General features: G+C 63.9%; 98 protein-coding genes, 2 tRNA genes, 1 other RNA gene, 1 pseudogene and 4 riboswitches. Of the genes and pseudogenes, 30 read left to right on the top strand and 72 right to left on the bottom strand.

Features of this window, described 5'->3' with window-relative positions:
- Positions 1-657: 657 nt before the first annotated feature.
- From QMC96_04740 to QMC96_04730, 3 genes and pseudogenes are all read right to left on the bottom strand, one after another.
- Positions 658-762: pseudogene (locus QMC96_04740) on the bottom strand (DNA polymerase III subunit beta).
- A 408-nt stretch (positions 763-1,170) separates the two neighbouring features.
- Positions 1,171-1,359 carry a hypothetical protein gene (locus tag QMC96_04735; GenBank protein MDI6876063.1) on the bottom strand — a complete coding sequence of 63 codons (189 nt, stop codon included), beginning with the start codon at positions 1,357-1,359 and terminating at the stop codon, positions 1,171-1,173.
- An 806-nt stretch (positions 1,360-2,165) separates the two neighbouring features.
- Entirely contained in the window at positions 2,166-2,624 is a 459-nt protein-coding gene (locus QMC96_04730) for a hypothetical protein (GenBank protein MDI6876062.1), read from the bottom strand.
- Here QMC96_04730 and QMC96_04725 point away from each other — a divergent pair.
- Positions 2,614-3,549 (top strand): prenyltransferase, encoded by a 936-nt coding sequence (locus QMC96_04725; GenBank protein ID MDI6876061.1) that lies wholly within the window; start codon positions 2,614-2,616, stop codon positions 3,547-3,549. The two genes, QMC96_04730 and QMC96_04725, sit on opposite strands and share 11 nt — an antisense overlap.
- On the top strand, positions 3,542-4,789 hold the full coding sequence (locus tag QMC96_04720) for a radical SAM protein (GenBank protein MDI6876060.1): 1,248 nt from the start codon (positions 3,542-3,544) through the stop codon (positions 4,787-4,789). Before QMC96_04725 ends, QMC96_04720 begins: the two co-directional genes overlap by 8 nt.
- Positions 4,790-5,001: 212 nt before the next feature.
- On the opposite strand, the gene QMC96_04715 is transcribed toward QMC96_04720, so the two are convergent.
- From QMC96_04715 to QMC96_04705, 3 genes are all read right to left on the bottom strand, one after another.
- Positions 5,002-5,589 (bottom strand): protein-S-isoprenylcysteine O-methyltransferase, encoded by a 588-nt coding sequence (locus QMC96_04715; GenBank protein MDI6876059.1) that lies wholly within the window; start codon positions 5,587-5,589, stop codon positions 5,002-5,004.
- A 261-nt stretch (positions 5,590-5,850) separates the two neighbouring features.
- Entirely contained in the window at positions 5,851-6,540 is a 690-nt protein-coding gene (locus QMC96_04710) for a type 1 glutamine amidotransferase (protein MDI6876058.1), read from the bottom strand.
- 580 nt (positions 6,541-7,120) lie between these two features.
- On the bottom strand, positions 7,121-8,404 hold the full coding sequence (locus QMC96_04705; protein MDI6876057.1) for an ATP-binding protein: 1,284 nt from the start codon (positions 8,402-8,404) through the stop codon (positions 7,121-7,123).
- 286 nt (positions 8,405-8,690) lie between these two features.
- Between QMC96_04705 and QMC96_04700 the strand changes: the two genes are divergently transcribed.
- Positions 8,691-10,121: an aldehyde dehydrogenase family protein gene (locus tag QMC96_04700; protein MDI6876056.1), complete on the top strand. Its 1,431-nt coding sequence runs from the start codon at positions 8,691-8,693 to the stop codon at positions 10,119-10,121.
- A gap of 54 nt (positions 10,122-10,175) precedes the next feature.
- On the opposite strand, the gene QMC96_04695 is transcribed toward QMC96_04700, so the two are convergent.
- The 5 genes from QMC96_04695 to QMC96_04675 form a co-directional block, all read right to left on the bottom strand.
- On the bottom strand, positions 10,176-11,282 hold the full coding sequence (locus QMC96_04695) for an ABC transporter ATP-binding protein (protein ID MDI6876055.1): 1,107 nt from the start codon (positions 11,280-11,282) through the stop codon (positions 10,176-10,178).
- Positions 11,279-11,983, bottom strand: coding sequence for an ABC transporter permease (locus QMC96_04690; protein MDI6876054.1), 705 nt, complete (start codon positions 11,981-11,983; stop codon positions 11,279-11,281). The genes QMC96_04695 and QMC96_04690 overlap by 4 nt, the downstream gene beginning before the upstream one ends.
- A 54-nt stretch (positions 11,984-12,037) precedes the next feature.
- The gene (locus tag QMC96_04685; protein MDI6876053.1) at positions 12,038-12,988 is read right to left on the bottom strand and encodes a substrate-binding domain-containing protein; all 951 of its coding nucleotides are present in this window, start codon (positions 12,986-12,988) and stop codon (positions 12,038-12,040) included.
- Positions 12,989-13,307: 319 nt separating this feature from the next.
- Entirely contained in the window at positions 13,308-14,438 is a 1,131-nt protein-coding gene (locus tag QMC96_04680) for a putative sulfate/molybdate transporter (protein MDI6876052.1), read from the bottom strand.
- 175 nt (positions 14,439-14,613) lie between these two features.
- The gene (locus QMC96_04675) at positions 14,614-14,844 is read right to left on the bottom strand and encodes a hypothetical protein (protein ID MDI6876051.1); all 231 of its coding nucleotides are present in this window, start codon (positions 14,842-14,844) and stop codon (positions 14,614-14,616) included.
- 89 nt (positions 14,845-14,933) lie between these two features.
- Between QMC96_04675 and QMC96_04670 the strand changes: the two genes are divergently transcribed.
- Complete coding sequence (locus QMC96_04670) at positions 14,934-15,740, top strand: uridylate kinase (GenBank protein ID MDI6876050.1); 807 nt, start codon at positions 14,934-14,936, stop codon at positions 15,738-15,740.
- Between the two features lie 442 nt (positions 15,741-16,182).
- The gene (locus QMC96_04665; protein ID MDI6876049.1) at positions 16,183-16,884 is read left to right on the top strand and encodes an ABC transporter substrate-binding protein; all 702 of its coding nucleotides are present in this window, start codon (positions 16,183-16,185) and stop codon (positions 16,882-16,884) included.
- Positions 16,885-16,941: 57 nt separating this feature from the next.
- Here QMC96_04665 and QMC96_04660 read toward each other — a convergent pair whose 3' ends face one another.
- The 18 genes from QMC96_04660 to QMC96_04575 all read right to left on the bottom strand — a co-directional run bounded on the left by QMC96_04660 (position 16,942) and on the right by QMC96_04575 (position 47,047).
- Positions 16,942-17,997 carry an ABC transporter ATP-binding protein gene (locus QMC96_04660; GenBank protein MDI6876048.1) on the bottom strand — a complete coding sequence of 352 codons (1,056 nt, stop codon included), beginning with the start codon at positions 17,995-17,997 and terminating at the stop codon, positions 16,942-16,944.
- Positions 17,984-18,877, bottom strand: coding sequence for an ABC transporter permease (locus QMC96_04655; protein MDI6876047.1), 894 nt, complete (start codon positions 18,875-18,877; stop codon positions 17,984-17,986). Before QMC96_04655 ends, QMC96_04660 begins: the two co-directional genes overlap by 14 nt.
- Positions 18,846-19,370 (bottom strand): tRNA (N6-threonylcarbamoyladenosine(37)-N6)-methyltransferase TrmO, encoded by a 525-nt coding sequence (gene tsaA / locus QMC96_04650; GenBank protein ID MDI6876046.1) that lies wholly within the window; start codon positions 19,368-19,370, stop codon positions 18,846-18,848. The genes QMC96_04655 and tsaA overlap by 32 nt, the downstream gene beginning before the upstream one ends.
- A gap of 3 nt (positions 19,371-19,373) precedes the next feature.
- Positions 19,374-20,387, bottom strand: a complete 1,014-nt coding sequence (gene wtpA / locus QMC96_04645) for a tungstate ABC transporter substrate-binding protein WtpA (GenBank protein ID MDI6876045.1) — start codon at positions 20,385-20,387, stop codon at positions 19,374-19,376.
- A 17-nt stretch (positions 20,388-20,404) separates the two neighbouring features.
- The gene (locus QMC96_04640; protein ID MDI6876044.1) at positions 20,405-20,971 is read right to left on the bottom strand and encodes a molybdopterin-dependent oxidoreductase; all 567 of its coding nucleotides are present in this window, start codon (positions 20,969-20,971) and stop codon (positions 20,405-20,407) included.
- Positions 20,971-21,807, bottom strand: a complete 837-nt coding sequence (locus tag QMC96_04635; GenBank protein ID MDI6876043.1) for an argininosuccinate synthase — start codon at positions 21,805-21,807, stop codon at positions 20,971-20,973. Before QMC96_04635 ends, QMC96_04640 begins: the two co-directional genes overlap by 1 nt.
- Positions 21,808-21,983: 176 nt before the next feature.
- On the bottom strand, positions 21,984-25,187 hold the full coding sequence (locus QMC96_04630; GenBank protein ID MDI6876042.1) for a PEGA domain-containing protein: 3,204 nt from the start codon (positions 25,185-25,187) through the stop codon (positions 21,984-21,986).
- 101 nt (positions 25,188-25,288) lie between these two features.
- Complete coding sequence (locus QMC96_04625) at positions 25,289-28,579, bottom strand: PKD domain-containing protein (protein ID MDI6876041.1); 3,291 nt, start codon at positions 28,577-28,579, stop codon at positions 25,289-25,291.
- A 213-nt stretch (positions 28,580-28,792) separates the two neighbouring features.
- On the bottom strand, positions 28,793-30,208 hold the full coding sequence (locus tag QMC96_04620) for a putative Ig domain-containing protein (GenBank protein MDI6876040.1): 1,416 nt from the start codon (positions 30,206-30,208) through the stop codon (positions 28,793-28,795).
- Positions 30,209-30,499: 291 nt separating this feature from the next.
- Positions 30,500-31,303, bottom strand: coding sequence for a hypothetical protein (locus QMC96_04615; protein ID MDI6876039.1), 804 nt, complete (start codon positions 31,301-31,303; stop codon positions 30,500-30,502).
- 6 nt (positions 31,304-31,309) lie between these two features.
- On the bottom strand, positions 31,310-36,826 hold the full coding sequence (locus tag QMC96_04610) for a PKD domain-containing protein (protein ID MDI6876038.1): 5,517 nt from the start codon (positions 36,824-36,826) through the stop codon (positions 31,310-31,312).
- A gap of 1,623 nt (positions 36,827-38,449) precedes the next feature.
- Entirely contained in the window at positions 38,450-39,397 is a 948-nt protein-coding gene (locus tag QMC96_04605) for a hypothetical protein (GenBank protein MDI6876037.1), read from the bottom strand.
- Between the two features lie 89 nt (positions 39,398-39,486).
- Complete coding sequence (locus tag QMC96_04600; GenBank protein ID MDI6876036.1) at positions 39,487-40,416, bottom strand: magnesium transporter CorA family protein; 930 nt, start codon at positions 40,414-40,416, stop codon at positions 39,487-39,489.
- Between the two features lie 232 nt (positions 40,417-40,648).
- Positions 40,649-42,067 (bottom strand): amino acid permease, encoded by a 1,419-nt coding sequence (locus tag QMC96_04595; protein MDI6876035.1) that lies wholly within the window; start codon positions 42,065-42,067, stop codon positions 40,649-40,651.
- Between the two features lie 374 nt (positions 42,068-42,441).
- Positions 42,442-42,789: an ATP-binding protein gene (locus tag QMC96_04590; protein ID MDI6876034.1), complete on the bottom strand. Its 348-nt coding sequence runs from the start codon at positions 42,787-42,789 to the stop codon at positions 42,442-42,444.
- A 55-nt stretch (positions 42,790-42,844) separates the two neighbouring features.
- Positions 42,845-43,084, bottom strand: coding sequence for a histidine kinase dimerization/phospho-acceptor domain-containing protein (locus tag QMC96_04585; GenBank protein MDI6876033.1), 240 nt, complete (start codon positions 43,082-43,084; stop codon positions 42,845-42,847).
- Between the two features lie 21 nt (positions 43,085-43,105).
- Entirely contained in the window at positions 43,106-43,477 is a 372-nt protein-coding gene (locus QMC96_04580) for a hypothetical protein (protein ID MDI6876032.1), read from the bottom strand.
- Between the two features lie 579 nt (positions 43,478-44,056).
- Positions 44,057-47,047 (bottom strand): CheR family methyltransferase, encoded by a 2,991-nt coding sequence (locus tag QMC96_04575; protein MDI6876031.1) that lies wholly within the window; start codon positions 47,045-47,047, stop codon positions 44,057-44,059.
- A 325-nt stretch (positions 47,048-47,372) separates the two neighbouring features.
- A riboswitch (Fluoride riboswitch) is annotated at positions 47,373-47,433 on the top strand.
- A gap of 48 nt (positions 47,434-47,481) precedes the next feature.
- Here QMC96_04575 and QMC96_04570 point away from each other — a divergent pair.
- From QMC96_04570 to QMC96_04550, 5 genes are all read left to right on the top strand, one after another.
- The gene (locus QMC96_04570) at positions 47,482-49,320 is read left to right on the top strand and encodes a dynamin family protein (protein MDI6876030.1); all 1,839 of its coding nucleotides are present in this window, start codon (positions 47,482-47,484) and stop codon (positions 49,318-49,320) included.
- 108 nt (positions 49,321-49,428) lie between these two features.
- Positions 49,429-50,721, top strand: a complete 1,293-nt coding sequence (gene eno, locus QMC96_04565) for a phosphopyruvate hydratase (GenBank protein ID MDI6876029.1) — start codon at positions 49,429-49,431, stop codon at positions 50,719-50,721.
- On the top strand, positions 50,714-51,976 hold the full coding sequence (locus tag QMC96_04560) for a DUF92 domain-containing protein (GenBank protein ID MDI6876028.1): 1,263 nt from the start codon (positions 50,714-50,716) through the stop codon (positions 51,974-51,976). Before eno ends, QMC96_04560 begins: the two co-directional genes overlap by 8 nt.
- A gap of 17 nt (positions 51,977-51,993) precedes the next feature.
- Positions 51,994-53,190 carry an MFS transporter gene (locus QMC96_04555; protein ID MDI6876027.1) on the top strand — a complete coding sequence of 399 codons (1,197 nt, stop codon included), beginning with the start codon at positions 51,994-51,996 and terminating at the stop codon, positions 53,188-53,190.
- Positions 53,191-53,238: 48 nt separating this feature from the next.
- A riboswitch (Fluoride riboswitch) is annotated at positions 53,239-53,302 on the top strand.
- 169 nt (positions 53,303-53,471) lie between these two features.
- Entirely contained in the window at positions 53,472-55,553 is a 2,082-nt protein-coding gene (locus QMC96_04550; protein MDI6876026.1) for a dynamin family protein, read from the top strand.
- A gap of 198 nt (positions 55,554-55,751) precedes the next feature.
- Here the strand turns inward: QMC96_04550 and QMC96_04545 are convergent, their stop codons facing one another.
- From QMC96_04545 to QMC96_04525, 5 genes are all read right to left on the bottom strand, one after another.
- On the bottom strand, positions 55,752-56,645 hold the full coding sequence (locus QMC96_04545) for a hypothetical protein (GenBank protein ID MDI6876025.1): 894 nt from the start codon (positions 56,643-56,645) through the stop codon (positions 55,752-55,754).
- 292 nt (positions 56,646-56,937) lie between these two features.
- Positions 56,938-57,819 carry a prenyltransferase/squalene oxidase repeat-containing protein gene (locus QMC96_04540; protein ID MDI6876024.1) on the bottom strand — a complete coding sequence of 294 codons (882 nt, stop codon included), beginning with the start codon at positions 57,817-57,819 and terminating at the stop codon, positions 56,938-56,940.
- A gap of 4 nt (positions 57,820-57,823) precedes the next feature.
- Positions 57,824-57,885: riboswitch (Fluoride riboswitch) on the bottom strand.
- A gap of 18 nt (positions 57,886-57,903) precedes the next feature.
- Complete coding sequence (locus tag QMC96_04535; GenBank protein ID MDI6876023.1) at positions 57,904-58,128, bottom strand: hypothetical protein; 225 nt, start codon at positions 58,126-58,128, stop codon at positions 57,904-57,906.
- A gap of 158 nt (positions 58,129-58,286) precedes the next feature.
- On the bottom strand, positions 58,287-58,445 hold the full coding sequence (locus QMC96_04530; protein ID MDI6876022.1) for a hypothetical protein: 159 nt from the start codon (positions 58,443-58,445) through the stop codon (positions 58,287-58,289).
- Between the two features lie 68 nt (positions 58,446-58,513).
- A complete protein-coding gene (locus tag QMC96_04525) occupies positions 58,514-59,272 on the bottom strand; it encodes a coenzyme F420-0:L-glutamate ligase (GenBank protein MDI6876021.1) in 759 nt (252 codons plus the stop codon).
- 344 nt (positions 59,273-59,616) lie between these two features.
- Here QMC96_04525 and QMC96_04520 point away from each other — a divergent pair, with 344 nt between their 5' ends.
- The 3 genes from QMC96_04520 to QMC96_04510 all read left to right on the top strand — a co-directional run bounded on the left by QMC96_04520 (position 59,617) and on the right by QMC96_04510 (position 63,965).
- Positions 59,617-60,081, top strand: a complete 465-nt coding sequence (locus tag QMC96_04520; GenBank protein MDI6876020.1) for a HEAT repeat domain-containing protein — start codon at positions 59,617-59,619, stop codon at positions 60,079-60,081.
- A gap of 427 nt (positions 60,082-60,508) precedes the next feature.
- A riboswitch (Fluoride riboswitch) is annotated at positions 60,509-60,569 on the top strand.
- A 295-nt stretch (positions 60,570-60,864) separates the two neighbouring features.
- The gene (locus QMC96_04515; protein ID MDI6876019.1) at positions 60,865-62,397 is read left to right on the top strand and encodes a hypothetical protein; all 1,533 of its coding nucleotides are present in this window, start codon (positions 60,865-60,867) and stop codon (positions 62,395-62,397) included.
- Positions 62,394-63,965, top strand: coding sequence for a hypothetical protein (locus QMC96_04510; GenBank protein ID MDI6876018.1), 1,572 nt, complete (start codon positions 62,394-62,396; stop codon positions 63,963-63,965). The genes QMC96_04515 and QMC96_04510 overlap by 4 nt, the downstream gene beginning before the upstream one ends.
- Positions 63,966-64,551: 586 nt before the next feature.
- Here the strand turns inward: QMC96_04510 and pdxT are convergent.
- From pdxT to QMC96_04460, 10 genes are all read right to left on the bottom strand, one after another.
- Positions 64,552-65,139, bottom strand: a complete 588-nt coding sequence (gene pdxT / locus QMC96_04505; protein MDI6876017.1) for a pyridoxal 5'-phosphate synthase glutaminase subunit PdxT — start codon at positions 65,137-65,139, stop codon at positions 64,552-64,554.
- Positions 65,129-66,025 (bottom strand): pyridoxal 5'-phosphate synthase lyase subunit PdxS, encoded by an 897-nt coding sequence (pdxS, locus tag QMC96_04500; protein MDI6876016.1) that lies wholly within the window; start codon positions 66,023-66,025, stop codon positions 65,129-65,131. Before pdxS ends, pdxT begins: the two co-directional genes overlap by 11 nt.
- 353 nt (positions 66,026-66,378) lie before the next feature.
- Complete coding sequence (gene cbiB, locus QMC96_04495) at positions 66,379-67,350, bottom strand: adenosylcobinamide-phosphate synthase CbiB (protein MDI6876015.1); 972 nt, start codon at positions 67,348-67,350, stop codon at positions 66,379-66,381.
- Entirely contained in the window at positions 67,329-67,865 is a 537-nt protein-coding gene (locus QMC96_04490) for a hypothetical protein (GenBank protein ID MDI6876014.1), read from the bottom strand. Before QMC96_04490 ends, cbiB begins: the two co-directional genes overlap by 22 nt.
- Complete coding sequence (locus QMC96_04485; protein MDI6876013.1) at positions 67,862-68,047, bottom strand: methytransferase partner Trm112; 186 nt, start codon at positions 68,045-68,047, stop codon at positions 67,862-67,864. The genes QMC96_04490 and QMC96_04485 overlap by 4 nt, the downstream gene beginning before the upstream one ends.
- On the bottom strand, positions 68,044-69,054 hold the full coding sequence (locus tag QMC96_04480; GenBank protein MDI6876012.1) for an adenylosuccinate synthetase: 1,011 nt from the start codon (positions 69,052-69,054) through the stop codon (positions 68,044-68,046). Before QMC96_04480 ends, QMC96_04485 begins: the two co-directional genes overlap by 4 nt.
- 698 nt (positions 69,055-69,752) lie before the next feature.
- Complete coding sequence (locus tag QMC96_04475; protein MDI6876011.1) at positions 69,753-70,916, bottom strand: aminotransferase class I/II-fold pyridoxal phosphate-dependent enzyme; 1,164 nt, start codon at positions 70,914-70,916, stop codon at positions 69,753-69,755.
- 7 nt (positions 70,917-70,923) lie between these two features.
- Positions 70,924-71,415: an Lrp/AsnC family transcriptional regulator gene (locus QMC96_04470; protein ID MDI6876010.1), complete on the bottom strand. Its 492-nt coding sequence runs from the start codon at positions 71,413-71,415 to the stop codon at positions 70,924-70,926.
- A 5-nt stretch (positions 71,416-71,420) separates the two neighbouring features.
- Positions 71,421-72,704, bottom strand: coding sequence for an ORC1-type DNA replication protein (locus tag QMC96_04465; GenBank protein ID MDI6876009.1), 1,284 nt, complete (start codon positions 72,702-72,704; stop codon positions 71,421-71,423).
- Positions 72,705-73,082: 378 nt separating this feature from the next.
- Positions 73,083-73,211, bottom strand: coding sequence for a hypothetical protein (locus QMC96_04460; protein MDI6876008.1), 129 nt, complete (start codon positions 73,209-73,211; stop codon positions 73,083-73,085).
- Positions 73,212-73,306: 95 nt separating this feature from the next.
- Between QMC96_04460 and QMC96_04455 the strand changes: the two genes are divergently transcribed.
- Positions 73,307-73,795, top strand: coding sequence for a MogA/MoaB family molybdenum cofactor biosynthesis protein (locus tag QMC96_04455; protein ID MDI6876007.1), 489 nt, complete (start codon positions 73,307-73,309; stop codon positions 73,793-73,795).
- A gap of 9 nt (positions 73,796-73,804) precedes the next feature.
- Here the strand turns inward: QMC96_04455 and cgi121 are convergent, their stop codons facing one another.
- The 6 genes from cgi121 to QMC96_04425 all read right to left on the bottom strand — a co-directional run bounded on the left by cgi121 (position 73,805) and on the right by QMC96_04425 (position 79,936).
- A complete protein-coding gene (gene cgi121 / locus QMC96_04450) occupies positions 73,805-74,350 on the bottom strand; it encodes a KEOPS complex subunit Cgi121 (GenBank protein MDI6876006.1) in 546 nt (181 codons plus the stop codon).
- A complete protein-coding gene (locus QMC96_04445) occupies positions 74,347-76,500 on the bottom strand; it encodes an ATP-dependent DNA helicase (GenBank protein ID MDI6876005.1) in 2,154 nt (717 codons plus the stop codon). The genes cgi121 and QMC96_04445 overlap by 4 nt, the downstream gene beginning before the upstream one ends.
- 78 nt (positions 76,501-76,578) lie before the next feature.
- Positions 76,579-77,118, bottom strand: coding sequence for a KH domain-containing protein (locus tag QMC96_04440; GenBank protein MDI6876004.1), 540 nt, complete (start codon positions 77,116-77,118; stop codon positions 76,579-76,581).
- A complete protein-coding gene (locus QMC96_04435; protein ID MDI6876003.1) occupies positions 77,115-77,924 on the bottom strand; it encodes a serine protein kinase RIO in 810 nt (269 codons plus the stop codon). Before QMC96_04435 ends, QMC96_04440 begins: the two co-directional genes overlap by 4 nt.
- Positions 77,925-77,931: 7 nt before the next feature.
- The gene (locus tag QMC96_04430) at positions 77,932-78,879 is read right to left on the bottom strand and encodes a tyrosine--tRNA ligase (protein MDI6876002.1); all 948 of its coding nucleotides are present in this window, start codon (positions 78,877-78,879) and stop codon (positions 77,932-77,934) included.
- Between the two features lie 37 nt (positions 78,880-78,916).
- Complete coding sequence (locus tag QMC96_04425) at positions 78,917-79,936, bottom strand: type II glyceraldehyde-3-phosphate dehydrogenase (GenBank protein MDI6876001.1); 1,020 nt, start codon at positions 79,934-79,936, stop codon at positions 78,917-78,919.
- 684 nt (positions 79,937-80,620) lie between these two features.
- On the opposite strand from QMC96_04425, the gene QMC96_04420 reads away from it, so the two are divergent.
- Positions 80,621-81,181, top strand: coding sequence for a class I SAM-dependent methyltransferase (locus tag QMC96_04420; protein MDI6876000.1), 561 nt, complete (start codon positions 80,621-80,623; stop codon positions 81,179-81,181).
- A 273-nt stretch (positions 81,182-81,454) separates the two neighbouring features.
- Here QMC96_04420 and QMC96_04415 read toward each other — a convergent pair whose 3' ends face one another.
- Positions 81,455-81,952: a DUF367 family protein gene (locus QMC96_04415; GenBank protein MDI6875999.1), complete on the bottom strand. Its 498-nt coding sequence runs from the start codon at positions 81,950-81,952 to the stop codon at positions 81,455-81,457.
- A 285-nt stretch (positions 81,953-82,237) separates the two neighbouring features.
- On the opposite strand from QMC96_04415, the gene QMC96_04410 reads away from it, so the two are divergent.
- Entirely contained in the window at positions 82,238-83,089 is an 852-nt protein-coding gene (locus QMC96_04410; GenBank protein ID MDI6875998.1) for a nucleoside 2-deoxyribosyltransferase, read from the top strand.
- A 39-nt stretch (positions 83,090-83,128) separates the two neighbouring features.
- Positions 83,129-84,631, top strand: coding sequence for a DASS family sodium-coupled anion symporter (locus tag QMC96_04405; protein MDI6875997.1), 1,503 nt, complete (start codon positions 83,129-83,131; stop codon positions 84,629-84,631).
- A gap of 562 nt (positions 84,632-85,193) precedes the next feature.
- Here the strand turns inward: QMC96_04405 and QMC96_04400 are convergent.
- From QMC96_04400 to QMC96_04390, 3 genes are all read right to left on the bottom strand, one after another.
- Complete coding sequence (locus tag QMC96_04400; GenBank protein MDI6875996.1) at positions 85,194-85,604, bottom strand: uracil-DNA glycosylase family protein; 411 nt, start codon at positions 85,602-85,604, stop codon at positions 85,194-85,196.
- 501 nt (positions 85,605-86,105) lie between these two features.
- Positions 86,106-86,471 (bottom strand): hypothetical protein, encoded by a 366-nt coding sequence (locus QMC96_04395; protein ID MDI6875995.1) that lies wholly within the window; start codon positions 86,469-86,471, stop codon positions 86,106-86,108.
- 51 nt (positions 86,472-86,522) lie between these two features.
- On the bottom strand, positions 86,523-88,190 hold the full coding sequence (locus QMC96_04390; GenBank protein MDI6875994.1) for a phospholipase D-like domain-containing protein: 1,668 nt from the start codon (positions 88,188-88,190) through the stop codon (positions 86,523-86,525).
- Positions 88,191-88,333: 143 nt separating this feature from the next.
- Here QMC96_04390 and QMC96_04385 point away from each other — a divergent pair, with 143 nt between their 5' ends.
- From QMC96_04385 to QMC96_04370, 4 genes are read left to right on the top strand one after another with little or no spacing between them, the layout of a single operon-like run.
- On the top strand, positions 88,334-88,978 hold the full coding sequence (locus tag QMC96_04385) for a flavodoxin family protein (protein MDI6875993.1): 645 nt from the start codon (positions 88,334-88,336) through the stop codon (positions 88,976-88,978).
- Positions 88,979-88,994: 16 nt separating this feature from the next.
- On the top strand, positions 88,995-89,585 hold the full coding sequence (locus tag QMC96_04380) for a uridylate kinase (GenBank protein MDI6875992.1): 591 nt from the start codon (positions 88,995-88,997) through the stop codon (positions 89,583-89,585).
- A gap of 43 nt (positions 89,586-89,628) precedes the next feature.
- A complete protein-coding gene (locus tag QMC96_04375) occupies positions 89,629-89,790 on the top strand; it encodes a zinc finger domain-containing protein (GenBank protein ID MDI6875991.1) in 162 nt (53 codons plus the stop codon).
- 3 nt (positions 89,791-89,793) lie between these two features.
- Entirely contained in the window at positions 89,794-90,054 is a 261-nt protein-coding gene (locus tag QMC96_04370; GenBank protein ID MDI6875990.1) for an elongation factor 1-beta, read from the top strand.
- Here the strand turns inward: QMC96_04370 and QMC96_04365 are convergent.
- The 5 genes from QMC96_04365 to QMC96_04345 form a co-directional block, all read right to left on the bottom strand.
- On the bottom strand, positions 90,038-91,009 hold the full coding sequence (locus QMC96_04365) for a malate dehydrogenase (GenBank protein ID MDI6875989.1): 972 nt from the start codon (positions 91,007-91,009) through the stop codon (positions 90,038-90,040). The genes QMC96_04370 and QMC96_04365 overlap by 17 nt on opposite strands.
- A gap of 15 nt (positions 91,010-91,024) precedes the next feature.
- Positions 91,025-91,336: signal recognition particle sRNA (ffs, locus tag QMC96_04360), an RNA gene on the bottom strand.
- Between the two features lie 76 nt (positions 91,337-91,412).
- The gene (locus QMC96_04355; GenBank protein ID MDI6875988.1) at positions 91,413-92,444 is read right to left on the bottom strand and encodes a hypothetical protein; all 1,032 of its coding nucleotides are present in this window, start codon (positions 92,442-92,444) and stop codon (positions 91,413-91,415) included.
- A gap of 65 nt (positions 92,445-92,509) precedes the next feature.
- Entirely contained in the window at positions 92,510-93,022 is a 513-nt protein-coding gene (locus QMC96_04350) for a hypothetical protein (protein ID MDI6875987.1), read from the bottom strand.
- Positions 93,023-93,166: 144 nt separating this feature from the next.
- Entirely contained in the window at positions 93,167-94,252 is a 1,086-nt protein-coding gene (locus tag QMC96_04345) for an AI-2E family transporter (protein ID MDI6875986.1), read from the bottom strand.
- 1,074 nt (positions 94,253-95,326) lie between these two features.
- Between QMC96_04345 and QMC96_04340 the strand changes: the two genes are divergently transcribed.
- Positions 95,327-95,860, top strand: a complete 534-nt coding sequence (locus QMC96_04340) for a DUF308 domain-containing protein (protein MDI6875985.1) — start codon at positions 95,327-95,329, stop codon at positions 95,858-95,860.
- 133 nt (positions 95,861-95,993) lie between these two features.
- Here QMC96_04340 and QMC96_04335 read toward each other — a convergent pair whose 3' ends face one another.
- The 3 genes from QMC96_04335 to QMC96_04325 all read right to left on the bottom strand — a co-directional run bounded on the left by QMC96_04335 (position 95,994) and on the right by QMC96_04325 (position 99,193).
- On the bottom strand, positions 95,994-96,773 hold the full coding sequence (locus tag QMC96_04335; GenBank protein ID MDI6875984.1) for a hypothetical protein: 780 nt from the start codon (positions 96,771-96,773) through the stop codon (positions 95,994-95,996).
- A gap of 900 nt (positions 96,774-97,673) precedes the next feature.
- Entirely contained in the window at positions 97,674-98,024 is a 351-nt protein-coding gene (locus QMC96_04330) for a DUF5518 domain-containing protein (protein MDI6875983.1), read from the bottom strand.
- Between the two features lie 233 nt (positions 98,025-98,257).
- Positions 98,258-99,193: a PHP-associated domain-containing protein gene (locus QMC96_04325; GenBank protein ID MDI6875982.1), complete on the bottom strand. Its 936-nt coding sequence runs from the start codon at positions 99,191-99,193 to the stop codon at positions 98,258-98,260.
- A 600-nt stretch (positions 99,194-99,793) separates the two neighbouring features.
- On the opposite strand from QMC96_04325, the gene QMC96_04320 reads away from it, so the two are divergent.
- Positions 99,794-100,054: an RNA-binding protein gene (locus QMC96_04320; GenBank protein MDI6875981.1), complete on the top strand. Its 261-nt coding sequence runs from the start codon at positions 99,794-99,796 to the stop codon at positions 100,052-100,054.
- 115 nt (positions 100,055-100,169) lie between these two features.
- On the opposite strand, the gene QMC96_04315 is transcribed toward QMC96_04320, so the two are convergent.
- The 5 genes from QMC96_04315 to QMC96_04295 all read right to left on the bottom strand — a co-directional run bounded on the left by QMC96_04315 (position 100,170) and on the right by QMC96_04295 (position 102,156).
- Complete coding sequence (locus tag QMC96_04315; GenBank protein ID MDI6875980.1) at positions 100,170-101,300, bottom strand: AI-2E family transporter; 1,131 nt, start codon at positions 101,298-101,300, stop codon at positions 100,170-100,172.
- Between the two features lie 102 nt (positions 101,301-101,402).
- Positions 101,403-101,477, bottom strand: a tRNA-Ile gene (locus tag QMC96_04310).
- Positions 101,478-101,488: 11 nt separating this feature from the next.
- Positions 101,489-101,561 (bottom strand) — tRNA-Asn (locus tag QMC96_04305).
- Positions 101,562-101,606: 45 nt separating this feature from the next.
- Entirely contained in the window at positions 101,607-101,894 is a 288-nt protein-coding gene (locus QMC96_04300) for a hypothetical protein (protein ID MDI6875979.1), read from the bottom strand.
- A 34-nt stretch (positions 101,895-101,928) separates the two neighbouring features.
- The gene (locus QMC96_04295; protein ID MDI6875978.1) at positions 101,929-102,156 is read right to left on the bottom strand and encodes a hypothetical protein; all 228 of its coding nucleotides are present in this window, start codon (positions 102,154-102,156) and stop codon (positions 101,929-101,931) included.
- 62 nt (positions 102,157-102,218) lie between these two features.
- Between QMC96_04295 and QMC96_04290 the strand changes: the two genes are divergently transcribed.
- The 5 genes from QMC96_04290 (at position 102,219) to QMC96_04270 (ending at position 106,608) form a co-directional block, all read left to right on the top strand.
- Complete coding sequence (locus QMC96_04290; protein ID MDI6875977.1) at positions 102,219-103,346, top strand: Xaa-Pro peptidase family protein; 1,128 nt, start codon at positions 102,219-102,221, stop codon at positions 103,344-103,346.
- Positions 103,343-104,218: a type II methionyl aminopeptidase gene (gene map, locus QMC96_04285; GenBank protein MDI6875976.1), complete on the top strand. Its 876-nt coding sequence runs from the start codon at positions 103,343-103,345 to the stop codon at positions 104,216-104,218. Before QMC96_04290 ends, map begins: the two co-directional genes overlap by 4 nt.
- A gap of 44 nt (positions 104,219-104,262) precedes the next feature.
- The gene (locus QMC96_04280) at positions 104,263-105,546 is read left to right on the top strand and encodes an ATP-binding protein (GenBank protein MDI6875975.1); all 1,284 of its coding nucleotides are present in this window, start codon (positions 104,263-104,265) and stop codon (positions 105,544-105,546) included.
- Between the two features lies 1 nt (position 105,547).
- Entirely contained in the window at positions 105,548-106,267 is a 720-nt protein-coding gene (locus QMC96_04275) for an MBL fold metallo-hydrolase (protein MDI6875974.1), read from the top strand.
- Between the two features lie 77 nt (positions 106,268-106,344).
- Entirely contained in the window at positions 106,345-106,608 is a 264-nt protein-coding gene (locus tag QMC96_04270; protein MDI6875973.1) for a DNA-directed RNA polymerase subunit L, read from the top strand.
- 317 nt (positions 106,609-106,925) lie between these two features.
- On the opposite strand, the gene QMC96_04265 is transcribed toward QMC96_04270, so the two are convergent.
- On the bottom strand, positions 106,926-107,537 hold the full coding sequence (locus QMC96_04265; GenBank protein ID MDI6875972.1) for a translation initiation factor IF-2 subunit beta: 612 nt from the start codon (positions 107,535-107,537) through the stop codon (positions 106,926-106,928).
- Positions 107,538-107,633: 96 nt separating this feature from the next.
- Between QMC96_04265 and purL the strand changes: the two genes are divergently transcribed.
- Positions 107,634-109,706, top strand: coding sequence for a phosphoribosylformylglycinamidine synthase subunit PurL (gene purL, locus QMC96_04260; GenBank protein ID MDI6875971.1), 2,073 nt, complete (start codon positions 107,634-107,636; stop codon positions 109,704-109,706).
- On the opposite strand, the gene QMC96_04255 is transcribed toward purL, so the two are convergent.
- A complete protein-coding gene (locus tag QMC96_04255; protein MDI6875970.1) occupies positions 109,693-110,175 on the bottom strand; it encodes an NAD(P)H-dependent oxidoreductase in 483 nt (160 codons plus the stop codon). The genes purL and QMC96_04255 overlap by 14 nt on opposite strands.
- A gap of 1,043 nt (positions 110,176-111,218) precedes the next feature.
- Complete coding sequence (gene ilvC / locus QMC96_04250; GenBank protein MDI6875969.1) at positions 111,219-112,217, bottom strand: ketol-acid reductoisomerase; 999 nt, start codon at positions 112,215-112,217, stop codon at positions 111,219-111,221.
- Positions 112,218-112,335: 118 nt separating this feature from the next.
- On the opposite strand from ilvC, the gene mptA reads away from it, so the two are divergent.
- Positions 112,336-113,277 carry a GTP cyclohydrolase MptA gene (mptA, locus tag QMC96_04245; GenBank protein ID MDI6875968.1) on the top strand — a complete coding sequence of 314 codons (942 nt, stop codon included), beginning with the start codon at positions 112,336-112,338 and terminating at the stop codon, positions 113,275-113,277.
- Positions 113,278-113,895: 618 nt separating this feature from the next.
- Here the strand turns inward: mptA and QMC96_04240 are convergent.
- Positions 113,896-114,558 carry an IS5 family transposase gene (locus QMC96_04240; GenBank protein ID MDI6875967.1) on the bottom strand — a complete coding sequence of 221 codons (663 nt, stop codon included), beginning with the start codon at positions 114,556-114,558 and terminating at the stop codon, positions 113,896-113,898.
- Between the two features lie 201 nt (positions 114,559-114,759).
- Positions 114,760-115,343: hypothetical protein (locus QMC96_04235; GenBank protein MDI6875966.1), on the bottom strand; the 584-nt coding region annotated here is incomplete at its 5' end.

The raw sequence follows: 115,343 nt of genomic DNA, 5'->3' as shown, positions 1-115,343 counted from the left end.
GAATCTGAATCGCTATCGGGCCGGGGATCACGGGCTGCTGTTCGACAGCATCGGGATGTCCCGTGTGCGGCGTCTGGGCTGCCCGGGGCATGCCAGCGGCTCCCTGACCACGATCCCGAGGATTAGGGTGTCATCGCTAACGGTTCATGGGGCCCGAATTGGACGAATGTGTTCCCTGAGGGCAGGAATATCGGCCCGTACGCTCTCCCATGCGATCTCCAGACTCGCGCCGAAGCAGCGGTGGATGAGCCGAGCCCGCATCCGGCTGATCAGCCGCCAGGGCACATCGGGATACTGCTCCTTGAACGCATCCGGAAGATTTTTTGCCGCTTCACCCAGGATCTTGAGGTTCCGGATGACGGCATCCCGGGTCTTTGGGCGACGAACTCTTCGCAGGTCATGCCCGCCGTACGGGAGAGAATGCGGTCGATCGACTCGGCGATATCGTCGCAGCCGGATGTCGGACCGTTCAGGCACACGAGACCTCGCGGATCACACTCTCGCGCAGGAGGGGATTGAGGGTGTCGGGTGTGACCGGGTCGACGGAGGTTCCCGGGTGGTCGGAGAGGAAGCCTTCCCGTTCCATGAAGGGAAGAATCCCACCGGGCGGGAGAACTCGACGAGGACATCGATGTCGCTGGTCTCTTTCTGTTCTCCGCGGGAGACGGATCCGAAAATCCCGATCCGTCTCCCGTGACACCGCGTGCGCAATTCGCCTTTGAGCCCTCGCAGGATGCCGAGCACGTCCTCCCGCGAATGCATACCGGGAATGCCGGCACGGGGGTATTAATGCCTTATCGTTCAGCTGCCAGGCGTCACCCGCGATCCATCGGGAGAGGTCATTCCCATCGATGAGGCGGACAGGAACCGCCGGGATGACCGGGATGCCATCATCTCCAAGTCACCGCGGGCATCGACCACCTCGATTCCGGGCGGCAGAATCGGATCGTACGCGGATTCGCCCGGTACCCGGCATCCGCCCGTCAGGGGATCCTGTTCGATCCGGCGCGGAGATGCCCCGGACGACTTGTCGCTGGACTCCCCCTCGGAGTACAGCAATCGCGGCAGGGGAATAGCCGGCCGATAAAGCGCCTTAAACGGACTTCGGGCATCCACGCTGCGTATGCTGAACGTGTCCTGCGCCGGGGGAGCCGGGCCCGCCTCTTCCCCCTACGGTTTCTTCTTGTAGACGTTCACGCCGACCTTGATCTCTTCCCGCGTCGGCACTGCCTGGTTCCCTTCGGTGGAGGCGATGATGATGGTCTTTCCCGTCGACGACGGTCCGAACTCCTTCGTCAGGTCCACGGTGATCGTCAGGATGTTCCCGTCCACGCGCATCTCGATGTTCTTCACACGCATTCCTCGATCTCTCTATCCAGAAGCAGGAGGATAAGCGTATCGGGAGCCGTTCGGGACGATCCCCCGTGAAGCGGTTCATCGTCCTTATCTGTTCCCGTCTTCCGCCTCTCGACGAGCGATGCCGCCGGATCCCCGGGAGAGCTCGCCAGGCCACCCCGCACGATAGGTATCCGATTCCTCTCCCCGCACCGGAAGAACCGGTCGCCCTCTCGATCCGCTCGCCGCTCTCCGGCAGGGGATCCCGAGAGATGCGGGGGTTTTCGGGAGATCCCGGAAGGAGCCCGAAGATGGCTCGGCAGTTCTCCATGCAGGCATCTCCAGTCCTGTCCCGCCTCCCGGACCGCTCAAGAAAATGCCCCGATGAGGGTCCTGGTGGCACCCCCGGGGGCCCCTGCAAACAGCCCTCACATCGGCTCTTCTGCCGATCCGGGCCCAGATACAAAAAATGACGAATTTCCGAACGTATTGCGAGGGCTATAAAAGGGCATTGCAGCCCCTCAAACAGCATGGGACGATGGACCATCCCCGCTCCGGATCGGCCCTGAGATCGCGGCAGCGGGGCTCCGAAATCGGGGCCGTATTCTGACCCATTTTCGGTATACAGGTCGAAATTGCGCCATTCTATCCGTCCGCCATCCGCAGTACGGGCAACTCCCACCCGCCGTTGCCGCGATATCCCGCTCGAAGTATCCCGTCGATCCCGCCCCGGCGCCCCGTGTCCGGATTCGCGGTGGGGGCCGTCCGCGTATCCCCGCGCCTCCATCGCAGGAGGTTTGCAGAAGCTGCAGAGTCGCGCCGCTGCCGGGCTACGAAGCCCTCGCCGGGTTCCAGAGCCCCACCGCGCCCCGCACCACCCGCTCGCCGCAGAGCGCCGCGGTCCCGAACGCCGGCGGAAACCAGAGCGGGATGCCGAACAGGCTGGGATTGGCATATCGCCACACCCCGGCGGAGACGAAGACGAGTTCGGCCGCCGTTCCCAGCACTGCGACGATCGCGAATACGGAGAGGTCGTACCGGTCGTGCCAGAGGGCGAGGGCGGCGGCCCCGAGCAGCAGCGAGAGCGCGAGAAGGATGGCGTTGTCCCTCCAGAAGAGCACGATACTGGCAGCGAGCAGGGAGAACGCGGCGAAGGCTCTGCCGAGCTCGCGTCCCGGGCGGGCGGTGTACCCCATGGCAGGTATCCCCGGCACCGTTCGCCGCGAAACCACAACAACTTTACCATCGACCGCACAGTGAGCGATCAGGAAGTGTGCCGTGTCTGCCACCGCCCGGACCCTTCGCGCCTGGTTCGCCCTCTCCCGCCCCCCGTTCCACGCGGTGGGCGTGCTCCCCTACGTGCTCGGGGCGGTCGCGGCCCGGGAGATCGCGGGGGTCTTCCGCCCCGACACGTTCGCGATGGGCACGCTCGCCGTCGTGCTCGTGATGCTCGCCGCCTACTACGCCGGCGAGTACTGGGACGTCGCGGAGGACGCCCTCTCCGCTCGGGACGGGGCCCGCCCGTTCTCCGGGGGCTCCCAGGTCGTGCAGCGCGGCCTCCTTCCCCGCCGCGCGCCGCTCGCCGCCGCCCTGGCCAGCGTGCTGCTCGCCCTGGGGGTGAGCCTGATCCTGGCGTTCGGCTGCCGCACCGGCTCCTGGACCGTCCCCTTCGCCATCCTCGGTCTCGTCGGGGGTTTCTTCTACTCCGCCCCGCCGCTGCGCTGGATCGCGCGGGGCTGGGGGGAGGTCTGGATCGCCCTCTGCTACGGCTGGCTGACCGTGGCCTTCGGATATTACCTCCAGGGCGGGGCCATGCCGCCGTTCGTCGGCTGGATGACGGTCCCCATCGGGCTGACCATCTTCAACGTGATCCTGCTCAACGAGTTCCCGGACTATCCGGCCGACCGGGCGGCGGGGAAGGCAAACCTGGCGGTGCGGATGGGGCGGAAGAGGGCGTCGCGCCTCTACGGGCTCGTCAGTCTGTCGGGCGTGATGGCGGTGCTCCTCTCCATCCGCCAGGGAGCGCCCCGCGAGGCGCTGTACATCCACCTCCCCGTCCTCCTCCTCTCGCTGATCCTGGCCGTGCAGGTGCTGCGGGGGCGCTGGCAGGAGCGGGCGGCTCTCGACCGCCTCTGCGCCGGGACCATCGCGGTGAACCTGGGCACGACCGCAGCCTACATCCTGGGATTCTGGGCGGTGGGCCTGCATGGATGAGTGGAGGGCGGAGTGGGGGGAGCGTCCCCGGCGGCAGGTGCTGCCCCTCTGGTGGCCGCCGGGGCTGATCCTGCGGCAGGTGGGAGCCGCGCTGCTGGCGGGCGCGCTCGCCCGCTGGAGGAGGCTGCCGCACTGGATGGCGTGTTACGGGCTGCGGTGCCTCCCCGGGGCCGCCGGCTCCCGGGGCATGGGCTGCATCGGGTTTCCCTCCCACCCGGTCTGGGAGATGACCGCCGCCTGCAACCTCCGCTGCGTCCACTGCCACCTCTCGGCGGGAAGGCGGGCGGGCGGCGAGCTGACGACGGACGAGGGAAAACGCCTCCTCCGCGACCTGGCCGGGGTGCCGGAGTTCCGCATGATGGCCTTCACGGGCGGGGAGCCGCTGCTCCGCCCCGACCTCTTCGAGCTCCTGGCCTATGCCCGGGCCCTCGGGTTCGCGAACACCCTGGCGACCAACGCCACCCTGGTGGACGACGCCGTCGCCCGCCGCCTGCGGCGGAACGGCGTGGCGATCGCGGCGGTGAGCCTGGACGGGCCCGACGCGGCGACCCACGACCGCGTGCGGGGGGTGCCCGGCTCCTTCGAGGCCGCCGTGCGGGGCATGCGGGCGCTGCGGGAGGCGGGGATCCTGCTGCACATCAACATCACGGCGATGGAGTACAACATGGGGCAGATGGACCGCCTGATGGCGCTCGTCGACGAACTGGGGGCGGCGATCCTGCTGATGTACCAGCTGGTCCCCGTGGGAAGGGGGCAGGAGATCCGCAGCGCTGCGCTCGACCTCGGCGCCAACGAACGGCTGATCCGCTGCATGGCCCGGGCGCAGGCGTCTTCGGGGGCGATCCTGGAACCGGTCGCCGGCCCCCAGTACTGGCCCTTCCTGCTGGAGCGGGGCGGGATCCGCGGCGGACTCCCCCTGCGGTTCGCCGAGACGGTCTTCCACGGCTGCTCGGCGGGGCGGGGGTTCGTCTACATCAAGCCGGACGGCGAGGTCTGGCCCTGCCCCTTCCTGGAGGCGAGCTGCGGCAACGTGCGCACGACCCCGTTCCCCGAGATCTGGGCGGACGCTCCCGTCTTCCGTGACCTCCGCGAACGCGAGACGCTGCTTTCCGGGCGCTGCGGGGAGTGCCGCTACCGCACGCTCTGCGGCGGGTGCCGCGGGAGAGTGCACGCGCTCACGGGGGACTACCTGGCCGAAGACCCTTCCTGCTTCATCCGCGGCGGGGTGCCCCGGGGCTGAGAATCCCCGCCCTGCCGGAGAGGGTGAGAGCGGGATCGCAGGGCGAGGGGTCGACCCCGGCAGCCTTCTCTCTTCTCGAAAAGGAGATGCGGGCAGGCGATACGCCTTCCCGATCGCCAGGATCCCCTCCGCCATGACCCGATCCATCACCTTGGACCTCGGGACGCCCGGACGGCCTGTTCTCCAGTCCCCCAATGGATGCCAGATGACCTCTATCTCCAGAGGCGGGGGAGGAGCCTTCCTGTGTGGTGCATGTAGACGCGGTAGTCCTCGCCGAACTCCTCGAGCAGCATCTCCTCCTCGCGCCCGACCCGCACCAGGTAGAGGGGGAGGAACGTCAGGAACATGGCAGGTCCTGCGATCCAGTTCTGGAGGAGGAGGGGCTGGGCTATCGCCCACAGCCAGTGGGCGGCGTACATGGGGTGGCGGATGTACCGGTAGACACCCCGGGTGACAAGTCTGTGGTGTTCTACAAGGAGGAGGACCGGCGTCCAGCAGGCCCCGAGATCGGCATGCGACCTCCACAGGAGGATCAGGGCGGCGGCAAAGATTGCCGCGCCCGTCCCCCCGCTCCAGCCGGGCAGGGAGTAATCCGCAAAATCCAGCCAGGGCGTGAGGATGTAGAGGAGCGGGATGAGGACCATGCCGAGCAGCGGGAGGTTCAGGAGGGCTCTGTCCAGCCGGGTCTCGCGGCGGACGGCGATGCGCCTCTTTCTGGCCCGCCGCGTGTAGTAGATCCGGATCGCGGATCCCGCGATCAGGCCGATCAGGTAAACGGCCTGAAGAGCGCGGTCAGCCATGCATCAACTCCGGCAGACAGTATATCGCCTCCCGCGTATAAGCCTTGCAGCAACCGCATTCCACGGAGTCTCGTCCTCGAAGCGGCCGTTCGGAGGGCGAGTCCGGGTGCCGGCAGGACGGGCGCCAGCGCAGAAGGCGTTCGGTATGTGCCCATGCCAGCCAGTGCGGGAAGGACGGCATGACCGTCCCCTTGCGTGCATGGCAGCGGCTGCTGCGAGGGACACCCAAGTCCGAATCCTCTCCTTTGCCATCCTGACTGTTTAAATCCCGGGATGCATGCGCACCTGTCCAGCCCCGCTGTGCCCATTCAGAAACGTGCCGGCAAGCAGCCGGCAGAGATGATTGCTCCTGGCAAGATGCAGATCCGTATCCGCCATGATGCGCTCCCGCTCGATGCCCGGGAGATCCCGCACCCAGTCCTCGATGAGAGCTTCCGTCAGTTCCAGGTGAAACTGCAGACCGATCGCGCTCCCGATGGAGAACGCCTGGTTCTGCACCTGTTCGCCGCTGCAGAGGAGGGTGCCGCCGGGCGGCACCTCGAACGTCTCTCCGTGCAGCTGGAATACCTTGAATTTCCCGGGAAAGCCCGGGAATGCCCCCTCGCTCGCCTTCCTCACCGTGCGCCATCCGATCTCCTCCCTGCACCCGAAGACCCGGCCGCCCAGCGCCGAGGCGATGAGCTGGGCCCCGAGGCAGATTCCGAGCACCGGACTCCCTTTCGCAATGGCACTACGGATGCATGCCTTCTCCTCTGCGAGGTACGGGTACTCCCGCTCGTCGTTCACGCTCATCGGGCCGCCCATGAAGAGGAGGTGCGTGGCGTCGAGCGGGGGCACCTCTCCGCTCTCGTAGAGCCGGATGTACTCAAAGGGGACCCCCTTCTCCTGGAGCAGTGCATCGAAGATGCCGCCCGGCTCGTTCTCTGCATGCTGGAAGATGGCGACGTGCATGGCAGAACAACTCCGTAGCTTGTACGAGGCGTGCGAGGCTTAAATGTAGCCAAACTATCCGCTCTGAAGAAAAGCCCTCCGGCGCATTTATACCCGTTCCACAGATATTCTATCGATGATCCGGTTCTCCCCTCCCCGTGGCCCGTTCCGGGCCTCCCCCTCCCCTCCCCGAGGGGGGAGGGGAATAGTGCGATAGGCCTGTGTGGGATTGCGAATACCGATGGAAGCCTCTCTATCGTACGAAAGTGTGAGAGGGGTCTCGCCCCCTCCCCTGAGAACGCCAGAAAGCCGTCAACCTCGATCAGGATCTCGACAGAGCCAGATTATCCACCCTCTATCGGGCACGTGCACATTACAGGTATGGATAGGGATGCTCGCGGATAAGGTGGACCAAGAGGTGTCCTTTCCTTCATCTTCTGTCAATAGGAGGGGCGGTTTCTCCATCGAGCGTCCAGCCTTTACTTTTGAAGAAAAAATTATCGGCACGGCCCTGGATTCCGTGAGCCCGATTCCAGCGCAGTCCAACGATAGCGGCCCGGATCGAACCGATCGCCATGAGGAGCGATTTTCAAAGGGGAATTCAACGCGCAGCACATTCGCCTGATAAATCCGGATCATCAGGGAGATCGCTGTTCGAGGCGTCGGATTCTCCAAGAAGCCAGCGCCAGGTGCTCTGGTGCCGGATGCCCGGTATCGGGGCCGCCCCCACGCCTCCGGAGGCGGTGAGAATGAGAGCGTCAATTTTCCCGAACTCTTTCATCGCAGCGGCAAGCCCCTGTATCTCTCTCTCTTTCGTCTTCACGGCATCCAGCGTCCACGCCACCTGGACGAGCAGTCGGGGCCTCGCATCGCTGACGACGGCGAAATCGACTTCTTTTCCCTCGCCCTTCCAGTAGAACACATTTTCAGGACCGTACCTTCGGAAGAGCTCCATGGCAACGGCATTCTCCGCCATCCTCCCCGCATTCTCCGAGAAACGCAGGGCGGCGGCGTTGGCAAGGCCCGTATCGACACAGTACGCCTTTCTCGGATACTGCATCCGTTCCTTTGCCTTGTACGAGAAGATGGGCACGAACACGAAGAGGAGGCTCTCCGGGAAGTATGCCAGAAATCCGTTCACAGTCGTGGGAGAGAGCGCCGTGCCGGCGGCCCTGAGGGCCCGGGAGAGCTCCTGCACGCTTACCGGTGCGGGGATGCTCTGGAATTGGAGGACTGCCGCGGCTTTCAGCGCCTGGATGCGCCGCAGCCCGTACCGGGCGCCAATATCCCTCGTTACGATGGAATCGAAGAGGTCTTTTAAGAACTCCCTGCGCATCTGCAGCCGATCCGTACAGACCGCCGTCGGGAATCCCCCGAATTCCAGGTACTCGGAGAAGCGCTGCGTCAGTTCCTTCTCCCGGATGTCGAGGTTCTCGATCCTGACCTGTCTGAACGTCAGGAACTCCCGGAAACTGAGTGGATAGACCCTCACCTCGATGTACCGCCCGGTCAGCACGGTGGCCAGCTCCTGCTGCACGATCCTGGACGACGATCCCGTGACCACGATCTTCGCAGGCTCCGATCGCTCGAGCATCATTCGCACCCACTTCTCCCAGCCAGGGATGTTCTGGACCTCATCCAGGACGATGTAGCAGGGGTCCCCCGGGTTGAGGTAGTGACGGTACGTCTCATAAAGATCGTCCAGGAGCCGAACGGAGAGGGCAGGCTGCAGGAACGGCTCCTCGAGGTTGACGTAGAGCGTCTGCTCCCGCGACGATCCCGAAGCCACCAATGCCGAGAGAAGTTGCCGGCAGATGAAGGTCTTTCCGGCTCGCCGGACCCCCGGTGACGCATGTGATGATGCCAGGCACGGCGAGTGTCCCACGGATCGTGTCTACGTAGGCGTCACGGGGGATGCCCGTTGCCACGTCCCCTCTCCATAGATTGTACGGACCGACGATCTCGAGATACCCGGGACGTATCATACGGTCTAGTCCACAGGTTACAGATAGAAATCATACACCAAGGTGTATAAAACAGGGATCCGTTCTCGTCCACGACCTTCCATCCCGCCGCCCGGTCCCCATGGGAAGGAAGCCCGCGTACCTGGGCGGGGGTATTCTCTCCCCTTCGGGCAGGGATTCTTATAGGTTCCCGCTGAGGGTACCTGCATGCAGATGCGGATCGGAGGCCAGGAGCTGGCCTCATCCAGCGGGGCCTGGATCCCGGTCGTCAATCCCGCAACCGGCGAAGCGGTGGACCGGGTGCCCCAGGGGACGGAAGAGGACGTGGATGCCGCGGTGGACGCCGCGGAAGAGGCATTTCCGGGCTGGTCCGCGCGGACCGTCCGCGAGCGGGGGAAGGTGCTCCTGCGGGCGGCTGCGATGATCCGGGAAGAGCACAAAGACCTCGCCCGCCTGCTCACCCGCGAGCAGGGGAAACCGATCGGCGAATCCGTCGACGAGCTACGCGGCCTGGCCAACATCCTGGAGTTCTACGGCGGCATCTCCGCAGCCGTGCACGGCGACCTGCTGCATCTCGGGGGATCGAGCGACGCGGTGGTGATTCACGAGCCGATCGGGATCTGCGGGGCGATCATCCCCTGGAACATGCCCGCGATCATCATGGGCTGGAAGGTCGCGCCGGCGCTCCTCGCCGGGAACGCGATGATCTTCAAGCCCGCCTCCGAGGCGCCGCTCACCGTGCTCCGTCTGGCGGCGATCCTGGAGCGGGGCGGTCTCCCCCCCGGCGTGCTGAACGTCGTGACGGGGAGGGGCGGCGTGGTCGGGGAGGCGATCGTCCGCCACCCCGCGATCCGCCGCATCTCGTTCACCGGGGATACCGCCACGGGACACCGCATCCGCGAGCTCGCCGCATCGAGCCTGAAGGAGGTCTCCCTGGAGCTCGGCGGCTCCGACCCGATGGTTGTCTGGCGGGACGCCGACCTGGACGCCGCCGTGGCCGGCGCCGTCCGCGGCCGCTTCTACAACGCCGGGCAGACCTGCACCGCGGTGAAGCGCCTCTACCTCCACGAAGAGATCGCCGGTGCGTTCGTGAAGAAGCTGCAGGCGCGTGTGGAGGGGCTGACGGTGGGCAGCGGGCTCGACCCCTCCGTCGACATGGGCCCGCTCGTCAGCATGGCGCAGCGGGAGCGGGTGAGCCGGGCCGTGGAGGAGGTGCGGGAGAGCAGGAAGGGCGCGATCCTCGCCGGCGGGCGGGCGCCGCCCGGGGCGGAGTACGACGCCGGCTCCTTCTACCTGCCGACCCTCATCCGGGACCCCCCGCCCGGCTCCGCCGTGCTGGAGGACGAGATCTTCGGGCCCGTCCTGCCCGTCATGGCGGTGGCGGACCTAGACGACGCGCTCGAGCAGGCGAACGGCACCCGCTACGGCCTCGGGGCGTCGGTCTGGACGCGGGACCTGCATGTGGCCCGGGAGTTCTTCTCGCAGGTGCAGGCCGGCATCGTCTGGGTGAACCGCCACCTGACCGTGCTGCCCGAAGTCCCGTTTGGCGGCGTGAAGGAGAGCGGCACCGGGCGGGAGAACGGCATCCAGGCCTATTTCAACTGGACGCGCACAAAGAGCGTCTTCGTCGACTGGTAAACACCAGAGGGCGTGAAATTTCTCCAGCTTCGCGACGAGGCGTCCCCGTAACCTTCACCCAGGAGCGCCGCTCTCTCGGGGCAGCATGTGGACAATATCTGCCCGGAAGGATACCCAGGCCTCCATGTCCGTGTCGAGTTCACGCGCCGCCGCCGAGCGGGCGGTCAGCAGCACGGTGAGGGGAAATCCCCCGCAATTCACCTCCACGCGAACGTAAGGGGCGATCGATTCAATGCGGGTGATGGTGCAGGAGAAGACGTTCATATCAGAACCGCCAGCTGGCTCCTGACGCCGGACATCGATGTCCTCGCCCCGTATGAGGATATCGACCTCCGTTGCCCCGGCAGGCAGAGTCGATGTGGATAGGATCCTCTGCCCTTCCACCTCCACCACGGTGTGACTCCCGTCCCTCGAAAGAATGGGGCCGGAGAGGATGTTTTCTATCCCCACGAATCTGGCAATCGCACGGGACTTCGGTGTCTGGAAGATCTCCTGGGGGGAGCCGGTCTGTACGAGAGTTCCGCCGATCATCACGCCGATTCGGTTGGACAGGCGCTGCCCCTGGAGCATGTCGTGAGTGTTCATCACCACCGTCATCCCGTCCTCCCGGTTCAGGCGGCGCACGATCTTCTCGATAGTGGCCGTGGAGGTCGGGTCGAGGTTGGCCGTGGGTTCATCCAGGAAGAGGATCTCCGGTTGGGTGACGAGAACCCTTGATAACGCCACCCGCTGCTGCTCGCCCCCGGATAGATCCCGGGCCCGGCTCTTGATGTACTGCGAAAGTCCGACAGAATCCAGCGCCGCCTTCACCCTCCGTTCGATCTCCGCCCTGTTCAGCCTGCGGTACTGCAGGCCCAGGGCAATGTTCTGGTAGACGTTCGTGTTGAACACGATCGGCTTCTGGAAGAGCATGCCCATCCGCCGGCGCAGCTCCAGCCAGCGATGCTCTTCCTCCCGAGTATTCACCCCGAACACCCTGAGATCCCCGGAGGTCGGGGGCTCGATCAGGTCGAGGATGCGCAGGAGGGTGCTCTTCCCCGATCCGCTCGGGCCGATGATCCCGAGAATCTCTCCCTTCCGAACGGTGAGGTTGACGCCCTTCAGTATATTTTGTTCGCCGTAGACCTTGGAGATCTCCCGTGCGGTGATCAGTTCGTTCATCGCTGTTGCACCAGGTTCAGGACCAGGTTCACGATCAGGGCCACGCCCAGGAGGATGATCCCGAGCGCGATCGACAGGGTGAAGTTCCCCATCGAGGTATTGAGGGCGATCGCCGTGGTGAGCACGCGGGTGAACCCGCGGATGTTGCCGCCGACCAGCAGCACGGTCCCCACTTCCGCGATGGCCCGCCCAAACCCGATCAGGACGGCGGTGAAGATTGCAAACCGAGCCTCACGCAAAATCGTGAGGATTGATTGGTACAGGCTTGCTCCCATGGAGATGATGGTGTAGCGCATTTCCCGCTCGATATTGCTCATGGCAGCGACGGTGAGGCCGGTGATCAGGGGAATTATCAGGAGCGTCTGGGCCACGATCATTCCACCGGGCGTGAAGAGGAGACCCAGGAAACCGAACGGACCGGTTCTCGAGAGGAGGAGGAAGGCGACGAGTCCGATGATCACCGTGGGCATCGCATACAATGTCTGGAGAGTGTTGATCACGGCCCTTTTTCCCCGGAACTCACGGAAGTAGATGAGCGCCCCGAGCGGGAGGGCGATTAAGGAAGCAAAGAAGGTGGCGGTGAGGGAGACGTAGAGCGACCGGATCGTGATCTCGATCACCGTCGGATCGAGGGTCACGATCAGCCGGATGGCTTCGACGATCCCCTCAATGATCTCGTTCTCGGTGACCTGCAGCAGCATCACCCGCTCCCCCCGCACACAGCCTATCCCTCCCCATCCCACCCGTACACGCGATCAGGAGACCGACCCGGAGCAGGTGCAGTTGAACTGCTGGCACTCCGGCTCGTAGAGTGGCGTGAATAACGACTGGTTGAACTCCGCCTGGCCGAATTCGCCGACCAGCTGCTTGCCCTCGTCCGAGATGAGCCAGTTGATGAAGCCGTTCGCTGCCTCGACGTTCGCATCCGGGCACTGCTCCGGGTTGACCGCCATCACGCTGTAGCGGTTCAGGAGCTCCGGCCCCTGTCCCACGAGCGTCACCAGATCCAGATTCCGCTGGAGCGAGAGATACGTCCCCTCGTCCGAGAGCGTGTAGCCGTTCCGCTCGTTGGCCTGGACCAGTGTCTCGCCCATGCCCTGGCCGGTCTCGAAGTACCAGTTCGATCCCTGGATATCGGTGGCGTAGTTGTAGCCGGCCGCTTCCCAGAGCAGTCGCTCGGCCGTATGCGTGCCGGAGTTGTCACCGCGGGAGACGAAGGCGACGCCCGGAGTTCCGTTCTCGCCCGCCTCGAAGATCGCCTGGAACGCCTCTACCGGCTCCGTCCCGTTGATCCCCGCCGGATCGTTCTCGGGCCCGACGATGATGAAGTAGTTGTAGGCGAAGCAGCGGTGGTTGATGCCGAAGCCATCGGCGATGAACTGCTCCTCCAGCGACGGCGCGTGCACGAGCACCAGGTCGACGTCGCAGCGCCGGGCGGTCTCCAGGGACTGGCCCGTGCCCTGGGCGATGATCTGCATGTCGACACCCGTCATGCCCTCGTAGGTTTCCTCAATCTCGGCGAGGAGACCTGTGGCATCCAGGCTCGTCGTGGTCGCGATCCGCAGGACGCCCCCGGGGCCGGCCGTCGGCGTCGGGGTTGCGTTATCGACGTTCGTGAGATCTTCAACGGTGCAGCCCGCACTGAAGGCGAGGAGGACCGCTATCAGAGCGATCCCGGCAGTTGAAATCAGGTTTCTGTGTCTCATAACGATTCATCGAGAGAATCGCGATTCTATTAATACGTTTCCTCCAGCACGTCAACCAGATTTCTTTAACAAACACGGAATTCCTGCATTTACGTGGTCTAATTCGGATAGAAAGATATCCCGCACCTATCGGGAATTTTACGTCAATTCTCTCCATCCGGCCCTGATCCGTCAACGCCATGTCCAAACGGGTCTGAGCGTTGCGGATCAGCTCCATGGAGGTTTAAAAGATGTCGGCAGCACCCGCCCGTGCGAGGTCGTGGACAGGTATCGAGCTGCTATCTCCCACCGGTCCTGATGGCGATCGAGCAGGGGGTCCTTATTGCCGTTTCTTCGTTATGTACGTGATTCCATAGGCCAGGATCAGCCCGGCGATGAACGCCACGGTGATCCCCAGGATCAGTGCGAGCACCGCGATGGTCACGGTGACGAGAAGCGACTCCGTCTTCCGGCCGTGCCGACCGAGCTCCAGGGCGACGAAGATGAGCAGGGCGCCGAATACCCCAACGGGGATGATCGCCACTGCTTCCGGACTTGAGAAGAGGAGGGCGAAGAGGAGGATCAGCCCCGCATAGATGTTGGCGCCCCCCGTACGTGCACCGAAGCGGTACTGGGCGGCGAGACCTCCGGCCCCGTGGCACATCGGGAATCCGCCCAGTGGCGCAGAGACGATGTTCATCAGGCCGATCGTCCTCGAGAGGCGATCCGGCTCCACATTGCGGCGAAAGAGATCGCTCGCCAGGAGGGCGGTGGCCAGGATTGAATTCACGATGGTAAGGGGGATCTGGGGGACCGCGAGATCCCACAGGCCGCTCGTGAGATCCGCCAGGGTCGGGAGGACAAGCCCCGGGAAGAGGTCGAACCGGAACTCCGGCAGCCCGTGGATGTAGATCCCCGCCGCCACCCCGAGGAGAACGACGATCAGCGCCGAGACGTCGGGCACTCCCGTGCGGCGGGACAGCAGGAAGAATGTGGCAACGATCCCGAGCGCGATCAGGAAGAAGAGGGGATCTGCCCCGATGAATCCCAGAGAGGTGCGAAGCAGCAGCAGGGCGAGTCCGAGCTGGATCCCGCGGACGACCGCATCGGGGATTAATTCACGGAGCGCCCCCATTACCCGGAAGTATCCCAGCGCATAGAAGAGGACCCCGAGCAGGATGCCGGATGCGGCCACGACTCTGGCGCCGACCCCCTCGGCGATCACGACCACCCCGATCGCCTTCATCGGCTCGATCGGGATGGGCAGGCGGTAGTACCAGCCGGTAAGGATGAACCAGATGCCGAAGAAGAGGAATACGGGTGCAAGCGGGATGTCCGTGACCGCCGCCACCCCGAAGACGATGGGGAGGATCGTGCCGAAGTCGCCGACCGAGCCTGCCAGCTCGCTCAGGTTGAAGCGGATCGGTAGATCGTCCCCATCGGGGTCCTTGGAACGCACGCGGTCTCCCACGCACTAGTCTGCTCTCTTTAAACCTATATACCTCTTCTTACATCGAGCCGAAGTAAAACAGGCTGCCTTAACCGTATGCCATCCGTGGCGGATGGTAGGTTCTCACTTTGAATCCTGCCAAAGAACGTGCAGCGGCGATCCTGCATCTCTGCATCGATAAGAAAAAGAGCGGGGATTACGCTTCCTTCATCTTGCCCCGCTCTTCCTCCGGTATCGGCTCCAGGTAGACGATCTCCGCCCCCACGTCCTTGGCGATATTCTCGAGTTCGGTCTTTCGGAAGTGCGCTGCCTCAATCTTCAAGTGCGATTCGCGGGCACCTTCTTCGCTCGTCACCGCGACCACGCGGAAGCGGGGCTCCTTGACGCCGGTTCCGATCTTAATCCTCTCTCGCGCATAGATCTTCATCGGTCTCACATCCATTGCACGATAGCACACAATACACCCAGACATATATATACGTTTATCCTGAAGAATTATCCAGAGTTGATTTGGCCATGGCTGAACGGCATGAAATCGAATCAAAACTCCGCGGCGAGACCCTGGTGCGGAAGGGGCTGATGCGGCGAACCGCTGGAATTCCCCAGATACGGCTAATCCCGGATCTCAACGTTATCAAGATCGGGGGATACGGGATGATGGATTACGGGAAAGAGGTGATCTTTCCCCTTGTCGAGGAGTTCGGGGAGCTCTCCAAGCGCCACAAGATCCTGGTAGTGACCGGCGGCGGCGGGCGGGTACGGCATATCATGGACATCGGGATCGATCTCGGCATGCCCACCGGGGTGCTCGCCGAGCTGGCATCCAAGATCAGCGAGCAGAACGCTATCATGATGCAGATCCTGCTCTCGAAGTACAACGGGGTCCGCATCCATACCTCGGATCTTCTGGAGCTGCCCATGCTCCTCTCGCTCGGGATGCTGCCCGTCATCCATGGTACTCCGCCCTACGGCCTCTACGAGCAGCCGGCGCGGGTGGGGTCGATCCCGCCGCACCGCACCGATACCGGTGCCGTCCTGATCGCCGAGGTGCTCGGGGCGAAGAACTGCATCCTCGCCAAGAACGTGGACGGCCTCTATACAGAGGATCCCCGCGTGAACCCGGACGCCGAGTTCATCCCCGAGATCCGGGCCGAGGAGCTGCTGCAGAGGAACCCGGAGGACGTCGTGCTCGAGCAGAAAGCGATCGAACTCCTCCTCTCCACCAAGCACGTGAAGGAGATCAAGGTGGTGAACGGCCACGTGCCGGGAAACATCACAAAGGCGGTCGAAGGCGAACGGGTGGGCACGATTATCCGGGCCTGACACCTGTCATGAGGACAGGGCTCTTTAATTCGATTAAAATTGAGGAAGATGGGGGGATCCCCCTGATACCCTTCCACCTGTCTGTCCGAGGTCTTCATGACCGCAATCCATGAGGTTTATCCATGGAGGATAGGGAGGTACGGCCCGCCTCCTGTATGGTTGCATGGCGAGCAACCATCAGAGTATAGGCGCCAATATTAATTTAACTTTTCGTATTGGTAAAGTATAATATATTAACAACCGATGCGACCTGCAATCTGGCGAAGCCGATACAGAATTTCACAGTATCACCGCCAATCGGATATCGCTCTGGCGCCCGGAATGCATGTGGAGGGATTTCCAGCCGGAATGTTAATGTATTCACTTTAACCCCAGCAGGAACTGCTATCTGCACCCGCTGCATACGCTATACAAAGCCCTCCTCATCAAGGAGTTACCGCACATGACTGTATACCTCGGCATCGATGATACCGACATTCCTTCGTCACGGGGCACCGGCCGCCTCGCACGCCAGATCGCAGCTACGCTCTCCAGAGACTACACAATTCTTGGTGTGACCCGGCACCAGCTCTACGTCCACCCCTCGATACCCTATACCTCACACAATAGCTCCGCCGTACTGCACTTGGGCGGAGATTTGGCAGATGATTCCTGCGAAGGGATCTTTCAGCAGGCCCGGGAACTGCTGCTGGCCGAATACATCGAGGGGAGCGATCCCGGGCTTGCGGTCGCGCGGGCCGACGCTCTACCCCCGGAAGTTCTGGCCTTCGGGCGGGCGGCCAAGACGCAGGTTCTGACGCAGAAGTCCGCCCTCGAGCTCGCGGATGCATGCGGCGTTCTCCTCGAAGGACTCGCCGGCAGCCGGGACGGCGTCATCGGGGCACTGGCCGGGATCGGGCTGGCTGCATCCCGGAACGACGGGCGGTTCATTGTCCGGCAACGGACCCGAGACCTGCAGGGAACCCAGACCGTTGCGGCCCTCCTGGAGGGCGGGGTCGACCGGGTCATGACCCAGGCCGGGGAGCGGATCTCGGAGGGGGCCGTTCACCTGAAGAAGTTTCCCAAGCCGGCCCTCGTGGACGGTCAGGCGGTGCTCTACGTCGAGCCCTGGAACGGGGGATACCGCGACCTCGTCGTGGGCTAACCCCGTTCTGTCGGGATACCCGAGGCCTGCATTCCCGCAGGGCTCCTATACCTCCCGCTACTCGAGCCAGGGGATCACCCGGGCTGCACGCGGGCTGAAGGATGCCGTGACGCCCGCCCCAGGAGAGAGGGTGGACTCCGCCGCCGGCACCTCGGCGGCGAGGGGGAACCCGCAGTCCAGCCGCACCCGCGTTCGGGAGCCCAGGGGGACGATCTCGCGAATCACACCTTCCAGAGTGTTCGATATACCATTACTGCCCGATGCGGACAGCCGGACGTCCGCCGCTCGGATGCAGACGGCGGCGGCGTCTCCGGGAGAGGTCTCCCGCGCGATCCCCCGCACCTCGATGCCGTCCACATCTACGCTGCACTCCCCCCCGCTACAGGCAAGCACCGTTGATATCAAAATATTCTCGTAGCCCAGGAACCGGGCCACCGCCGGGTTCCCGGGCCAGCCGAAGACGTCGGCGACCGCGCCCGACTGGACCACCCGCCCGTCCATCACGATCGCGGCCCGGTCTGCCAGAGCGAGGGCCTCCTCGCGGGAATGGGTGACGTGGACGATGGTGAGCCCCCGATCGCGGTGGAGCGCCCGCAGGTCCGACATGAGCCGCTCCCGCGTGGGGGGATCCAGGGCGGCGAGAGGCTCGTCGAGGAGCAGGATCTCGGGATCGACGGCGAGCGCCCGGGCGATCGCCACCCGCTGCTGCTCCCCGCCGGAGAGGGAGGCGGGGTATCGCTCCCGAAACGCCGCCAGCCCGAACTGATCGATGAGCCCCTGCACCCGCTGCCGGATCTCCTCTGCAGGAAGGTTCTGCATCCGCAGCCCGAAGGCGATGTTCCTCTCCACCGTCATGTGGGGGAAGAGGGAGTAGTCCTGGTAGACGAGCGCGATGCGGCGTTTCTCCGGCGGGAGGTGAGTCACGTCCCGGTCCCGCACGCGGATCCTTCCCCGCGCCGGGGTGTGAAGGCCGGCGATGCACTCGAGGAGAACCGTCTTGCCAGCACCCGAGGGGCCCAGGATCGCCCAGTACTCCCCGCGCCCCATGCGTAGGTTCACTTCTTTCAACTCGAACCCCACCAGATCTAGAGAGAAGCCCTCAAACTCGATCATGGTACCGCCCGATGTAGCGCGTCATGTGCCGGAGAAGGAAGAAGATGCAGAGCGAGACCACGATCACCATAAAAGCGATGCTCCGGCTCTCGGCGAGCCCGCCGGTGGTGAAACGGTAGTAGATGAGCGTGGAGACGACCAGGGGGTAGTATGCGATCATGACGACGGCGGCGAACTCCCCGGCCGCACGCCCCCAGGCGAGCGCGGAACCGCTGTAGATGTGCCGCAGGGTCAGGGGGAGGGTCACGTGCAGGAACGCTCCGAAGCGCGTGGCCCCGAGCGTCCTCGCGACGTTCTCCAGGTGGAGGGGGACCTTCTCGAACCCCTCCCGCGCGGTGTTGACGTAGTAGGGGGAGGCGACGAAGAGCATCGCCGCCACGATCCCCGGGAAGGCATCCTCGAAGGCCAGCCCCACCTCCTGGAGCGGCGCCCCCAACCAGCCCCGGGACATGAAGAGGATGTAGACCATGAGCCCCGCCACGGTGTGGGGGAGGATGAGGGGCATGTCCACGATGCTCTCCAGGATCCCCTTCCAGCCGCTCTGCCCGCGGGCGAGGAGGTAGGCGAGCGGGGTCCCGAGGACGATCAGGACGGCGACGGCGCAGAACCCCGCGGCGAACGTGATCAGGATCGAGTCCAGGACGCCGCTGTCCGCTGCCACCTCCGTCAGGTGGCGGATGTCCTGAAGCTCCGGCAGCGCGATCGCGGCCAGGGCCAGGACCGTGATCGCGACGAGCAGCCCGCCGACGATCGAGAACGCCAGGGTGCAGCGGTCGATCCGCCCCGTCCGGCGGAAGAGCGGCTCGCCGACCGCCCGCCACCGCAACGGACCCCGCAGATCCCCGAAGCTACTCCCTTTCCGGCGGCGCTCTTCCTGCATCCCTCCCCCCCAGCCTCTGCGGCGTCGCCGCTCCGGCGGACAGCCCATCCAGCCGCTGTGCATCCACCCAGCCGTCCCGGGTGGACGCGCGGTTGTCGAACGCCTTCACGAAGGGCTTGATGTCCAGGAGCGGGGTGGAATCGAGCATGTCTGCCCCCCTGAACTCGATGACGCCGTTCTGGATCTCCACCAGCCGCACCGTGGAGATGCCAATGGGGTTCGGCCGACGGTAGTATCGGACGGCGAAGATGCCCCGACTCTTCGATCCGTCCAGAAACGGCCGCTCCCGCAGGCTGAAGCCATGCGCCCGGTGGAAGTGGTAGATGAGGATGATGTGGGAGAATCCTTCGAGATCCTCCAGCCCCTCCACGTACTCGGGGAATATCTCCGCCCGCCCCGGCACATCGCTGAATGCCGCCTGGATGGGGGTTTCGCTCCCCTTCTGGAACGGTGTGCGGAGGATGCCGATGGGGGTATAACAGATCTGCTCCATTCATCACTCCTCCTGCGCCGCGGCGAGCGGTGCCGGCCAGCCCGGCTTCGCCTCTGCAAACTCCTCGACGACCCGCTGCACGAACGCTTCTGCCAGCTCCCGCTGCGGTGCGTTCTCCGGGATGGTGATTGCATACACAATATGCCGCCCCGTCCGCTCGCTCCCGATCGAGCGGAACCGCTGGAACCCGAGCTGCACTTTTACCGTTCGGTAGAGGGGATCCCGTTCCGGAGAGCCCAGGTCGATCTCCGCCGGCAAGTCCAGCCAGCGGAGCCCGTGCGCCTCGGCGACGCTGCGGTACTCGAAGGCATAGTCGATGCCGCCGGCGTCCAGGAGGGAGAGGAGGTAGATGCTGCCGTCCCGGATGGCCACCTTGCCGTCCGAGGGCTTCAGGATCTCCGGGAGCGCAATCGTGGACACGCCTCCCTCCTCGCTCACGGAGAGCGGCGGATTGAAATGGCTGCCGATGACCTGCTCGAACAGGGCCGGGCCCCCGTAATAGCCCTCCGCCAGCTGGACCACCATCAGCGTGCGATAGCCGGCCGCATCCAGCATCGGGTTGGAGAACCCGACCCGCACGTCCGGACGGGAGAGGATCTCCGCCCAGTTCGTCGGCGTGATCGCATCGGCATACCGGCTGCGATCGGTGTAGGCGATCACCATCTCGTTGGCGGCGAACGGGACGTACCAGTCGGTGTAGTTCTTCCCGCTCCCGTCCATGGGGATGTACATCAAATCCGGTATCAGCGACTCGTCGGCGACCGCCACCACGTCAATCTCGCGGCGGAGGTCGGTCACCTGGCGGATGACCTGGATGCTGCCGTGCCCCTCGATCTGCACGTCCACGCCGGGGTGCCGGGCCTCGAACTCCCTCTCGATCTCCTCGAAGGGCAGGAGCAGGCTTCCGGCGGGCAGCACCCGGAGGACCGTCTCCTCCGGCTCATCGCCGCTGCACCCGGCAGTGCCCACGGCACCCACGATGAGGGCCGCCATCACCAGAAGACAGGCACTCCGCATCGCCCTTCTCCCCTCGGTTACGTTCTGCGGATCTCGATCCGGTCCACCCACTTCACCCAGGCGCTCCCCTCCGTCACGACCCCTGCCTCCCCGGAGACGATCGCGATCCGGGCCGGGCCTCCGTCATCGTAGCTGAGCGGCTTGCCATCCTGCTCGTACATCAGGATCACCCGGAGCGGCGGTGCTGGGATCTCCTTCAGATCCGGATCCAGGGTGATGAATCCCTCCCCCTGCAGCTGGTCGTAGTCGAAGACCCAGAGGTAGCCGTCCGGAGCGGAGACCCAGACCTGATCCCCGGGCTCCACCCCTCCTACCAGCGCGGCCAGGTCCCGCAGGTCCACGCCTCTGCAGACATAAGGCCCGTACTTGATCCCCACCGTCGAGACGGCAAACCCGTGCCCCGTGACGGACGGTAGCTCACGGAGCGCGTCGTAGTCCAGCACCTTCTCGGTCGTGCCGTTCAGCGTGAGCGTCCAGCCCTCCGCCTCGGGCGGGAGCGGGGCGACAGAGGCCGTGCAGCCGCTGGAGAGCGCACATGCCAGGAGGAGGGGAAGGATCGCCAGCCCGACTGTCCTCGCAGGCATCAGCGGTTCCTCCGGACCCCCACGAGGAGAACCAGCACGAGAGCGAGCAGGACGGGCGCGAGCGGGAGCGGACTCTGGACGGCGGGCGTGGTCGTCTCCGCCGCCCCCGAAAGGGACTTCACCGTGGAGCCCTTCTCGCCGTGGTAGCCCCCGCTGTAGATCCGCACCTCGTCGATCCACTTGACCGTGTAGCCGTTCGTCGATGGGTAGAGATCGTCGAAGAGGTGGATCTCCTCCTCCGGCATCACCTCGTGCATATCCCAGTTGCCAAAGACATGTTTGCCCTCCGCGTTGGTGGAGGTGTCCGCGAAGAAGACGAGCCGCATCCCCGCGAAGTAGTCCGGCGGATAGCCGACGCCGTCGCGCTCCCCTATAGGCGAATCTTCGCCGTTGTACCAGCAGACGACGATCGGGCCCTGCCGCGGCTGCGGCTCGTAGACGTTCTCATAGGGGAACTCCACATGGTAGCCGTCGACGGCGTGGATCATCACCTCGTCGCCGGGCTGCATGCCACCCACGAGCTCGGCGAGATCCTTGACATCCGTCCCCTTCACCGCGCCCCGGTCCTTGAAATTCGTCGTCTCATTCGGGTCCCAGCGGCCCTCCTGATCCTCTTCGAAGACCGGGCCCTGGTGGTAGTAGTGCGTTACCCCATCTCCCTGCACGGGGAGATTCGCCTCCATCCACGGGTAACTGACCGTGGTCTCGTTCAGGATGGTCTCGCCGTCGGCGGCAATCTTGACCACCCGCACTTCCGTCGTCGGCGCTGCCTGCACGATGCCTCCCACGAGGCAGACCAGCAGGAGCACCCCCATCAGCACCTTCTCGATACGCATGCATCCCTCTCCCGATATCCGCACACCCGGGCGAAGAGATGGATTCGCCCTGCTACGGAGCACCCGATTCGGGAATACGAATTGTTCAACGGCCATAACAATAAATCCCCCTATTCTGGCTCGAAGTTAATTACCCGCGATTAACCACGCTTCCCGATGCGGGGACCGACCCCGCATCAGGTGAGATCGACGGTGATCCGCGTGTTCTGCCCGGGAACCACCGTCACCCGCTCCCGGGTTCGGGACGCCGTCTCCCCGACCACCTTCACGTCGTAGGATCCGATGGGCATGGCCGGGAACGTGTGCGGGGTCTTCTCGCCGCTGTCCCGCCCGTCGATGTAGATCTTCGCCCCCGCCGGCGTGCTGTCCACCGTCAGGAACCCCCAGACGTACTCCTCCAGCCGGAGCCGGATAGTCTGATTCGCCGGCTCCCCCGGAGTCCACCCCAGGCGGATGCTCTTCTCCGCCGCGGTGTAGCCGGGCTTCGAGAGCATCACGCGGTGCGGACCTTCGGAGATGTTCTCTATCCTGTAGGGCGTGGAGTAGCCGGTCGCGTAGCCGTCGATGAATATATCCGCTCCCGCCGGTTCCGACTCCACCCGGAGGCTGAAGAGGCGGAGGTCGGCGGTGGGCACATCGAACACGTCGCCGCTGTTCAGGTGGTTGTCCAGGCGGTAGGTGCGGTAGGACCCGTCGCGGAGGAAGGTGATGTAGGCATCCAGCCCCGAGATGTCCGCTGTGGCGGGGACCTTCTTCAGCGGATAGGCGCCGTTTACCGTGAAGTGCTCCCGCCGGTAGGCTTCGGACTCGACCGTGATCGTGCGGATCCATTCGTTCCGGTTCATCTCGACGTGAAGGGGCGAGATCGTCTGCGGGTATACCCAGACCCTCGCCGTCTCGCTCTCCGCATCCTGCTGCCCGATCGTCAGCCGCACCGTATGCTGCCCCTCTTTTAACCCATATACGATGCAGGGAGTGGTCTTGTCGAGCTTGCGATTGTCCACGGTCACACGGGCGCCGCTGGGAAAGGAGGTGATGTAGAGCCCGCCGGAATGCACCGCCTCCCGATCCTTTTCGACCACCGTCTCGCCGATCGTATCCGGGAACGGCTTTGCCCGCGAGCGGAGCACGATCGAGAGGTTCGCGTCATGCTCCAGGAGGACCTCCCGCTCCTCCGCGGTGAACCCTTCCAGCTCCAGGCGGAGACTGTGGCTGCCGCAGGGGAGATCCTCCAGCCGCACCGGAGTCGTCCTCCCCGTATAGACCCCATCCAGGTAGACCATCGCGCTCGGGGGGATCGTGGCGACGGAGAGGCTGGCGGTGCGGTTGCGGGTCTCCTCCCCGGGCGCCGGGGTGGCCGCGGTGGTGGGAAGCGGTGAGAGCGTCGGTTCCGCCCCCGTCGATGCATTCTGCACGTCGACGGCGGAGAAGGGCGAGAGCAGGAACTGCAGGATCCCGTCGAGGACCGCCTGGAGCCAGCCCAGGATACCCCCGCCCCCCTGCGGCTGCGACGTGTTCGTGAGCCCGGATGCCGTGGGGCTGGCGGCCGGTGTCAGGGTGGTCTCGACCGCGGTGGCGGGGGGCGTGGGGGTTCCGGTGGGAGTGGCATTGCCCGCCGGCTCCGCACCCGCCATTCCCTCTGCGAGCACCAGGATGGCGTGGCGCACCTCCAGATAATCACCCGTCTCCTGCACGGGGATGCTCCGAACCTCCGCATGGTTCCCGCTCTGTTTCAGGTATGGCCGCACGTCGATCCCGACGATGCTGATGCTGTCCGTTCCGCCATCCAGGTGGTTGTCCCACTCCCCCTCGTTCATGAGGATGCGGTTGACGCGCTCGTCGGTCCCCGTTGCCGCGGTGGCGATGATGGTGAGCCGGGCTTCTGCGATGTCCCCGCTGACATCCTCGGCAAACTCCGCCTCGGTCGTGGCTGCATCCTCGAGCACGCCCTCGTCCGGGTCCGCCCGGATCGCGTCGCAGCCCTCCGCGATCCAGTAGGTGATCGCCGGGCGGGATGCATCCTCGTTAACGGCGATCAGCACGGCACCGTAGAGAGTGACAGTCGTATCTCCCGACCCGGTGTTCCGCACATCGACGGTATGGTTGCCGCCCTTCGCGGCGAGCGCGGTCACATCGTAGCAGACGGTCTCGAGCACCTCCTCATTATCGCTCGCGTTCACGTCCCGGTACTTGCGGTCGGGCGACAGGCTCCGCCCGTCGAACGTCACCGAGAGGCTGCTCTCTGCACCCTTCTTGAGGGCCCGGTCCCATCCGCCCGTGGTGTAGAGGCAGAGCCGGGCCAGGCGCACCGTCGCGTTCGGCGGGAGCGGGGCCGGTATCGTGTAGGCGGCGCTCTTTCCCCCGGCGAGGGTCGCCGCCGCCTCGCTGCTGCGGTAGACTGCCAGGCTGCCGTTCAGCGTCCCCTGGGTCAGCGTGGTTAGCGTCCGTCCCCGATAGCCGGAGTCGGCGTCCGGATCTCCATCCGCTCCGCTGTCTCCCATACCCTCCATCGGGACCAGATCGACGTGAACGGGGACCGTTCGGCCGGCCACCACCGTCACCGTCTCTTCGGCCTCTTCGTAGCCATCCAGAGCGAGCGAGACGAGATACTCGCCCGGGGGCATGTCCGTGAGCGTGATATTGGTCACCTCGCCCGTATCCGCTCCGTCCAGCAGGATCCGGGCACCGTCCGGCACCGACGTCACCTGGATGCCGCCCACGGGATCATCGTCGCTGTAGATCAGGATGCGGTCGATGTTGTAGACGGAGAGACCCCCGGAAGAGGGCCAGATGCCGTTGTAATAGTACCAGTCGCTCTCGGGCAGGGTCTCGTGCATGTCCCAGTGCCCGAAGACATGCTTACCCTCGGTATTGCCGGAGGTATCGGCGAAGAAGAAGAGCCGCATGCCCTTGTAATATCCGGTGTCAGGGTACCCCTCGCCCTGGAGCTCGTATCCCCCCTGGGACTCCTCGCCGTTGTACCAGGCGAGGACCATCGGGCCCTTGCGGGGATCAGTGCCGTACACGGCCTCGTAGGAGAAGTCGCGTTGGAAGCCGTCGGTCGCCTTGAACCGCACCGTCTCGCCGGGCGACATCCCGCCCACCGCCTCGCAGAGGTCCTTGATATCCGTCCCCTTCACCGCCCCGAAGTCCCGGGTGTCCACGTTCTGCCATTCCCCGGGATCCCAGGGATCGGACTCGTTGAAGGTCGGGCCCTGGAAGTAGTAGTGCGTCATCCCATCCCCGTGCACGGGGAACTCCCGCTCCAGCTGCTGGTAGGTGTACGATTTCTGGTTTAATATCGTCTCACAGTCGTTGGCATACCGGATCACCGAAACACTGGTCGAGGGGGCCGCCTGCACGGCTGGCACGATCAGCATGGCAATACAGAGAGATGCCAATACCATCAGTTTTACACAGAATCTCCAGGATCCCACGAGAATCACCTGTCTAACACTCCTCCACGGGATGTGGCGGACCCTCACACCCCCCAGAAGAGATCGACCACATCGTCGAAGTCGATCCGTCCGTTGCCGTTGAAGTCGAAGCAGGCAAAGCCCTGCTGGGCGGCGATCCACTCCATGTGGTTAAAGAAGAGCACCACGTCGTTATAGTCGATCCGTCCGTTGCCGTTGAGGTCCTCGTAGAGGCCGTCACCATTCGGATCGGTCGGGACGGGATGGCCGGGCAGCGCCGGCACCTCCCGGATCACCGTAAGGGTCCCTGGGAGGATGTCCGGGTTCATGGGGGTGCCATCGTCGTCGTCCAGTGCGGTCACGGTCGCCTGAATGGCCGTTGGGCCGGGCTGGTCGCCGCGAACCGTGAGCGTCGCAAGGACGACATCCGTCGCCCCGCTCTCGACCTGGCGGTTCATGTCCAGGCCCTTCACCCAGACCGCATCGGCGGGCAGGGCTCCCTCCGAGTGGAGGGTTGCCCAGGACGGGAAGGTGACAGCCGTGATCTCGGCCTTCGCCCCGTCGGCGAGCGCGACGGTGATGTTGAAGCCGGCAACACCTCCAGGTGCCTGGTCCACCACCAGGTCGACGGTGCGGGTCTCGCCGACGATCACCGATGAGGAGACGGGCTGGATCCGCAGCACGCTGGCGGTCGGGGCTGCTGTGACGACGATGTACCCCGCCTTCACCTCGGAGTCGCTGCCCGCGGCATTCGTCACCGTGAGGTTCACCGTGTAGGTTCCGGCAGTATCGTAGACGTGCGTCGCATTCCGCGTGGTATAATCGGTTATCCCATCGTTGTCAACATCCCAGGCCCACGACGTGGGTGCGTTGGAGGACTCGTCGGTGAACTGGACTGCCAGAGGAGCGGCACCGGAGGTCACGTCCGCGGTGAAGTTGGCGACGGGCGGTTCGGCATGCGAGAGGACGAACGTCTCGAAGACCATGCCCGCCGGGTAGACAGTGACCGCTCCGGAACCGTCCGTGGCAATGTCCGCGACGCGGATCATCTGCGCGGTCGCCGTGCCGGCCGCGGGGTCGACCGTGACCCTTACGTAGCCGAGGGCGTTCTCCAGGCTATTCTGGCTGCCCTCGTACTTCGGCTCGGCCAGCGCGTAGGAAGGTGCTCCGCCTGTGGCGACGACGACGTACTGGATGCCATGCACGAGGAACCGCTCGTAGGCGTGAACGTGGGCGTTCCAGACCGCATCCACGCCATGAGTTATGAATTCGTCCTCCCACTCTTCGCGGATATCGGTCCAGCCTCCGAAGTGGCTGGACGAGGAGGTGTAGGGCGGGTGATGGAAGGAGACGAACTTCCAGTCCGCCGCCGTCCCCGCAAGGTCGGCGTCCAGCCAGGCGCTCTGCGCCGCCATGCCGGGCCAGGCCCAGGAGTTGCTGTCGAGTACGCTGAAGTGGGCGTCGGCGCAGTCGAAGGAGTAGTAGGGAGCAACATCGTAGGCGTCGTAGTAGAGAGTGTGGTTCTCCTCGTGGTTGCCAAGCGCCGGGAAGACGGAGAGGTTCGCCATCATCGTTCGGCCGGCCTCGAAGTAGCGGTCCCAGTCGGCGGGATCGCTCGCGATGGTCACCAGGTCGCCCGTGTGCAGCACAAAGAGGGCGTCTGCCTCCTCCGCGATGCGATCCGCGACCAGCTTGTGCCGCTGTGACTGGTCATACATCGGGAGCTGGTCCCGGGTGTCGCCGTAGGCGATGAAGGTGAAGGGGCCGCTCTCCGGGAAGGTGCGGAAGTGGAGGTCGCCGCTCGTTGCGCCGCCGCTCACGACCCGGTAATGATACAGGGTGCCGGGCGCAAGGCCTGTCAGGGCGATATGGTGGAGTGCGTCCGTCAGGCCGTCGCTCGCGCTCTGGTTATATCCGCCGTTCGCCGTGTAGTAAGCGTCAGTCGCGTACTCAACGGTCGCCGCGGCCGCGACGTCAGTCTTCAGGTTTACGGTCGTCCCGGTCGTCGAGCTGCCGGTAAGGTAGGGCCCCCAGAGGAAGACGGCCGGCTCGGTCTCGGCGTAGTTCGAGAACCGGGCCATCAGCGGGTAGTTGTCCCCGCCGCTCCCGTAGGCATAAGATGGTGTGCCTATCCCGTTCCCGTCGGCATCGGTGCCGCTATAGGCGGAGTAGTAGTTGCCAAGGTAACTGGTGAAGATGCCATCGTTGTAGGTATAGGTGAGCGGTTCGGGGGAGTGCGCCGTAGTCGCGGTCAGGATCTCGACGCGGTTGTCGATGACGTCGTTCAGCCAGAGAGTGTTGTCATACGTCGAGTCCTTGATGCAGAACCCGGCATCTGTGTTACTCGCCACGATGTTCTTCAGGATGTAGTTACCGTGGGCGCTGTCCCGGACGCTGATCCCCCGCCGCGTGTTCTCGTGGCAGTAGTTACCTTCAATCGTGTTGTTCGTGCCCGTCCCGCCGATGTGGATGCCGTTGTAGCACCCGGCGCAGTCATTCCCAGCGATCAGGCAGTCGTTGAAGCCGACGATCTCGATGCCGGCGACGTGATCGTTCGTCGGCCCGCGGACCGAGAAGCCCCGGATCTCGACGCCGTTCGCGTTCACATCGAAGACCGGCAGGTTTGGCGATGCGGCATTCACAGTAACGGAGGCAGTGCCGTTCTCTGAGCGGATGACGAGCTGCCGGTCCACGTCTACGTTCTCCGTGTAAGTCCCGTCACCGACGACGATCTCATCGCCAGCGGTGGCTGCGGTTACCGCTGCCTGGAGGGTAGCATAGCGGAGACCGGTGTTGGTGTTGAGGACCGGGAGGAGTGCTGCCTCGCTCACCGTGATGAAGTCCGCTTTCACCTCGCTGTCACTCCCACCGGCGTTCGTCACCGTCAGGTTCACGGTATAGGTGCCGGCCGTGTCGTAGGTAAACGATGGGCTCTGCTCGGTGGAGTCGACCGTGCCGTCGTTTTCGAAGTCCCATGCCCACCCATTGATGCCGTCGCCGGTCGATTGATCTGTGAACTGGACCGTGAGCGGGGCGGTGCCGGTGGTTGGGTCTGCGGTGAAGTCGGCGGTCGGGGCATCAGGTGCCGAAGGCCCACCGAGATATTCCTCAAATCCTGCCATCAATGGATGGTGGTCCTTGTCGGTTGCGCTGCCGGGGATATCATGTGATGTATCCCCAATGCCGTCTACAGGACTTGCATCCACACCGGAGTCGTCTGCGTACCGGATCACCTGGATCTCCCCCGTCACCGCCGCGGCAGGCAGAACCATGAAGGCCATCAGGATGATCGCGAGGCAGGCGGCAGGTCGCAGCCCCAATTTCCCTGCTATTCGTTCTTTTACTATCGAGATCATCCCCTCTCCTTTTTTCACGTTGTTTTTCTTCTCACATTCCTGCTTCGGCGTCGTAGCGGTCCCGAAGTCGCTGGGCCGAAGCGTCCGTTCGATCTAAGAGTTCAGAGTATCGTGGAGCGATACCCGGACCGGAGTTCAGCGAGTGCTAATAAATAGAGGAAAAGGCAGGTCGCAGCCCGCCTCCGCCTCGTACTATCCATTATCTGCTCCACTTCACCATTCGAAATCCTCCCAGAAATTGTGCAAAATATCCCTACCCTTCTGAAATGTTCCCGCATTCTTTGGCTGGTTCACCCGGATGGTGTCGCTCCCCTCGAAGGCCACCCACTCTCCGCCGGAGAGGACCCTGCCCAAGACCACGAACGTCACATACCTTCCAGATTCCAGATCAGCCATATCCGCCTGGTTGAAGGTCACGACCAGACTGTTCGATCCTCTCTTCACGGTTCCATGGATGGCAGCCGCGCCGTTGCAGGTGACCGAATCCTTATCGATCGCGGAGACGGCATACCCATCGGGCAGATGGATCGTTGCTTTTACCTCTCTGCTGCCTCCCAGTTTCAGGGATCCGGGCTGGATGCGCACAGCCGCCGGAATAGTGGTGGGCGTTGTCCCATCGCTGACCGTCAGGGTGATCATCTCGGAATCCATACGGCCGCCCGCCGATGCCGTGAACGTCACTTCATATGTTCCCATATCCGCCAATGTCGGCGTCCAGGAGAAGGCTCCGCTCGTGGCGCCTAAGACTGCCCCGTCCATCGGAGGCGATGCGATGAACGAGTAGGAGACCGGATCCCCATCCGGATCGGACGCCGAGATGGCGAAGCTGAGCTTCTCTCCCGCGACGACTGATTTATTCCCGATTGGACTGAGAGTGGGAGAGCGATCCACGTTGTTCACCGTGATTACGATCTCCTCGAAATCCGTGAACTCCCCATCGGTGACCGTGAAGTTCACTGAGTACGCACCGGCCTGGGTGTAGGTGGGCGTCCAGGAAAAGGTGCGGGGGGACGGATCGAACGTTGCCCCACCGGGCAGGTTCAGCGCGGCGAAGGTCAACGTATCTCCCACGTTCGGGTCGGTGGCAGCGATCGTGAACTGGAGCAGTTGGCCTTCATCCACGCTCTTGGCCCCAATCGCGCTCAACTGCGGGGCGCTGTTCACCGATACCGTGAAGAGACCGGGGCGCATCGATGGGATCATCTCGTCGCCGTTGTCGTCGTCCATCTGGTTGACGGTGATCAGGAGGTTCGTGGACCCCGCTGCAACCCCCCGCAATGCAGCCGTCGCCAGGAGGATGTCCGAGGTTCCCGCCGTGTCAGATAGGTCTACCGCCTTGAGCGCCACGCTGTCGGCAGGAAGGGTCGTATTGCTGTGGATTGCTGCCCACGAAGGAAAGCTCACTGCCACGATCTCTCCCACACCCGGATTGGAGAGGGCGAGCGAGATGTTGTAGCCGGACAGACCCTGCGGGGCGCTGTCCAGCCGGATATCCATAGAGGCGGTCTCGCCAAGAGAGTTCACCACCGCACTGCCGCCGCTCACCTGGATCGCGAGTACAGCCTGCGATCCCGCCAGCAGGAGGCAGAGTCCTGCAATCAGTAACCTGAGTAACCGTACATGTGTCATAGGATTCACGTTCCTTGCATTGCCTGTTGCCATAACCATCGTGAGCGCCGATCCGCTCCGCGCCGTTCGGGCGCTGCCCATCCGCATCGGGAGGGTGGCCGTCCGCAGCCCCGCGGACCGGCGTTCGCGACTCCCCTGTCGCACCTGTCCAATCACGGGAGTCGATCGTGTTCAGCATCCCATCGGCCCGGAGAGGGGATTGCCATCCCTTTGCCCGCGAGGGCGGGCATTCCAGTGTTCGCTTCCGCTCCGGCCCGCCATCGGGCCCGTGCGGGAGGGTGGTCGCGCTGGTCAGCGGGCCCGCCTGCGGATAAAGACGCCAATCCCTACCGCGATCGCCGCTATCAGCAGGAGACCCAGGACATACCCCGGTATCCCGCCATCGGCCCCGCCCGACGGGAGGGGTGACGGCGATATGGATACCGATGCCCCGGAGCCTGCCGGCTGCCCGTCAGCGGGCTGGGCGGGAGGCGTGTCCCCTGCACCCCGTCCTCCCGCCTGTATCGGAGCTGCTGACCCGCCGGACGACGCCGGCGATCCTGCAGGAGCGCCCGAATCCGCGCCGGGAGCGGCGGGACCGCCGCTGCCTCCCCCGCTGCCGCTGGAGTCGTCGCCACCGCTACCGCTGGAGCCAACGATAAGGGGAACCTCCGGAGAGGCGAGTGCCATGAGGTTGCCCTCGTCATCGTCCACCTGGTCCACCGTGATGCCCAGCGTCGTCGAGCCGGCCGCCATCCCCTTCAGGGTGAGCGTCGCCAGAGGAATGCCGGTATCCGCGCGATGCACCTGCTCCGAGAGATCGGCCGCCCGCATCGACACCCGACCGGCGGGAAGCTCCGACGTGCCGTGGATCGATGCCCAGGGCGGGAAGTCGACGGCGACGATCCCGGCCACGGCCGGGTTGGCGATCTGAACCGTCAGGACGTAGCCCGACAGCCCCTCCGGGGCTTCGTCGAGGGTGATCGGCACGGTTACGGTTGCTCCTGCGCCGGCGATCTGTGCAGCTCCGATACCCAGCTCTGCGGCGGATGCGCAGGAGACGCCGGCGAGCAGCAGGACCACCCCCAGCAGAAGAAAGGGGGAGAATCGGGGCACTGTATCCTACACCCCCCAGAAGAGCTCGACGACGTCGTCGAAGTCGATCCGCCCGTTGCCATTGAAGTCGAAGTACTGGACAGGCTCATTGTCCCTAATCCACTCGATGTTGTTGAAGAAGATCACCACATCGTTGAAGTCTGCCCGCCCATTGCCGTTCATATCGTCGTAGAGGCCGTCGCCATCCGGATCGGTCGGCATTACGCCGTCGATCGGCTGTACGGGAACGAGCACGCGGAAGGTCGCGGGCGAGACCGCTGGTGTGATAACCGCTCCGTCGTCGTCGTCCATCGCATGCACGGACACCACCAGATCGGTGCTGCCCAGGGCATCGCCCTGGACCGTGAATGTCGCGATCGCGATATCTGTGGCTCCCGTCTCCACCTGCTTCGTCAGGTCCGCCACCTTCAGCGTGACCGAATCTGCCGGCAGGGTCGTGCTCTGGTTAATGGTAACCCAGCTGGGGTACGTAATACCGGTCAGAGTCGCGATCGAGCCGTCCGAGAGCGATATCGTGACGTTGCAGCCGGATAACCCTTCCGGAGCCTCGCTCAGCACGAGCGTGAACGTGCGGGAGCCTCCGTGGAATACAGACTGCTCCGCAGGACTGAAGTAGAGCCGCTGCGAGGGCTGGGACGCCGGCACCAGCTCGATTGCAGAGATCCCCTTGATAGAACTGGATCCGGTTGCACTCGGGCCGACGAGGCGGAGCGGCCAGCTGCTGCTCTCCTCGGGGATCTGGAAACCGTTCAGGGTGTTCGCGACGATGTAGTTGTTGTTCCGGACGATGTCCCGGCTGTCGACCACCAGTGTCGCACCGTCCAGCGCCGTGATCTTCACGTCGTATCCCGCCGCGGCGAGGGAGTCGTTGAAGGCGTTATCCGAGTGCTGGTCGGCGTCGTCCACGAAGCCCGCAAGGAACCAGAGCGGCATGCCATACCAGACATTATCCTGTGCGTCAGTGTATTCAACCCCGTGGTTGGCTCCGAACTGGCAGGCGAGCGCCTGCTCGAAGTAGGTCTTGCTCACGGTGTAGTTGATCCCGCCGATCGCGGTGCCATCCAGCTCCAGGCTCCAGTCGCTCTCGGGCGCGGAGTAGATCTTGATCGTCGAGATCCACTTCGCCGAGAGTCCGGCGCACGACGGGTACTGGATGCCGTCCTGGTAGTAGTAGTGCCAGTAGTTGGACGGCAGGGTTTCGTGCATGTCCCACTGGCCGTAGATGTGGTCGTCCGGCGTGAAGAAGAGCCGCATCCCGTCCACGTACTCCGGCACATACTTGCCGTCGGCGTACCAGGCAAGGATCGCGTCTCCCTGGCGGGCCTGCACCGCAGGGTTCGTGTATATGGAGGAGTAGGGGAGAACCGTCTCCCACCCGTCTTTCGCGACAAGGCGGATATCCGTGGCGGATCCCATGCCCCCGGCAAGTTCACAGAGGTCACGGATCCGTGTGCCTTTCACCGCGTTCTCGATCTTGAACCCGCCGGGGTAGGTCTCGTTCGCGTCCCAGATATCGTTCGGGACGAAGTTGATCCCTTCGAACCTGTAGACCGTCGTCCCATTGCCGATGACCGGGAAGTTCCGCTCCATCGTGGTGACGTTCACCGAGATGTTCGCCACTTCGGTGACGCCATCGGCGGCATACTTGATGATCCGCACCGAGGGGGACTCGGTCGGCGGCTGGATCGGCTCTACGGAGACCTCGATCGTCGTAATCCTGGCCACGCTGCTGGAGGGCGGGACATCCGCACCGACGAGTTTGAGCGGCCAGTACTGCACCGGCAGCGGCTGCCCGTTGAGGGTGTTCGCCACGATATAGTCGTCGTCCCGTGCAATCTGCGTGCTATAGAAGGTCTTGTTGAAGCCGTCGCTCGCGATCACCTTCACAGTGTAGTTCGTGGCTGCGAGCGTATCGTTGAAGGCGTTCGGCCCGTGGAAGTTCGCATCGTCGACGTAACCGGCGAGCGTCCAGAGCGGCACTCCCTGCCAGGTCCCGGCCACGTCGGTGTAGGTCGCGCTGTGGATGCAGTCGACCGCCTCCTCAAAGTACTGCTTGCTGATAGGCGTCGTCTGGGCGCCAATCAGGGTGAGCGTCCAGGTATCCATGCTGCTGATGTGCACCCGGATCCGGACGACCGCCGTGGCATTCTCGAGAGTGTCTCCCTTGTCGCCGTAGAAGAACTCCACCCGGTCGTTGTTCTGGAGCTGGTAGCTGCTGATGCCCTCGGCGGAGGAGAAGTCGTTCTTTACGACGCCGTTCACGGCATAGGCCCAGACCAGATCTGGATCCGGCGAGCTGTTGTAGCGGTAGTCCCCGACATCATCGAGGAGCATCGTGCCAAGCGTCGACCACTTCTTGTCGGTCGCGTTGTAGGTGAAGCCCGCAATCTTCGAGGCCGCGTCGAGCGCCCCGTGCGGCGTCGTAGTGTTGATCTGGTAAGATGTGCCGGAGTTGTAGGCGGTGAAGTCGAAGGTGCCCGGCAGCAGCGTCACATCGTCGTCGAAGAGGACGGTCTGATCGCGGATGTGCACGCGGCCCCGGATGACGGCCAGGGCATCCTCGAACGCGCCGCCGTCCTGCCCGTAGTAGAACTCGACCAGGTCGCCGTCGTTCACGCGGTAGACGCTGATGCCTTCTGTTGAAGAGAAGTCGTTCTTCTTGACGCCGTTCACCTGGTATGCCCAGCAGAGCTTGGGAGATACAGTGCTGTTATAGAGGTAGGTACCCACGTTGTCGAGGAGCATCGTTCCCATGGTGGCCCACTTCTTATCGGAGGCGTCGTAGCTGAACCCGGCCTGGCGGGAGGCCTCTTCCAGGACCCCGTGCGGCGTCAGCCTGTCGACCTGGTACTCCGTGCCGGTGTTGTAGGCGGTGAACGAGAACGTCCCGGGTGCCAGGTTCACGTCTCCGTTGAAGAGAACGTCAGCTGACGGGCCACCTGTCATGACAATGTAGTCTGCCTTCACCTCGGAATCACTGCCCGCGGCATTGGTGACCGTGAGGTTCACGGAATACGTTCCGGCGGTATCGTAGGTGTGGCTCGGGTTCTGCTCGGTGGAATCCACGGTACCGTCGTTCTCGAAGTCCCAAGCCCAGGAGGTAATACCCACGCCGCTCGACTGGTCGGTGAACTGGACTGTCATGGGTGCAGTGCCCGATGTAACATCGGCCGTGAAATCAGCGACGGGAGCAGCAGGACCGTCGGCCGCGAAACTGGCGTCGATGGTATGGGCAGCCGTCACGTTCTCGAAGGTGTAGCTCATGACCGCTCCTACCGATACGCCGTCCACCAGCACGTCGGAGATGTGATAGCCGGTATCCGGGGTGATGGCAAAGGACTGGCTGCCGTCATACGGTATCGTGATAGTTCCCGAAGGATCGATGGTGCCGCCGGTACCGGCACTGGCCGTGATGGGCAAATAGAGGTCGATACTGGATATCTTCGAGACCATCTGACCCCCAGTCAGACCCGAACCCACGAACCGGAGGGGAAATCGATCCTCCGAGAGGTACTCACCATTGATCCTGTTCGCAACGATGCGGCCATCGTTCCGGGCGATGTCGGCACTGCTGAACTGTCTGCTGAACCCATCGGAAGCCATGATCTGGACGCTGTATCCGGCGGCGGCAAAGGCATCGTTGAACGTGGCGGGATCGCCGTCGTCCACGAGGGCAAGGAGTCTCCAGAGAGCGACGCCGCTCCAGACATTGCTCGATCCATCCGTCCAGCTGACGGGGTGGGCAGCCGCCAGGGCCTCGAACTCAGTGTTGGGCATGGTGTAGCTCGAAGCACCGACTAGGTCGACGGTCCAGGGCGTGGGGGCCGCGGACACCGAGATGAAATCCGTCTTCACTTCGTCGTCGCTGCCACCGGCGTTGGTCACGGTCAGCTTCACGGTGTACGTGCCGGGGGTGTCGTAGACGTGACTCGGGTTCTGATCGGTCGAATCCACGGTGCCGTCGTTCTCGAAGTCCCAGGCCCACGCGGTGATGCCGTCGCCGGTCGATGCATCGGTGAACTGGACCGTCAGAGGTGCTGTGCCCGATGTGGTAGTTCCATAGCCCTCGATGTCATCCAGATACAGACTGAATAAGGCCGTTCCGCCATAACAATACGAATTGAACCGGAGCGTATGGGTGCCGGTAAAACCGTAGGAGGAGAGATCTACGGTCTCGTACCTATTTATGGTACCAGAGGTCTCGTTATATCGTGCGACAATGGTCCCGTCTACCAGTACCTGAAGTTCTCTATCGGTACCAGCATACTGTAATCTCCAGAATCGGATCTCATCCACATCTGTCAGGTCAACATCCTGCTCGATCCAGGCATTCCCCCCAACAGGGGTCCGCCAGATCCGAATCCCCGTCGTACCTTTCTTGTAGCTTCCTGTGGTGACGATTTGAACGCCAGGTGTGTCACCATAGGGAACGAGCTCGCTTGCACTCCAGGGATCGAGTGTACCCGTCTCGAAATTTCCGTTCAATATACGAACTGATTTTGCCGTAAATGCAGCGACCGGTGCGGGGGTCGACTCACCAACGGTGATGTATTCCAGCTTCACTTCGGAATCACTGCCCGCGGCATTGGTGACCGTGAGGTTCACGGAATACGTGCCGGCGGTATCGTAGGTGTGGCTCGGGTTCTGATCGGTCGAATCGATCGTGCCGTCGTTCTCGAAGTCCCATGCATACGTCAGCGGGGCCGTCCCTGTGGACTGGTCAGTGAATTGTACCGTGAGCGGGGCATCCCCTGACTGCGTATCGGATGTAAAAGCAGCGGTGGGTGCGGTCGGTACGGGATCGTCACTGTAGATGTAAATACGGTTGATGACCTGTCCGGATAGGCCCGTGGTGGTTGGATAGTACTCGCCACCCGATATGTAGTAATACCAGTACTGCTCATCGGCGGCTTCGTGCCAGTCCCAGTTCCCGAAGGCATGAAGACCGGTTCCCCCCGGTCCGAGGGTATTGACGGAATCATCTGCAAACCAGACCATCCGCATGCCTTCGGAATACCCGCTCCCATTCACATAATTGCCGTTCTTATACCAGCAGATGCCAATTGGACCTTCGCGGCTGGAATACTCGTACACGTTCTTGTAGGCAAATTTTTTGTTCCAGCCATCAGCAGCGAGGAGCTTCACCTCTTCGCCCGGTGACATCCCGCCGACGAGATCGCAGAGGTCTTTTAAGTTCGTTCCCTTCACTGCACCCATGTCTTTTTCGATGACATTGGTAGTTTCTTCGGGATTCCAGCGGAGTTCCATTTCGTGGGTCTCATTAGGATCGTCAAGAAAGACCGGACCCTGGTGGTAGTAGTGGGTCACACCGTCCCCGAGAATCGGTAAGTTCGCTTCCATCCACTGGAAGGTGACCGTAGTTTCGTTGAGCACGGTCGTGCCGTCATTGGCGTACTTCACCACGTGAACCTGTGTTGTGGCCGCCGAGACGGCCCCGATCATCGCAGTGATTACAACAACTGCAATGAGCATGAAAAGTGAGCGCTTTGCCACTTCTTTCATCGTCGCACCTCGAATCAGATACCTCCATTCACGGACCTCCGCCGCAACCGGCGGACGTTAATCAATTGTTGTTAACATCACGAAGATGTATAAGAGAAATAAAATTTTCAGAATATTTAAACCAAACGAACGGAGGAATAATTGTGGATTTTTAACGATTTCATTCGATTAAAAACCAAAAGAGATAAGGGAGACACCTGATTTTAAGTTAATTTTCATTCTTGATGAATAATATTTCTTATGACACCTCGACCACAAAATAGGACTGTAAGAGTATGGCGCCAGACACATTGTCAAAATAAATATGTTAAAAATAATACATTAACCATATTTGGGACCGGGCAGCCCTTATGCCGGCAACGGGTGAGTTCTCTCCCCGAACTGCGAGGGAGTTCACAAAAGAAGCGTCTCAAACACTCTCGCTGTATGCGCGGCAGGGGAGCAGACTGATCGGAACTCTATGCACGAGTACCGGAGGGATTGTGGATTTTATCCTTCTCTCAGGCCTTTCAGAAACAGCCGGTGCAGGCGGAGATCGCCGCCGAGCTCCGGGTGGGATGCCAACGCCATGGTCAGGCCTGCACACCGCATGTCCCCTCAGGGGAACCAAGAGGTATGCCATCCCCTCCATAGGCCTCGGTGGGGGGGGATCTTACACAATCACCTTTGATATAGCCAATCCTCCTCAATAATCGGGTAAAGTACCGATGTAACTTAGAATTCCGTTTTTCGAGCTGCATGCCCAACTTCCACGGGATTCACTGAAGCTGCCGCGAACCTGCTTCGTAATCGTCCCGGTTCGGACGGAATCTGCAGATTTGTAGATGGAAAACCGATCTCACATCGGGCTGCGAATTTTTCTGCGGGGTAGAAGTCCTGATAATTCCCGATCTTGGCGAGAATGGTGGCCAGATGACATCTATACACGATATCAAGGTAAGATCTCAAGGTCTTCTCCCTGATCGATGAGCCGGCTATCACTTCCGTGTCGATCTCCGCTACCTTTGCATCACTCCGACGAAATCACCTCAATGTGCTGTTCGAGCAGGAGCTTGTCGATCGGACGAGAAGGGTATGCAGTAGGTCGAGGGGAGCAGCCTTCCTCATTCGAGCAGAATTCGTTCCACGAGCTCTTCGATCACGATTCCATCGAGGGAACTTCTCCGGATAAACGGGCCCTTCCCAATATATCGGATACCGCCGACACCAGCTTCAGAGGGAGGCTCGCCTCCATCGATCCACCACCTCCGTGAAGGATTCTCTCCGACCGCGCCCTGGCTTCCGACCTTTCGCTGCCCATCTCCACGATGCCGCTGCTTTCAAGCACATGGTAGATACACCGGCGTGGCGATGCGCTTCATTGGCGGCTCCGTGTCCGGATGGGAAGTGAAGACTCATAACGGCGAGGTAGCACCGTCCACCGCTCGATCTTCTCAAGCCCACGCACTTCCACAGCGGTGCCGTATAGAGTGGTCCCTGCGGAACTGCGCACCTTCCTGACGCAACGGGCAAACTCCAATCATCCTGCAGCGAGGGCAGGGCCCATGCCAAAGACCAGTCAAATTCATCAGATCGAAGCAAGAATGGGGAAAATACGGCCACTACACAGGCGGCAAGGGCTATTTATAGTGCACACTTGATCTTGTGGTCTTTCCCCTGGAGAGCGCCAAGTTTGCGCAGATCGTCAACGACCTCGCCGATGAGATCCTGGTGGAGAATGAAGGAAATGTGCTCATTCATATCCGGGAAATCTGCATGGAACATCTTCAGTTCGTCGATGATATCGCCCTTCGATACCTTCCCCTTCGATTTCACGAGATCGAGAATCCTCTCCACGATGATTCTCTTTATCATAAGATTCATCAGCATCTTCTCGTACGAGAACTCGTCCACCTCAAGGTGCGAGACGAGCTCGTCGAGCTCCACTCCATCCTCCATGAATACGAATTCGGGGCCGAGAGTCACGATGAACTCAGATTCTGATGCGACTGTAACCCGTTTCCCGATTCCATGCTTTGAGAGCAGAGATTCGTCGAGATCGTTGAAATATTCGATAGGACACCCGATGACCGCATCCTCCGGATTGACCGAGCCGGTGAGGCGCAATCCTTCCTGCGTTATTTCAACCAGCTGGTTGTCCCAGAGCAGCGCCAGTGACTGTAACCGACTTTCGACGAAATGTTGATCCTCCTCCGTGATGGTTTCGCCTCCCTCCGCCTCGAGAAGCCTCTCCATCATCGACTTGAGCCTTCCCTTCTCAGCCTCTGAAGACACGATCTCCCCAGGGTGATAGGTGCTCAATATTTCGGTGAGATTTTTCTTCCGCTCCTCCATTTCGCCCCGGATTTCGAGATAATAGGCACGCTGCTCCTCTCCAGGCGCGATCTCCGGCGAGGAGATCGCCTCATCGAGCAGGGCGATGAAATTCTTTATCGTGCCGCTGGAGCCTACCACGGGAATGAGAACGTTCCGGGTTTTCCTCGCTGCATTGAAGTTCTTTTTCCTGACAAATTTCACAAATTCGTCTGCATCTTCAGCATCGTGGAAGAGCACTTCTTCTCCCAGAACCATGGTTTCTATTTCACCGGCCGGCGTATGAATGATTCGTTCGACCCCGTTCCCACGGAGCGCCACACCCGACCGCACCTCCACGGATGCATCTACACCCAGCGCTGGTAGCGGAAGATGTAGACGATCACCACGGATGCCAGGACCACCCAGCCGATCACCATCAGGTAGGTGAACCATACCCCCTGGAAGGGCAGCGGCACGTTCATCCCATAGAAACTGGTGATGATCGTGGGCACCTGCATGAGGATGGTCACTACTGTCAGGATCTTCATGACGAAGTTGAGGTTGTTGGAGATGACGGAAGCGTACGCATCCATCATGCCGGAGAGGATGTTGCTGTAGATCGTTGTCATCTCGATCGCCTGTGCATTCTCGATGGCCGTATCCTCCAGGAGCTCCTTGTCCTCCTCGTACTTCACCAGCATCGGGGAGCGCAGCAGCCGCTCGGTCATCACCTGGTTCGATCGGAGCGACGTGGCGAAGTAGACCAGGCTCTTTTCGAGCTGCATCATCCGCTCGAGTTCGACGTTCCGCTGGGATTCGTGCAGCCGCTCCTCGATCTGGTTGATGTTGGTGTTGATCTCCTCCAGGGACTTGAGGAAGATCTCCGCGTTCCGGAAGAAGATCCGGAACACCAGCTGCGTCTGCTTCTTGGGGCTGAACAGGTTCTTTGCGATCATCCGTTCGATGAAGTCGATGGGATGCCGGGAGACGAGGATTGTCCAGTCCTTCCCCAGGATGATCCCCAGGGAGACCGTGGTGTAGGGAATTTTCACCTTCGATCCTTCCGCGTGGTGGGGGACCTTCAGGATGATCAGGAGGTTCTCCCCCTCCTTCTCGAACCGGGCCCGCTCTTCGACATCCAGCGCATCGGTGATGAAGTCCCTGTCGAACCCGAACATCTCCGAGAGGCGATTGATCTCCCCGCTCTCCGGATCGGTCACGACGAGAAGCGTCTGCGGGATGAACTCCGGTACTTCCACCAGCCTTCCTTCCCGCCTCGCGTAGTACCGAATCAAGAAACCGCCTCCGCCGTTTAAAGGCAGGATCCGGTAGATAGTCTGCCATGACACGGGATCCTGCCCGAAACACGCCATAGATCTATCGGAACGGGGGGTGATAAGGGCATCGAGACTGCCCCCGCTGAGACCGACCCCGCTCGCACCGGGCGCGACCGGTCGCCTCGGACCCGCACAGGCGCACCGCATCCATCGGCGCTGCCCGGTCCCGTGGTGCGGGGAGGGGCACGCGCTACCCCCCGGCATCCTCCCCGATCCTCCGCCAGATGCGGTGGAGGAAGCCGATGAAGTGCGCCAAAAACCGCTCCTTCTTCTCCAGGGCCCGGATCAGGATGGCCTGTTCCGAGACGAACAGCCCTTTCAGGTGACGGATGTCCTGCTTCGGGGAGAAGTATACGTAGAGGGGGATCCCGAGGAGGATCAGGAGCGTTCCCACCAGTTTGTCGAGCAGGGTGGTGGAGGAGAGGAGGTAGAGGCAGATCAACAGCCCGATCCACGGGAGGACGTTCTGACCGGGGAGGCGCGTCTCCTGCTCCCGTTTCAGGACGACGAGCGCCAGGCAGGTGAGGGAGAAGGCGAAGGCGAAGTTGAAGACCGAGAAGGAGATGAGCTGCGTGAGACCCGAGTAGACGGAGAGCACGAACGCGATGAGCCCCTGGACGAGGAGGGCCATGTAGGGGGTACCGTAGACGGGGTGGACTCGGGAGAAGATGCGGGGGAAGAGGCCGTCGATAGAGAGTGCGTAGGTGAGGCGGGATATACCCAGCATCCCCGACTCGTCGGACCCGGAGACGGAGAAGAGCGCCCCCATGGTCATGATCAGGACCCCGAGAGACCCGAAGAGCGCGGAGCCCGCCAGGATGAGCGGTGTGGAACTGCGGGCGAGGGTATCCCAGGGGATCAGCCCGTAGACCACGAAGTTGGTCAGGAGGTAGAACACGGTGACGATGAGCATCCCCGTCACGATCGCCCGCGGGATGGTGCTGCCCGGGTCCTGCACTTCGGACGCCGGGAACGTGGCCATCTCGAATCCCACGTAGGCCCAGAAGATCAGGACCAGGGCCGGGCCGGTATTCCCGACGCCGAGGGGGGCGAGAGGCTGATAGGCATCCAGCAGGCGTGCGGGCTCGAGGAGGAACGCCCCCAACCCGGCAACGATCAGGAGGAGGAGCGGGGCGAGTTTGATCAGGGTGAGGGCATCGTTCACCCGCCCTGCAGCCCTGACGCCAACGATGTTCACCAGCACGAGGGTACCCAGGAAGAGGGCTTTTACCAGAATCCGCTCCCCCTCGGAGAGCGGGACGAGGTACTGGAGGTAGTTTGCAAAGGCGATTGCAAAGACAGGGAGCGCCAGCAGTTCGGCGATCCAGAGGCTCCAGCCGGTCAGGAACCCGTAGAAGTCGTCGAAGGCTTCGGATACATAGGCAAAGGGTCCGCCGACGCGGGGGACGTAGTAACTGCAGTAGGCGAAGACGAGGGCGATGACGATGGCGCAGACGGCGGCGAGGAGCCAGACCACGATGGAGAAGGGGCCGAGGAGTCCGGCGGTGATTGCCGAGGCGATGTAGATGTCCGCCCCGACGATGGACCCCACGACGATGTTGACGAGGTCGAAGGACGTCAGTGCTCGCCTGAGCTCTGCAGAGGGCACAAACTGCGGATGGGCGCTGATACTATTAATAGAACGCGTACGAAGAGCGACCGCGGGCACGTCCGCAGAGCGGTGGCAGCCTGCGCGCAAGGGCATCCGCGGCGCGAGTGGCGCGGGCGAGGGGGGATACGGGGCACTGACAGAAAGGCAGGGGAATCTCCGCCGCGAGCGGAGCCGCTGGGGAATCTCGCCCGCCCCCGGATCTATCCGCTTCCCGTTCACTCCGTCGGTAGATCCTCCCGGACCGGCCGGATCGCGGTGGAGTGCTCGCCGGAGTGCGGGGGTGTCGATCTGGGCTCACGTTCTGCCCCTTCCCGTTGGCATCACGATCGGGATCTGCCGCAGCCGGGCAACCGTTCCACCCCCGCGAGGTGTCACCGCACCGCCGGCAGCGTGAAGTGGAACGTCGAGCCCTTCCCCGGCTCCGACTCCACCCAGATGCGGCCTCCGTGCCGCTCCACGATCCGTTTCACAACGGCAAGACCGATACCGGTTCCTTTGTACTGATCCGGTCCGTGCAGCCGCTGGAAGATGACGAAGATACGGTCGAAGTACTGCGGCTCGATCCCGATCCCGTTGTCCGATACCGAGAACTGCCAGAACCCGTCCGAGGTCCGAGCGGAGATGTGGATCCTGGGCGCCTCGTCCTCCCTGCGGTACTTGAGGGCATTGCCGATGAGATTCTGGAAGACCTGCTGGAGCTGCCGCTCATCCGCCAGCACGTCCGGCAGGGGGGGTCGTGGGTGATCGCTGCACCGCTCTCCTCGACAAGCCCGTTCAGGGGAGGAGCGCCCGTACAAGAACCGCCTCGGTCTGGACACGTTCGAACCTCTGGGCCGGGCTGCTCACCCGCGAGAAGTCCAGGAGATCCTGGATGAGCGCCTGCATCCGTCTGCCGGCACCGATGATGAAGTCGAGGTACTCCTCGGTCTCCGCGTCGAGCTTGCCGCGGGTTCGGAAGACTGTTTCAGAGCATCTTCTGCCCGCTTGCGATCGGTGATACCCCGGACCATCCAGCGAAGCGAGGGGTCTGTCGCATCACCCGAGCGCACCGACACGATGCTCGCGGACACCCACACGCTCTCTCCCCCCACTGGCTGCAGCTGCACTTCCCAGTCCTGCTCGGGTTTCCGCTCGCAGCCCGGGCCAGCCGGGCCTGGAACTCCCCCGGCACCCCTCTGCGACGAAGGGGATGAGGCTCCGGCCCCGCAGACTCCCCTTGTGGACGGCGAGGAGCGATGCCACGGCCCGATTGGCTTCCCGAATCGTTCCGCTCCGATCCGTCGCGCTGTAGCCTTCCAGGGCGGTATCGAAGAGGTCGTGGTAGCGCTCGCGCTCCAGGTCCGCCGCTTTGCGGGCAGCGGCCAGCTCGGCATTCTGCTGGTTCAGCCGTTCATCGGCCTGGCTCAACTCTTCGTTTGCCCGGCGGAGCTCCTCGTTGGCGGCGGCCAGCTCCCCGGTATAGGTCCGGACCTGCGCCAGCGCCTCCTGATATTCGCGCTGCTGCAGGTTGCGGTCTTCCCCTGCACGCTTCAGACGTGCATCACTTCCCCCCCGCCGGGATCGCAGCAGGACCGGGAACAGTCCTCCACCAGCCCGTCCGGAAGGTACTCAACGGCGGAGAGGAGTGCCGGAGAATCGACCTCCTGGAGTATCGCCTGCAGCTGCGCCCTCTACGCTTCCTTCTTCCGCCGCACCGCAGAGAGATTCATGGAGACGACCCGGAAAGATGAAAATGTCTCTCAAAGGATCGAATGGTCCTCATGGGTAGACAGGGGGAGCATCCGGGCACTTCATGTACGTTTGGACGCCTCGAGCATCGGAAGGGTCGAAAGGCGGGATTCTTGTGCCTGCTCTCCGCGTATCCATTGGTTCGCCTGCCCGACCGATAGACGGCCGGAGCCCCGGAGGCTTTTCGGATGTCCCAGCCGCCCCGGAAGGCGGGCAGGACGAACGGGATGCGGGAGGGGTTTTGCACCTTGCCGGCATTCAGTCGGATCTCTCCTGCACACCGGCGTGCCCGCCTTCCGCACCCGATCGCCCGCTCACGACCTCCATGGCGAGGAGGATCAGGGAGGGTCCGGCATCCGACTGGACCTTCCGGGCGTTGAGCCGCATCACGCGGTGCCCGATGCCGGGGAAGTCGTGCTCCACCTCGTAGCCCTCGAACTCCGTCTGCTTCGGAAGGATCTCCTCCAGCAGCTCTCGGAGCTCGGGGATATCCCACTGGTTGTTCCCCAGGGTGTAGAGAAGCTTCCCCACCGTCTCCTCGGGCTTGACCCGGAACGTCGTGTAGAACGAACGGTTCGCAGCGACGACGCGGAGATCGCGGTCCAGCACCAACAGTGGCTCGCAGACGGTGGCGACGACGTTCTCCGCGTAGGTGCGGAAATACTGGAGGGAGGACTCCAGCTCCTTGAGCGGGGTAATGTCCGAGAAAGCGACTATCACGCCCTCGATCCGGTTCTCTCCCGTGCGATAGGGCAGGATCCGCATGGTGTACCACCGCCCGTCCCCCGTCTGCACCTGCTTCGCCCGCATCTGCAGGGTATCGAGCACCTCCCGCACATCGGCCTGGAAGCGTTCATTCCTGATATTGACCTTTAAGTCGGTGACGGGGCGGCCGATATCGCTGGGCTGCAGGTTGATGATGGAGCGGATGGGCTCCGTGAACCGCCGCACCCGGAGCTCGTTGTTCAGGAAGAGGAGGGGGATCTCGGCGCTCCGGAGCGCATTGCGCATGTCATCGCTGCTGCGGGAGAGCTCCTCGATCTTCTTCTGGTGCTCCGCGTTGACGGTTAAGAGCTCCTCGTTGAGGGACTGAAGCTCCTCCTTGGAACTGGTCAATTCCTCGTTCATGCTCTGGAGCTCTTCGTTCGCGGACCGCAGCTCCTCCTGGGATGCCTGCATCTCTTCGGCGAAGTTCTGGAGCTGCTGCCGCGCGTGGACGAGCTCCTGTTCGAGCGCCGCACACCGCCCGCACGCCTCCTCCCCTTCTCCCGCGGTTTCCCGCGCCGGGAGCTCGATGGTCTCCGGGCGGTCCTCGAACGAGACCAGGTAGAGCTGCTCCTTCTCGTCCGTTTCGGGGATCGGCTGCACGGTCAGGCGGATCCGCTGGAACGTACCGTTTATCCGAACGGATACATCGTCGCGGGCAATCTCCTTCTTCTCCCGCACGGCGGCGGTGAGCGACGCTGCCAGAGGATACGAGAGACCCTCCCGGGCCATCGTGAACACGTTCAGGATCGCCCTCCCCGTGGGAGGCTCCAGGTACTTGCGGGTCTTCCCCTGGAAGTAGAGGATGTCTCCCCTCTCGTTGACGATCACCGAGGGCGGGACGAAGCGCTCGAGCAGCCACTTCTGTGCAGGTGCGGGAGCGGAGACCTCTCTTTTTGCAAGGACGCGGCCTGCATGACGCTCCGGAGCGGTGATCTGGAGGGGCAGCTCGGGGTGAGCCGCATAGGCAGGGGTCTCCTCCCGCCGCTGGAAGATCTTCCAGCGGCTCTCCACGGTCTTGAAGAGGTCGCCGTAGCTGCCAATGGACTCTGCAGTGCCCAGGAAGAGGATCCCGCCGGGCTCCAGCGCGTAGTGGAAGAGGGGGATCAGCTTCTTCTGGAGACTCGGGGTGAGGTAGATGAGCAGGTTCCGGCAGGAGAGGACGTCCAGGTGGGTGAACGGTGGGTCGGAGATGACATTGTGCGGGGCGAAGATCACCGTCTCCCGGATCTCCTGGGTGACACGGTATCTCTCATCTTCTTTCACGAAAAAGCGGTCGAGACGTTCGGGTGAGACGTCAACGGCAATGTTGGCCGGGTATACCCCATGGCGCGCCGTCTCGATGGCTTCCCCATCCACGTCAGTTCCGAAGATCTGGAACCGGATCTCCCGGGACCGGTCCAGGGCATCCAGCACCTCGCGAATCGCGATCGCCATCGTATAGGCTTCCTCCCCGCTGGAGCACCCCGCGACCCACACCCGCAGCGTGCTGCCTTCTGGTGCGCGCCGGATCAGGCCGGAGAGTACGTCTTTGAGGTTCTCCCAGGCCTCCGGATCCCGGAAGAACCGCGTCACGCCGATCAGCAGTTCTTTTGCCAGAACCTCGATCTCGGGCGGGTTCTCCTGCAGGAAGCGGATGTAGTCCTCCAGGCGGGTCAGCTGGTGCAGGCTCATCCGGCGCCCGATGCGGCGCTGGATGGTGCTCCGCTTGTACTGCGAGAAATCCTGGCCTGTGCGAGAGCGGAGCAGGACGAAGATCTTGGCGAGCCCATCCTCGGTGGCTTTGTCCGGGACCTCCCGGACGGCGGATATCTGTTCGAGGCTCTGGATATAGGGGATGAGCAGTTTCGGCAGTTCTGCAGGCGGGGCGACGTAGTCCACGAGCCCCGTGGCGATCGCGCTCTGCGGCATGCCGGTGAACTGGGCGGTGGCGGGATCCTGGGCCATGGCCATGCCTGTGCGCTCCTTGAGGGCCCGGATGCCAAGCGTTCCGTCGCTTCCCGTCCCGGAGAGGACGATGCCGATGGCTTTCCCATCCTGATCCTCGGCCAGGTGCCGGAAGAAGGTGTCGATGGGCAGGTGCAGCCCCTTGACCTGCAGCGGCTCCAGGAGCGTGAGGACGCCCTGCAGGATCGCGAGATCGGCGTGGGACGGTTTGATGTACACGGTGTCGGGCTCGACCCGGGTCCCATCCGAGGCCTCCACCACAGGCAGAGAGGTGAACCGCTCCAGGATCTCCGGGAGCAGCCCCTTCTGCCGGGGGTCCTGGTGCAGGATCACCACGAACGCCAGCCCGGTATCGGTCGGCGTGTGCCGGAAGAACTGTTCCAGCGCCTCGAGCCCTCCGGCCGATGCCCCGATCCCGACGATGGCGCGGGGCAGCGCCGGCGATTCGGCTGCCGGCTGCTCCCACCGATCCGCGTCCCTCTCCGGTTCGCCAGCGGGTTCCGGCGTTTCCCCATCCTGCTTCTCGTTTCTCATCATACGTGTCATCCCTTCTGCAGCCCATCCACCATTCCCGGATCTCCCCCGCCATCTCCGCATTCAGGCTCCGGGAGGTGTCGGGCTCGTCGGGATCCTACCTCTGCACGGCTCCGAACACCCCCGCGGCTCCACCCCCTGCGTCTCCGGGAGGCTCCGGCACCATGACATCTCGTTCCAGGAGATGATGAAATCTCCCCTGCGATTGTCCCCCCGCTCCTCCCGTGGGGCCGCATGGCGGGGATCCCGCAGCGTGACTGCGCCGCTGACAGTGCGCCCTGTCAGCGGAACCGCCGATGGATTCATTAACCGAGAGGAGCTACCTTTTCCTGCCGATGGTGATGGAGTTCACCGACAACCGCCGTGCGGCTGATAACTCCTACTGAAAATGGCACCGGCGGGATCTCCGCATCCCGCGAAGCATCAGGAGGAGTCCCATGCGCGACCCGTCCCGGCCCACAATCCTCACGGCGGAAGCCCACCCAGACTCTCGACCGACCGCACCCTCGCTCCATCGATCCGAGGCTTTTGAACCGAACCCCGTAACGACCGTGATTCCGGCCCTCATCGCGGGGCTGCGGGCTCTCGGCCCCGAGTACTCCCCGCACGCGGAGCGCCTGCAGCTGCTCCGTGACCGCCTCGTGGAGGGGCGGTTCCACCTCGCCGTCCTGGGGCAGTTCAAGCGGGGGAAGAGCACGCTCCTCAACGCACTCCTGGGCGAGGCAGTGCTGCCCAGTTCGGTTATCCCCGTCACCGCGATCCCGACCTTCATCCAGTACGGGGAGCGGAAGCGCGTCGTCATCCACTTCCAGGACGGGCGGGCGGACGTGACCCACGAGGCCGACGACGCCGCCGAGCTCAACCGCCTCCTCGGGCGATACGTCTCCGAGGACGGGAACCCCCGCAACACGCTGGGTGTCACCCAGGCCGACGTCTTCCACCCGGCCCCTCTCCTGCGGGACGTGGTCCTGATCGATACCCCCGGCATCGGCTCCACGCACCGCCACAACACCGAGGTGACGTTGAACTTTCTCTCCCAGTGCGATGCCGCCCTTTTTCTGGTCTCGTCCGACCCGCCGATCACCGAGGTCGAGGTCGAGTTCCTGCGACAGGTCCGGGAGAGGGTCGCCCGCCTCTTCTTCATCCTCAACAAGGTCGACTACCTGGACGATGCAGAACGGGCGACCGCGATCGCCTTCCTGCAGAAGGTGCTCGCACAGGGCGCGGGAGACGCCCGGGACCCCATCATCTTCGCGGTCTCCGCCCGGCAGGGTCTCGCAGCCCGGGAGCGCAGGGATGCCGCCCTCTGGGAGGCGAGCGGTCTCGCGGCAGTCTCCGACCACCTGGTCAACTTCCTGGCGCGGGAGAAGAGCGCGGTCCTCCAGCAGGCCGTACGCTCGAAAGCCGTCGCCATCCTGAACGACGCCCGCCTCCAGATCCAGCTCGGCATCCGCTCGCTGGAACTGCCGCTGGCCGACGTCGAGCAGCGGCTTGCGATCTTCGAGCAGAAGATCCAGGAGGCGGAGCGCCAGCGGCTCCACGCGCGGGACATCCTCGCCGGCGACCAGAACCGGATCGCAGAACACCTCGAATCCTTCGCCGCGGCCCTGCGGACGACCACCCGCGAGCAGCTGCTGGAGATCGCCGATAAAGCCCTGCAGAAGAGCCTCGACGAGCAGGCTGCGCAGGATGCCGTCGCCGCCGCGATCCCCGAGCTCTACGGGGAGAAGCTCGCCGAGGTGGATGCTGCCATGAACCAGGAGCTCGTCCGCCTCCTCAAGAGCCATCAGAGGCGGGCCGACGACCTGATCGAGTCCATCCGCGTCACGGCCGCCGAACTCTTCGAGATCCCCTACCACGCCCCCGAGAGCGAGCAGGCCTTCGAGATGCAGCGGCGGCCGTACTGGGTCGCGCAGAAGACATGGAACAGCACGTTCAACCCGATCCCGAACGAGTTCATCGACCGACTGACGCCCCGCCCGATGCGGGAGAGGCGGATCCGCGAGCGGCTGCAGCGGCGGATCGAGCACCTGGTGGTCCAGAACGTCGAGAATCTCCGCTGGGAAACCCTGCAGAACCTGAACATCTCGTTCCTCCACTACGGGACCGCGCTCGACCGGGACCTGCGGGACACCATCGAGGCGACGCACGGAGCGATCAGGGCCGCCTGCGAGAAGCGGAGGGAGCACGTGGAGGAGACGGCAGCGGAGCTCGCGAGGCTTCGGTCGGCCGAACGGGACGTGCATGCCGCGCTGCAGGCCCTCGGGGAGCCCTGAAGGAAGGGGTGGCTGCAGCGCGGGCCCCCGAAGGGCTGCCCGTCACCCCGGAACGAACAGTTCATATCTTGTTCCCTGTAATCACGAGTATCCAGAGAGGCGAGAGACATGGTGCGTGAAACCGCAATTGCAGCGCTGCACGGGCGGAAGATCCTGGACTCCCGGGGCAACCCGACGGTCGAGGTGGAGATCCGCCTGGACGGCGGCGTGCGGGCCCGGGCCGCGGTCCCATCGGGGGCCTCGACCGGCACCCACGAGGCGGTCGAGCTGCGGGACGGCGATCCCCGGCGGTATCGGAAAAAAGGGGTGCAGAAGGCCGTCGAGAACATCAACGGCACGCTGGCACCGGCGCTCCTCGGGAGGGACGCGAGCGACCAGGCAGGGATCGACGGGGTGATGATCGAACGGGACGGCACCCCGAACAAGGCCAACCTGGGAGCCAACGCGATCCTGGGGATCTCGATGGCGGTCGCCCGAGCCGCCGCGCAGGCGAGAGGCGTCCCGCTCTACCAGTACCTGGGCGGCGCCGGAGCGCACCTGCTCCCCGTGCCGATGATGAACGTCCTCAACGGCGGCGTCCATGCCCAGTGGCAGGGGGCGGACTGCCAGGAGTTCATGATCGTGCCGCTCGGGGCGGCGTCGGCGACGGAGGCGATCCGCTGGGGCGCTGAGACCTACCATGCGCTCCAGCAGGTCCTGAAGGAGAAGGACTACCCGACGGCGGTGGGCGACGAGGGCGGGTTCGCGCCGGCGGTCGCCACGAACGAGGAGCCGCTGGAGCTGATCGTCGCGGCGATCGAGGAGGCGGGATACCGCCCCGGCGCCGAGATCGCGATCGCCCTCGATCCCGCATCGAGCGCCTTCTACGGGGACGGGATCTACACCCTGCAGCGGGAGGGGCGGAAGCGGACCAGCGGGGAGATGGTCGACTGGTACCGCGGGCTCGTCTCGACCTACCCGATCGTCTCGATCGAGGACGGCCTCGCCGAGGATGACTGGGAGGGGTGGCAGCTCCTGACGCAGACGTTGGGGGGCCGCGTGGAGCTCGTCGGCGACGACATCTTCGTCACCTCCGCCGAGCGCGTGCAGCGGGGGATCGGGGAGAAGACCGCCAACTCCGTCCTGATCAAACCGAACCAGATCGGGACGGTGACCGAGACCCTCCGCACCGTGACCGTGGCGAAGACGGCGGGCTGGGGCGTGATCGTCTCCCACCGCAGCGGCGAGACGGTCGATCCGTTCATCGCGGACTTCACGGTTGCAATCGGGGGCGGCAAGATCAAGACCGGGGCGCCGGCGCGGGGCGAACGGGTCGAGAAGTACAACCAGCTGATGCGGATCGAGGAGGACCTGGGCAGCCGGGCAGTCTACGCCGGTCGGGGAGCGTTCGTGCGTGGCTGAACCGGCCCTCTCCGCCCTGCACGTGCGCAGGGATCCGGTAACATCGCGCGATCTGCTCCCCGCAGCCCTGGCCGTCGCCTCCATCCTGGCCTCGCCGCACGTCCAGCCGCCGTGGGTCCTTGCGGTACTGGTGATCCCGGCCTCGCTGATCCTCTACCTGATCCCGGCAACGAAGGCGTTCTCGCCGGCCGCCATCCTCGTCTCCGCCCTGTACGCCTTCGGCATCGTCCCGCTCTTCGTGTACGCGGTCACATTCGCCATTCTCGTATGCGGATTCCTGATCTTCCGCCCGGGCCGCGAGGCATCGATCGCCTGCCTCTACTATTTTGCCGCCGCCACCGCCGGCGCGGCCCTCGTCCTTGCGTACCTGGATGTGTTCTATCCGCTCGCGGCGCTCTTCGGGGTCGTCATCGCCGTCCTCCTGAAGGTGCTCTTTCGGGGGCGGGAGGACGGCCTCGCGGTCGAGGCGCTGGGGATCGCGATGGGGATGTACCTCATCCACGATCTGCACTATCACGTCGACCTGCCCCTGATCGCGCTCGCGGTCGCCGTGGCGTTCTCGTTCGGCTACTTCTCCTACCGCTTCCGCACCGCCGACCTGAGCGGCCTCTTCTCCGGCGCTCTCGTGGGCCTCATCCTGATCCTGTTCACCTGGGAGACCTACCGCATCTCCTGGTTCCTCGTCATGCTCGCCTTCTTCGTCCTGGGATCGCTCTGCACCCGCTACAAGTACGCCTACAAGGAGAGACTCGGCGTGGAGCAGTCCCACGGCGGGGCGCGGGGCTACCGCAACGTATTCGGGAACGGCCTGGTATCGGCAGCGGCCGCGATCCTCTACGGGATCTCTGGCCAGCCGCTCTTCGTGGCGATGTTTGTGGGGAGCGTGGCCGCCGCCGCAGGGGACACGGTGGCCAGCGAGATCGGGGTGACGGGGGGATCGCCCCGCCTGATCACGACGTTCCGGAGGGTGCCGGCCGGGACGAACGGGGGCGTGACCCTCCTCGGCGAAGCCGCTGCGATCCTGGGCGCGGGAGCGATATCCCTCTTCGCCGTCGCGCTCGGTGTGGTCGACCCGCTCACGGGGGGGATCTGCACCCTGGCCGGCTTTGCCGGGACGAACCTGGACTCCCTTGCCGGTGCGACCGTGGAGAACCGGGGGCTCATCGGGAATGCCGGGTCCAACCTGATCGGGACGCTGGGGGGAGGGGCGGTTGCGCTCGTCCTCGTATACCTTCACCCGTTTGCCATCTTTTGATCCACGCAGGAGAGTCTATGAACCGCGATGATGGCTGGCTGAACCGCACGGTGATCGGCGCCGGGGTGACGAGTTTTCTCTCCGACCTCGGCCACGAAGCCGTCACCGTGCTGCTCCCCTCGCTCCTGATCGTCCTGGGCGCCCCCGTGTATGCGCTGGGCGTGATCGAGGGGGTGAGCGACGGCGCATCGAGCTTCGTCAAGCTCTTCTCCGGCCACCTCTCGGACCGTCTCGGGAAGAGAAAGGAGTTCGCGCTCGCCGGGTACTTCGCCACCGCGATCTTCCCCGCCTTTGTTGCGGTCGCGACCGCATGGCCCGTTGTCCTCCTCGGCCGCGTCATCGGATGGGTGGGCCGCGGGACGCGGGGGCCGCCGCGCGACGCGATCCTCGCCAAGTCCGTCCCGCCGCAGGACCTCGGGAAGGCCTTCGGGTTCCACCGTGCGGGCGACACCCTCGGGGCGATCGCCGGCCCGCTGGTCGCCCTGGCCCTGCTCGCCTCGATCGGCATCCGGGAGATCATCTGGCTCACCCTCATCCCGGGCTTCCTCGCCGTCGGATCTTTCTGGCTCCTCGTGCGGGAGAAGAATCCGGCGCCCTCCCGCGACCGGATGAACCTGGTCGCTTCGCTCCGGGATCTCCCGGAGAGGTTCAAGCGGTTCCTCGGGGCGGTCCTCGTCTTCGGGATCGCCGACTTCTCGGACACGCTCCTCGTCGCCTTTGCCATCGTCGCCCTGACGCCGTCGCTCGGGTTTACGGCTGCGACCGCCGCCGGCGCCGCCCTCTATGTCATTCGGAACGCGGTCTACGCGGCGGGGTCCTACCCGTTCGGCGTCCTCGGGGACCGCTTCGGGCGGTGGAGGGTGCTTATCTTCGGATATGCCGTCGCCTTCGTGATGTACATCGGATTCGCCGTCGTCCCGCCGGGCCTCTTCATCTACGGAGTGCTCTTTGCACTCGCCGGCCTCTATCTCGCCGCCGAGGATACACTCGAGGGGGCCGTCGCGGCCGAACTCGTGGAGGAGCGCCGCCGGGGTACCGGATTCGGGGCACTCGCCACCGTGAACGGAATCGGCGACCTGGCATCGAGCATTGTCATCGGGTTTATCTGGACGTTCGTCGGATACACCGCCGGATTCCTCTTCGCCGCGACGGTCGCTGCTATCGGGACACTGCTCCTGGCCGCCGCACGCTCCCGTTCGTATGATGTCCGATGAACGGGGGGTGCACCTGAAAGCATTAATGCCTTGCAGACCTATCCCGGGTACATGAAGGGCGATGAGGTCCGCCCCTAACCGCCGCCTGCCGGCTGATGACTTCTGGTTCCCCGGCGATCCCCTTCAGCGCATCGCCGCCGGGCAGGTCGATGCCTGCCTTCGTAGAGATCGCACAGGACAGGGCAGGGCATGGTCACAGTTCGCAGGTTCTTGGGGGACGCGGCGCGACCCCCGGATATGAAGGGCAGCTCCGGGCACCTTCGGCAGGGATGGGCGGGGGCATGACGGACAGGTCTTCGTCATCCCTGAACGAGCATCAGGCCCGATACCTGCGGGTCTCCTGCGAGCATATCGACAGGCTCCTCGGCGAGATCGAAGCCATCCTGAATACCTCCACGTCACGCGCCGCCTTCCCGAGATACGCCCCCGATCTCGACCCCGCCCGTCGGCGGACGATCGAGGACTTCGTCGCCCGCCTGCGCGCCCAGGTGGTGCGGATCCTGGATGGCCAGGGCATCCCCCGGGATCAACCGCGTGTTCCGGCCTCCAGAGCCATCCACGCCACGCTCATTGCGATCGATATCGCTGCCGAAGAGCTCAGACCGCAGCACATGCGGGGTTACGGGGAGGTGTCCGCGGACGTGGCGACGGAGCTGAACGGCATCGCGGCGGAACTGCACGGCCTGGTCGTGCGGCTCGACCGCTGTCTCGCCGGAGGAGGCGGCGAGGATTTGGAGGCACGCCTGCAGAGGCTGGAGAGAGAGGGGGGCGATCTCCGCCTCCTGTCGGCCATCGAGCGGGTCGTGGCGGAGCGGGGGCTGGTCGAATTCCGCGGGACGATCGCCTCGATCCTGGACCGGGCCGAGGACAGGGCGTTCGAGATCGCGGTCTTCGGGCGCGTGAGCTGCGGAAAATCGTCCCTCCTGAACGCCATCCTCGATACGGATGCGCTGCCTGTGGGGGTGACGCCCATCACGGCGGTCCCCATCCACATCGCTTTCGGCGAGAGGGCGGCGATCACGGTATCCTTCGCCCATGCGCCCTCCCGTGCGCTGGACATCGATCGGCTCGGCGAATACGCAACGGAGCAGCAGAACCCCGGAAACGTCAAGCGCGTTACCCGCATCGCGGTCACGCTCCCCGCACCCCGCCTCGGCAGCGGGGTGACCTTTGTGGACACTCCGGGGCTGGGCTCGCTGGCAACGGGCGGTGCTGCCGAAACTCTCGCCTACCTGCCGCGGTGCGACCTCGGCGTTGTGATGATCGATGCAGGATCCACCCTAACGGAGGGCGACATCCAGACGATCCGTGCGCTGCAGGAAGCGGCGGTTCCCGTGAACGTGCTGCTGAGTAAAGCGGACCTGCTGACCCCGCCGGACTGCGGGCGCATCCTTCGGTACATTCAGCAGCACCTGGCGGCGGAGTTCGATCGGGACCTGCCGGTGCACCCCGTTAGCGTCCGCCCCTCGCACCGCCGGCTGCTGGACGCATGGTTCGAGGAGGAGATTCTTCCGCTCTGCAGCCGCTCGCAGGACCTCAGGGAGGCATCTCTGCGGCGAAAGATCGGCGCGCTGCGGGAATCCGTCGTGGCTGCCCTCCGCCTCCAGGTTCAGCGGAGCCGGCAGGCGTCCCCGCACACGCAGGAGCGGATCCGGGCCGCGGAGTCCCGCCTGCGGCAGGCGACGGGGCGGATCGAGGAGACGCGCTCCGTGGTCGAACGCGGAATCCGGGAGATGGCGCGGGGTGCCCCGGAGATCTGCGTGGCGGCCGCCGCCCGGATGACGGCCAACGGGGCGGAATGCGAGCCCTCCGACGTGCTCCGGGCATCGATCCGGGAGTATGCCCGGGGGCGGGCGAAACCCCTCCCGGACGCGATCGAGACCCTGGCCCTCCAGCTGGAGCGCGACCTGCAGGAGAGCGCTGCCGCGCTGGGAATCGCCGATGCGCCGGAAGAAGGCGAACTGGCATCCCTGGTCCGCGGGATGCCCGTCTGCGATCCCGCCCACATCAGCACCCCTGCATTCCGCTCTTCCACCTCCCGGCTGTTCGGACGAAAGTATGCCGAGAGGCGCCTCGCGGAGAGGATGTACCGGTCTCTCGGGCGTTCCCTCGAACAGACCCTCGCCGCCTACGGTGAAGCGCTGGAGGAGTGGGCGGGGGAGACGATGGATCTCCTCCGCAGCCGCTTCGAGGGGTATGCGGAGCGCTACCGCGCACTGGCGGAGCAGTCTATCGCGGGGAGAGAGATGACGACCGCTGCCATCCAGGACATAGAGCGGGACCTGCGACTCCTGGAGTCCGTCCCGTCCGGATGCGCCCCCGACGCATTCCGTGAAGAAGAACCCGGAGTGCAGGACCGATGACCGGCAGACGGGAGCGGGATTCCGCGATGAGGGGCCGTATGGCTCCTCACCTTTCGGCGAGAGGGGGTTCGTAAAAATTCCCCATCATTCCCCCCGCAACACCCGGGGCGGAGGTTGATTCCGGATCCGACGGCGGCACCACCGGCGTCGGGATCGGCTGACGGGGGGATGACGCACCCCGGCGGCTGGAGACGGGCTTCATCGCCCGCGGCGATCCGTCCCCGCTGAACGCTGCAGGGGATCCGGGGGAGGACCGGAGGACCGCTCCGATTCCAGGATCGCCTGCAGCGCATTCGTCACGTCCCGCAGTTCTCGGCGGATCGCCGGATAGTCTCCCCCGCGCTGCATGGCGTCGGCAGACAATCGCTGGAACCGCGCGCAGAGGTCGCGGAGCCGCTCGACGGTCTCGTTCGAGAACGGTCCGCCATCGTGCGCATCCAGCAGCTGCTCCACGGCATACACCAGCATCGCCTGCTGCACACGGGTCACCTTCGCATCGAATGCCCGCATGAGCGACTGCTCGATCCGGTCGAGGGGTTGGATGAACTCACCGGAGAGTCCGCTGCGCCCGATGTCCCGCGTGACGGACTCGGCATAGACCTGGTAGAGAAGGCAGCAGTCCCTGACGTAGGGATCGCTGTTGCCCGTCAGCCGATCGACCAGGCGGTAGAGGCGGTAGGTCTCCCGAAGGCGCTCCATCGTCTCATTCTCCCGTACGACGCCAAAGAACGAGGCGGATTGCCGCACCATCGCGCGGAGAATCGGGACGAGTTCGTCGGGCAGATCGGTGTATCCCCGCGTGAAGAGGTCGACCACCCAGGGGGCCTGCCGTATCTCCTCCCGGAGCTCTGCAAAGTCCCGGCTGTCGTAGATACGGAGGACCGCCTCGCGGGTTCTCTTGATCGCGTACAGGAACTCGCCGCTGCCGGAGGGATCCCGCATCCGGGTGATGAGCCCGCCCTGGTGCAGGTTGACGAGGTGCTTTGCGATCCCCCGCAGAGTGTACCCGGATCTGGCCGCCAGGGCGGACTCCGAGAGAGTCCCGCCGTCCAGGAGACTCTGGAGGACCCGGGTCTTGCTGACGGATCGCATCGCGGTTCACCGGTTGCCCATGAAAAGGACTGCCGCGCGGTGCCGTGCAACAGGCGACGGGCGAGCGGAGGGACACCGCAGGGGGCGACGTACGCCGCCGATCGACGCGAGCGCGGAGGCGATCGCTCCAGCCGGGCTGACGCCGCGCTCGGACGCGGGCATCTTCCCGAACACCGCCACGGCGTCGGCGCACCCCGACCAGCCCGGAAGCTGGGTCGCGAGGATCGGACGCTCCCGACAGCCGGGCCGCGGGCTCTCCGCCCCCCCGTACGGATGCGGGAATGTCAGCCCCTCACCCCCGGGGCTTCGATAGGTCGAGCACCTCCCGTTGCGGGGGCAGCGGGCACGCCTGCTCCAGCATCCGGATCCCCGAGAGCGCGGCAAGGGCCATCCATGTGTTCTCCAGGGTGGAGATCCCGCCGTACACGGACCGCGCGTATCCCCCGCTGGCATGCCGGCAGCGGCGGATCAGGGCCTCACAGCATTCGAGGACGGACGAGGGGTAGGAGAGGAGCAGACATGCCTGGACGCCGGCGTGGATGTGCTCGAGGTATGAGGGCTGGCTGCCGGGGACGTTGACAAACCCGAACCGTGGATCTTCGCAGAGGCGGAGGAAGGTTCCGCACCCGAGGGATCCGATCGGGTGCCCGAGCGCCTGCAGGATGGAGAGGGCATGGTGCGTCTCGATCAGCGTGGGCGGGCGGCCGAACCCGCCGCTCTCGTGCAGCATCCGGAGAAGGCCCCGCACGATCGTGCCGCGGGCGCGGGGATCGACGCGCAGGTGCAGGGTGCGGTGGAGATCCGCGATCAGGTAGAGCGGCTCGAACCGTGACGTGGACTCCACGGGCCGATCCCGATCCCCGGGGAGAACCAGGTGCTCCTGCAGCCACGGCGACGGATCCGCGGGAGGCGGACGCCCCAGGATCCGCAGGGCCTGGATCGCATGGTAGGCCGTATAGGGCGATGCGAATCCCCCGTCCGCTCTCTGGTACGCCGCGAGGTACTCCGCGGTCGCTGCGTCTCTCGGTCGGATCCCGAGCGCTGCGAGAGAGGCGAGCGCCCAGAAGGTGTCCGCCGTATTCGGCTCGTCGAGCTGGTAAAAACAGAACCCGCCGTCCGAACATCGCCGTTCCAGGATGTATCGAACTGTCCGATCGCTCCGGATGATCTCCACCTCCCTGTGGGTAGAAGTCATCAGCCGGACGGGCGGTTGGTGGCGGACTTCATCGCCAGCGTATCCCGAGCTTCTTCTGTCTCTTCAGATAAATGATTTGTCCTGAGGTTCGGTGTAGCCGATGGGGAGATCGTCGCAGTCAGGTTCCCAGAACCGCTGCCGCTTCCAGCCGCAGTTGGGGCAGATGAGGATGGGGATGCACAGGCAGTCGTTGTCGCCGCTGTACTCCAGACGCTCGGAGGGCAGGAGCCGGTATCCGCAGTTCGGGCAGATCATGACGGGATTCTCTTCTCTGGTTCGGCAGAGCATGATCTCACCAGGTACTCCGGGTTATTCGTCCGATCATATCTACCTTATGCAATTCCCGATTCCACGATCCGTCGCGGAATACGAAGGGGGCTGCGCCGGTACCCCTCCGGTGCGCGGGACACAGGAAGGGGGCCGCTCTCCGGATGGATCGCCGGACCTCACCACAGGGTGCTGAGGATGAGCTCGAGGTCTCTGTCGATGACGTCGCACATCTTCGCGATGTCCGCGCACGCCTGCTCCAGCTCCGGGTCGAGGCCGTCCATGCTCTCGATCCGCTGGACGATAGTGGACGCGAGATCCTCGACGATGCCTGCCATACCGCTTCCGCGCCCGGGGGGATGGCAGGTTCTGCATGCGGTGCAGACTGCTCGTCGGTCTCCCCCGCCTAATCGCGGACGGGAGACCCCATGCTCTTCAGGGCGCACCGCAGGATGTCCTCGTCGGGCGTGAAGTAGAGGTTGTCGTGCCCCTGCCAGGTCCCGCACCCGCGGAAGACGACGGCCGGGATGCCCTGGTCGCTCTCCCCCATGATGAAGTTGGCGAACCCGGCGATCTCGTCCACCACCGCCTCCTCCGTGATCTGGAGGGAATGGCCGAAGAGATCCGTGTCGCCCCGGAAGTCCCGGATCGCCGGCATCCCGCTCCAGCCGATCGCGTTGCCCGTCTGCCCCCGGCGGAACGCCCGCCCGACGGTGTCGGTGATGATCACGCCGACTCTCTTCCCCGACCGTTTGCGGATCGCCTCCCGCAGCTCCGCGGCCGCCCCCATGGGGTCCGGGGGGAGGAGGATGACGAACCCGTCCTCGACGTTGCTGCGGTCCACGCCCGAGCGGACGCCGATGTGACCGGATGGCATCGCCGAGAGGATGAACGGTTCGTCCAGGAGGACGTCGGTCGCCTCGTCGAGCACCGCCTGGACGAACCGTGGATCTTCATGGTCCCGCGCCGCGATCCGCTTCGCCTCGTCCCCGGGCACGATCGTGCGCAGGTCACGGGTATACCCCTTCGCCTTCGAGTAGACGGTCGACGCCAGAGCGAGAATGTCCCCGTCCTCGAAGGCGACGCGCCCGCAGATCAGGGCAGCCAGATCGTCCCCTTTGCGGATGAGCGGCAGACCCTCCACACCGAATACCTGTACTGACATAGCTGCAGGAGAGTTCGGGCGGATGGGCATTAAGGGTTTTCGAACCGCAGCAGCCCGCACGGTCCGAGCCCGCCGCAGAAGGGGGCTGTCGAGGCTCCAAACGCAGGGCGGATTTCGAAGGCTATACGTTTTTATAGAGGGATCGCGAACATACGGTAATGCACGGTGCCGCCAAGGATCACGGGTGCGAGTCCTGCACTTCTGGTTTTAGCCCGGCCGATCTTGGTGGTAAGCGGAGAGGGACTCGGGTAGCGACTCGGGCAGCCTGAGATCACACGTGCAGCTTCTTCACGCCGTCCCGTTGCGGGGCGGGGTGTCTTCCGTTGTTCGGGGTGATGATGTACATGGGCACGATGTATCGGGAAATCGATCGGGGGGGGCAGGGATCGAACCTGCCGCTCGCCCCCGACGTCTACGGACTGATCGAGACCGCAGGGGGTGCGTCTGACAGGGCGGCGCGAATCACGGCCGTGGATGCCCTGGGGGCGAGCGGGGACCCCCGGGCGGTGCAGACGCTGGTGCAGTGTCTGCAGGATGCGGACTCCGGCATCCGCATGCACGCCGCCTGCGCCCTGCGGGATCTGCCGAGCGTCCGTGCCGTGGGGGCGTTGATCGAAAGGCTCCTCGACACCCGGGAGCAGAGCGAGACGCGCGTCCATGCCGCGGAAGCGCTGGGGCGGATCCGGAGCATCCGGGCGATCGACCCGCTCACGCGCATCCTGCAGGAGCCGGACGACCGTCTGCGGGAGGCGGCGGAGAACGCGCTGACTGAAATCAAGCATGCCTGGCACCTCCCCGAGGAGAATTGAATCCCTGAAGAAGGCCAGGCATCCCGCCAGCTACCTCTTCCTGACGGACAGCAATGCTCATCCAGTCACCGTCACCCCATTTTTCTGGGGCTGGAAGCGAGAAGATCGATCAGCCGCGTTTCACCGTGTACGCATCTTCGCGAGAACCGATCTCCCGCAGTGAAGGTTTTTACTCCGGATCACCGCCTCTTCTGGGAGACGTTCCGGTCGGATGAATGTTTGATTCCATTTCATTCCCGGCATCCTTATTGTCCCCGACCAATCGGTATACGATTAAATGCTCTTGTTCTGTTCTGGAGAAATGTACCCGCATATGAGGCGATAAAACGGTTCTCTTCATCCCTCTTTTGCAATGTATCAGTTCATCCTCCATGAACTTTAATAATATTTCTCCAATACTCTTCTACAGCAGTTGACACCTCCACGGAATATTGCCGGTGATGAAGTCCACCGATGAACCGCCGATAGCTAATGACTTCTACCCGGGAGGAACAGTATGATATCCGAGGGTGAACGAGCGACATTTATTCGTATCATCTCTGAATCTCGTTGTCCCATCATCGAAAAATGCATTTATCTGACGGATGGGTCATCTCCCCCATACAACAGAAATGCAGTCTACAGGTATGCCGCGTTTTGTAGCATGAAAACGGGGATCCGGAGAGTCACATCCCTGATATGCAGTCAGGGAAAAAAATTGCGAACGGTTCCAGTGATGATGCCCGAACGTGGCGAAGATCCCTCTCCTTCGTCAAGGTTCCTGGTTCTGGGGGGATTTCCTTTATGAGCTTTTTCAGCATCCTCTTTGACAATCCAGATGAAGATATAAGCGGGGGAACTCTCCAGGAACCACCGTTTTTCTCGGATTTGCATCTGGATCAGATTGTCCATGCTGTCACAACCGGCTATGAAGAATACGATCTCGAGCCATTTTTCTATCATTCATTGAAAAGTATCGATGCCATAACGTACCGTCAGGAAATTGTCCAGGAACTCGGGGATGCCCGACTTTTTGAGGCTATCAAATCTTTTTCCCGCAGGATGCAAACGGTGCGGAACCATCTCGTCCAGGCTGAGAAACTCCCTTGCATATACCAAAAGAGACGCTGGTTCTTGGACGCAGTGGCATTATACTGCGAAGCGATCGCATGCCTGTTCCATGACCTCGCACATCTCGATCTTAAATCACGGGGGTTCCTGGCCTTTCGCGAATATCTGAATCGCTATGTAGAATCAGCTGATTTTCGTTCTTTAGTTGCAGAAACAGAAAATCTCAGGGAAGAACTGTCCCGGGCAAGGTATTGTCTGCTTATCAGGGGAAAGGAGATCACTGTTCTAAAAAGGGAATCGGACGAGGACTATATCGGAGAGGTAGAATCTACCTTTGAGAAATTCCTCCAGGAACCGGTTCGGCCTTTCCATGAAAATTTTCTCGAAGACCCTGAAATGAACCACGTTGAAGCAAAGGTCCTCGATCTGGTTGCAGCACTGTATCCGGAGGTGTTCTCGCATCTTGATGCATTCCAGGAGAAGAATATCCATTATCTGGATATCACCATCGCCCGGTTCAATCGGGAGATTCAGTTTTATATCTCATATCTGGAGTTAGTTGCCTCGATCGGAAGAGGGGGGCTATCCTTCTGTATCCCCCAGGTTTCTGATACAAACAAAGAGATCTGGAGCCGCGAAGGATTCGACCTTGCTCTGGCTGTCACATTGAGCCATGAGAAGAAACCAATTGTAACCAATGACTTTTACCTCGAGGACGAGGAACGTATATTTGTCATAACCGGCCCAAACCAAGGCGGAAAAACGACATTTGCCCGGACATTTGGCCAATTGCATTTCCTCGCAAGTATTGGGTGTCCTGTTCCCGGCCGATCAGCCCGCCTCTTTCTTTTCGACAGACTGTTCTCGCATTTCGAACGGGAAGAGCATATCACTGATTTGAAAAGTAAACTGGAGAACGATCTCGTCCGGATTCACTCCATTTTCTCGGAGAGCACATCCCGGAGCATCATCATCATTAACGAGATGTTCACATCCACAACAGTCCAGGATGCCCTGTTCCTGGGAAGAAAAGTTCTGGAGCAGGCCATACATCTGGATCTGTTGTGCGTCTACGTCACATTCCTGGACGAGCTGAGCACGCTGGAAAAGACCGTGAGTCTTGTCAGCACGATGGTTCCGGATAATCCGGATTTGCGGACGTATAAGATTGTACGCAAACCTGCAGACGGACTTTCCTATGCCATAGCGATTGCCAGAAAGCACCGGTTGACATATGAAGATATTCTGGAGCGTATTCAACCATGAAACCGTTGCTCTTATACCGGAATCGCGATTTCAATCCCCTCTGGGGGATGCTCCAGATCTCCCCCTCGCCTGCCCTGTGGAGAGCCCGCGATTATGACCAACAATGGGCAATGCTGCCACAAAATAAACGAATAGTGACGCAAGACCTGGAACTGGATATTCTCTTCCATGCCATGGCAGGCGGGGACAAATTTCTCTTTGAAGTAGTCAAAAATGTTGTTCTTACAAGCGTAACAGACACCGACACGATCCTGTACCGTCAGGATATCCTCAAGGATTGCATAAAGAATGCGGAGGTCGTCAGGGACATATACAGGATTTCCGACGAAACGATCGAGGAGTATCAAAAAGGGTTAACCTGGTATCTCGGGAAAAGTGCAGATTCCGTGCGGAGCGCATCCCTACGAGCACTCGGGCCGTTTATAGATAAGCTTGTGGCACTGCGGAACATAGCGGAGGAGCATGCGGGGAATTTTGAATCCGAGGGTTTCAAAGAGTTTTTTGCAATGCTTGAGAGAGAGCTGCCCGATGAATACATCGCTCGCCTGAAGGAAAAACTCGAGGAATTATCCTTTCCAAAGGGGATACTTGTCGGCGTTGAACTCGGGAAAGGGAACAAGGGATCGAATTATACTCTTCAAAAGTATCAGGACATAAAAAAACCGGGGTGGATGTCCCGGGTATTCTCCAGAGAACAGCCGTCTCACTACAGTTTTGCCATCGCTGATCGGGATATAACGGGTTTTCAGGCACTGGCAGAGATGAAGGAAAAGAGTGTGAATACGGTTGCCCGTATCCTCCTCCAGTCGTCTGATCACATGCTCGGTTTTTTAACCTCACTGAAGACCGAATTGGCCTTTTATATCGGGTGCCTGAATCTGAGAGAGCAGCTGATCCGCATTGGCAAACCATTCTGTTTTCCTATCCCCTTTGAGCCTGGAAGACGGGCTCTCTGCTGCAAAGAGCTCTATGATGTGTGCATGGCCATAACGAAGGAACGGGGGATTGTCGGGAATGATGTGAACGCTGAAAATAAGGACCTTATCATTATCACCGGAGCAAACCGGGGAGGAAAATCAACGTTTCTCCGGAGTGCAGGGCTGGCGCAATTGATGATGCAGTGTGGTTCGTTCGTACCGGCTGAATCATTCTGTTCTGATGTATGTACCGGGATCTTCACCCACTTCAAACGGGAAGAGGATCGGACGATGAGAAGGGGCAAATACGACGAAGAACTCAGCAGAATGAGTGATATCGTTGATCTCCTGAAACCGGACAGCATGGTGTTGTTCAACGAATCTTTTGCTGCGACGAATGAACGGGAAGGTTCGGAGATATCACGGCAGATCGTCGGTGCATTGCTGGAAAAACGGGTTAAGGTCGTCTTCGTTACTCACCTCTATGAATTTTCACGGGGGATGTATGAAAGAAACATGGACAATGCGTTATTTCTCCGAGCTGAAAGAAGACCTGACGGAGAACGGACCTTCAAAGTGAAAGAGGGCGAACCGCTTCAAACGAGTTTTGGTAAAGATCTGTATGACAGGATATTTCAGGAATCTCCCTGAACTTCTTGGGAAATCGGGGAACGATTACCGGATTAGCACCTCGTTCAACCCCCGGTCGGAGGCCAACACGGGGTATGAGCCCGTATTCACCACCAGCAGCGGTGCAAGCGGCGGGATCGGGGGAGCCGCCACGAAGCGAACGTAGGCGAGCGGAGAGACTCGCCCGCTGGGAATCCCCCGCCGCCCGGCTCACCCGGGCCGCCAACTCATTGCAGATGAGCCGCAGCCATCCCGAGACGCCGCCATCACGCGAGCACGGGCGGATCCGTCCCCCATCATGGTTCCCAGGAACGCCGCGCTCATCTCGGCCGTCAGCTCTTCGCGGCTGCGACAGCCCGGTCCCGGAGCGGTCCGGCTCCGTGATACCTGACCGGTTCATTGACAGGGCCTGCTCCTTCCCGGAGGCGAGGTCATGGAGGAGCGTGATTGAGCAGGCCTCCACGGGCCTTCCCGGACCCTCCATCGCACCCGTTGGAGGGGGGAGGCTCCGGTTTTTCCCCAGACCGGTTACCCTACCCGGCGTTGAGAGGTACGGCCCTGAAGATCAGATAGGAAAACAAATGGCGAAAGTCCCATGCTTTGTGCATCAACCAACAAGACCGTTCAGGAACAGGCGGTGCAGCCGCAGGTCCCCGCCGAGCTCCGGGTGGAAGGAGAACGCCATGTGCCGCCCCTGCCGCACCGCGACGGCGCCCCGCTCGATGGACGCCATCGGCTGCGCATCCCCGCCCACGCGGGACGCGAGCGGGGCGCGGATGAAAATGGCGTGGAACGGCCTGTCCAGCCCCGCGACGTCCAGGTCGGCCTCGAACGACTCCCGCTGCCGCCCGAAGGCGTTGCGGAGGACCGTCATGTCCATCAGGCCAAGGGGGCGGACCCGGGGGTCGTCCACCTCTTCTGCCATCAGCACCATGCCGGCGCAGGTGGCGAAGATCCCGCCGTCGAACGTCTCCAGAGGAGCCCGCATGCCGTTCTTGTCGATCAGGCGGGAGATGGTGGTGGACTCCCCGCCGGGGATGGCGATCGCGTCGCAGCCCGCGATCTGGTCGGCGCGGCGGAGTACGAAGACTGCGGCGCCTTCGCCCCGCCCCGCCTCCCGAAGGGCCCTGCGGAAGGCCTGGACGTGCTCCGATACGTCGCCCTGGAGGGCGAGCACCCCGATCCTACCGCCCACGGGTCTGCAGCACCTCGGACTCTTTCAGGGTGTGGATGTCCAGGCCCCGCATCGGCTCTCCCAGGTTCTTCGAGACCTCGGCGATGACCGCAGGCTCGTCGTAGTGGTTGACCGCCTCGACGATCGCTCTCGCCATCCGCGGCGGGTTGCTGGAGAGGAAGATGCCGGAGCCGACGAAGACCCCGTCGGCGCCGAGCTGCATCATCAGGGCGGCGTCGGCCGGCGTGGCGATTCCGCCCGCGGAGAAGTTGACCACGGGGAGCCGCTGGAGACGTGCGCACTCCGCCACGAGGGCCGCGGGGGCCTCGATCTCCCGGGCAAAGTCCGTGAGCTCCTGCGAACTCTTCCCCTGCAGGCTGCGGATCGCACCCATGATGTTCCGCATATGCCGCACCGCCTCCACCACGTTGCCGGTGCCGGCCTCGCCCTTGGTGCGGATCATCGCGGCGCCCTCGTCGATGCGGCGGAGCGCCTCCCCCAGGTCCCGTGCGCCGCAGACGAACGGTATGGTGAACCGCGTCTTGTCGATATGGAACTGCTCGTCGGCCGGCGTCAGCACCTCGCTCTCGTCGATCATGTCCACGCCGAGGCTCTCCAGCACCTGGGCCTCGACGAAGTGGCCGATCCGCACCTTCGCCATCACCGGGATGGAGACCGCATCGATGATCTCCAGCACCTTCGCCGGGTCCGCCATCCGCGCGACCCCGCCGGCCTTGCGGATATCCGCCGGCACCCGCTCGAGCGCCATCACGGCGACGGCGCCGGCCTCCTCCGCCACCTTCGCCTGCTCGGCGGAGACCACATCCATGATCACGCCCCCTTTCTGCATGGACGCAAAACCCCGCTTCAGCAGCTCGGTCCCGAATCTCAGCTCCTCTAGCTTCATTGCGGTTAGCTAGTTGGCCAGCCATTCCCATAAAAATAGTGCATCCGACCATGCCATGGGGTATCGCGCGGGAAAATACGGAGATGCGCCGCAGAGCTGGGGCATTTCTTCTCCCGCCGGGCACGAGAGCGCGGGGCACAGGAGCAGCGGGAGGTTCGATCGCAGTCGGTGGGCGGCATCGAACCCCTCTTCTCCCGCTACCGCCGGGATGCGTCATTCCCATCCTTCCACGGGGATTCGCAGGCGCCCTGAGGCAACTCCCCGATCCGCGTCCCCGGGTGGCTGCCGTGCCGGGGGGACCGGGGAAGGAGCCGCGCCCCCTGGCATCCCGAGGGTACGGGACGCCAGCCGCCCTAGACGGGAGGTGCGGCGAGCGGCCCCGCCAGCACCAGGATTCCCGCGAGAAGCCCCGCGGAGATCAGGGTCGCCGCCCGGATCGCCCGGATCACGCCGTCCCCACCCTCGAAAAGGGACCGCTCGGGATTTCCCATGCAGTAGACGCCCGGCTTCTCGAAGCAGACGCCGGCGCCCCCGGCGATGATCGCCATCGGGATCCCCCCGTTGAAGCCGGGGCGTTTTCGCGCATCCCGGCGGAGGGCGCCACGGGCCGCCGCAAACCGCCCCCGCAGCCCGAAGTAGAGGAGGAGGACGAGACCGCCGAGCCGGGCCGGGACGAAGTTGAGGGCGTCGTCGAGGCGGGCGGGGAACCACCCCAGGCGCTCCCGCTCGTCGCGGTATCCGAGCATCGCGTCCATCGTGTTCGCCGCACGGTAGAACGCCGCCCCGGGGAGTCCGAAGAGTGCGTAGTAGAAGAGGGGCGCGACGATGCTGTCCACCAGGTTCTCGGAGGCGGACTCGTACGCGCCCGAGAGGATCTGCTCGCGGGAGAGGGCGGCGGTGTCGCGGCTCACCATGCGGGCGAGCAGTTCCCGTGCCGCGGCGTCGTCACGGGCGAGCGCCTGCCGCACCGCCTCCGCGTGCTCCTCCAGGGATCTCCAGGCGAAGCAGAACTTCAGGAGGAAGGGGGCGGCGAGGAGGTAGAGGTACCAGGGAGCGAACCGCTCGAAGACGAAGAACGGGAGGGCGAAGAGAGCGGCGGTGCAGAGAGCGGCGCAGACACCGCCAACCCGCTGGAGGGAGGGGGGCCAGAGCGCCGGGCGGCCCCACCAGCCGATAAACCGACCGACCAGGGCGACCGGGTGGAACGGGGACCGCGGATCCCCGAGGGCGCGATCCACCGCGAGGGCGAGGAGGAGGGTCAGCGCGGCCAGGAGGTGGGGGGCGGGCTCTCCCGGGAGAAGGCCTACGAGCCCCGCCGTGACCATGCCGCCACGAAACCCCCGATCAGCAGAAGGAAGGCGAAGACGTTCACAAGAACGCTCTCCGCGCTCGACGGGAAGGCCAGCAGCCACACGGCATAGGCGACCAGGGCCGCTATCGCCAGGAGCGCGGACGGCGTCCTGATCTGCTCGGGGACGGTGAACGCCGCACGCGCCGGCTCCGGCGCCGGCTGCTCCACCTTCTCCTCCGCCTTCTTCACGATCACGCTGAAGCGGGACCGCCGTGAGCCGTAACCGGCGATGACCTCCAGGTCGAAGGATCCCTCCTGCGCATCCGTGCGAATCGGGATCGGGTACGTCTCCTCGTCGTCGATGTAGAGGTTCTCGTGGACGAAGTGGGTGTACGGCTTCGGATTGAGGGCGGAAAGGGTGAGGTGGACCGGATGCCCGTGGTTGATCAGCCGCAGCTCCAGGTCGCTTCCTGTCTCCACCTCCGCCTGCTTCGGGGCCTCCAGGGAGTTGATGCCCCGCCGGTTCAGGTGAATCTCGTAGACGCTCATGACTCTCTCTCGTTCGGGGGGAGCAGGTTCGGGATCCCTTCCCGGATCGGGTAGGTTGCGGCGCATGCCCCGCAGAGGAGGGTTCCCTCCAGCACCTCCTCCTCGTTCTCCGCCTCGACCTGAAGGATCAGGTCACCCTTGCAGACCGGACAGCAGAGGATCTCCATCAGCCGTCTTCTCATATCTCATCACGGCGGTCGATAATATGGCTGATATCCGGACCCGTCGATATCAGCGTGATCGGGGCCCCGATATCCTCTTCGGCCTGCGCCAGGAAGTCCCGGGCCTTGCGGGAGAGCTTCGAGTACTCGGTCGCCCCGGCGCAGGCGGGATCCACCCGGTCGATCCCGGTGATCGCCGCCTGCGTGCAGCCGTTCACCATCGCGGAGTAGCGGGCCATTCCCCCGTCCCAGACACCGACCCTTCTCGGGCGGTGGGTGACGGTCCCGAACTCCTCGATCCCCATCTCGTGGGACCGTTCCCTGGACATCTCCGTCGAGAACGGCCCTTCCCCCACCCGGGTGGGGTATGCCTTGTAGACCACGATCACGTCGTCGATCCGCGTGGGTCCGACACCGTTGTCCGCGGCGATCTGGGAGGCGGAGGTGTCCTTGCTGGTGACGAAGGGGTACGTGCCGAAGTAGAGGGAGATGCCGAACCCCTGGGTGCCCTCCAGCAGGACATTCTCGCCGGCGTCCATCGCCGCGTTCAGTTTCAGGGGGACATCGGCGAGGAACGGGGAGAGCTCCGGCACATCTTTCGCCTGGCGGGAGAGGCGGAGCACCCGGTCCGCATTCGCCGGGCCGCAGCCGGTGCCGGTGCTCCCGATCTTCTTGCTCAGGTGTTCGCTCCCCCGGTCCCGCTGGATGTGCTCCTCCTCGATGATCCCGCAGCGCCGGTCCACGTACATCCGCCCCTGCACCCCGAGCATCTCCACCTCCCGCAGGAACACCCGCGGATCCACCAGGACGCCGGTCCCGATGCAGAGGTCTGCATCGCGGAAGACGAATCCGGAGGGGACCATGCGAACCCCGTAGGTCTGTGTGCCGATCGTGACGGTGTGACCGGCGTTCGGGCCCACGCCACCCCGCGAGATTACCGAGGGGCGGTCGCGGTTTGCAATATGCGCAACAATCTTACCCTTGCCTTCATCCCCGAAGAATCCGCCGACGATGATCGTACAAGCCATTGTTCTATCATGTAGTGTGGGAGATACAGGAAGAAATAGTTGATCATAGTCCCTCCCCCGAATTCCCGGGTGCGGCGGGGCGCAGACGGGGCCGCAGACCTGACGGAGGGCATTCCCGTCCCAGGGCCGCGCCGGCGGACGCAGATCCCTCGGGACGGGCGGGGCTCCCCCCCCCCCGATTTTCAACATTCTTCTGCCGGCGCCTGCGACGATATTTCCAGTGGAAGCGGATTTTTTCGGAGATGCAGGGGATCCCGGCGAGCATTTTCGAGCTGCCCGCCCGATCGCCCGCCCCGCCGGGCTCTGCAGGATGCCCGAGAATATACGGTGGATTTCCCGCAGGGCCGTGAAAACGCCGTATTATTGGCACAGGACTCTCCGCACTTTCCGCAGAGTTGGGCGAAGCATATAAACATCTCCACTGGAAACAAAGGGGTCCGGTTCCCCATTCTGTCGGACAGGGGGCAGGCTGTCCGTAATGTCTGACACCAGGCAGCCGGCGGTTCTGGATCCGGAGCGGACTCCGATACCGCGTGTCAGGATCGAATCCGGCACAGAATCGCTGAACTGGGTGCCGCGATCTCAATTGATCCACATACACGCCCGCAAATCTACGGCAAACCATCCCCGGTCCGGGAAATCCGAAGAGAACTCACGAAAAAAGCCTTCGCGAAAAATAACCGGATCTCGGAGGCGGCTCACCTCTTCCGCGCGGCGAGGAACTCCTCCATCCGCCGCAGGGCCGTCAGGATCTCCTCGCGGGAGACGGCGTAGGCGCACCGCATCCGTCCGGCTCCCGAAGCTCCGAAGACGCTGCCCGGCACCGCCGCCACCCGCTGCTCTTTCAGGAGCGCCTCGGCGAACTCGAAGTCGGACATCCCCGTGGACGCGACGGAGGGGAAGGCGTAGAATGCGCCCTTCGGCACGTGGCAGGAGAGCCCGAGCTTGTTGAGCCCGTCCACGAAGAGGTTCCTCCGCAGGCGGTACTCCCGCACCATGGCGTTCTTCTCCTCCTCACCGGAGCGGAGGGCTTCCAGGGCAGCCATCTGCCCCATGACGGGAGCGCAGAGCATCACGTACTGGTGGATCTTCAGCGCCGCCGCACAGAGCGGCGCGGGAGCGCAGAGGTAGCCGATGCGCCAGCCGGTCATCGCGTAGGCCTTGGAGAAGCCGTTTAAGGTGATGGTGCGCTCCCGCAGCCCGTCGATCGAAGCCGCCGCCGTATGGGTCCCCTCGTAGGTCAGCTCCGCGTAGACCTCGTCGCTGATCAGCAGGAGGTCGTGGTCGATCACCACGTCGGCGATCTCCGCGAGGTCGGAGCGGGTCAGCACCGCCCCCGTCGGGTTGTTGGGGAAGTTGATCATCAGGGCCTTGGTGCGGGGGGTGATGCGCTCCAGCAGGGCATCCGCCGTGAGGCGGAAATCGTCCTCCGCCCGGCAGGGCACCGGGACCGGAACCCCGCCGGCGAGGGTCACACCGGGGGCGTAGGCGACGTAGCAGGGTTCGGCGACCAGCACCTCGTCGGCGGGATCCACCACGGCGCGAAGCGCGATGTCGACCGCCTCGCTCACGCCGCTGGTGATGATGATCTCCTCCTCGGGGTCGTACTCCAGGCGGTAGCGGGAGGCGAGGTGGCCTGCGAGCGCCTCCCGCAGCGGGCGGAGCCCCTTGTTCGAGGTGTAGGAGGTGCGCCCGTGCTCGATCGAGTAGATGCTCGCCTCGCAGATCTTCCAGGGGGTGCAGAAGTCGGGTTCGCCCACCCCGAGGGAGATGACACCCTCCATGTCCTGCACCAGGTCGAAGAACCTGCGGATGCCCGAAGGGGGGATGGTGCGGGCCCTATTCGAGACGAAGTCCCTCATCCTGACCTCAGAGCGAGAAGGGGAGCCGTTCGCCGGACTCCTTCTCGAAGAAGAGGAGTCCGTTCTCCTTGAACGTCTTCATGATCATGTGGGTCGCCGTCTCGCGGATCTGCTCCATGGGCGCGATCTCCTCTGCCACGAACCGGGCCACCTCGTGCATGGACCTCCCCGTGACCACGAGCTGGAGGTCGTACACCCCCGTGACCAGGTGGAGCGAGCGGACCTGGCGGAAGCGGGCGATCCGCTCCGCGATCTTGTCGTAGCCGAAGTTCCGCTCCGGGCTGACCTTCAGGTCGATGATCGCCGCCACCTCCCCGTCTCCGCCGCGCTCCCAGTCGATGATGGTCGTGTACTTCCGGATGATCCGCGCCTTCTCCAGTCTCCGGATCCGCTCCTCAACCTCCGGAAGCGGGATGTTCAGCATCACAGCGATGTCCTGCACGGGCGTCTGGCTGTTCTCCTCCAGGAGATGCAGCAGCGTTCGGTCTGTCTCGTCCACGTGTATCACCGGAACAATCCTCTCAACCGGTTGGCATCTATCTGCATCAACCTTTCCTCGGAGAGGCGCGGATCCTTGTAGATCACGTCGCGGATGCGGGCGGTGTTCGCGTCGAACCACATCTCCTTGGTCCGCCCGTAGCGCCCCTTGGAGACCACCCGGGTGTTGATCACGCCGAGCATGTTCAGCTCCGAGACGAGGTCCGTGATCCGGCGGTGGGTGAGGATGTCCAGGTCGAGCAGCTTGGCGACCTCACGGTAGACCTGGACCACCTCTCCGCTCGTGAAGATCTTCTTCCCCATCTGGTCCAGGAGGACCATGGCATAGAGCACCACCTTGCTCTGGGTCGGCAGCGTCGAGACGCACTCGATCATGCTGTCGGTCTCGATCTTCTCCTGCGCCATCTTCACGTGCCTCTCGGTCACCTTGTCCGCGCTCTCGCGGTCAGCGAGCTCTCCCGAGACCCGCAGCAGGTCCAGCGCCCGCCGTGCGTCCCCGTGCTCCGTCGCCGCCAGGGCGGCGCAGAGGGGGATGACCCCCTCCTCGAGCACGCCCGGCTCGAACGCCATCTCCGCGCGCTGCTGGAGGATATCCCGCAGCTGGTGGGCGTCGTAGGGGGGGAAGACGATCTCCTCCTCGGACAGGGACGAGAGCACGCGGGGATCCAGGAAATCGGTGAACCGCAGGTCGTTGGAGATCCCGATGATGGAGACCTTGGCCTTCTTCAAGTCGGAGTTGATGCGCGTCAGGTTGTAGAGGGTCTCGTCGCCGCTCTTCTTGACGAGCTTGTCGATCTCGTCGAGCACGATCACCAGCACCCCGACGGAGGCCTCAAGCTGGCTTTTCAACTCGGCGTAGACCTGATCGGTCGGCCACCCGGTCATGGGAATCGTGGCGCGGCTTCGGTCGCTCGGGACCGCGTCGGCCTCCTCGATCCCCTTGGCGATCTGGGCCAGGACGCGGTACTGGGTGTCGATCACCTCGCAGTTGAGGTGGACCACACGGCAGACGGTTCCCATCTCGCTGCTCGCCTTCTCCAGCTCCGCCCCCACGTAGCGCACCACCGCCGTCTTCCCCGTGCCCGTCTTTCCGTAGAGGAGGATGTTGGAGGGGGTCTCGTTCTTCAGCGCCGGAGCCAGAATGGAGGCGACCGCCCCGATCTGGGGCTGGCGGTGCGGGAGGATATTGGGACGGTAGGAGTGCCGCAGAACTTCCCGGTTCCTGAATATGCTCTTATTGGTAAGGTACTTGTCGAACAGTCCCGTTGATCGCTCCCTCTCGTCTGCCATGGCATTCACACTGGCGTTGCCTATTCGTTAGGTTGGTGTCTCGGGTCTTCATAAGCCAATCGGTTTGACGGAACCCCCCGGTTTCCACTGGAGCGTCTCCGGATCCGGCTGGCTACACCGCAGTTCGCCGATCGAACCGCGATTCTGGTTCGTCAGCACCCGTTGCGGCCGATCCGCGAGTTCGATTCGGAACCCCCGTCTCTTCCTGGTTCCGGCAGAATGACGATGCAGCGAGGTTTTGATCCTCGACAACGGGTGGTGGGCGGATGATGGGGGGACCCCTTTGTTTCCACTGGAAAACGGGAAATGATCTCGTGCATCATTTCCCCTATACATGAAATGCTCTATTGTAGCGGTTTCTCACTTCAATTATTAAAATCATTCGAATGATCCCCCGTGATCGTCGATCGTCGCCGCCGGGATCGGGGTAGAGGTGAAGCGGAGGAACGGGATCTCCACCATGCCATCGCACCGGAAGATACCGCCCCCGAACTCCAGTCGTTCCACTGGAAACAAAGGGGTCCCCCGGCGGAACCCCCGGCTCCCCGCACCGCCCCTTCGCCACCATCGGATTGAATACCGAATACGCCGAATCCCGGTACATGAACTCGGGGCACGTACGGGACATCAAGATCACCGCCGCGATCATCTCGGTATCCAGCTCGAGAACGCCGGACCTCGACCTCAGCGGGCAGACGATCCGCTCCCTGTTGGAGAAGGCCGGCATCGACGTGACGCACTACGCCGTCGTTCCCGATGCTGTCGAGAAGATCCGGTCGGAACTCTTCCGGGCAGCCGATCGGTCGAACTGCATCATCTTCAACGGCGGGACCGGCCTCACGCACGACGACTGCACCATCGAGGCGATCGAACCCCTCCTGGAGAAGAGACTGGACGGATTCGGCGAGATATTCCGCTCGATGAGCTACGCGGAGATCGGGGTGTCCGCAATCCTGTCGCGGGCCGTCGCGGGCATCCTCCGGGAGAGGGCGGTCTTCTGCATCCCGGGATCGCCCAAGGCGGTGCAGCTGGCGACCAGCCGGGTGATCATCCCCGTCGTTCAGCACATGCTGAGCCACGCCCAGCGGTAGACAGCCCGCTCACTTCAGGACGTCCAGCAGGGCGACCCGCTCCAGCACCAGGTCCGGGATCCGATCGGGCCCGGCCGCCTCGATCTCCTGCGGGGTGATGCCGAAGAGATCCGCCAGACGGCGCCTCTTCTCCGCCGGGAGGATCTCCCAGTCTTCCTCAACCATGGCAACGAGACCTTCGAGCGCCGCGGCAGCCGGCGGGCTCGGCGGGCAGAGAGCGATGTAGGCCCGGTTCCACCCGGCGTGCACCCCGAACCCGGCGGCCAGCGCGCACTGCCGGGTCCCCGCGGCGTAGAGGAGAGCCTCCATCTCGAAGGAGCTGGCGATACAGTCGCCCCGCCTGCAGGAGCGGCGGGCATGCCGGAGCGCCGCCTCCACGTGGGCCCTGCCGGCCATCTTCTCGGCGTCGAAGCTGACGATCACGATCCCGAACGTCCGCGCGAGCCGCCGGAGCTCCTGCACGAATCGGGACGGGTCTTCGGTGCAGAAGACCGCCTGGAGGATCTCGCACCCGGCATCCTCCGGGCCCGCCGGCATCGCGGGATCGGCCTTCATGCGTCGTCCCCGAAGGCGTTCAGGGTGGACTGCCCCTCCGCCTCCGCATCGTCCGCATCCCCCGTCTCCACCTGGGCCAGGAGCTGCTCCGTCCTCCCCCTCCCCAGGATCGAGACGATCGTGTCCCTGCTGGCCGCCCGGATGCCCTCCCCGTCCCGGATGCCGTTGTTGTAGAGGCGGCGGGCGAAGACGCGCCCGATGCCCCGGAACCGCACCAGCGGCAGCAGCTCGGAGCGGACGCCATAGCGGATCCGCCGCTCGAGATCCCGGATCCGCGGGGCGTGGGGCGGCGCGAACATTCGCGCCAGCTGTGCACTGGCGTGGACGAGCCAGTTCACGCCCTCCACCATCGCGTGGAGATCCCCCGGACCCACGCCGTAGCGTTCGCAGATCGCCGTGTCGGGCAGCTCCCCGGTCCAGTCCAGGAGGAGCATCGCGGTCTTGAGGCTCTGGTAGTAGGCCTCGGCGCCGTCGTCCTCGAACGCCGGGAACGGCAGCCAGAGCTCGTCCTCGTGCTCGCTGACGAACCGCTCCAGGAACCCGAGATCGCTCCGGCGGACGTAGAGCCTGGGCATGTCCGGCGTGGAGCAGATCAGCTGCAGCATCCCGATCTCGGAGAACTCGCTCTCAGCGATCAGGGCGTTCGCGATCGCATCCGCCCCGCGGGGGTCGAGGTAGAGGCGCGAGACCAGGGTCCCGAACTCCGTTGCGTAGAGGCGGTCAGGCGTCTCCGCGATCATCTCGGCGTCCCGCAGGAACGCGAGGATATCCTCGATGCTCCGCTCGAGGGCGCGGCGGTTCTGGTTCTGGTGGCAGTAGAAGGTCCCGTCCATGAACGCCAGCAGCCCCTCGCGGCTCTCCGCGAACTGCGTCGCGACGAGGGAGAGGACGTGGGAGCAGAGCGCCCACTCCCCGGCGCACTGCGACTGGACGTCCTCCGCTGTGGCGTCGATGTAGTGCTCGCAGAGGTCGTGCACGGACTCCCGGGACTTCGCGATCAGCACCGCCTCGCCGTAGGGGTCCAGGTGCGGGCGACCGGCGCGGCCGGCCATCTGGCGGTACTCCCGCACCGGAATCGGGACCATTCCCTGCCCCGACTGGAACCGCAGGTAGTCGCGGACGATCACCCGCCGCGCCGGCAGGTTCAGGCCGGCGGCGAGGGTCGGCGTGGAGGCGATGCACTTGATGCGGCCGCTGCGAAACCCTTCCTCGACGATCTGCCGCTTCTCCCGGGTGAGGCCGGCGTGGTGGAAGGCGGACCCCCGGGAGACGCAGTCCGCCAGCGTGCGGTCGACGTCCGTATCCGCGGCGGCGGCGATCTTCCGAGCGTACTCGGCGAGGGCGGGGTCCCGGATGCCCAGGGCAGCGGCGGCCCGTTTGGCGAAGCCCTCGGCGTTCCGGCGGGAACTCACGAAGAGCAGGCACTGCCCCCCTTCGGCGACCGTGTCCAGGCAGAGGTTGAGGTCGTCGTGCTTGGAAGGCTGCGGGACCGTGCGGTCGCGGTCCTTGAAGTGGATCCTCCCGCGGTAGTACACCCCCTCCCGCAGGTCCACCGGCCTCCAGCGGCTCTCCACCGCCTCCGCATCCAGCCATCCGGCGAGAGCCCGGGGGTTGCCGATGGTGGCGGAGAGGGCCAGAATCTGGAGGTGCGGGTTGCGGTGGCGGAGCTTGGTGATGACCATCTCCAGCGTCGCCCCCCGGTCCGGGGAGTCGAGCAGGTGCACCTCGTCCACGACGAGAAGAGTCAGCTCCGTTATCCAGGGCGTGCGGTTCCGCAGGAGGGAGTCGACCTTCTCGCTGGTGGCGACGATGATGTCGTAGCGGCCCAGGTGCTCCTCGCGGCGGTCATAGTCGCCCGTCGAGATCCCCACCCGCACCCCCTTTCCGCCGAACTCCTCGAACTTCTCGCTGGCGAGCGCTTTCAGGGGGACGATATAGAGGCATTTGCCCCCCCTCGCGATATGGTGGTGCATCGCCATCTCGGCCACGAGCGTCTTCCCGCTCGCCGTCGGGATGGCGAGAAGGAGGTTCCGCCCGGTAAGAAGCCCCTTCCCGATGCAGGCCGCCTGGGGCGGGTAGAGCTCCGTTATGCCCTTCTCGCGGTAGACCTCCTTGAGCCGTTCGGGCAGCGGAAGTGCAGCTATCTCCATGGTTCTAGAGGCAGGGTTGGATTCGGTCGGGGCGGCATACGGACATGGTCGTTCGTGCAGGGGGGGCGAGCCCCGCCGTCAGTAGTAGTACTCCAGCATCTCCTGCTTGGCCTCCCTCCTCTTCTTGTCTAAAAAGGAGAAGACCGTCTCGTGGGGCACGCCGGAGAGCAGCATCTCGATGGCAGTCCGTGCGATGCGGATCTGTTCCGGCAGCCCGATGATGGATACTGTCTTGCCGTAGATGGAGATCTGCGTTCCGGTCATGTCCTCGATCTGCTCCCGGGACCGTCCGGCCCGCCCGATCACCCGCCCCCGCACGCGCTCCAGCTGCTGGGGGGAGTCCGCGGCATTCGAGAGATCGATCACCTCGAGCATCATATCCTCGTCGAGGAGCTGGAAGGCGCGCTCGGGCGAGAACCCCCTCCCGATCGCCTTCGCGACATCGGCGGCGGCGATCACCCCCTCGATATTCTCCCCCTGCACCGTCACCAGACCCTCTTTGCTGTCCACGCCGATCGTGGTCTCCGTCTGCTCCTCGATGAAGCGTTTGGTGGCGCCGTTCTTGCCGATGAGCGCTCCGACGCGGTCCGGCGGTATCTTCAGCTCCTGCACGGTCACCTCGAACCCTCCTGCTGCCTCTCGCTGTACAATCCCGATATAGGGTTGCCGGTTATACGTTTAAAAACCTCTTTCTCCTCCGGCACATCCAGGAGCTGCGAGAAGAAGCGGTTCACGTTATGGATATCCCGCACAAGAAACGGGATCGCCCGCGGGTGATCCAGCGTCACCGCCTGGCTCAGGTCGATGATGTAGGGCACCCTCCCGTCGTAGAGGATGTTGAACTCGCTCAGGTCCGCATGCACCAGCCGCGCCTCCTGGAAGAGCCGCCGCATCGAATCGACGACCTCCTCGTAGACGGCCGGCGGGTCGTTCACCTCCGCGAGCCGGATCGGGGGGTAGGCCAGCTCGTCCTCGCCCAGGAACTCCATCAGGAGAATATTGCGGTCGAACGCGATGGGCTCGGGCACCCGCACGCCCGCCTCTCTTGCCCGGGCCAGGTTGCTGTACTCTTTCCGGGTCCAGGCGAAGATGATATCTTTCCGCGTGCGGCGGATGCGGGCGAACCGCGGGTCACCGTCCAGGTACTCCGTCATGCGGCGGAAGTTCGCGGTCTGCACCAGGTAGATCTTGATGGCGAGGGGCCGGCCGTCCATCTCGCCGTAGAAGACGTTGGCCTCTTTTCCCGTGCTGATCGCCCCGCCGATGGCGGAGATGAGCCTTTTATGGACGAAGCGGTAGAGCGCCAGCAGGGTGACCTCGTCGAAGACGTCCTGCCGCACCTTCAGCTGATCCCGGTCCTTCAGGCGGACGCCCTTCTCCTGGAGTTCCCGGTCGAACATCTCCTGGACGTCTTCCCGGCTCAAGCGCGAATCAGCCTCCCTGCATGTAGTCCCTCACCGGCGCCAGAATCTCGGCGAGGCAGCGTGCCGCCGTCTTCTTCAGGTCCAGGGGATGGACTTCGCCCCGTGCATAGGCGCATTCCAGCTCCGGATAGCGGGTAAAGGTGCGGTCGCCGCCGAACTTCTCGGGCCGCCGCACAACCACCTCACGGCAGCGGGGGAAGACGTGGAACTGGAGGATCTGGAGCACGGGGTTCCCCTCCGTCTCCGGCGGGCAGAACGCCTTCTGCAGCTTCTTCTGGATCGCCTCCTCGGAGTCCGCGACCGAGATGTAGTTGCCCTGGGACGAGGACATCTTCTTGCCGTCCAGCCCGAGCAGGATCGGGGTGTGGATGGAGACGGGCGCCGCGTAGCCCACGGATGGGAGGTGCTCCCGCGCCAGCATGTGGATCTTCCGCTGGTCGATCCCCCCGACGGCGGCGTCCACGCGGAGCCAGACGATGTCGACCATCTGCATGATGGGGTAGATCATCTGGGAGACGGTGGGGTGCTCCATGTTGCGGCCCACCTCGTCCATGCTGCGGGTGGCCCGGTTCAGGGTGATCTGCTGGGCCAGGCGCAGGACCATGAGTTCGTAGTCCGGGTTGAGCTGGAGTTCGCTGCCGGTGACGTAGTGCACGTCCGAGAGTCCCAGGGCCTCGAAGCACCGCTGGTTGTAGCGGGCCAGCTCCTCCACCTGCTCCAGCGTCCCCTTGCGGTTGAGGAATGCGTGCAGGTCGGCGAGCAGCACGACCACCTCGAACCCCGCCGCGCGCAGGTCGAGGAGTTTGTTGACCGTGACGAGATGGCCCAGGTGAATCTCGCCGCTGGGCTCGTACCCGGCGTATACCCGTTTTTCGGGCCTCTCCAGGAGGGCTCTCAGCTCGCCCTCTGTAACGACCTCCACGGTGTTCCGCGTCGCCAGCTCGTATGGATCCATTGAAAATAGTTGTGCGGGGCGGGTGTTATAGGTTGTTCTAGATGGAGGTGAATTTTAGCGCCTCGTTGGTCATGCGTATGGATACTTCGGGATCCCGCACCGTTCCGGTCATGGCGCGGATGGCGTCCACGTTCTCGACGACCACGTCCGCCTCCTGGTGGATCGCCTGGAAGAGGTAGACCTCCTTCCCGTCGATGCCGATGGACGCCTCGAAGACACCGTTCTCCCAGAGGTCCGAGCGGGGTCTTCCGATGTCCGAGACGTACTCCTTCAGTTCGGCGCTGCTGGTGATGCCGGTCGCCTTCTGCACGAGCCCCATCCTCGGGTGGGATCGGACGATCTCGACGATGCGCTCCCGGGACGGCTCTCTTTTGAGGTCCATGTTGATCGCGTGCATGTGCATGAGGGTGGTGGGCACGATCATCGCCATCGTGACGATCGGGATGTGGGGGAGCACGGACTGGACATCCGGGCCGTGGTGGCTCGGGATGGTCACGGGATTGAGGACGATCGCGTCGATGGGGCCCCGTTTGACATCGTCCGGATCGGCGCCCCGGCGGACCATCACCGCCCGCACCTTCTCGATGCCGTACTCCCTGTCCATCGCGTTGATGATGCGGCAGAGACCGGTGGTGTTGCAGGAGACCACCCGCACGAACTGCCGCCCGATCGCCTCGCGGTAGTTGCAGTCCGAGTTGAACGAAAATCCGGCGACCTCGTGTTCCTCGCCTCCCTGGAAGATCGCCTTCACGCCGGCCTTCTCGTAGAGCGGGCGATTCTTCTCGCCCATCCCGCCCGGCGTCGCATCGACCACCACGTCGGCGATCTTCAGCATGTCGTCCACCGAGCCGGCGACCTTGAGACCGAACTTCTCGAATGCCGCCTTCTTCCCGATGTCCGCGATGTAGAGCGGATAGCCGCGCTCCTGCGCGACGAACGCCTCGGCGCTCGGGCGCGTCTTCGAGACGCCGACGATCTCCATATCCGGCTGTGCAGCGACGGCGTCCGCCACCCGCTTGCCGATGGTGCCGTAACCGTTGATTGCCACCTTTATCATATGAGAGGGAATACGGGGGAAATCATATAAAGATTGCCATGGCAGCGCTTATGGACGGGATTCTGGATGTTTCCATCCTTTTCTTCGGACCAACGGCTGCGTGGGGACCGGTGAGGGGGTCGGGGACGGTGGCGATGCCCGGGCCCCGCAGCAGTGGGAAAGCAGCGTCCGTGCAACAGCGCACACCGGCGGAACACCGCCCGCCGGATCCGACCGGGACCCGGAAGCGGGGGCATCCCCGTGGAAGGCCCCGGATCGTTCCTGCGCTTCCGGGAATGCGGAGTCGAGCAGGAGGGTGCCGGTGCCCTGCCGAACCGCCGCCTCTCCCCATCGAGGAATCCCGGGCTGACCGTCAGTGCCGCGGGGCGAATTGGCTCTCCCGGCACTGCCGTAATCGCTGCCCTCCCGCGGCGCTCGACATCCCGTGAAGAGGGTTGACCACTCCGATCCGGTGCGGAAGGTGCGCCAGCAGTTCTCGCTGATCCGGCTCGGTCGAGACCCTCGCCGAGGGCATGGTGACGCCCGACGTTCTCCGGGATAGGACATGCTCCTGCCCCCGTCGTGCGACAGAGAGGCTCCCACCCGGCACGCATCGTCCGGGCCTGTCGCACGATCCTCCCTTCAGGGGAGCGGCGAAAGAGTTACGCTGTAGGGCGACTGACGGCATCCTCGGGTGGAGTGCAGATGCACAGCAGCGTTCGCAGCTGGGAAGCACGGCGGGAGTGGCAGAATCCCGGGGAGATCCTCTCCCGCATCGGCGTACGGGCCGGTTCGACGTTCCTGGATATCGGATGCGGCGACGGCTTCTTCGCCATCCCGGCGGCCAGGATGGTCGGGGAGGGCGGAGCGGTGTGCGGTCTGGACATCGACGCGGATGCGATCGAGCGGCTGCGGGAGAGGGCAGCGCAGGAAGGTCTGCAAGCGATGATTCGTCTCCGCGTAGGTCCGGCAGAAGAGATCGTGCTGTGCGATCGCTGTGCGGACATTCTCTTTTTTGGAATCGTCCTCCACGACTTCCAGGATCCGGGGCGCGTGCTCCGCAACGCGCGGCGGATGCTCAAACCCGGCGGCCGCCTGGCGAACCTGGACTGGAGGAAGGAGGAGATGCCGATCGGGCCGCCCTGCCATGTTCGCTTCAGCGAGGAGGAGGCGGCGCGCCTCATCGAAGGGAGCGGGTTCCGGGTGGAGTCCGTGGAGCCCTGCGGACGGTACCACTACCTGATGATCGCATCCCCCGCCCCCTGAAGTCTCGGAATATCGTTCGGGAGGTGGGCGGATCTCGCCCCGAACCCCGGTCCCGTACCCCCTCTCTTCCTTCGAGGAAAAGGCCTGAACGCCCCTATGTCGGGGCATACGGGTTCGGATATCGGGCGTCTCTGGAACCGGGCCTATCGCAAGGGGAGCGGAAGGGGGTGGATCCCGCCTCTCGCAGGGTCTCGGGATGCATTCTCGAAGCGGGGGATCGCATCGTCGAGGATCGGCAGGCTCTTCCCGGTGCACGTACTGCAGATCCCGCATCTATGGCTCCAGGTAGGTCGCCTGGATCGCCACCACCTCCCGGCTGTCCCTGGCCCGGGCGTACAGCTCCAGGGGCTCCCGGTTCACCTCCAGGAATCGGAGCCCCCACCCGAACTTCTCCAGGATGGCGTGGGCCTGATCCCGCTCGCCCAGGATGAACAGGGCGGCGGCGAACGCCTCGACCGAGGAGAGCTTGAACGGCTTCCCGAAGTTCACGGGGTTCGCCGCGAGCAGGAAGGGCAGCGCCCTCCTCCGCCGCCACGACCGCACCTGGGAGGTGTCCAGCACCTCCCAGGAGCAGTCCAGCACGGCGATGGAAGGAGCCGTGCGGTCGGCGGGCGACAGCGCCTGCTCCGCGGTGGGGTCGAGGAGCAGGCTGCTCCTCGGTATCCGCGCCATCCGGCTCGCCACCCTCACCAGCCCGAACCGCTCCAGCTTCTTCACGGAGCACTTGCGGGGATCGCAGGTGTTGTCGCGGTAGGCATAGAGGGGTATCATCGAACAGGATCTCAGCGTGGATTCCCATCAAAGTGTTGCCGGGAACGATCGGGGGATATCGAATGCACGACGCTGCGGCACCCCTCCTGCCGGATGGCTCATCGGCCACGTCCGTCGCTGGAACGGCCGGGATCGTGCGGCACCGATGCCGGCGAACCGTGAACCCCGATCCCGTGACGCTCCCGGATCTCCGGATCTCCCAGAAAACCCCCCGGGGGGGCCGGATAGACCGCATGGCACGGGACAGATAGGATTATTGTCGCAGGGTTCCCTGTAATTCTACCCATGTACGTGCTTGCCTGCCCCTGCCTCGCGGACCCGTCGCTCCGGGCGCGGGGCATCACCACGGAGGCGGACCGGCGGGCGTTCGCCCGGGCCATCGAACGCTGCGCCCGCTTCGGCATCGAGGTGGTCCGCCTGCCCTGCCCCGAGACCCTCCACCGGGGGAGGGACCGGGAGCCGACGACGTACCTCGCGGGCCTGGACACACCGGCGTTCGCCGCCCTCCTGGACCGCCTCGAACGGGACGCGCGGGACCTGATCGCCCGGCGGGGCCCGCCCCTCGCCATCCTCGGCGTCGACGCGTCGCCGACCTGCGGGGTGCACTTCACCCACCGCGGCGGCGAGCCTCCCCGGCAGCCGGGCAGGGGGGCGTTCCTCTCGCGGTTCCCCGAGATCCCGGCCTTCGACGCCGGGGAGTTCGCCCGCTACCGGGTGTACCTCGCCGCCCCCCTCTTCTCCGACGCGGAGCGGACGTATAACGCCCGCCTGCGGGACGCGCTGGCAGAGCACCTGTTCGCGGTCCACCTTCCGCAGGAGCGGAGCGACGGATGCCGGCGGGATCGGGACGCGAACCGGGCGATCTTCGCGGACAACGTTCGGGCCATCCGCGATGCGGACATCGTGGTCGCGGTCTGCGACGGTGCGGATGCCGACTCGGGGACCGCCTGGGAGATGGGGTTTGCGCACGCCCTGGGAAAACCCGTGTACGCCATACGGAGCGACTTCCGCATGGCCGGCGCCTGCGAACGGGTGAACCTCATGCTCGAGGAGTCGGCGGTGTTCGTACGGAGCATCGGGGACCTGCTGCAGGCGATGCGGGCGCCGCTGCCGGCGGGCATGGAGCCCCCGCCGTAAAACGAACAGGTGAAATACGCAAAAGCCTCAGTAGCTGGAGTGAAACTCGACCGGATCCTGCTGGGCATTCTCCTTTTCACCGTCTTCCTCCTCCTGCCCCTGCCCATCCCCACCGCGGCGCGCTACGTCGCCGCGGTCACCGTGCTGATGGTCGCCTGGTGGGTGACGGAGGCGATCCCGCTGGAGGCAACCGCGCTCCTGCCCCTCCTCCTCTTCCCCCTCCTCGGCGTCCTCTCCGCGGCGGAGGCGGCGGCGCCCTATGCCGACCGGGTGATCTTCCTCTTCCTGGGAGGGTTCATCATCGCCATGTCCATGCAGCGCTGGGGGCTGCACCGCCGAATCGCGCTCCACATCATCAGTCTCCTCGGGACAGGCCCCAAAAAACTGGTGCTGGGCTTCATGGTCTCGACCGCCTTCCTCTCCATGTGGATCTCCAATACGGCGACCGCGATGATGATGATCCCGATCGCGATCGCGATCATCACGACCATCCTCCCGAACGGGAACCCTGCAGGGGAGGGCCTGACCGAAGAGCAGCAGTCGTTCGCCGCCTGTCTGGTGATCGCCGTCGCCTACGCCGCGAGCATCGGCGGCATCGCCACCATCATCGGCTCGCCGCCCAACGGCATCTTCGTCGCGCAGCTCCACACCCTCTTCCCCGCCGCGCCGCCGATCGACTTCTTCTCCTGGATGCTGTTCGGCGTCCCCTTCGTGGCGGCGTTCATCCCGGTCACCTGGCTCTGGCTGGTCTACGGCCCCTACCGCCACCTGCCGCAGACCGTCAGCCACGCGGGGGAGATCATCTCGCAGGAGCTGCGGAAGATGGGCCCGATGGGGCGGGGGGAGCGGTGGACGCTTCTCGTCTTCGTGCTGACCGCTCTGGCCTGGATCTTCGAGAAGAGCAAGGATATCGGCGGCGTGACGATACCGGGGCTCGATGTGCTTTTTCCGGCCATCGACGACTCCACGGTGGCCATCTTCGGCGCCCTCCTGCTCTTCCTGCTGCCCGTGGACCGGGAGAAGGGGATCTACACGATGGACTGGAAGACGGCGGTCCAGATACCCTGGGGGATCCTGCTCCTCTTCGGGGGCGGCCTCGCCCTCTCCACGGGGTTCATCCAGAGCGGGCTTGCGCAGCAGATCGTCTCCAGCCTCACCGTTCTGGGTGTCCTGCCCGTCCTGGCGGTGGTGCTCATCATCGCGATCGCAGTCTCTCTCTTCACGGAGGTGACCTCGAATACCGCGATCGCCTCCATCATGATGCCCATCATGGCCGTCACGTCGGTGAGCCTCCTCGTCAATCCCTACCTGCTGATGCTCACGGCGGCCGTCTGCGCATCCATCGCGTTCATGTTTCCGGTGGCGACGCCGCCGAACGCCATCGCCTACGGGACGGGCCACATCAGCATGCAGCAGATGCTGCGGACGGGATGGCCGCTGAACTTCATCGGGATCGGGCTCTGGGTCGCCGTCCTCTTCACCGTGACAATGTGGGCTCTCGGGTTCACGGTGGAGCTGCCCGCCTGGGCCGTTCCGCCGTGAGCAGCGGTTCCCGTGCCCATCGGCGCGATCCCCGCGAACGACAGGGGTGTCCCCCTCCCGAGCCGTTCGCGATATTCCAACGAGGCGGATCTCCCGTCCCATCGTGACACCCCCCTCCCGCTCGATGAACCGGCGCCCGGGACCGGCAAACGGAATGACGGGCAGGTGTTTTATCAGCCCGGTCATATCCCCCCTCCCCCTCAAGACCCCCTCCCCCTGAGTGCGAGAGGGCCTGTACAGGAGAAGCGAGGATCGGTATTCTCTCGATCTTAGAATGAACACCGGTCTTTCTCTGATAACGGGTTACGGAAGGCTCGCTTCGGTATTCCGGATCGAGACCGAATCGCATCGAAGGGGTGAGAGGTCCAATTCCCTCTTGCATCCGTATAATGGCAGGCCATCCCACGAGGAGGTGTCTCTGGAGTGCATCTCCGGTGCGTTATCCCGAAACCACCCTCCCCCGAAAGAAGAGCAGTGCGGTCCACAGGGCCACGGGATGGCGTCCTCCCCGCTGGCCATCATCACCGGCGAAAATTGCACTGCGGATGTGCATAGGCGTGCTCTACAGATCCACCAGCGCTCTCACCGTCTCGAAACCGGCGTCCATCCGCTCCCGGCTGCACGGCCTCCCGCGGTTCCGCTGGTTGGGGAACGGCATCGGGATGATCCCGGGACGAGCCTGCTCGTTCAGCGACTCCTTCCGCGTGGCGCCGGCATTCCCCGCCTCCGGGAAGGGGTGGAACCGTTCCATGCAGCGGAGGGCCGCTAAGGCGGTGTTCCCCAGCGCACAGATGCAGTCGGGATCGATGCGGGCGATCTCCGGCTCCAGGATGGATCGGGCGCTGAAGCGGATCAGGGACGACGGGATGGCTGGCTTGCGGTTCTTGTAGAAGACGCACTTGATCGTGTCCGTGAGGAACAGCCCCGCTCCCCGGAACCGGACCAGCTGCTCGTGCCGGGTCGCACCCTCCACTCCCCGGGTGGTGGAAGATCGTGCTGCCCAGGGTGGTCCTCCCCCGGGGCCCTCGCTCCGGGTCGTAGCGGGCGTTGTAGAAGTAGACGTACTCAGGTCTCTCGATATCGAGAGCCGATTGGACACCTGTCCATGGGGGCGACTCCGCGATGAACAGGATTCTCACTGTCTTCGGAAGCCATCGCCGGTAGATGTCGTGCACGGCGAAGGGCAGGAGATCGGGCCGCATCCAGTCGATCGGGCCGGGGCGGCAAGAACCGTTGAGGTAGGCGTCGTAGAGCCCCTCGATCCTGCCGTGCTGGAGTTGAGATTCGCAGGATTTTGCGAACGGCTGGCTGATCTTCGGCATTAACACGTATTTATATTAGCTATTTTATTTAACAAGGTGCATAGTAAGAATGCGCGCCGACCGGGAGCGAGTGCACGCCATCCCTCTGCATGACGGGCCGCCAGCAGCCGCTCAAAGACTGTTGCGGACCGTTGCATACACCTGATGCCCCATCAGGGGTCCTCTACGATGACGTCTCCCGCCGACTGCACCACGATCTCCCGCTCGCCGCGGTAGGTCTGCACCACCCCGTAGACGGTGACCCGCGAGCCCGGCTCCACCTGGACGGCAGCGGAGACCGGGCTCGGGACGAAGACCGGCATCCCGTTCACCGAGAGGATCAGGTGCCCGCCCTCGCGGGTATGGGTGACGCGGTCCACCGTCCCCTCCAGCACCACCAGCTCGCCCTCCCGCGAGGCGTTCGTGAGCGGCGAGGCAAACGCAGACTTCCCGATGAGGGTGAGGACGCCCTGGGAGAGCAGGATGGCGGCGGTGACCCCGACGAGCAGGAGGAGGGCGATCCGCTCCTGGCGCTCCATGATGCAGTTATGGGATGGGGGAACTACATATCCGATTCGATCCGCCGCCGCCTATCTCCGGCGGCGGTGGACGTAGAGCGCCAGGAGTGCCGCCAGGACCGCCATCGCCGCGGCAATCCGCCCCCAGTCCCTCCCGACCGCCCCGGCGGCATGCCTCTCGCTCGCCGTCCAGTCGTCCTCGAACACCGCCCCGAAGTAGGCGGCGACACCGGGGTGGTCGATGATCACCCCGCTCTCGCGGTTGAAGTTGGGCGAGTTCTCGTTCCAGTTGACGCTGCTGACGAGCACCCGCCGCCCGTCCACGATGACGCCCTTGTTGTGGATCTTCTCCAGGCGGTTGCCGCCCAGATCCGCGCAGCGGGCAGCGAGAGGCAGTCCCTCCGCCTCGGCGACGCGGTTGATGTACGCCGCCATCTCGTCGTTGTCGGCGGCGTCCTCCGTGTTGTACCAGTAGGAGTCGAGGAGCACCCGCACCTTCACCCCCCGCCGGGCGGCCTCGATCGCCGCCGCGAGGAACGGGTTCGGTTCGGCCGGTGTCCGGTTGGTGATATACGCCTGCTCGATGTCGATAGAGGTCTCCGCCCCCTCCAGCATCTCCCGGATCAGGCGGCTGGTGTCCGGCGCGAGCACCGCCGTGACGGTCGCACCCTCGAACCGCGCCGGAGGGAACTCGACCGTGTAGGGTGCGTAGACCGGCGGAGCGTAGCTGCCGCCGTGCACATCCATCGGGACGATGTCCCCGCCGCTGCTGTCCCAGAGGAACACCTCCCGGAAGTACTCCGCCAGGGCGGGGCTCTCCAGGTAGACGCCCCAGCCGCGGTTTCCGCTCGATCCGGCGGGAGGGAACCCGTTCTCCTTGAAGTTCTCGCTGGTGATGAAGAGCCCCTCGCCGTCGATCACCATGTACTTCGCGTGGTTGAAGCGGTACTTGGGGTGGGCGTCCCCTCCGCTGCTCATCTGGTGGATGGGGATGCCGCTCTCCATCATCAGGCTGCAGACGTAGCGCTCCGCCGGCGCGATGCCGCCCACCGGCCCGCCCTCCAGGAGCATACGCACCTGCACACCGCGGGCCGATGCGTCCGCGAGCGCCAGGGCCAGATCCGGGCTGGTGAACTCGTAGACGTTGACCAGGATCTCGTCGTCGGCATCGCGCACAGCGGCGTAGAAGACCTCGAGCGACGCGTCCGGGGCCACGAACGCCGTCAGGCTGACGTCATGGAACGTCGCCGGCGGGAACCGCGACTGGCCGATCAGAAGCACCCGCGGGTCCCATACTCCCTCTTCGAGGAAGTGGATCTGCCCCTCCCGCGGGTGGACATCCCCGGGCCAGGAGACCCTCTGGATCTCCTCCCCGTTCGCGAGCAGCACCAGTTCGTCCCGCTCGTTCCCCATGCGGAGGTCGTCGCCGCGGATCACCTCGGGGACGAGGGGGGAGTGATCGAACAGTTCGTAGTGCGGCAGGGTTCCGTACGTCCTCTCGTACGCCGCCGCATCCCGCGCCACCACCAGGCGTCCCTGGATGCACGCGCCGGCGGGGAACCGGAATCCCCCCTCCCCGTCGGTCACCGTATACCCCGCCAGGGATCCCTCACCCTCCAGCACGATGTACTCGTCGGGATCTCCGGAACGATAGGGATCGGGGCAGAACTCCACGATCTGGAGGGCGACGGCGGGAAGAACGAGCAGGCACAGGAGAAGGACACAGAGAGCTACCCTCATTCGTTTTTAAGTTTTTGTCACCGCCCCTTATGAATAGCGGGCTTTTGCATCCTGCGGACGGCGGCGGACCGCTTCCGGCGGACAGCCCTCCCGGTCGTCCTGCGGGCGCAGGTGTATATATGCCCGGAATGCTACAGGAGAGTATGACTCCGAAGATCATCGCCATCCTCGGCAGCCCCATACCCGACGGGAACACGGCCAGGCTCCTGAACCGCGCGGTCCAGGGTGCGGAGGACGCCGGGTGCGTCGTGGAGCGGGTCGACGTCTCCAGCCTGCGGTTCCGCCCCTGCATGGAGATCTTCCAGTGTCTCCACATCGACGAGTGCGCCATCGAGGACGACGTGACGCCCTACTACCGCAAGTTCCGCGAGATGGACGGCCTCATCGTCGCCGCGCCCGTCATGACGATGGGCATCCCGGGAGCCCTGAAGTCGTTCATGGACCGCTTCCAGGTCTTCTTCAACGCCAAGTACATGCGGCGCCGCCCCCTGGTCTCGAGCGAGCATAAAAAACGGCGCAGGACGCTCTTCATATCCATCGGCGGCATGGACATCGAGAACGACTTCGACTGCTCCGTCACGTCCATGAAGGCCTTCTGTGACATCATCGACTGCCCCTACTGGGGGGACGTGCTCCAGAACAACATGGACGCGATCAAGGACATCGCCACCCGTCCCGACGTGATGCAGGCGGCATACGAGAAAGCCCGCACGATGTGCACGCTCATACGGAACGACATGCCCGGCGCCCCCCGCGGCCCTCCTGCCGGAGGGCGGTCGGAGCGGTGATGCGGGGCGTCCTGCCATGCACACCCCGATCGTGCTGAAGTGCGGCGGGAGCCTCCTCGGGCGGGTGCCCGGCATCGTGCAGGAGCTGCAGGACCTCGGAGCGCCCGTGCTCCTGGTTCCCGGCGGGGGGCCGTTTGCGGATCAGGTGCGGAGGCTCTCGCCGCCCGACGACGCCGCCCACTGGATGGCGATCGCCGCCATGGAGCAGTTCGGCTGGTACATCGCAGCCCACGGTCTCCCGGTCCAGGATCGCCTCCACCCTCCCGCGGGTCCGACCGTGCTCCTACCCTATGCGGTCCTCCGTGCCCTCGATCCCCTCCCGCACACCTGGAGCGTCACCTCCGATACCATCGCCGCCTGGGTGGCCGAGCGCCTCCGTCTCGACCTGGTGCTCCTGAAGTCGGTCGACGGCATCCGCTGCAGCGGCGTCCTGCAGGAGCGGATCGACCGCCCGTGTGCGTGCACGGAGGTGGACCCTGCGCTGATCCCCTTCGCCCTCTCCCGCGGAGTGCGCACCGTCATCCTGAACGGACAGCGGGCGGGATCGGTGGCCAGATACCTGGAGAGCGGGGACGGGGCGGGAACGGTCATCGATACAAGATTTTAACTCGTTTGAAAATAGACACTATAGGAATCCAAGGAGTCACAGAATGGAAATAAAAAGGTGCACTTCCTGCAACGCGCCGCTGGCCGAGATGGGGGCGGCGGAGTTTCTCTGTCCCGAATGCGGCACGGAGATCCGGCGGTGCCTCCGCTGCAGGCAGCAGAGCATACCGTACGAATGCCCCAAGTGCAGGTTCAGGGGGCCCTAGGGCATGGGAAAAGTCGTTGCAGTGCTCCGGGTGATGCCGGAGTCGGTCGAAGCGGATCTGGAAGAACTGAAGGCCTCCATGCGGAAGAAGGTTCCGGGAATACAGGATATCCGCGAGGAGCCGATCGCGTTCGGGCTAAAGGCCCTCAAACTCGCCGTTGTCGTCGGCGACGAGGAGGGCGGCACCGATGCCGTTGAGCAGTCGCTGCGCAGTGTTTCGGGCGTGGCAAGCGCTGAAACGATCGAAGTCAACCGGATGATCTGACATCATCCAACTCTTCCAGCCGCTCCATCACCTGATCGGTGATGATCCGTATCTTCTCCGCAGACTTCCGGAACGCGAGCACCTCGTCCTCTTCGAGCCGGATGGGGACCGGGAACACGCCGTCCTGGTTGATGCGGGCCGGCACGCCGATGCAGACGCCTCCGATGTCATGAACCTCTTTTCGGACGTAGCTGGATACCGTGAGTATGCGGTTCTCGTTGCCCAGGACCGTGCGCACCAGGGTTGAGATCGCCTCTCCCGGGCCGTAAATCGTGGATCCCTTCTGCTTGATGATCAGCTCGCCGGTATTCTTCACCGTCTCCACCATCTCCTGCACCGGGATCTGGCCGAAGGACGGCAGGTTGTCGATCCGGATCCCGCCGATCGTCGTGGCGGACCAGAGGGGGACCATGCTCTCCCCGTGCTCCCCGATGATGCGGGTGTGCACCTCGCTCACGTGCACGTTGAAGAAGGCGGCGATGAGGGATTTCAGGCGCATGGAGTCCAGGTGCGTACCGAGCCCGAATACCTGCTGCGGCCGCATGCCCGAGTACTGCAGGGCGACGGAGGTCAGCACGTCCACCGGGTTCGATACCATGAACAGGAAGGCTTTCGGCGCGACTTTGCCGATCGTCATGGCCATCGGAGCCACGATCCGTGCATTCTGCAGGGCGAGATCGAGCCGATCCTGCCCCGGCTTGCGGGGCTCCCCCGCAGTGAAGACGATGATGTCCGATCCCCGCAGGTCGAGCAGATCGCAGGTCCAGCGGACGGACGTGTGGTCGCCGCGGGCGGCGAACGAGTCCATGAGATCCCGGGCAAGCCCCTCCAGGTGACTCTCGCGGCCGTCCCGCCCCACGAGCGTCAGTTCGTGGACGTACGGGATATGCGAGATCGCATGGGCGGCAAAAGAGCCGAGTCTCCCCGTTGCCCCGATGATCGCGACTCTGGACATGGTGATCGAGAAGTACTGGGGACACGTCCTCGGTCGACACCACGTTCCGGCTATTGCCGGGGCATCCCTTCTCCACCCCGCGACCCCATGGGCGCCGAACGTCCGCGGTAAGTCTGCTCCCTTCCGGGCCTGAACCGGTCTCCGCGGCAACAGGTCGTCACCCCCTCCGGAGCTTCGATGCCTGTCCGCCGACCTCATGGGACGAGGCTTCTACGTCAGGACGCCCCGAACGCCAGCCGGTCGCCGGAGCCTTCCTCGGACTTCGCCCCCCGCATGCCGACGATGTCGGGTTACAGGTGACGCCGAGCCACCCGGGCTAGTCCCCGGGTATACATATCGCATTCAGGGGGGATAAATACTCTCTCCCCCGGCAGACGGGGTCGCCGCGGCGCTCTCTTCCGCTCTAGGGGATGAAGACCTCCCCGCCCACACGGCTCCCCCACTCCTTCAGGAGGCGATCGTTCCGACTGCGGTCGGCCTTCTCGTAGAGATCGAGTACCGTCAGCATCTCCCGTTTATGCGGGATCACGGTGTGGAGCCGGCGGAGATCGCCCTGGTAGACCTCGATCCGCTGCTCGCCTTCGGCCTCCGCGATCCTGACGGGCTCCCTGCCCACGGGATTCTCCTTCATCGCGCCGTAGTCCGCGAGGAGGCGATACGAGTCGATGAACAGGTTCTCGCGGTTCACCTCGACGTTGCGGGCGGTCCAGTAGGCCGCGGCGTACCAGGCATCGTTGAGGATGACGTGCGGAACGCCGAACAGGGCGGCGGCGATCCCCAGCGTTCCCGGGCCGCTGCAGGCATCCACGAAGAGGTACGGCATCTGCCGCGCGAGCCGACTCGTGACAGAGGCTATCTTGGGGTTGTCCGGGCGGGGGAACTCGATGTGCATCAGGGACTGCTGCTTGTAGATGACCGCGGGGCTGACAGAGGTGGGGAAGATGTTGGCGCGGACATCGCAGCCGGCGAGCAGTTCGTGGACCTTCGGGGGCTCCTCGAGGGCAGCGTCGACCGCGCCCGGCACGAAGTCCCCGCATCGCACCACGCCCCGGATCTCCGGCACCTCGCGCACCATCCGCTCCGCGCTCGCCCGGGTGACGTGCCGCGAGAGGAGCACGAGGGAGTCCTCCGGCAGGAACGGGGGGCGCTCCATGGGAAACCCGGGATGGACGAGCGGAGTGCCGACCTGCCGCAGGGGGGCGGTGCGGGGGAGGCCGCCCTCCTCGACGAGGATCACGTAGAGGTGGGCGAATACGCCGTCGATGAACCGTTTCCCGCATTCGCAGGGGGATGGGAAGGCGAGGTCCTTCAGGGGTCTGTTCTTGTCCAGGACTCGTCCGCGGCAGGCGGGGCAGGGAGAGAAGATGCCCGGAACCCGTGCCAGCAGTTCGGGAGCAGGGGTGATGCAGTCGCCCCCGCAGACGGGACATTCCATGGGTCTGCGTGGGCGGGGCTCCGTGAAAAACGTTGCGGGATGGCTGCTCGGCACCCCTCCCCCGCCTAATCCGACGCCTCCGCCGGCGGAGCGATGCGCGCCTTGATGGTGCCCAGGGATACGGGTTTCACGAGGCCCTGGGCGACGAGGCTGCCGCCGAGCTCCTGGAGAGACTCGTTCAGCCGCAGGATCCAGAGGTGCTCTACGAGGACGATGGCGGCGGAGCTGCCGTTCGGGATTCGATCGGGTATGTTTCGCAGATCGCTCTGTGACAGGCCGTAGGTATGCGCCATCTCCAGCATGCGCTCGCCGGTTGCCCGGGGACTGATCTCCTCGACCCCGCTCTCGAGCCCGATGAGCTCTTCGGCGATCGAACCGTACCGGAGGGCGACCTCGGGTCCCAGGTCGCTCAGATCCAGGCGGAAGACGCTCCCCTCCAGGGTCTTGTGTATGAACAGCATATCGATCAGGCGGACGTCTCCCGCATTCCGGAGGCTTTCCAGCTGGCGGAAGATCTCCTCCTCGAACTGGCCTTTCTCGAATCCAACCAGTATCAACTGTATCGGGCCGATTGTCATCTCCATTTCTCCCTCGATTCCGACATCTGCCTCCAACCGGATCGCGGTTCCAGTATCCCGTCGTCCGGCGGGATGTCACCTACAGCACGATCTTATAAATTACCTGCGGTGGCGGCCCAGCATAATGCGCCTTTCACCCGTGGTTCATTCTCTTCTCGCCCCAGATTCTTCCCTGCCATCGGCGGCATCCGCGGGCCCCATCAGGGCCGCCATCCAGCGGGTCGCATCGGATATCTCCAGGAACGCCTTCACCGCGAGGGTGAGGGGGATGGCCAGGAACAGGCCCGGCACGCCCAGTACGAAGGTCCAGAAGAAGATGGAGAGTACGATGGCGAGCGGGGATAGTTCGAGTTCCCGCTCCACCCGGTAGGGGAAGAGGTAGTGGACGCTGCGGTCGATGACCACCATGCCGATGAGGACGGTTGCCGCACCTGCGAGACCGTACTGCAGCCATCCGATGCCCACAGGGGGGGCGAGCGCGAGGTAGAGGCCGAAGTAGGGGATGTAGCCGAGAACGACGTAGACGACGGCCCAGAGGATGGGGGTATCGATCCCGAGGACCCAGAGGAGCAAGGCAATCGCCGTTCCGGCAATCAGGCTGGACCGGGTTCTGGCGGCAGCATAGCGAACCAGGTTCCGGCTCCGCACGACGAACGGGGCCAGGTTCCCGGCAACGCTCCACGGTCCTCCTCCGCGCCTGCGCCAGACCCCGGCGATCTCCTGGATCACGAAGCTTGTCACGATTACGATCAGGAGATAGTCCACCACCAGGGCGGTAAGCCCTGCAAGAATCGTTTCGGTGTCCGGAATGAACGGGGAGTCTCCCGCCACCTGCCCGGGCGGGGGGAGATCGATTCGGATGCCCAGGTTTGCAAGCACGATCCCGGCTTGCGCGATCTGGGCCGACAGAAGGTCCTGGTATGCCGGAAGCGCCTCCTGAAGCTGGAGGAGGGAGATGCTCAGGAGCGCGATCAGGAGCAGGCTGACGAGGACGATGATACCGATGGCGAGCAGGGGCGCCAGCCATGCGGGTGCATCTCTGTCCTCGAACCACCGGACAAGCGGGGCTGCCAGGATGGCGAGGACGAAGGCAAAGATGATGGGGCTCGCGAAGGGGGCAGCAAGGCTCATGCCGCCCACCGCGATGGCGAGGACGATGAGAACCCGTGCAAGTGTGGACAGGTCGGGCGATTCGGCTGCGCGGGTTGCATCGACGGACGGGCGATTCATGCGGTCACCGCACACTGCCGATCACGATCCGCATCGGATGTCACCGCGGCACTCCTCTTCGATGGGATAATGCGCCGGGAGGGTCTCGGGACGGGTCACGCCCTGCCTTCCGTGCATCGGCGGCAACTTCCGTCTCGCAGGGCATCCGTGGAAGCACCGTGGACCCGATCCGGTATGTCCGGGCGTTGTTCTGGCAAAGCCGCCAAGCATGCTTTACCCCTCGTGTTTTCGGCTATTTAAGGCTCTCGTATCGGCAGTCTCGAGCATACCCGTACGGTCTCGTTTTGGGATTGCGGGCCAACTCTCGATCACGCCGATAGAGGCAATGACGGCCGAGGCTCGTCCCCCAGTTCCCCGGCGATCCCCGACGGACGCGACAACCGATAGGGAGAACAAAGGAGGGACACCGGAATCGACTCTGACGGTGAGAATACGGGATCCGCCCCTGCAGTATGCGGAGGTTCTGCTCCGGTTTGCAGACTCTCCCCAACGTCGGGATAGTAGGGGCAGTTCGATCCCGTGTTCGGAGTAGAGAACATCAGTCCTCATTTCCCCGAATACGGGCGGTATCGCTCCGAGTAGGGAGCGCACCCCCTCAACCGTGCCCCCACCCCGCTGGACACCCCGGGGAAATGATTGCCCTGTATGGCAGGAGTTCGACTTCGAAACACCCCAACCCCGACACCGTGATATCCCCGCAGTCGAGGAGTGGAATAGGGCGGTTCGAGCCGCGGATGCAACACCAATCTCGTGATCTCGATCTGGCCCCTGTCACCCTGAGGGGAGGCGGGCTCACCCATCGTCTGGATGGCACCCGTGGTTCCTCCCCGGACCGCACACAGGCCTTTGCACCGTGCCGCCCTGGCCGAAACGGACGGGACCGGATTCGTCCGTTTACAGCAGGAACATGGCGAATACCGTTTGCAATGCGTCCGCATGGCAGAATATCCATGCATCCGGCCCCATATCGCTTTCGGGTATCTTCACGGAATCCAACGCTCCGCTCTCTGCCTGGCATCCATCGGATCGTGCTTCGAGTGATGGAAGATATTATATACGGGAAGAAGACTGGGTATGGCAGCTGATCTGGCGTCCGGCGGTCGGGGTTCTTCGGCTCTCCGCGGGATTATCGCGGTTATTTTCGGATTGGTGGCGCTCATCTTCCCCCAGGCGATTGTCGGTTTCTTCGCCTATTTCGTTGGATTTTTAGCCATTATCCTGTCGGTGTTCGTCATCGCCAATGGCCTTGGCCTTGGCCCGGATCGGGAATCGCGATGGTATATCATCGTTGCAGGGGTCCTGGGATTCGTGGTTGGCATTCTCATCCTGCTGTCGCCCACCACCTTCATCGTCGCCCTCGTCTACCTCATCGCGATAGGGCTGGTCCTCATCGGCGTTGGCGATCTGATCACCGGGCTGACCACGGCCGGGGCGGGAACGTACCGCTGGCTTCTCGTGCTGGTCGGGATCGTCTCCATCGTCTTTGCAGGGATCCTGCTGTTCTACCCACTGCTGACCACGCTTCTCACCGTGCAGATCGTCGGCGTCTATGCGATCATCCTCGGGATACTCGACATCATCGCCGCCCTCTTCCGGCGGAGGCGATGACGGACAGGCCCGCGGCGGCGACGAAGGGTCCCCCGGATATCAAAGGTGAGACCCCCTTTCCCGTCCGAAGCGTCGGCGGCTCTTCCGGATAGATCCGCAACCGGGAGAAGGCCGCTCCGGATCCAGGAGCCATTCATCCCGCAGGGGCCAGACAGTCCGATCGCATCGTGTCAGCATCCCCCTCACATCCGCTCAAGAATCCGCGGATGCCGGAATGTTCAGCGCCAAAGACATGTGGGATCCCTTCCCAGCCCGCGGCCATCCGGAAGCAGGCTTGCCGTGCAGCAAAGCCCGTAAAGCGCACCTGCAAAACTTTCAGGTCTATTTTTCGATTGATATAGGACCGGATTCTCCCCGGGACGTCAAATATGGCATAACGCAGCTCACGATTTACATCCTCCCAGGATATGCTCTCCTTCTCCTCTCTGGAACGGTCCTCTGTGGCCCTGCACCGGAAGAGCGTGATCCCGCGGCGATCCCCGGATCGGATCAGCGGCCCGATCAGGTGGATGTAGCCCACCCCGAGAACGCCGGCGAAGACGGCGACGAGCGCGATCCGCAAGAACCCCGGGGCGAGCTGGAAGAGCTGCACCCCGAGCATGGTGTCGACGAGGAGAAAGGCATTGATGAGAAATACGACCAGGAATACGCTCGAAGTTGCTATTAAGACGGGTGCGGGGAGGTTCAGGGGAAAGGGGAGGATCCGCACGATCATGCCGGCGAAGTAGATGATGGATATGGTGAAGATGAGCACCAGGCTCTCGTTGATAAAGGAGACCATGTTCTGGAAGGTGGCGTCGACGACGAAGAGTGTCATAAGGTTCAATAAACCGACGATAGCCAGAAATACCAGGAGGCCTGCGTACCGCTGGAACAGGATCCAGTACAGGGACGGCTCTTCCTCTTCCGGCATAGGGGGGCCTAATTCATCACCCTATGGATAAACCTTTGCGGTCGATTCGAGATGCTGTTTGACGCTCCGACTCTGCTCGGGATGCTCGACAGCGATGCATGGAGTTCCAGGCACCGGATCGGCACAGACATTATGCGAATGGCGATTGCATCTATTGCAATGATGTAACCGGGCGGATACGCCCGGGGCACTGCTCGATCGATCCTTTCTGCCGTCTCCTCCTTCGCCGCCGGTTATCTCCGATAGAGGGGGTATCCTGGGGCGGTGCTAACACATGCCCTGATCGGGTCAGGTGCCCCCCGCTGCGGAAGATCGCATTCTGCTTCAGCGGTGGGGGGGCATTCTGATCAGGAGCGGGAACTCCCCGAACGTCTCCCCGATGTGCTGCCGATAACAAGGCGATTATCACCGCTTTCAGGAATGCGGTACTCCAGTGCTGCAGAATATCCGCCGGGATGCCGTCGGAAGAACAGGCACTCGCCCTTCGGTAGGGCAAGGAGCCGGTCGCGCCCCTCGGAAATCGATCGGTTCACTTCGGCAACGAAGGCGTTCCGGGCCTGGAGGGGGGCGAGATTCACATCCGAGAGGGCGAGGGATCCAGGTTGCCGCCCCCGGCATACCCGTACAGGGTCTCTGCCGAAGATCAGGCCGTAGAGCCTGATCCGGCGCCGGGCGACCGGTGAGGGCCTGACCACTCCCCTGAAGCCTGCACGCGTGAGACCCCGATCGGAACGCCGGCGGGACAGAGCATCTCTGGAGCAGAGCCGGATTGGCGTTGAGATCGGCCAGACGCGCGCCTCCTCAAAGGCCTCCGATCTCTCCCCCCGTCAGGGATCGCCTGGATCCTGCAGGCACCTGCATGGGAGATCCCGGATGCTCTCTGGACACGGAACGGACACGTCATCCCCGAAGAGCACCCGCAATCGCGCCGCCGATGAACGCCAGGATTCCATGAACCAGGAACAGGACGACCATCAGCAGAATGCCGACAAACAACGCTGTAAAGAAACCCACCCCTCCCAGGAGCACCGTACTTCCGACGAGGACGAGCAGCACAACGATGATCCCCCCGAGTATGCCCGAGACGAGCCCCGCAATGCCGGCGTTCCACGGGCCGCCCCTGGCGATATAGCCAGCAGCAAACCCCCCGACAAACGGTCCCGCCACGGGTACGAACAGATCGACAATGATCATCAGGATCCATCCGGCAATGACGCCAGTCCAGAAGTTGCCTCCTCTGAAATCCGCCATAAACTCACTGCCGCGAAGATGCCGCAATCGACTATAAAAATATTCGTATCGCCCGAACAAGGATTTCATGAAACGATCCATGAATCGATACGGTATAATCCGGCTGAACCCTCAATCGAGCGTCGTTACAGGGTGTATACTCCGCACGCATGGTCGGCAGGCCTGGCAGCGGGTTTGGTGCCCGCTGCAGGAGCTGCGGCATCCTGTGAAAATGCTGCCCTTCCTGCCGCGGCTCACCGTTTTTTCACCGACCCCGACCCTCCGTTCAGGCGGGAGTGCATGTACCTCCGGATCCGGGGCAGATGCTGCTCCCAGCGTGCCCGCAGAATGGGGAACGCATAGGGTATGTGGTGCGGAAGGATCGCCGTTCCCGTGAGCGTCTTGTAGAAGATGGTCTTCTCGTGCCCGATGACCAGGTTCTCCCGCCGGGGGATCGCATCCAGGAACTCATCCACGCTCTCGGTTTGCGCACAGGTGACGACGCCGCCCAGTTCGTGCAGCAGGTGGCCGTCGGTCCCCCCGGTCCGCCCGAGACGGTTTCTCTCGGCAATCTGCAGGGCTTTCAGGTTGTGCACCCGCGCCATGCCGCCGCAGATCACCTCGACCGCGTCGAAACGGGAGCGGATGTCGCGGGAGAGACACTCGCCGTCGATGCACCGCTCCACGCTCTGACTCAGGAAGAAGTAGCCGCAGGGATGGGCCTCGGATACGATGCAGGGGTAAGCCTCGCGTGCGTCGAGGATCTCCTGCGTGTTCAGGCGGATCGCCACATACGGGGCGGACCTCCGGTTCCTCTCCACGTACCGCCGGTAGAACTCCTGCAGATCCGCAACGCTGTAAAAGTAGAGCAGGATGTGCGGGCCGTCGCTGGCGCTGACTTCGATGCCCGGGACGACGGGCACGCCGGTATCCAGGTGTACGGCCTCGAGAACGCCGCTGATCTGGTTGTGATCCGTGATGGCGAGCCCGATCCCGAGACGGTCGGCGAGCTTCAGCGCGTCCTTCACCCTCGTGGGCGAGTCGGAGTGGTTCGTGTGGAAATGCATGTCGACCGGGAGGAGCCCCATGCAGCGGAGCTGGGCGGGGACGGGGCGAGAGAAGAGGACATCCGAACAGACCTCCGTATGCTGCATGGGCTCCCTCCCGAGGTACATCGTGCACTGTACCATTCTCCTTTCCGGTCGATTAACTGTTCGGCAGAGCCGCCTGGACGGCGCCGCCGGAGGTCCGCGCCGCGCCCCGGTTCCCGCCCCTCTGCGGGTGCGTGCGGCGGGGATGCCGATCGAATCCCGGCGCCCTGCGGTGCGGAGACCAGGATGCCGCGCGGATAGACCGGGCGAGGGGCTCTCGGGGATGGGGACCCCCGCCGCATGCCGTCATGGGGAGTTCGACCCGGGCCTGCATACCGGGACCATCCGTTTCCTGCCCGGATCCCGGTGCACCCGGAGGGCTGAAGAACGACCGCCCGCACGATTCTGCACCGCGATCCGCCGGAGAGATACCCGGTTGATGCTGGCGCCGCCATACGGCAGCACGGCGGAGGAGGGACCGGATCGAGCGGAATACGGCCATGCCGCACCGCACCGTACGGCCTCGAACGGTCCGCGTGCCTCTCGCACGCCGCCCTGCCAACAGCCGATCGTTCCGGTGAACGCGCAGGAGAGCCGCCGCCCGCCCGGGCAGGATCCGTGCCCCCATCGCCCGGAGGCGGGGAGCGGCCAAAAGCTACATTAGTATTGAGACTGAATGAGCTGGAAAAGGAGACCGGGATGGAAAGCAGCAAACTGTATGTCGGCAACCTTACGTATTCTGTCAATGCAGAACAGTTGAGGAAGTTATTCTCCCCGTATGGGGATGTGAAGGACGTCCGCGTCATCGAGCGGAAGGGGTTCGGGTTCGTGGAGATGTCCAGCCCGGAAGAGGCGGAGAAAGCAAAAGAGGCCCTGAACGAGACGGTGTTCGAGGGCCGCACGCTGCGGGTGGACGAGGCCCGCCCGCAGCAGCCGCGGCGGGAGTTCCGGCGATTCTAGACAATTTTACCCGCACAATTCCCCTCCGGATCCCGCAGGACGGATGGGAGGGCCGGCGCGTTCGCGTTCCCGGACGCCCCCGCTCCTCTCCGCAGGAGGTCCTGCAGCGCCCGGGTCAGCCCTCCCCGGGCTCGGCCGCATTCCCCGATCCCATCAGATCGGCCAGCCAGCGGGTGTCCTCCGAGCTCTCGAGGAGGATTTTCAGGACGTAGGTCAGCGGCACAGCCAGGAATACGCCGAGCCAACCCAGAACGAAGCCCCAGAAGAAGATGGAGGCGATCACGACGAACGGGGAGAGGTTAAGCCCCCGTCCTGCCATCTCGGGGAAGATGACGTTCTCGCCGACGAGGTTGATCAGCACGAGGCCGGCAATCACGATAAGCCCGCCGACCGGGCCCTGCTCGAGCAGGGCCAGGAGAAAGGGGGGGACCGCGGTCAGCAGGAATCCGATGTAGGGGATGAACCCCAGGACGAATGCGAGGAACCCCCAGAGCAGGGCGAAATCGACGCCCAGCAGGTAGAGGAAGAGACCGAATCCGATCCCGACGATGAAATTGATCTGGATGCGGATGATGAGGAACCGCACGATGCCGTCGCCGGACCGAAGCAGGTGCGCCACCATGCGGTTTCCTCTGCCCGCCTCCCCCTGCATCAGGTCGCGGAACCGCGGGACCTCCGCCAGGAGGAACGCCGTTGCCAGGAGGATGATGAAGATCTCGCTGGCAACCGTCTGGAAGAGGGAGATGAGCGACGAGAGAAGTCCCACGACGGCATCCTGGATCGCGGCATTGGACGGGATGATGGCGGAAGAGTCGATGCCGGCACCGCCCAGGGACGAACGGATCAGGGCTTCGAGCTCCAGGAACCTGTCACGGTAGAACGGGAGCCGGTCCAGGAGCTGGTTGAACGAGAGGGCGAGGAACGCGACCAGGAGAATGCCGAGCACGATCAGCCCGGCGATCAGGACCACGAACGCGAGCCAGCGGGGCAGCCCCCTCCGCTCCAGCCACTGGAGCGCTGCCGAACCGATGACGGCCAGGAACGCAGAGAAGAGGAGCGGACTGACGATGGAAGCGGCTCCGCGCATGCCGGCGAGCACGACGACCGCGGCGGCCCCGATCAGCAGGGTGCGGGCGATCGGTGGAAACCGTGCGCCGATCCCCTCCCCTCCCGTACCGGGGGAGGGCAGCACCGTCCCTTCGATCGTGCCGGCGCCTCCGTGCCCGATCCGTTCTCCCGAATGCACAGTATCTCCTATGGCATTGCCTGTATAAATGGTAATGGCTCTCTGCGGACCTTTCCGTGCTGACAGCAGGGGCGCGAGATGCGGGAGAAGAACGATCGGCAGTGGGCCCGAGGAGATTCGAACTCCTGGCCGCCCGGTTATGAGCCGGGCGCTCTGACCGGACTAAGCTACGGGCCCGTGGAAAAAAGCGCCGCCAACAGGACTCGAACCTGTGACATGCTGGTTAACAGCCAGCCACTCTACCAACTGAGTTATGGCGGCATCGTTGGTGTGACCAGTACAGTTGGTCCCCGATCGACTTAAACGTTATGTGTTCCCTTTCAGGGATTCCAGCTCCTCCACGAGCGCATCGATGTGCGCATCCAGGGTGCGGATCAGCTCCTCGGCGCGGGGGGTTGCCACCGCTCCGGCCGGGGATGCGCGGATGTAGCCCATCTGCTCCAGCACCCGCAGCGAGTAGCGGATGCGGTGGTAGGGAAGGTCCAGCTTCTCCGCCAGCTTCATGATCCCGATGGGCTGGTGGACCGCCACCACCCGCAGCACCTCTATGTGCCGCTTGAGAAGTTCGATCTCGAGCTTCACCCGATCCAGCATGCGAGCACCGATCCCGGCATCCCCTCGGGCAGAGTCATGCATGCTCCTCCAGCCAGATCTTGGCCGCCCTGTAGGAGCGGAGGAAGTACAGGGAGAGCAGGATGACGGCGACCCCCAGCAGACCCGAGATGCCCAGGGTGACCGCCGAGGGGAACAGGAACAGGATGATGACGGCTGCCGCTACGCAGAAGACGATCAGGTTCAGGAGAAGGGTGAGCCGGATGAACTTCGTCTTGAAGACCGTCTTGTGTGCCTCGTCCATCACCCAGTACATGAGTCGTCCGCATAAAAGTACTTGTGGTTGCACGGCATACGGTGTTGCTAATGGAAGAACTGGATGACGCGGTTCGGCGAAGCGGGGCTTCGGCCTACCTCCTCTATGCATCCTCCGCCGATGCGGACATGCGCTACCTCACACATTTCGTCACCTCGGATCCCGTCCCCTACATCCGGAAGGGGGGTCATCGGGGGCTGATCGTCGTCTCCCAGATGGAGTACGCGCGGGCGGTGCAGGAGTCCTCCGCGGAGGCGATCACCCGCGCGGATGCCGGTTACCTGGAGCACCTCGAGAAGGAGGGGGATCCCTGGAAGGCGCTGGCACGGACCATCGCGGGGCTCGTGGAAGGCGACGTCCTGGTCCCGCCCACCTTCCCCTTCGCGCTGGCGCAGGCGCTCCAGGCATCGCGGCGCGTGCTGCTGGACAGCGGGACGGTCGCGTCCATGCGGGCGAAGAAGAGCGGGGAGGAGATCGCCCGCATCACCGCCGCCCAGAGGGCGGCGGAATCGGCGATCGACTACGCCGTCTCCCTGATCCGGGCTTCGGTCCCCCGCAGGGGCATCCTCCACCGCGACGGCGCCCCCCTCACCTCCGAACGGGTGCGGCATGCCATGCACCGCCTCCTGCTGGAGCAGGGCTACCAGGCGTCGGAGACGATCGTCTCCTGCGGCAGGGATACCGCCATCCCCCACGTGCGGGGCAGCGGGCCGCTCCGCGAGGGCGAGCCGATCGTGATCGACGTCTTCCCCCGCTCTGAGGAGACGGGCTACCACGCGGATATGACCCGCACCGTGGTGAAGGGAGAGGCGGACCCGCGGATCCGCGAGATGTACGCCGCCGTCCGCGAGGCCGGAGCGCTGGCAGCCGCCCGGGCGGGTCCCGGGGTGAGCGGCGCGGACCTGCACCAGCAGGTGGTCGATCTCTTCCGGGAGCGGGGCTTCGAGAGCGGCACGGAGGGCTTCATCCACAACCTCGGGCACGGTGTCGGGCTCGAGGTGCACGAGCTGCCGATCGTCGGTCCCCGCGGGCAGCCGCTGTCGTCGGGGAACGTGATCACCCTCGAACCCGCTCTCTACTACCGGGACGCCGGCGGCGTGCGGCTGGAGAACCTGGGCGTCGTCGTGCAGGACGGGTTCGACTGCCTGACGCGCTACCCGATGGAGCTGGAACTATGAACGACGCGGAACTGGACCTCTACCGGGAGGCGGGGGCGATCGCCGCCCGCCTGCTGCGGAAGGGGAGGGACGAAGTCCGCGTCGGGGGTTCGGTGTTCACGGCGGTGGAGACGATCGAGTCCCTGGTGCGGGAGGCTGGGGCGGATCTCGCCTTCCCCCTCAACCTCTCCATCAACGAGAACGCGGCCCACGATACCGCGATGGAGGGGGACACCCGGGAGTTCCAGGCGGGGGACGTGGTGAAGCTGGACCTCGGCGTCCACATCGAGGGCTACATCGCGGATACGGCGACCACGATCGACCTCGGGGACAACGCCCGCCTCGTCGAAGCATCGGAGCGGGCGCTCGCCGCCGCGATCGAGCGGGTGCAGGCGGGCGCACCCATCGTCGAGATCGGCAGGGCGATCCAGGCGGAGATCGAGGCGCGGGGGTACCGCCCCGTCGCCAACCTCTCCGGCCACGGGCTCGCGCCCTACCAGATCCATACCGATCCCCACATCCCGAACATCCCCTCGGGGAGCGGCGCCGCGATCCCGCCCGGGACGGTCTTTGCCATCGAACCCTTCGCCACCAGCGGCAGCGGGATGGTGAGCGAGGGACACCGGGTGGAGATCTACCAGCAGGTGGCGGTGCGACCGGTCCGCCTGCCGGCCGCCCGCCGCCTCCTCGACCAGGTGCGGGGGCGGCGGGGTCTGCCGTTCGCCCGCCGCTGGATGGAGAGCGACAAACGCGACATCGCGCTCGGGACTCTCGTCCGCAGCGGCGTGCTGCGGGCGTACCCGGTGCTGCACGATGTGCCGGGATCGCTCGTCTCCCAGCACGAGCATACGCTCATCGTGCTGGAGGGCGAGTGCATCGTCACCACGGCCTGAGATACTATTATTCCGATTCCTGTCCAAGGTACAAAGTTGCATTCATGTCAGGCGAGGAAGCGAACGAGATCCTGGATATCATGGAGGCGCTGCTCACCGCCGAGATCGTCAACCAGAACCCTGCCCTCGACTGGAACGATCTCACTCCGGCGTGCCGGGACCTCTACGGGGTCAACGGCAGCAGTGGGGAGCTGAAACGCCCCGTAATGGTGAGCGAAGGGGCGATCCAGCGGGTGCTCGGGATCCCGAACGCCTATGAGCGGGTCAGGAAGAACCCGTTCGTGGGCTACGAGGAGTTCGGGCAGCGTCTCTCCATCACGGCGGTCGAGCCGGCGGCGCGGTGGTTCCTGAAGCGGGGAGGGCGGGATCGCATCCAGCGCAATCCCGCTCTCGCCTACTTCTTCGAGCGGTTCGACTCGGCGGACTTCTCCTACCGCGCGGCGAAAGAGAGCAACCCGCTCTTCGAGGACACCCGGTCGTACCTGGATGCGAAGATATCCCGCGTGATCGCGGAGAGCGAACCGCTCCGCGGGGCGATGGATCTCCTCATCGTCAGCGCCCCGGAGGAGATCGAGCAGCGGCTCGCCGATCTGGTCTGCACCCCGCGGCAGCAGGAGTTCGTGCAGGAGATCGAGACCGCGCTGCAGCACCGCGAGTTCCTCCGCGCCCACCGCATCTACGAGATCGGCAAGATCCTCTTCGTGGGGCCCCCGGGAACGGGGAAGACCTCGCTCGCCCTCGCCCTCTCGCACCGCCTCCACCTGCCCCTCCTGGAGGTCCGCCTCTCGATGATCACCTCCCAGTACCTGGGGGAGACCTCGAAAAACATCGACCGCGTCTTCGAGTTCGCGAAAAGGCTCTCCCCCTGCATCCTGTTCATCGACGAGTTCGACTACGTGGCGAAGAGCCGGGTGACAGACGACCACGGCGCCATGAAGCGTGCGGTGAACATGCTCCTGAAAAACATCGACAGCAGCAGCCTGATCCGGGACGGGGTCCTGCTCATCGGCGCCACCAACCACCCCCAGCTGCTGGACGAGGCGGCCTGGCGGCGGTTCGACCAGGTGGTCGAGTTCGCCCTGCCGGACTGCCGGATGCGGCGGGACATCCTGGCGTCGGTGACGGCGACGCTGGACTGCCGCGCCGACCTCGACGCACTGGCGGCGCGGACGGAAGGGTTCTCCGGCGCCGATCTGCGCATGATGGTCAAAGAAGCGGTGATCTCCGCGCTCACGCGGCAGAAGCAGGAGATCGGCGAGGAGGATATGGAGAAGGGCATCCTCCTCGTAGAGGAGCGCAACGCCCTGAAATACGGCAGCTGGGTGTAGGATGCGGATCACGCTTCTCGGCACGGGCGACGCGGTGGGTACCCCCAAGGTGGGCTGCTGCTGCCCCACCTGCGCCGCGGCGTCGGGGGAGGGGCGGTCGAGGCTCCGCACCTCGATCCTGGTGGAGGCCGAAGGAAAGCATATCCTGATCGACACGTCGCCCGACCTGCGGCAGCAGCTGCTGCGGAGCGGATCGCCGCACATCGATGCGGTCTTCTGGACGCACGGACACTACGACCACTACGCCGGCTACGGCGACTTCTACCGCGTCCAGGAGACGCCCCCGGTCTACGGGGCAGCGGGGGTGGTGGAGTACTGCTCCTCGTTCTTCGCCTTCCTCTCCTTCGAGCAGCATCCCCTCCCCCCCTACCGCCCCTTCGACCTCTTCGGGCTGCGGATCACACCGATTCCCGTCAACCACCCGCCGGTCTCCTGCTGCGGGCTGCTGCTGGAGCACGACGGGGCATCCGTCGGCTACACCGCGGACACGGCGAGCGAGCTGCCGGAGCGGAGCCTGGCGCTCCTGCGGGGCGTGGACCTCCTCCTCCTGGACGCGATCGTGCCGCCGGGAATCCGCATTCCCAAGCACATGAACTACGCGGAGGCCTGCTCCCTGGCGGAGTCCCTCGGCGCCGGGGATTACCGGACGGTCCACATGAGCCACCTGGTGCCCTGGGACCTCCCCCGTCTGGGGAGGGATATGGAGTGCATCCGATTGTGAGATTCCCCCTCCTGCGGGTGCAGGATGCCGGGGTATAAAAAGTCTTTTTACGTCCCGTCGACGTATGCTAAGGTGCAATGGAGATCAAGGTTCTGGAACTGAACGAGAACAGGGCGCGAATCCTCTTCGTCGGCGAAGGCCACACCTTCATGAACCTCCTCGCCTCCGAGATCCTGAAAGATCCCGAGGTGGACGTGGCACGCTACCGCATGGAGTACCAGTTCTCCGATCCCGAGCTGCTGGTGACCACCCGCGGCAGCCGGAATCCCGTCAGCGCGATCCGCGATGCCTGCAGCCGCATCGCAGCCGAATGCGACGACCTCCTGGCAGAGCTGCCGTGATCGGATAGAAAAGATAGCGCCCGGGGAGCGGCAGAAACCGTGCCGGGGCGGAGGAGGTCCCCCTGCTATACTCTCTTTTTGGCTCGAAATTCCCATCAAGAGCCTGTGCAGGGCTCTCGGGTGTATCTCCGGGGAAGGGCCTCTCTCCTCCGGCCCCTTCGTGCGACAGAGAGCATCCTGCCCGGCATTCCCGGTCCGATACGGCCCTGTCGCACGATCCCCCTCCCCTCGGGGAAGGGGGAATGCGGATCGTCGACGGGTCATCCGCGGGATGGGTGGAAAATACGCCGGGGAGCTTTTCTCCAGAGCCTTTTTTTTTACACGCGCTCTGTGAAGATGATGGAGCCGGCGATCTTGGTGATTCTCACCTGCACCTTCTGGCCGGGCTTGGCGTTGGCGACGTAGATGGTGTACTTCCCCTCGCGCACGACACCGTCGCCCCGCTTGCTCAGGGACTGGATCTCCAGGTCCAGGATGGCGCCCTCTTCGAACTTCTTCGCGACCGCCTCCGTACGGGGCTTCCGTTTCCGCACCGGGCGGTGCCCGCCGCAGGCCTCGCAGCGGAGCACCAGCACCCGCCCGTCCTTGACGAGGCGGGTGTCCGGACGCCCGCACTCCGAGCAGATCACGTAGTCGTCGACGTAGTTGTGGATGACCGCGCTGATCGTCGCCTGGTCGAATTTGCCCGAGAAGACCGCCCGGCTCCCCTCGATCTTGCCGGCCGTGCCGAGTTCGCCCACCAGGTACTTCATCAGCTCGTCCGGTTCGCGCCGCAGCTTGTCCGCGATCTCTGCGAAGTTCTCCAGCACCGTGGTCTTGCCCTCGACGAACGCCCGGGGCTCCGGGATCACGAATCGCTCGTGCCGCTCGTCGGTGCGGGTGATGCCAGCGTAGGCCTTCTTCAAAAGCTCCTCGTAGGTGTCTGTCATGCATTTATATATGGGGCGGGCGATGAGAAAAAGGTCGCACCCGCCCCGTCCGGTGCAGACATGCTTATCTAGCCCGGGACAGACATTTCACGGTACATGCTGTCTGCCGAGGACCTGGCCTATCTGCGGGCCGAACTGAAACGTGACCCGACTCCCCTGGAGATCGCCGCATTCGACAACCTCTGGAGCGAGCACTGCAGCTACCGCTCCACAAAGACCCTTCTCCGCACGCTCCCGACCGAGGGGCCCAACGTGATCCTGGGTCCGGGGGACGATGCCGCCGTGGTGCAGTTCTCCGATACCTGTGCGATCGTCATCGGGATGGAGAGCCACAACCACCCCAGCTACGTGGATCCCTACCACGGTGCCGCCACCGGGGTGGGAGGCATCGTGCGGGACGTGATCTCGATGGGGGGGCGGCCGATCGCCCTCATGGACCCCCTCTACTTCGGGCCGCTCGCCGAGGCGAAGAACCGCTACCTGTTCGAGCACGTGGTCGCCGGCATCGGGGACTACGGCAACTGCATCGGGGTGCCGGTGGTGCGGGGGGAGGTGGTCTTCGACGAGAGCTACCGCGGGAACCCGCTGGTGAACGTGGTCTGCGTGGGCGTGGTGCACCCGAAGCGCTACGTCACGGCGCGGGCGAAGCGTCCGGGGAGCCGCCTGGTGCTGGTCGGGTCGGCCACCGGCAGGGACGGTCTCGGCGGGGCGTCCTTCGCCTCGCGGGACCTTGGGGTCTCCGCGGAGGCGCTGGACCGCCCCAGCGTGCAGATCGGCGATCCCTACACCGAGAAGCTGATCATCGACGCGACCCTGGAGATGGTGGAGAGCGGGGCGGTGCTCTCCTGCAAAGACCTGGGAGCCGCCGGCCTCGCCGGCGCCAGCAGCGAGATGTGCAGCACGCTCGGCGGCATCATCACGGCAGACAGGGTGCACCTGCGGGAGGAGGGGATGAATGCCGTCGAGATCATGCTCGCGGAATCCCAGGAGCGGATGCTCTTCGAGGTCGCCCCCGGGGACGTGCCCCGGATAGGTGCCATCGCCGAGAAGTACGATCTCTGCTGGAGCGACATCGGCGAGGTGATCCCCGAGCCGCGCTACATCGTCCAGTTCAAGGGGGAGATCGTCTGCGACGTCCCCATCGCGCTCCTGACCGGCGGGGCGCCCCTCTGCTTCTGGGAGAAGCGGGCCTACACTGCGGAGAGGCCGTTTTCGAGGCCCGGTGCGGATATAAAGGATCTGGCCCTGGCGGTGCTCTCCCATCCGGATGTTGCCGGGAAGGACTGGGTCTTCGAGCAGTACGACCGCCACGTGCAGCTGCGGTCGGTCTCGCTCGAGGGGGACGCCGCCGTGCTCCGCCTGGAGGACCGGGCGCTCGTCCTCTCCTGCGGCTGCAATCCGCGGCACATCTACCTGCGGCCGTACGAGGGGACGGGGAACGCGGTCGTCGAGAACGCGGCGAACCTCGCCTGCCTGGGCGCCGAGCCCCTCTGTCTGGTGAACTGCCTGAACTTCGCCAGCCCCATCCACCCCGAGGTCTACTGGCAGATGGAGGAGTGCGTGCGCGGGCTCGGGGACATGGCGAGACGCCTGGGCATACCCGTCGTGGGGGGCAACGTCTCGCTCTACAACGAGAGCGACGAGTTCGGGACCCAGGTGAAACCCACCCCCTCCCTCGGGATGGCGGGACGGGGCGAGGTGCGGAGGGCGGGCCGCCCGAGGGACGGGTGCACCCTCGCGGTCATCGGCGAGGGCGCGGCGGCGTTCGGCGGGTCCGTGCTCGACGCCGTGAGCGGCTGCGGGGGCGAGGCCCCGCCGCTGGCGGATCCGCGGACGGTCGCGGCGGTGCGGGATCTCGTGCAGGCGGGCAGCATCGAGGCGGCGACCGACATCTCGCGGGGCGGGCTGCTGGCGGCCCTCGCCAGGCTCGCCCCCCGCTCCGAGATCGCCCTCCGGGGCGACATGCTGGACGAGCTCTTCTCGGAGTCCTACGGACGGTTCCTGGTGGCGCTGCGGGACGGGGTGCCCCTCTGCAACGTCGGGTACCGGGCGATCGGCACCACCGGCGGGGACGCGCTGCGGATCCGCTGCGGATCCCAGCGCCTCGTCCTCGAGGAGGGGGAGATCGAGGCGGCGCTCTCCGCCACCACCCGCACTATGCGCTACTGACCCGCCGCACCGTCTCCACGAATCGCTGGATCTTCTCGCCCTCCGGCAGGTCCCGGTGCGTGAAGATCTCCCCCTTCTTCACCTGCACCCCGCGGGCGGCAAGACCCCGCTTCAGGAGCTCCATGCTGACCCCCGGTGAGCCCCCGCAGGTGACGTAGACGATCCCTTTCTTTCCCCTCGCCCCGGTCAGGGCGTCCAGGGCGGAGTTCATGGCGGGGGTGGGTTTCCCCGCCCACACGGGGGATCCCACGACCAGGGTGTCGCAGGCGGAGACGTCGATTGCCTTCGGCTCAATGGGATCCCTTCGACCCAGCCGGGCGCGGAACGCTCCGATCAGGTATACCGTGACGGCGTTGTAGCCGCTCTTGTCCCGCACCTCGATCCGCTCGCCCCCGAGTTCGGAGGCGCAGCGCTCGGCGACGCCCCGTGTGTGGCCGTCCCGCGAGTGGTAGATGTAGCATATCGGCATGGCCGAAGATCCCGAGAAGGAGGATATATGCTTTGCCCCCTGTCCGCCCTGCGAGCCGGCAGGCGGGAAGGAGGTATGGTGCTGGAGTGCCGTGCGGGGACATTGGGGCCGTAATGGCATCGTTGCCATCCTGCGACTCCGGGAGACGGAGGAAGTTCTTTCCCTGCCTGCCATCCATCATGCGATCCGCACGGGAATGGTGATAAGAGGCGGCGAGTTGAGATGTTCTGCCCTCCCTCCCCGGGATCTTTTCCCCCTCCGAGGCTATCCGGACTGGCGGGGTGGGGGCGCGGGGGAACCTCTCCCCTCCCCTTCCCCCCTCTTTCAATGGGGGGAGAGTAGCGACAGGACTCGATTGGGATCCTGTAGAAGACCCGGAACGTTGCTTCGGAGTCGCAGGGGGAGTCCGGTGCACCCAACAGAATTGGATGTATCGGACTGCCGGGCGGAGATTCGGAGGGGATCCCTGGTGCGATGGACCTTGATCGAGGGGGCAGGGGAGCGATGCATCCGTGTCACGCCGCCCTACTCGGGATCGCAGGGACCGGAGGAAAAGCATCCGCCCCTCCTCCCCCTCTTCAGGAGGATAGGGCCTGTCCAGGGGGCAGCGGGAGTTCGGATTGTCACCCCTGCTCGGGTCGAACTTTCCTGGTTCCCCGGCGGCGAGGAGAGTCTTATCCGCGATCCGGAACAGGCCTTCCATCGTACGGGGGTGCGTGGAACCCACTCACCTCCTGCACCTCGCCCCCCCCGAATGGTATGGGCCCCCGGTCCGGTGCAACCGGACCGAGAGATGTGCGAATGATTCGCAGAACACGAGAGGATCCGGGTTGCAAAAGATGACAGGTTACCGCGAGAACGGCAGCAAGTATGCCCGATCCCCCCCTGTCGCCCGCATGAGAGCTTTCACCGGGCCGAGGCCGCGGGTGCGGACCGGATCCATGGTAGCACAGAGAGCACCGCTGGCGGCTGTACCCCCGGTCGAAAGGGATCGGGAGGCGGTGTTGAGGAATGGTTTTAAAAAGGAGAGGCTCATCGGAGGGCTATTTTTTGAACTGCGGCATCAAGGCGCGGATCTCTCTTCCCACCTGCTCGATCAGGTGCTCCTCGTCCCTCGCCGTGAGGGCGTTGAAGACCGGACGGTTCACCTGGTTCTCCAGGATCCACTCCTTGGCGAACTCCCCGCTCTGGATCTCCTCCAGGATCTCCTGCATCGCCAGGTAGACCTCCGCTCCGATCACCCGTGGGCCCCGCGTGAGGTCGCCGTACTGGGCGGTGTTGCTGATGGACGAGCGCATGTGGGATATCCCGCCCTCGTAGATGAGGTCCACGATCAGCTTCAGCTCGTGCAGGACCTCCAGGTAGGCCATCTCCGGGGCATAGCCGGCGTCCACCAGCGTCTCGAAGCCCGCCTTGATGAGTGCGGTCGTCCCCCCGCAGAGGACCGCCTGCTCGCCGAAGAGATCGGTCTCGGTCTCCTCGCGGAAGGTGGTCTCGAGCACGACCGCCCGCGTGGCCCCGATCCCCCGGGCGTAGGCGAGCGCGATCTCCTTGGCCCTGCCGCTGAAGTCCTGGTGGACGGCGATGAGCGCGGGGACGCCCTTCCCCTCCTCGTACTGGCGGCGGACCATCCTGCCGGGCCCCTTGGGCGCGATCATGGTCACGTCCACGTTATCGGGGGGCACGATCTGCCCGTAGTGGATGTTGAACCCGTGGGAGAACGAGAGGACGTCCCCCTCCTCCAGGTACGGAGCAATCTCCGCTCTGTATACGGCTCCCTGCGACTCGTCGGGGAGGAGGATCTGGATCATGTCGGCCTGTTTCGCCGCCTCCTTCACCGTAAAGACATCCAGACCATCCTCGATCGCCGTCCTCCAGCTCTTCCCCTGGCGGAGCCCGATGATCACGTCGAGGCCGCTGTCCCGCAGGTTCAGCGCCTGTCCTCTTCCCTGCGAACCGTATCCGATAACGGCTATCCTCTTCCCTTCGAGGTAGGAGAGATCCGCATCTTCCTCGTAGTATCTCTTGATTGCATTGTCCATGCATGAGATATGGGCCGGAAGGGAAATAAATATTATATATTACTAAAAGATTTGATCGTGTTATTTTCCCAGGCAGAGGGGTCAGCCGGTAGAGATCCCCTGGCAATGGAGTTATACGATGGAATTACCCGATGTACAGTCGACCTGTCCCGATATCCGGATAAACCTGACGCGCGTTGGAGTGAAGAACGTCAATAAACTGGTGGAAGTGGCCCGACCCGGGAAACGGCCGGTCATCTTCATCTCCAACTTCGATGTCTTCGTGGATCTGCCCGCGAGCCTGAAGGGCGCCAACCTGTCCCGCAACTTCGAGGTGATCGACGAAGTGCTCCAGCAGGCGATCGAGGGGGAGGTCAAGGAGATAGAGGAGCTCTGCAGTTTTGTTGCCCGCAGGCTCCTGGATCGGCACGAGTACGCGGATCGTACGGAAGTGCTGATGAAGAGCCAGTTCATGGTCAAGCGCGAGACGCCCGTAAGTCAGACCAGCTGCCACGAGGTCGTCAACGTCCATGCGGGCGCGGTGGCGAAGCGGACCGCCGACGAGCCGATCGTCCGCAAGTTCATCGGCGCCGAGGTGACGGGGATGACTGCCTGCCCCTGTGCGCAGAACATCATGAAGGACCGTGCGATGCAGGTGATGCAGGATCTCGACATCCCCGCGGAGAAGATGGAGAGGTTCTTCGAGGAGGTGCCCATGGCGACCCACAACCAGCGGGGGCGGGGTTTCCTCTGCATCGAGACCGACGACGATCAGCACGTGGGGCTGGAGAAGATCATCCGCATCCTGAAAGACTCGATGAGCGCGCGGATCTTCGAGCTGCTCAAGCGCGGGGACGAGAGCTACGTGGTGCTCGAAGCGCACAAGAATCCACGGTTCGTCGAGGACTGCGTGCGGGAGATGGCGAGAATGGTCCTGATGGAGTTCAAGGATCTCCCGGCGGATGCGGTGATCACGATCAAGCAGACGAACGAGGAGAGCATCCACCAGCACAACGCCTACGCCGAGCGGAAGGCGACGCTTGCCGAGCTGATGGTGGAGATGGAAGGGGAGCCCGTCTGAGTGGATGGGAGCCTGCAAACCCTCCCGGATTCCATTTCGTAGTTATATCCGATAGGGATTTTCTGGACGTATCCAGAAGCACATGCATAGTGCTGAACGGAAGGGGAGCTCTTCCGTCAGGACTTTTTTTGGGTAACCTCACTCACAATCACAGAAGGCTCTTCTCGGGGGAACCAGGCCGCATGAGAGTCCGGGAAGCGGCAAGCAACCAGAACAGCTGCACCGGTGCAGCTGTTCGGAGTACGATGCCGGTACTGTCTCATTCCCCTTCACCAGGGTGAACCAATGTACCGGATAGTTCTTCTGGTCGTCCCGGGGGCCGTAGACCAGGATACGGTATTTCCCGGGCGTGATCGTGCCGTTGGTACCATATTTTTAAAGCGTAGTCCGTGCCGCGGTCGATCGCATAATCCCCGTCTCCCCCGGCGGTGTCCCAGGCACGCACCCGCAGGAACATCTCGTTGGGCTGCAGCCGGAACCCTGCATCCACGGAAGGTACGTTGACGACATCCAACCAGTTTCCATTAACGTTTTTTTGAACGAGGTCATTCCAAAACTCTCCAGATCGGGAGGGCACAAGCCAGGTATATTAGCCCCAGGAATGAATGTTCATACCGTTCAGGGAACGATCTTCTTGAAGGCCTCGATCCAGCTGAAGACCCGCTTGATAGCGCCTCGGCTTTTATAGAGATTCTTATCATACTGAATCGGTCTGTCTCTCTTGGGATATTTCCGCTTTATCGGATTGATCGGGATATTGCTCTTAATCCCACGGTTCCGGTTATACTGGCGGATGGCATGCGTGTCGTAGGACGCATCCGCGGTGATGATCCCCGGTTTTTCAGATCTTTCGGGAATCTCGAATGCTCCCACCGTTGACTTGTAGAGGAGAGAATCGAGGATGTTCGCCGGAGCAACCGTGCAGGCTACGGGGCGACCGTTCTGATCGACCAGGGCGCTCAGCTTGTTCCCATTCACCTTCTTATAGCCATCATACCCGATATCTCCCCCTTTTCGCGGAGATATCCTTGGTATCGGTGATGCAGTGGGAAAGGTCGGGCTTCTGGGGGTCCTAGCCGGACTGGAGGAGATCCAGATCGCCTGATACGCTCCCCGTCTGCAGAGCTCGAGGTGGTACCGGTGGATGGTTGATTTTTTACCGCATTTGGTGGGAGTATCGCTCCAGGTGCACCCGATGGTCAGGACGTAGAAGATGCCGTTGAGGATCTGCCGAGGGTCGCGTCGGGGACCGGCCGGTGTGCGGTTTCCGGGGAGGCAGATGCTTCCGGAGAATTTCCCAGAGATCGTCGTTGATTTCCTGAAATGTCATGCCCCGGGCTTAGGGTTCGCCAGGGTCTCATACTTTTGGGATGTCCTCGTTTTCCAAAAAACGACGATCGCACCCCGATAGGACCTATTGCCCTTCCATCACTCGATAGAACTTCATTAATATTGGAATAGTCAGCGAATCGTTGGATAGCCTTAATAGAAGTATCTTCCCCCAAGGAGGGCATAACCTCCATCATCCGTCTGCAGGACTTCATGGATAACATTCGACGTCCGGCTCGGAGTGGAGACCCAAGGAATCGTAGTATTCCACTGCGCATCCCCGGAACTGTCTACTTTTCTTACCGCCAGATCCAGATTCGTTCTGTTCATGGAGAAGAATCCCTGAGACTGAATGGGTGAAAAGCTGATCAGAATAAATCCCTGATCGGATGCATGTTTTGGATATTCTGTTAAGGGAACGATCCTCTCCTCCTCGATAGCTCCCTCGTGGCTGATCAGGACTTCGACGATCTTCCAAGAGTTGTTCGCATTCTTTCCCGAATCCTCCACTGCATAGAGGATTGTATACCCGCGATCTGGTTGTTCATGCATGTCGAGCAGGGAACTGTTCGTTTCGGCCAGAAAAACGTCCCAGACGACGGTCGCGTTGGCATCCATCTTTACAACCAATATCCTTCCTTGGGCTGGATATTGTGCCCCTTGTTCAAAGGTTAATCCTCCGACGATGTATCCACCATCCGAGGTCGTGGCAATCGAGCGTACCGTCTCCAGGTCCG

The organism is Methanomicrobiales archaeon, from assembly GCA_030019205.1.
Taxonomy (GTDB): domain Archaea; phylum Halobacteriota; class Methanomicrobia; order Methanomicrobiales; family JACTUA01; genus JASEFH01.
Note: the sequence above shows the minus strand (reverse complement) of the source record. Positions and strands in the feature narration are given on the sequence as shown.

Bases quoted from the DNA above. Each gene is read 5' to 3' on its own strand.
- QMC96_04735 (MDI6876063.1), bottom strand. From the start codon at position 1,359: ATGCGTGTGAAGAACATCGAGATGCGCGTGGACGGGAACATCCTGACG.
- QMC96_04720 (MDI6876060.1), top strand. From the start codon at position 3,542: ATGGATGAGTGGAGGGCGGAGTGGGGGGAGCGTCCCCGGCGGCAGGTG.
- QMC96_04715 (MDI6876059.1), bottom strand. From the start codon at position 5,589: ATGGCTGACCGCGCTCTTCAGGCCGTTTACCTGATCGGCCTGATCGCG.
- QMC96_04710 (MDI6876058.1), bottom strand. From the start codon at position 6,540: ATGCACGTCGCCATCTTCCAGCATGCAGAGAACGAGCCGGGCGGCATC.
- QMC96_04700 (MDI6876056.1), top strand. From the start codon at position 8,691: ATGCAGATGCGGATCGGAGGCCAGGAGCTGGCCTCATCCAGCGGGGCC.
- QMC96_04695 (MDI6876055.1), bottom strand. From the start codon at position 11,282: ATGAACGAACTGATCACCGCACGGGAGATCTCCAAGGTCTACGGCGAA.
- QMC96_04690 (MDI6876054.1), bottom strand. From the start codon at position 11,983: ATGCTGCTGCAGGTCACCGAGAACGAGATCATTGAGGGGATCGTCGAA.
- QMC96_04685 (MDI6876053.1), bottom strand. From the start codon at position 12,988: ATGAGACACAGAAACCTGATTTCAACTGCCGGGATCGCTCTGATAGCG.
- QMC96_04675 (MDI6876051.1), bottom strand. From the start codon at position 14,844: ATGAAGATCTATGCGCGAGAGAGGATTAAGATCGGAACCGGCGTCAAG.
- QMC96_04670 (MDI6876050.1), top strand. From the start codon at position 14,934: ATGGCTGAACGGCATGAAATCGAATCAAAACTCCGCGGCGAGACCCTG.
- QMC96_04665 (MDI6876049.1), top strand. From the start codon at position 16,183: ATGACTGTATACCTCGGCATCGATGATACCGACATTCCTTCGTCACGG.
- QMC96_04660 (MDI6876048.1), bottom strand. From the start codon at position 17,997: ATGATCGAGTTTGAGGGCTTCTCTCTAGATCTGGTGGGGTTCGAGTTG.
- QMC96_04655 (MDI6876047.1), bottom strand. From the start codon at position 18,877: ATGCAGGAAGAGCGCCGCCGGAAAGGGAGTAGCTTCGGGGATCTGCGG.
- tsaA (MDI6876046.1), bottom strand. From the start codon at position 19,370: ATGGAGCAGATCTGTTATACCCCCATCGGCATCCTCCGCACACCGTTC.
- wtpA (MDI6876045.1), bottom strand. From the start codon at position 20,387: ATGCGGAGTGCCTGTCTTCTGGTGATGGCGGCCCTCATCGTGGGTGCC.
- QMC96_04640 (MDI6876044.1), bottom strand. From the start codon at position 20,971: ATGCCTGCGAGGACAGTCGGGCTGGCGATCCTTCCCCTCCTCCTGGCA.
- QMC96_04635 (MDI6876043.1), bottom strand. From the start codon at position 21,807: ATGCGTATCGAGAAGGTGCTGATGGGGGTGCTCCTGCTGGTCTGCCTC.
- QMC96_04630 (MDI6876042.1), bottom strand. From the start codon at position 25,187: ATGCTGATCGTGCCAGCCGTGCAGGCGGCCCCCTCGACCAGTGTTTCG.
- QMC96_04625 (MDI6876041.1), bottom strand. From the start codon at position 28,579: ATGATCTCGATAGTAAAAGAACGAATAGCAGGGAAATTGGGGCTGCGA.
- QMC96_04620 (MDI6876040.1), bottom strand. From the start codon at position 30,208: ATGACACATGTACGGTTACTCAGGTTACTGATTGCAGGACTCTGCCTC.
- QMC96_04610 (MDI6876038.1), bottom strand. From the start codon at position 36,826: ATGAAAGAAGTGGCAAAGCGCTCACTTTTCATGCTCATTGCAGTTGTT.
- QMC96_04605 (MDI6876037.1), bottom strand. From the start codon at position 39,397: ATGGTTCTGGGAGAAGAAGTGCTCTTCCACGATGCTGAAGATGCAGAC.
- QMC96_04575 (MDI6876031.1), bottom strand. From the start codon at position 47,047: ATGATGAGAAACGAGAAGCAGGATGGGGAAACGCCGGAACCCGCTGGC.
- QMC96_04570 (MDI6876030.1), top strand. From the start codon at position 47,482: ATGCGCGACCCGTCCCGGCCCACAATCCTCACGGCGGAAGCCCACCCA.
- eno (MDI6876029.1), top strand. From the start codon at position 49,429: ATGGTGCGTGAAACCGCAATTGCAGCGCTGCACGGGCGGAAGATCCTG.
- QMC96_04555 (MDI6876027.1), top strand. From the start codon at position 51,994: ATGAACCGCGATGATGGCTGGCTGAACCGCACGGTGATCGGCGCCGGG.
- QMC96_04550 (MDI6876026.1), top strand. From the start codon at position 53,472: ATGACGGACAGGTCTTCGTCATCCCTGAACGAGCATCAGGCCCGATAC.
- QMC96_04545 (MDI6876025.1), bottom strand. From the start codon at position 56,645: ATGCGATCCGTCAGCAAGACCCGGGTCCTCCAGAGTCTCCTGGACGGC.
- QMC96_04535 (MDI6876023.1), bottom strand. From the start codon at position 58,128: ATGCTCTGCCGAACCAGAGAAGAGAATCCCGTCATGATCTGCCCGAAC.
- QMC96_04530 (MDI6876022.1), bottom strand. From the start codon at position 58,445: ATGGCAGGCATCGTCGAGGATCTCGCGTCCACTATCGTCCAGCGGATC.
- QMC96_04525 (MDI6876021.1), bottom strand. From the start codon at position 59,272: ATGTCAGTACAGGTATTCGGTGTGGAGGGTCTGCCGCTCATCCGCAAA.
- QMC96_04520 (MDI6876020.1), top strand. From the start codon at position 59,617: ATGGGCACGATGTATCGGGAAATCGATCGGGGGGGGCAGGGATCGAAC.
- QMC96_04515 (MDI6876019.1), top strand. From the start codon at position 60,865: ATGAGCTTTTTCAGCATCCTCTTTGACAATCCAGATGAAGATATAAGC.
- QMC96_04510 (MDI6876018.1), top strand. From the start codon at position 62,394: ATGAAACCGTTGCTCTTATACCGGAATCGCGATTTCAATCCCCTCTGG.
- pdxS (MDI6876016.1), bottom strand. From the start codon at position 66,025: ATGAAGCTAGAGGAGCTGAGATTCGGGACCGAGCTGCTGAAGCGGGGT.
- cbiB (MDI6876015.1), bottom strand. From the start codon at position 67,350: ATGGTCACGGCGGGGCTCGTAGGCCTTCTCCCGGGAGAGCCCGCCCCC.
- QMC96_04490 (MDI6876014.1), bottom strand. From the start codon at position 67,865: ATGAGCGTCTACGAGATTCACCTGAACCGGCGGGGCATCAACTCCCTG.
- QMC96_04485 (MDI6876013.1), bottom strand. From the start codon at position 68,047: ATGAGAAGACGGCTGATGGAGATCCTCTGCTGTCCGGTCTGCAAGGGT.
- QMC96_04480 (MDI6876012.1), bottom strand. From the start codon at position 69,054: ATGGCTTGTACGATCATCGTCGGCGGATTCTTCGGGGATGAAGGCAAG.
- QMC96_04475 (MDI6876011.1), bottom strand. From the start codon at position 70,916: ATGAGGGACTTCGTCTCGAATAGGGCCCGCACCATCCCCCCTTCGGGC.
- QMC96_04465 (MDI6876009.1), bottom strand. From the start codon at position 72,704: ATGGCAGACGAGAGGGAGCGATCAACGGGACTGTTCGACAAGTACCTT.
- QMC96_04455 (MDI6876007.1), top strand. From the start codon at position 73,307: ATGAACTCGGGGCACGTACGGGACATCAAGATCACCGCCGCGATCATC.
- cgi121 (MDI6876006.1), bottom strand. From the start codon at position 74,350: ATGAAGGCCGATCCCGCGATGCCGGCGGGCCCGGAGGATGCCGGGTGC.
- QMC96_04445 (MDI6876005.1), bottom strand. From the start codon at position 76,500: ATGGAGATAGCTGCACTTCCGCTGCCCGAACGGCTCAAGGAGGTCTAC.
- QMC96_04430 (MDI6876002.1), bottom strand. From the start codon at position 78,879: ATGGATCCATACGAGCTGGCGACGCGGAACACCGTGGAGGTCGTTACA.
- QMC96_04425 (MDI6876001.1), bottom strand. From the start codon at position 79,936: ATGATAAAGGTGGCAATCAACGGTTACGGCACCATCGGCAAGCGGGTG.
- QMC96_04420 (MDI6876000.1), top strand. From the start codon at position 80,621: ATGCACAGCAGCGTTCGCAGCTGGGAAGCACGGCGGGAGTGGCAGAAT.
- QMC96_04415 (MDI6875999.1), bottom strand. From the start codon at position 81,952: ATGATACCCCTCTATGCCTACCGCGACAACACCTGCGATCCCCGCAAG.
- QMC96_04410 (MDI6875998.1), top strand. From the start codon at position 82,238: ATGTACGTGCTTGCCTGCCCCTGCCTCGCGGACCCGTCGCTCCGGGCG.
- QMC96_04395 (MDI6875995.1), bottom strand. From the start codon at position 86,471: ATGGAGCGCCAGGAGCGGATCGCCCTCCTCCTGCTCGTCGGGGTCACC.
- QMC96_04390 (MDI6875994.1), bottom strand. From the start codon at position 88,190: ATGAGGGTAGCTCTCTGTGTCCTTCTCCTGTGCCTGCTCGTTCTTCCC.
- QMC96_04385 (MDI6875993.1), top strand. From the start codon at position 88,334: ATGACTCCGAAGATCATCGCCATCCTCGGCAGCCCCATACCCGACGGG.
- QMC96_04380 (MDI6875992.1), top strand. From the start codon at position 88,995: ATGCACACCCCGATCGTGCTGAAGTGCGGCGGGAGCCTCCTCGGGCGG.
- QMC96_04375 (MDI6875991.1), top strand. From the start codon at position 89,629: ATGGAAATAAAAAGGTGCACTTCCTGCAACGCGCCGCTGGCCGAGATG.
- QMC96_04370 (MDI6875990.1), top strand. From the start codon at position 89,794: ATGGGAAAAGTCGTTGCAGTGCTCCGGGTGATGCCGGAGTCGGTCGAA.
- QMC96_04365 (MDI6875989.1), bottom strand. From the start codon at position 91,009: ATGTCCAGAGTCGCGATCATCGGGGCAACGGGGAGACTCGGCTCTTTT.
- QMC96_04355 (MDI6875988.1), bottom strand. From the start codon at position 92,444: ATGGAATGTCCCGTCTGCGGGGGCGACTGCATCACCCCTGCTCCCGAA.
- QMC96_04350 (MDI6875987.1), bottom strand. From the start codon at position 93,022: ATGACAATCGGCCCGATACAGTTGATACTGGTTGGATTCGAGAAAGGC.
- QMC96_04345 (MDI6875986.1), bottom strand. From the start codon at position 94,252: ATGAATCGCCCGTCCGTCGATGCAACCCGCGCAGCCGAATCGCCCGAC.
- QMC96_04340 (MDI6875985.1), top strand. From the start codon at position 95,327: ATGGCAGCTGATCTGGCGTCCGGCGGTCGGGGTTCTTCGGCTCTCCGC.
- QMC96_04335 (MDI6875984.1), bottom strand. From the start codon at position 96,773: ATGCCGGAAGAGGAAGAGCCGTCCCTGTACTGGATCCTGTTCCAGCGG.
- QMC96_04330 (MDI6875983.1), bottom strand. From the start codon at position 98,024: ATGGCGGATTTCAGAGGAGGCAACTTCTGGACTGGCGTCATTGCCGGA.
- QMC96_04325 (MDI6875982.1), bottom strand. From the start codon at position 99,193: ATGGTACAGTGCACGATGTACCTCGGGAGGGAGCCCATGCAGCATACG.
- QMC96_04320 (MDI6875981.1), top strand. From the start codon at position 99,794: ATGGAAAGCAGCAAACTGTATGTCGGCAACCTTACGTATTCTGTCAAT.
- QMC96_04300 (MDI6875979.1), bottom strand. From the start codon at position 101,894: ATGCTGGATCGGGTGAAGCTCGAGATCGAACTTCTCAAGCGGCACATA.
- QMC96_04295 (MDI6875978.1), bottom strand. From the start codon at position 102,156: ATGGACGAGGCACACAAGACGGTCTTCAAGACGAAGTTCATCCGGCTC.
- QMC96_04290 (MDI6875977.1), top strand. From the start codon at position 102,219: ATGGAAGAACTGGATGACGCGGTTCGGCGAAGCGGGGCTTCGGCCTAC.
- map (MDI6875976.1), top strand. From the start codon at position 103,343: ATGAACGACGCGGAACTGGACCTCTACCGGGAGGCGGGGGCGATCGCC.
- QMC96_04280 (MDI6875975.1), top strand. From the start codon at position 104,263: ATGTCAGGCGAGGAAGCGAACGAGATCCTGGATATCATGGAGGCGCTG.
- QMC96_04275 (MDI6875974.1), top strand. From the start codon at position 105,548: ATGCGGATCACGCTTCTCGGCACGGGCGACGCGGTGGGTACCCCCAAG.
- QMC96_04270 (MDI6875973.1), top strand. From the start codon at position 106,345: ATGGAGATCAAGGTTCTGGAACTGAACGAGAACAGGGCGCGAATCCTC.
- QMC96_04265 (MDI6875972.1), bottom strand. From the start codon at position 107,537: ATGACAGACACCTACGAGGAGCTTTTGAAGAAGGCCTACGCTGGCATC.
- purL (MDI6875971.1), top strand. From the start codon at position 107,634: ATGCTGTCTGCCGAGGACCTGGCCTATCTGCGGGCCGAACTGAAACGT.
- QMC96_04255 (MDI6875970.1), bottom strand. From the start codon at position 110,175: ATGCCGATATGCTACATCTACCACTCGCGGGACGGCCACACACGGGGC.
- ilvC (MDI6875969.1), bottom strand. From the start codon at position 112,217: ATGGACAATGCAATCAAGAGATACTACGAGGAAGATGCGGATCTCTCC.
- mptA (MDI6875968.1), top strand. From the start codon at position 112,336: ATGGAATTACCCGATGTACAGTCGACCTGTCCCGATATCCGGATAAAC.